This is a genomic window from Streptomyces sp. NPDC046379 (genome assembly GCF_055587785.1).
Window position 1 is genome coordinate 56,037 of sequence record NZ_JBVJFP010000014.1, and the last position, 115,343, is coordinate 171,379.

Sequence of the window (115,343 nt, forward strand, 5' to 3'; positions counted from 1 at the left end):
CTCCTGCTCCGCCCTCGCCTCGGCCTCCTTCTGCTCGGCCCTGGCCTCGGCCTCCGCCTGCTTCTGCTCGGCCTCCTTCTCCCTGCGCTCCTGCTCCGCCCTCGCCTCGGCCTCCTTCTGCTCGGCCCTGGCCTCGGCCTCCGCCTGCTTCTGCTCGGCCTCCTTCTCCCTGCGCTCCTGCTCGGCCCTGGCCTCCTTCTCCTTGCGTTCCTGCTCGGCCTTGGCCTCGGCCTCCTTCCTCTCCTGCTCGGCCTTGGCGGCCTTCTCCTTCTCCTCCTGCTCCTTGCGATGGCGTTCGGCCTCGGCCCTGGCCCGCTCGGCCTCGGCCTTCTGCCAGGCCATGAACTCCTCGTTCTTCCTGTTGGCCTCCGCCGCGGCCTTCTCCGCCGCCTCCTTCTCCTTCTCGGTCTTGTCCTCCTGGTAGGAACTGGTGAGGTCCTCGTCACCGCGGGTGCGGACCGAGCCGAGGTCGATGTTCTTCGAGCCCCACTTGTTGTGGATCTCGTCCAGGGCGGCGTTGGCCGGTTCCACCAGGTGCTCGATGACGGACGCCTGCCAGTTCTGCACGGCCCGCTCCCCCACCGCCTTCCAGGTGCTCAGCTGGTCCAGCGGGCCGAAGTTGTCGTTCTTGCCGAGCCGGGTCGCCGTCTGGTCGAAGCCGCCCTGGGCGTGGTAGGTCGTGTAGTAGGTGGGGTACATGCCGCCGGAGCTGTTCACCTTGTACGTGATCAGCTTGATGTTGCGTTCCCACACATGGTCGGTGATCTCCACCAGCAGGTCGTGCAGCCAGCGCAGCGGGTTGCCCATGTAGAGCTCCCAGTGCGCCCACTTGGAGTGCAGCTTGAGGACGGCGTTGCGGAACGCCGTGCCGGCCTCGCGCAGTTCGTTGCCCTGCTTGGACCGGCCGCCGGCATAGCCCATGTCCTTGGCGTAGCCCTCGTACTGCCGGTTGATGGTGTGGATCAGGTTCCAGAACACGCCCGCGGCCTGGCCGCGCCAGGCGTCGTCCTGCTCGGCGCCCACCCGGCGCTGCCACTCCGCGACCGTCTTCTGCCGGTCGCTGAAGAACTGGCCGACCCGGTCGAAGGCGGCGGCGGCCGTGTCGAACGACGACAGGGCGACGGCCTTCTCGTTGGCGACGTTGATGCCGTTCCAGGAGAAGCCGTGCGTGCCGGTGGTGTTGTTGAGCAGCGCCTCCAGGGCGCGCCCGGTCCCGTAGGCGTACTGGGTGAGCGGGGCGGTCGTCCACACGGCCTTGTCGCCGCTGAGGCCGAGGTGGTTCTCGTACTGGCTCCTGAACTCCTTGCCCTCCACGACACCGCCCGCGGGGGGCGAGTCGGTGCTGTGGTTGCCGAGCATGGTGATGCGGGCCTTGTACATCGAGACCTGGTCGCCCGCGGAGGCGTTGTCGCCGCTCGTCATGTAGAACGGGATGACGAAGTCGGTGTTCTCGATGCGGTAACCGGCGTTCTCGACCCGCCAGTTGAAGTCGTTGGGATCGACGTAGTCGACGCTGCGCTGCTTGCTGATCTCCACCTTCATCTGCTTGATGCCCTCGTTGCCGAGGAGCTTGTCGAAGAGGGTGTGCCGCTGCGGCGCCTCGTACCCGGTGAACAGCGCCACCGCCTTCTGCCAGGCGTCATTGTCTGAGGTGAGCGGGATGACGTTTTCTTCGGGCACGGTGGGACTCCGTTGACGGGCGGTTGAGCGGAGGCGGAGATCGACGGCGGGGACCGGGGGTGGCGGACGTCGGACGTCGGGCGTCCCCTAGTCGTCGTCCTCTTCGGAGCTGCCGCCGAGGGAGTCGTCGACGTCCTCGAAGATGTCGAGCAGCTTGTCGCCGTCGATCTTGGCGAGGTTGTCGCCCTGGGTCTTGAACAGCTTGTCGATGCTGGTGCGCAGGTTGTCGTCGATGTCCTCGAAGAGCGTCTTCTGGTGCTCGATGATCAGGTCGATGGCCTTGATCAGCTCGGTGACGGCCGCGACGAGCGCCTTGCCGTTGGTCCGGTCGTCGTTCGCCATCGAGCCGATCGTCAGCGGGCGCACCGCGCCCGCCAGCGAGCCCTCGGGGATCTGGCCCTCGGGCAGGAGGTTCGCCAGCGCCGGGACGATCTCGCCGCTCGGGCCGATCCCGTCGTTGAGGATCTTCGTCAGCTCGTTGCGGAAGTTGAGGATGTCGTGGTTGAGGAAGTTCTCCAGCCAGGCCTTGTCGAGATTGACCGTGGGGGTGTCCGCCATGTCCTGCTCCTGCGGGGGCTGGTGCTGTCGCTGCCGGGACGCCGGACGGCCGGCCCGCCGTCGTACGCCGCGACGGGCCGCCGCCCGGTCTCAAGGGTCGTGAAGGGGCCGGTTCAGCGACCGACGCGCACCTCGCTCCACAGCTGGGTGAGGGACTTCTCGCTGTACTGGTAGTTGCCGGAGACGTCCGTCAGCAGCCGGGAGTGGTTCTCCAGCAGGTTCTGCATCGCCTCGACGGCCTGGTTCCAGGCGGCCTGCTTCTTGTCGTAGACGGCGCGGTCCTCGCCCTCCCAGGTCTGCTTCAGCGCCTGGAGTTCGGCGTCCAGGTTGACCAGGATGCTGGCGATCGCCCTGGTCTGCTGCACCATGTCGTCCGCCGCGTTCGACATGTGCCGGTAGTCGACGTAGATCTGTCCGTCGGTGAAGTCGCTCATGTGGGGGCCTCGTCTCGCAACAGGTGGGAAAAGGGGCGGGGGATCAGCCCTGCAGCGCGTCGAAGATGCTCTGCGACTGGGTGTAGGCGTTGTTGATGGACTCGTTGTTGGAACCCTGGGTCAGGCCCTGGACCCGGAGGGTCTCGTTGAGGGTGTCCACCATGTCCCGGACGTTCCTGGAGATGATCTCGGCCTGGTCGTCCCACAGCTTCAGCAGGTCCTGGAAGGCCTTGCCGTCCGAACCCTTGAGGCCCGAGGCCAGGTTGAACTTCATGTTCTCGACGTCCTGCCGGCAGTTCTGGACTCCGGTGAACGCCGACTCGAGGGCCTGGATGCCGTTCCGTGTCGCCTGTTCCTCTGACTGCTGGAAGCCTGCCATGTACCGCACCTCCTGAGATGGTCACGCCGCTCGGCCTGATCTTCAAAGTTCAATCAGTTGATCAGACAGTAGCGAAAACAACGCGGTCATACTGGCATGACGCCTCGTCAAACGACCTTTGGTCGGCCGAATTTGAGCGAGTTTCATGTATCGGTAACGTCAGCGTTTCTTCGTCGGCGGGGCCGCGCCCGGCTCGCCCTTCCCGGGCGTCGCGCAGGGGACGGCCGTGCTCCGGCCGCGTCCGGCCACCGCCGCCTGCCGGCCGAGGTCGGGGCCGGTCGGCAGCATCGCCAGCAGCGGCGAGGGCAGCCCGCGCGCCTGGCCGGTTCCGTACCCCAGGGCGGCCAGCGACGCCGTGTCGGAGACCCGGTACTTCATGCCGGTGTCGGTCACCAGGTACACCGTGGCGCCGACGGCCCCGCCCCCCGCGCCCAGGGCGCGCACCAGCGCCCCGCCGCCCGGACGGACGGTGATCCGGTCGACGGGCACGCAGGCCGGGGTCAGCCCCTCGGGCGCGGGCTGCGCGGCCGGGCCGAGCGACCCGGCCGGGGCCAGGGCGACGCTGACCCTGGCGCCCGTGCCGCCGCCCTCGATCCGGGCGCAGACCGTCCGGCCGCGCTCCAGTCCGGCGGCCTCGGGCGGCGTCTCGGGCAGGTCGGCGAGGTCGAGCGGCGGAACCGCGGCCGTATGGCCCTCCAGCGCGTCCACGCCCAGTTCGACGGCGGCGGGCGGCTGGTCGCGGTACGCCTTCTCCCGGGTGCGCGGGTCGCCGAGGAGCAGGGCGGCGCCGGTGGCGGTGAGGGGGGTCAGCCCTTCCCGGCGCAGCAGGTAGTAGCGGGCGTCCGAGCCGGGGGCGCTGACCTGGAAGACCTGGCCGAGCCGGGTCTCGCGACCGCCCAGTTCGGGACCCTCGGCGCCGACGCCGGGGACGTCCGGCGGGGACAGGTCCGGGCCGGCGGGGAGGGAGTTGAGGAAGGCCGCGGAGACCTTGACGCGGGAGGCGGTGTCGTAGCCGAGGGAGCGGGAGGCGCCGCGGTCGTCGTTCAGGCGCAGCCGGCTGCCCCGCCACACCAGGTAGTCGGCCCGGTCGGGCCCGGTCACCACCAGGGCCCGGTCGGCGCTCAGCCCGGCCCCGTCGGCGGGCGCTCCCACGGCGAGGACGGTGGTGACCTCGCCGGTGACGGTCCCCGAGCACACCTGCCAGGGCCCGGTGTCCAGGTCGCCGGCGGCGGGCAGCGCGTCGGGCGCCCCGGTGATGCCGACCGGTGCGCCGTGCGGGACGCCGGCCAGGGAGCGGGCGCCGACGGAGGCGACCGTCATCTCGGCGCCGGCCAGCAGGCGGGCGGAGGCGTAGTTGCGCACCGGGCGGAGCCGGCCGTCGAGATAGAGGTAGCGGGACCCGGTGTCCTTGTTGACGACGAGGGTGCCCGCCTCCTTCCAGGAGTCCTTGGTCCCGGGCTTGAACAGACCCAGCACGAAGGCGCCCGCCGCCAGCAGCACGGCGATCACGACGCCGATGGCGACGCCCCGGTTGGTCCTGCCCTGCGGGCTCTCCGGGGCGTCCGGGTCGCCGCGCAGCATGGCCGAGGTGAGGCGCCCCATGACGAACATGTGCGCCTGTACCTGGTCGCGCTTGGACTGCACCGCGTCCTCCCTCAGCCGTTGAGGGACCGCAGGGCCCCGTAGACACCGAGCACCCACAGCACCAGCGGCAGCAGCGCCATCGCCACCGCCGAGTGCAGCAGTTCCGCCCCGCGGCCCCAGTACGGCACCATGCGCCGGCCGGGCACGGTCCAGGAGGCGATGGCGATCCCGGCGGTGACGGCGAGCAGCCCGGCCGCGGTCAGCAGCCGCCCGGAGGGGGCGGCGTCCTGGGCCGCGGAGAACACCATCAGGGCCAGTCCCCAGGCGCCGGGCACGACCAGGAACAGCCGCTGCCAGACGTTGCCCAGGCCCCTGGCGTGCAGGAGCAGCAGCACGGCCAGCGTCAGGGCGGTGAACACCTCGGCGAGGCCGGAGCGGCGGGCCAGGACGGTCAGGCAGCCGGCGCAGACCAGGCCGACGGCGCCGTACAGGGCGCTCATCCAGCCGTCGGCGAGCACCGAGCGGGTGGCGACGACCGCGGTGGGGTGCGGCTCGATGCCTTCCTGGAGCTGCTGGGCGTTCGTCGGCAGCGGGGGCATGCGCAGCCCCGCCATCCGGAAGGAGAGGCTGGGCACGAAGGCGCCGAGGAGCACGGCGGCGAGCGCGGTGACGCCGGCGACCTCGTGCGGGGCGAGGCCCGCCAGCAGCATCACGGCGGCGGCCAGCGCGCCGAAGGCGGCGAGGACGGCCGGGGCGAGGAAGAGGGCGGCGTACGCGGCGACCGCGGCGAGCGCGAGGACCGCGCCGCCCGCTCCGGCGGCGGACGCGGCCAGCATCCGGGAGCCGAGCATCTCCTGGCCGTGCTCCCCGGTGATGTCGCCGCCGGGCAGCAGCCAGCCGGCGAGGGCGAGGTAGGGCACGACCATCAGGCCGAGGACCGCGCCCGCTCCGCCGTCGCCGACCGCGCGGCTCGCCGCGGCGGCGCCGGCGAGCAGCAGCAGCGCGACGGTGGCGGCGCACAGGGCACGGGTGGCGCCGGAGCCGCCGGGCAGCGCGAGCACCACGAGGCCGACGACGAGGGCGGCCACGGCGAGGCCGCGCAGTACGGCGCGGCCGGCGGCCGGGGTCCAGCCGTGCGGCCGGTCGCGCAGGGTGGTGGAGATGCCGTCGACCAGGTCGTCCAGGTGCACCTCGGGCAGCGCCTCGACGCGGGGCCGGAGGTAGACGGTCTCTCCGTCGCGCAGGTCGAAGGAGTCGAGGGTGCGCTCCTCGTCCATCGGCTCGCCGCCCAGGCGCTGGAGCACCCAGCCGCCGTGCTCGACGCCGGCCTCCTCCAGGTCGTCGCCCGCGTAGCCGAGCACGGCGGGCAGCAGGTCGGCGACCGGCACGTCGGCGGGGACGGCGAGGTCGATCGTGCGGGCGGGGGCGCGTACGGTCAGGCGGCACAGACCTGCCACCTGGTTGTCACTCATCGGTCTTGCTCACGCCTTCCGGAGTTCGTCGGCGCATGTCAACGGCCTAGTGCGCTGCGGGAGTTGGTTGGTGCTCAGCTTGATTGATCGTAGTATCAACCGTCTCTTCGGGGTGACCCCGACCCCGCTGCACCCTTCGCCCCACCCGTGAGCGCGCGCCCCGGAAGCCGTGGCCGCTCGATTGAGGAGACCGTACGGTGAGTGTCGTTCTGTTCCGCCGGCCGGCCCGCCGACGCGGCCCCGACATGCCGGAGGGAGAACTGACCCTCCAGGAGCCGCCGACGCTTCCCGAGGTGGTCCCGGACTCCTCCGCCGTGTGGACCTATCTGCCGATGGCCCTGATGTCGGTGTCGATGATGCTGATGTTCATCCGCCCCGGCGCGAGCGGCGGCAGCGGCTTCATCTACCTGGCGCTCGGCCTGATGGTCGTCTCGTCCGCGGCGATGATGCTCGGCCAGGTGATGCGCCGCAACAGCGAACGCAAGCAGCGCCTCAAGGGCGAGCGCCGGGACTATCTGCGCTACCTCGCCCAGACCCGGCGCAAGGTGCGGGCCGCCGTGATGGACCAGCAGCGTGCGCTGGCCTGGCGGCACCCGGAGCCGGCGGCGCTGTGGTCGATGACCGGGTCGACCCGGCTGTGGGAGCGCCGCCCGCAGGACGAGGACTTCGCCGAGGTGCGCGTCGCGGTGGGCGACCAGAAGCTGGGCCTGCGCCTGAACCCCACGGCGAGCACGCCCGTCGAGGACCTGGAACCGCTCGCCGCGCACGCCCTGCGCAGCTTCATCCGCGCCTACGCCACCGTCCCCGACCAGCCCATCGCCATCTATCTGCGGGCCTGGGCGCGGGTGCTGTTCCGCGGCGACGAGGAGCGCATCCGCGCGCTGGCCCGGGCGATCGTGGCGCAGCTGGCGACCTTCCACTCCCCCGACGACCTGTGGATCGCGCTGTGCGTGTCCGACGAGCGGCGGGCGGAGTGGGAGTGGGCCAAGTGGCTGCCGCACCACCTGCATCCGCAGGAGACCGACGGCGCCGGACCGGCCCGGATGACCGGGTCGGCGTTCAACGAGCTGGAGGACCTGCTGGGCGCGGAGTTCCTGGAGCGCCCGCCCTTCGACCCCGACGCGGTGCCCGGCCGCGAGGAGCCCTTCACCGTGATCGTCGTCGACGGCGGCACGGTCCCCGGCGGCCACCGGCTGGACGGCCCCGGGCTGCGCAACACGGTCGTGCTGGACCTCGGCGGCGCGCTGACCTGGCGGCCCGGCCGGGTCACCCTCCGCTTCGACGTGACGGGCGACGACTTCTGCCTCGTGCGCACCGACCGCGACCGCAAGGAGCAGACCACCCGCCTGGGCCGCCCCGACTCCTTCGGCCCGCGCGGCGCGACCGCTCTGGCCAAGCGGATCGCGCCCTACCGGATGGGCATGGGCACCGACGCCACCGAACCGCTGGCCACCGACGTCGAACTGACCACCCTGCTCGGCATCCAGGACCTGTACCGGCACGACCCGCAGACCCTGTGGCGGCGCAGCAACGGCCCGAGCAGGCTGCGCGTGCCCATCGCCGTGGGCGCCGACGGCCAGCCGGTGGAGCTGGACATCAAGGAGTCCGCGCAGGGCGGCACCGGCCCGCACGGCATGCTGATCGGCGCGACCGGCTCCGGCAAGAGCGAACTGCTGCGCACGCTGGTGCTGGGCCTGGCGCTGACCAACTCCTCCGAGACGCTCAACTTCGTCCTGGTGGACTTCAAGGGCGGCGCGACCTTCCTGGGCCTGGACGAACTGCCGCACGTCTCGGCCGTCATCACCAACCTCGCCGACGAGGCGGCGCTGGTCTCCCGGATGCAGGACGCCCTGCACGGCGAGCTGATCCGCCGTCAGGAACTGCTGCGGTCCGCGGGGAACTACACCTCCGCGCTGGAGTACGAGAAGGCGCGCGCCGCCGGGGCCCCGCTCGCGCCGCTGCCCAGCCTGTTCGTGGTCGTCGACGAGTTCAGCGAACTGCTCGCCGCACACCGGGAGTTCATGGAGCTGTTCGTGATGATCGGCCGGCTCGGCCGGTCGCTGGGGGTGCATCTGCTGCTGGCCTCGCAGCGGCTGGACGAGGGCCGCATGCACCAGCTGGAGAGCCATCTGTCGTACCGCATCGGCCTGCGCACCTTCTCCGCGATGGAGAGCCGGGGCGTGCTCGGCGTGCCGGACGCCTACGAGCTGCCGCCGGCGCCGGGCAGCGGCTTCCTCAAGTCCGGCGTGGACGCGCTGACCCGGTTCCGGGCCGCCTACGTCTCCGGCCCCTACCGGCACCGGCGCGGCAGCGCGAGCCAGGCCCGCGCGGCCGGGCAGACGGTGCCGTGGACGGACGGCTACGTCGTCCCGCGCGCGGTGCCCGACCTGCCCGAGCCCGAGCCGGAGACCGAGGAGAGCGAGGACACCCTGCTCTCGGTCGCCGTCGGCAGACTCCTGGGGGCGGGGCCGCCCGCGCACCAGGTGTGGCTGCCCCCGCTGGACCTGCCGGCCACCCTCGACCAGGTGCTGCCGCCGCTCACCCCCGACCCGGAGCTGGGCCTGACCACGGTGGGCTGGCCCGACCGGGGCCGGCTGAAGGTGCCGATCGGCATCGTGGACCGGCCCTTCGACCAGCTGCGGGACCTGCTGACCGTCGACCTGTCCGGCGTCGGCGGGCACATCGCGATCGCGGGCGGACCCCAGAGCGGCAAGTCGACCATGGTGCGGACCCTCCTGACCGCGCTCGCGCTCACCCACACGCCGCGCGAAGTGCAGTTCTACTGCCTGGACTTCGGCGGCGGCACGCTGGCCGGCCTGGACGGGCTGCCGCACATGAGCGGCGTCGCGGCCCGGCTGGACGGCGAGCGGGTGGGCCGTACGATCGCCGAGGTCAACACGCTGCTGGCGGCGCGGGAGAAGTTCTTCCTGGAGCAGGGCATCGACTCCATGGCGACGTTCCGGCGGCGCCGGGCGGCCGGTGAGTTCGCCGACCACGAGCACGGGGACGTGTTCCTGGTCATCGACGGCTGGTCCACGGTCCGCCAGGACTACGACCGGCACATCCCCACCTTCAGCGCGATCGCCTCGCGCGGCCTGAACTACGGCGTCCATCTGATCGTCACCACGGCCCGCTGGGTGGAGCTGCCCTCGGCGGTGCGCGACCAGGCGGGCACCCATCTGGAGCTGCGGATGGGCGACCCGATGGACTCCGAGATCGACATCCGGCGGGCCGCGACGGTGCCCCGCGTCCCCGGGCGCGGTCTGACCCGCGACGGCAAGCTGCACTACCTCACGGCGCTGCCCCGCATCGACGGGGTGGAGCGGGCCGACGACCTCGCCGAGGGCGTCGCCGCTCTGGTCGCCGCGGTGGAGGAGAGCCGCCCCGGTCCGCGCGCGCCGCGGGTGCGGATGCTGCCGGCCGAGCTGCCGGTGTCGGCGCTGCCCGAGCCGGAGGGGGACTTCCGGATGCCGCTGGGCCTGGAGGAGGACGAACTGGCCACGGTGTGGCACGACTTCGCCGAGAGCCCGCACATGATCGTGATCGGCGACACCGAGAGCGGCAAGACCAATCTGCTGCGGCTCACGGCCCGCGCCATCATGAAGCGGTACACGCCGGCCGAGGCCCGCATCATGGTCGTCGACTACCGGCGCGAGCTGGTCGAGGCGATCCCCGACGACTACCGGCTGGGCCACGCCGTCTCCATCGACGCCCTGCGGGACCTGGTCGACGGGGCGTCCCGGGCGGTGAGGACGCGGGTGCCGGGCCCGGACATCGCGCCGGCCCGGATGCGGCTCGCCGACTGGTGGAACGGGCCGCGCCTGTTCGTCCTCGTCGACGACTACGACATGCTGGGCTCGGGCCCGATGAACGCCCCGTTCGACCCGCTCCTCGACCAGCTGGCCCTCGGCTGGGAGGTCGGGCTGCACATGGTGGTCGCCCGTGCCGCGACGGGCGCGGGCCGGGCGATGGGCGACCATCTGATGCGCCGCCTCCAGGAGGTCAACACCCCGACCCTGCTGCTGTCCTGCCCGCCGTCCGAGGGCTACGTCGTCGGCAACGCGAAGGGCCGCCTGCTGCCGCCGGGGCGCGCGAGCCGGATCGCCAGACGGCGCACGGTGCAGGTGCAGACGGCGTATCTGGGCGGGGAGCGGGACTGAGCGCGCGCCCCGGGTTCCGAGCGCGGCCGGCCGCGCTCGGGGCCCGGGGCGCGGCCGACCGCGTGGCCGGGCAGGGAGCCGCCCCGCTCCCCCGCCCCCGGCCGGTCACTCCGCCGGTTTCCACCCCCGGGCCCGCCCCCGGGGGATCACCGCCGCCGCTGCCGCCACCAGCACGACCAGCGCGCCGCCCGCGGAGGCGATCAGCACGGCGCGGTGGCGCGGGGCGTCCGGGGCGGGTTCGGGCAGGTCGGCCGGGGCCGGCCGGGGGGCCGCGCCGGCGGGGTCGGTGAGGACGGCGGTGAGGGCCGCGTAGGCGTCCAGGCGCGGGGGCGAGGACGGGTAGCCGGTGGCCGTCAGACGGCGGGCGGTCTCGGACGCGGTGAGGCCGGGATGGCGGGACCGGATCAGGGCCGCGGCCCCGGCGACGTGCGCCGCCGCCAGGGAGGAGCCCGAACCCAGGTAGTGGCCGGCGCCCTCGGGGCCGTTGCCGACCACCGCGTCGCCGGGGGCCGCGAGGTCCGCCGACAGGGCCGTGGGCGCGTCCTCGGGCCGCCCGCCGCCGGCGCCGTAATCCATCACCGAGAGCACGTCCGGCACGGCCGCGGGCCAGTACCACAACGGCTGCGCCTTCTCCTCGTCGTTTCCGGCGAACCTGTCCCCGGGCAGCGCGTCGGGCGCGAACGGGGCCACCACCAGGGCGTCGCGGTCGGCGGCGTGGGCGACGGCGGCGGTCAGCTCCTTCTGACCGGCCGGCAGCGCGCGGGCGACGTAGATCACCCGGGCGCCGGCGTCCGCGGCCGTGCGGATTCCGTCGGCGAGCAGGTCCGGCGTGGTCGCGCCGCGCTCCGCGGTCCCCCGTACGGCGAGGATGCGCGCCGCCGGCGCCACGCCCGCCGCGCCCACGCCCTCGGCCGGCGCGGCGGCGATGAGCCCGGCGGCGAAGCTGCCGTGGCCGACGCAGTCGCCGCCCCCGCCTCCGGCCGTCTCCACCCGCCCGGCCAGCGCCGGGATCGAGGTGCCGACGCCCGTGTCCACCACGGCCACGGTCACACCCGCGCCGCGGGAGTACCGCCAGGCGCGGGACAGACCGAGGGCGCGCGCGGTCCACGGCTCGCTGCGGGCCGTCCGCGCGGACGCGCCCGTACAGGCCTCGTCGCCGGCGAGTTCGGTGCGGACGACGGGCAGCCGCACCGGGTCGTCGGCGGCGAGGGCGGGTCCGGATCCGGCCAGGAGCACGGGGACGGCGGCCAGCACGGCGGCGGTGGCCGCTCGCGCGGAAGCAGGGTCGCGTCGCATGGCGCGCATCCTATGGTGCCCGCCCCATGGGTCCCTCCGGGCGCACGGAACGGAACATCCAGGTGAACTCCCCTGTTCCGCCTGGAAGATGACCGCGTCCCTCACGTAGCCTGCATCCGGCGCGTCCCGCCGTCCCACAGGGCCGACCGTGGCGCCGCAGCGAGGAGGATCTAGCTTGTCACGGCAGTTGCTCACCGTCTGCCCCGAGCAGCCGGAGAGTTTCCGGACCATCGGTGAGGCCCTGGCCCAGGCGCGCAGCGGCGCGGTCGTCCGGGTCCGTCCCGGCCGCTACGCGGAGAACCTGACCGTGCGGACCCGGGTGACGATCGTCGCCGAGGGCGAGCGCGGCAGCGTGGAGATCTGCCCCCGCCGGGGCAGCGCTGTCGTGCTGGTCGCCGACGCGGTGATGCTCACCGACCTGACCCTGCGCGGCGGCAGCGAGGACGTACCGGTGGTGGACGCGGCACGCGGACAGGTCGCGATGGACGGCTGCACGGTCGTCGGCTCCGGCTGGACCGCCCTGCTGGCCCGCGAGTCGGGGTCGCTGGCGATGCGGGACTGCCGGATCGGCAACCCGGCCGGCGCGGGCGTCGTCGACACCGCCGACACCGGCACGGTCGTCGCCGACTGCGTGCTGGAGAACCTCGGCACCACCGCCGTCGTGATCGGCGAGCGGGCCCGCACCACCGTGCGGGACTGCCGCATCCGCGACGCCCGCGGCAACGGCGTGCTCGTCAACGGCGAGGCGCAGGGCGTCGTGGAGGACTGCGAGATCTCCGGCACGGAGAAGCCCGCCCTCGCCCTGGAGGGCAGCAGCAGCACCCGGGTGCGGCGCGTGCGGGTGCACGACGCGGCGGTCGGCGTGTACGTCACCAGCGACTCGCGCCCGGTGCTGGAGCACGTCACGGTCACCGACACGTCCGGCCCCGGCTTCGTGCTGGCGTCCGGCGCGGACCCGGAGGTGCTGCGCTGCCGCACCTCGCGGACCAAGGGCAACGGCCTCGCGGTGACCGAGCGTTCGCGCGGCACGTTCCGCGAGTGCGAGTTCGACACGGCGGGCGGCCCGGCGATCCGGGTGATCGGCTCCAGCGCGCCCGCCTTCACCGACACCGCGGTGCGCGACTGCGCCGACGCCAAGGGCGCGGTGGTGCTGGAGGAGGAGTCGGCCGCCGAGTTCGACCGGCTGGAGATCGCCGACGCGGCCGGGACCGGCCTGCTGATCCGCGGCGGCGGCAACCCGCTGGTGCGCCGCGCCCGCATCACCGGCGCGGGCGGCACCGGCGTGGAGGTCGTGGACGACGGGCGCGGCCGGCTGGAGAACTGCGAGATCGAGCGGGCGGGCGCGGACGGCGTGCGGGTGTCCGGCGGCGGCAACCCGCACCTGCGCGACACCACCGTCCGCGACGCGGCCGACGCCGGGATACGGGTCGGCGCCGGGGGCCTCGGCTCGGTCCGCGACTGCCGGCTGGACGGCTCGGGCGCTTCCGGCGTCGCCGTCGACAAGGCCGGCGAACTGTCCGTGCTGCGCACCGAGATCACCGGGTCCGGCGCGCACGGCGTGCTGGCCGTGGACGGCTCCCGCCTCACCCTGGACGCCTGCGTGATCACCGGCAGCCTGGGCGACGGCGTCCGTGTCGACAGCGCGGAGCCCGTCACCGTGACGGGCTGCACCGTACGGGAGAACCGCGGCGCGGGCCTCAAGCAGACCCGGGCGAGCGAGCGGTGCACGGTGGACGACCTGACCAGCGGCGGCAACGGCGCCCCCGACGCCTTCGGTCCCGATGCGGCGGGCGCCGCGTCCACGGGCGAGCCGGGCGGGCGGGGCCGCGCCGCGAAGGCCGCCCCGGCGGGGCCGCTGGAGGAGCTGGAGTCGCTGATCGGCCTGGCCGACGTCAAGCACCAGGTGCGCACCCTGGTCAACCTCAACCAGCTGGCCCAGCGCCGCGCCCGGCTCGGCATGCCGGTCCCGCCGATGAGCCGCCACCTGGTCTTCTCCGGCCCGCCCGGCACCGGCAAGACCACCGTCGCCCGCCTCTACGGCGGCATCCTCACCGAGCTGGGCGTGCTGCGCTCCGGGCACCTGGTCGAGGTGTCCCGCGCCGATCTGGTGGCCCAGGTCATCGGCGGTACGGCGATCAAGACGACGGAGGCGTTCAACGAGGCGCTCGGCGGGGTGCTGTTCCTGGACGAGGCGTACACGCTGCTGTCGGACGGCAAGGGCAGCGGCGCCGACTTCGGCCGCGAGGCCATCGACACGCTGCTGAAGCTGATGGAGGACCACCGCGACGACGTGGTGGTGATCGCCGCCGGGTACACCGACGAGATGGCCGCCTTCCTCAACTCCAACCCCGGTCTGGCATCCCGCTTCACCCGCACCATCGAGTTCGCCAACTATTCGGTGGAGGAACTCGTCACCATCACGGAGCGGATGTGCGAGGCGCACCACTACGTGCTGGACCCGCGCACCCTGGACGCCCTCGCCCGGCACTACGGCCGCATGGAACGGGACGCCACCTTCGGCAACGGCCGTGCCGCGCGGCGGGTGTTCGAGGAGATGGTGGACCGCCAGGCGTTCCGGCTCGGCTCGATGGTCGACCCGGCCGAGGCGGATCTGTCGCTGCTGCTGCCCGAGGACGTCGGCGAGGACACGGACGCCGCCGACGCGAACCGCTCCAGCTCCGAGGACCTGCTGGCCAAGCTGGACGCGATGGTCGGCCTCGGCGCGGTCAAGCGGGAGGTGACGGACCTGGTCAACCTGCTGGCGACCACCCGGCAGCGGCGCGCGGCCGGCCTGCCCACGCCGCGCATCAGCCAGCACCTGATCTTCTCCGGCCCGCCCGGCACCGGCAAGACCACCGTGGCCCGCCTCTACGCCGAACTGCTGCACTCCCTCGGTGTGCTTCCCAAGGGCCAGTTGGTGGAAGTGGCCCGCGCCGACCTCGTCGGCCGGTACGTCGGCCACACCGCGCAGATCACCAAGGAGGTCTTCGAACGGGCCCTGGGCGGCGTGCTGTTCATCGACGAGGCCTACACGCTCACCCCCGAGGGGGCGACGTCGGACTTCGGCCGCGAGGCGGTGGAGACGCTGCTGAAGCTGATGGAGGACCACCGCGACGAGATCGTGGTGATCGCCGCCGGCTACACCGCCGAGATGCGCCGCTTCCTGGACTCCAACCCGGGCCTGTCCTCCCGGTTCACCCGCACCGTGGAGTTCGAGAACTACACCACCGAGGAACTGGTCGGCATCATCACCACGCAGGCCGCGGACTCCGGCTACGACTGCCCGCCCGAGACGGTCGAGGCCCTGACCCGCTACGTGGCGGCCATCCCGCGCGACCGCTCCTTCGGCAACGCCCGCACCGGACGCCGCCTGGTGGAGGCGATGATGACCCGCCAGGCCCGCCGCATCGGCACCCTGCCCGCACCCGGCCTGGACGACCTGCGCCTGCTGCTGCCCGAGGACCTGCCGGCGGACAGCCCGGCGGCGCTGCCGGGGTGACGCCGTGGGCGCGGGCCGGCCGGGTCAGATCGGCACCGACTGGCTGCACACCAAGAACGCGCCCGGCTTCACGCCGCTCGGGCCCTGGATCGTGCCGGCCGAGTCGGTCTCCGACCCCGGGGACATGCGGGTCGCCCTGAAGCAACGGCGAGACCATGCAGGACGACTCCACCAAGGACATGGTCTTCGACGTGGCCCGCATGGTCGCGTACGCCTCGCAGACCGCCCGGCTGCTCCCCGGCGACCTGGTCTAGACCAGCTCCCCGGCCGGCAACGGCATGCACTGGGGCCGGCTACTGCGCGACGGCGACGTGATGGAGGGCTCGGTCACCGGGCTCGGCGTCCAGCGCACCCGCTGCGTGGCGGAGCCGTCGTGAATGCGGGGCCGGACCGCCACGACCCCGAGGGCGCCATCGCCGCGGCGGCGAAGGCGTACTCCAACTGGGGCCGCTGGGGCGGACGACGTGCTCGGCACGCTGAACTTCCTGGACGAGGCCAAGCGGGGGGGCGCGGCCCTGGTCCGGCGCGGGGCCCGCTTCTCGCTCGCGCAGAGCTTCGACATGAACGGCCCCCAGAAGGGCCGGCGGCGGCGCACCAACCCGGTGCACACCATGCTCGACACGGGCGTCGACGCCGCCCTCGGCAACCAGGGCTTCCCGCACGGCATCGGCGGCGCCGACGACGTGGTCGCCATGCCGCTCAGTGCTCCACGCAGTGGGACGGGCTCGGGCACATCTTCGACCACGGGCTGGCCTGGAACGGGCGCCGGGCGGAGCAGGTCGTCACCTCCGAGGGCGACCTGGTCACCGGCATCGAGCACATGGCGCCGTACGTCGCCGGACGCGGCGTCCTGCTGGACGTGGGCCAGGTGTTCGGCGAGGACGGCGAGCTGCCGGACGGGTTCGCCGTCACCCCGGAGCACCTGACGGCGACGGCCGAGGCGCACGGGGTGGACGTGGGCCTCGGGGACGTCGTCGTCGTGCGCACCGGTCAGCCCGGGCCCGGCGCGAGGGCTGGGGCGACTACGCGGGCGGTCCCGCGCCCGGACTGTCGTTCACCGCGGCGGGCTGGCTGCACGGCACCGAGATCGCCGCGATCGCCACCGACACCTGGGGCTTCGAGGTGCGGCCCAACGAGTTCGAGCACGCCTTCCAGCCGCTGCACCAGCTGGCCATCGCGGCCTCGACGAGTACATGCGCGGCTCCGGCCGGGTCGTCCGCGCCGGACACCGCAAGATCTGGGGTCCCGGCCGGCACAGTCCCTGCCGCTGACCGGCGAGCGCTGCGTCCACCGGATCGTCACCGACCTCGGCGTCCTCGACGTCACCGACGACGGCCTCGCCCTGGTCGAGACCGCGCCGGACGTCACCGTCGAGGAGATCACCGCCCGCACCGGCGCCCCGCTGCGCCTGGACGGCTTCACCGCCGCCCGCTGACCGCGCCCCCTACACGGCTTCCTGCACGACGCTCGGGTCCTGCTCGAACTGCGTCCGGTACAGCTGCGCGTACCGTCCCCGGGCCGCCAGCAGTCCCTCGTGCGTGCCGCGTTCCACGATGTGCCCGTCCTCCAGGACGAGGATCAGGTCCGCGGCCCGCACGGTGGACAGCCGGTGTGCGATGACCAGGGCGGTGCGGCCCTCCAGCGCCTCGGTGAGGGCCTCCTGGACGGCCGCCTCGGAGGTGTTGTCGAGGTGGGCGGTGGCCTCGTCCAGGATGACGACGCGCTGGCGGGCCAGCAGCAGCCGGGCGATCGTCATGCGCTGGCGCTCGCCGCCGGAGAGCCGGTAACCGCGCTCGCCGACCACCGTGTCCAGGCCGTCGGGCAGGGACCGCACGAGGGCGTCCAGGCGGGCCCGGCGCAGGGCGTCCCACAGGTCGTCCTCGGTGGCGTCGGGCCGGGCGAGCAGCAGGTTGGCGCGGACGGTGTCGTGGAAGAGGTGGCCGTCCTGGGTGACCATGCCGACGGTGCCGCGCAGCGAGGCGGCGGTCAGGTCGCGCACGTCGACGCCGCCGATGCGCACGGCGCCCTCGTCGACGTCGTACAGCCGCGGCAGCAGCTGGGCGACGGTGGACTTGCCGGCGCCGGAGGAGCCGACGAGGGCGACGGTCTGTCCGGGTTCGGCGCGGAAGGAGACGCCGTGCAGGACCTCGGCGCCGCCGCGGGTGTCGAGTGCGGCCACCTCCTCCAGGGACGCGAGGGAGACCTTGTCGGCGGAGGGGTAGCCGAAGCGGACGCGGTCGAACTCCACCGACAGCGGGCCGTCGGGCGCCTCGACCGCGTCCGGACCGTCCTCGATCAGCGGCTTCAGGTCCAGCACCTCGAAGACCCGCTCGAAGCTGACCAGCGCGGTCATGATCTCCACCCGGGCGCCGGCGAGCGCGGTGAGCGGCGCGTAGAGGCGGGTGAGCAGCAGGGCGAGGGCGACGACGGCGCCGGGCTCCAGGGTGCCCTTCAGCGCGAACCAACCGCCGAGGCCGTAGACCAGGGCGAGCGCCAGGGCCGAAACCAGGGTGAGCGCGGTGATGAACACGGACTGGGCGGTCGCGGTGCGGACGCCGATGTCGGCGACGCGGCGGGCGCGGGCGGCGAACTCCGCCGACTCCTCCTCCGGCCGCCCGAACAGCTTGACCAGGGTGGCGCCGGGCGCGGAGAACCGCTCCGTCATCCGGGTGCCCATCGCCGCGTTGAGGGTCGCGGCCTCCCGCTGCATCCGGGCCATCCGCCGGCCCATGCGCCGGGCCGGCAGCACGAACACCGGCAGCAGCACCAGCGCCAGCAGGGTGACCTGCCAGGACAGGGTGAGCATCACGGCGAGCGTGAACACCAGCGTGACCAGGTTGCTGACCACTCCGGACAGGGTGTTGCTGAAGGCGCGCTGGGCGCCGATGACGTCGTTGTTGAGCCTGCTGACGAGGGCGCCGGTGCGGGTGCGGGTGAAGAAGGCGACCGGCATCCGCTGCACATGGTCGAAGACGGCCGTGCGCAGATCGAGGATGAGCCCTTCGCCGAGCGTGGCCGACAGCCGCCGTCCGAGGATGCCGAGCACGGCCTCCACCACGGCGATCAGCGCGATCAGCAGCGCGAGCCGTACGACGGCGTCGGCGTCGCCGTGCGACACCAGCGTGTCGACGACCTTTCCGGCGAGCACCGGCGTGGCGACGGCGAGCAGCGCGGTGGCCACCCCGAGCAGCAGGAACAGGGCGATGCGACGGCGGTGCGGGCGGGCGAAGGCGCCGATGCGGCGCAGTGTGGTCCGGGCGAAGGGCCGGCGTTCCTCTTGGGCGTGCATGACGCTGTACAGCTGCGTCCACGCCGTGGTCTCCATGCTCATGGCACCGAACCTAGAACCTCGACCTTTCTTGAGGTCAAGCCGTTTCCTGACCGGGGTGATCGACGTCGGCCCGCTTCCCCTGCGTCATCCGGCGTCCGCGCTTCCGCAACCCGCAGTTGAGGCGGTGCGGAGAACCTCTGCGAATGTGACAGCGGTGCGACTTCCCCTGCGACGGCTCCTCGGCCGCTTCCCCCTCCGCCCGGTGCTCGGCCTGCTGCCGATCCTGTTCGTCGCGTTCCTCGCGGTGCGCCACCGTGACGTGCTGATCGACGGCGTCCACCACCTGGCGACGGCCGAGCTGCCCTGGCTGCTGGCCGCGGGGGCCTTCACCTGCCTGACCTGGGTGGCCGCCGCGGTGACCCGGCAGGGCGCGGTCGTCGAGCGGCTGCCGGGCCTGCGGCTGCTGGTCACGCAGTTCGCCGCGGGCGCCGCCAACCACATCCTGCCGACCGGGCTGGGCGCGAGCGCGGTCAACCTGCGCTTCATGACGGTGTGCGGGGTACCGCTGGCCCGCTCCTCCGCCGCGCTGGCCCTCTATCTGCTCGCCGAGAGCGTCGCCCGCGTCGGCCTGCTCGCCGCGCTGCTCCTCCTCTTCCCCGGCGCCCTGCGCCTCGGCGGCCTCCTCCCGGACGGCTCGGCCGTCCCGCTGCTGCTGACGGCCGTCGCGGCGGCCGTCCTGGCCGCGGCCCTGCTCCTGCTGGTACGGCGGCTGCGCACGGCCGTGGTCTCCTTCCTGCGCACCGCCCTGGGCGAGGCCCGCACGGTCCACACCCGCCCCTCCCGCGCCCTCCTCCTGTGGGGCGGTTCCCTGGCCTTCCCCGCTCTCCAGGCGGCCGGCCTGGTCGCGGTGGCCCGCGCCGTGGGCCTCCAGGTGCCGCTGTGGCACGTCGTGGTCGCCTACCTGGCGGCGACGGTCGCCGTGGCCGTGGTGCCCACCCCGGGCGGCCTCGGCTCGGTCGACGCGGCCCTGATCGTCGCCCTGGTGGCCGCGGGCGGCCCGGCGGCCGTGGCCACGGCGGTGGTCCTGGCCTACCGCGTCATCACGGTGTGGCTGCCCCTGCTGCCGGGGGCGCTGACGCTGGGGGCGCTGGTGCGGCTGAAGGTGATCTGAGCGGGGTCGGAACCGGCCGGTTCAGCCCGGTGCGAGGTCAGGACCCGGCCAGGACCAGCTCGGCCACCCGCGTCCCCTCCCCCGCCGCCGACCGCGCGCCCCACGTCGCGTGGACGGTGTCGCCCGCCGCGAGGACTCCCGGGCGGGACGTGAGCGGGCCTGCCCCGTCCAGGGTGATGCCGCCGCGGCGGGCCAGGTCGCGGTCGGGGACGAAGTCGCCGGTGAAGACGACCGTGTCGCAGCGCAGGAGGGTCGTACGGCCGTCGCCGTGACGGACGCGGACGCCGGTGAGGCGGCCGTGGCCGAGGAGTTCGGCGACGGTCGCGCCGGTGAGGACGGGGAAGTCCGCGCGGGAGCGGGCGCGGGGGCGGTCGGTGACCATCGCGGCGATCCGGGCGCCGGCCGCCCGGGCGGTGTCGGCGGCGGCATACCCGACCGGCTCCGAGCCGACGATCACGGCGCGGGCGCCGATCCGCTGCCCGAAGAGGTGGACGGCCTGCTGCAGTTCGCCGGTGGTGTAGACGCCGTCCGGACGGGTGCCCGGGATCAGGCGGGCGGCGCGGGGGCGTTCGCGGGCGCCGGTGGCCAGCACGATCGCCCGCGCCGTGATCGTCTCGGCGCCCTCCGGGCCGACGGTGGCGAGGGCCAGGGGCCCGGCCCAGTCGAGTGCCGTGACGCCGGTGCGGACGACGGCTCCGGCGCGGCGGGCGGCGAGCAGGAGACGGCGGGCGTACTGGGGGCCGGTCAAGGGTCGCCGGGGCGTGCCGAAGCCGCCGTGCACGCAGTGCCGGGGCACCCCGCCGGCACTGCGTTCGCGGTCGAGGACCTCCACCCGGCCCGCGCCGCCCGCGGCCAGCCGGGCGGCGGCGGCCAGGCCGGCGGGGCCGGCGCCGACGACGAGGACGTCCACCTGCCGTCCCGTCATGGGCGGGCCTCCTCGAACAGCGCGCGCACCGCGGCGCCGCAGTGGAAGCCCTGGCAGCGGCCGGCGCGGGCGCGGGTGCGGCGGCGCAGTCCGTCCAGTCCTGCGGGCGGGATCGTCCCGGCGAGGGCGTCGCGGATCTCGCCGAGCGAGACGCGCTCGCAGTGGCAGACGAGCGTGCCGTAGGAGGGGTCCTCGGCGACGAGTTCGGGCCGCTCGCAGGGGCGCGGGGCCCTCTCGCCGAGGTCCGGCATGCGCACCGGGGCGAGGTCCCGTTCCGGGCCGGGGTCGAGGCCGGCCTCGCGGGCGAGGTCCAGGACGTGGGCGGCGATGGCGAGGGACGCGGTCAGGCCGGTGGAACGGATGCCGCCGACGGTCACGTAGTCCTGTCCGGGGTGGGCGGCGATGCGGTAGTCGTCGTGCTCGGTGGCGGCGCGCAGGCCGGCGTAGACGGCGGTGACCTCTTCCTCCAGGAGCGCGGGGAGGATGCGGCGGCCCTTGTCGCGCAGGGCGGCCAGCGCGTCGGCGGTCGACTCGGTGGCCCGTTTGTCGTCCAGGTCCTCGGCGGTGGGGCCGAGCAGGACGTTGCCGTGGACGGTCGGGGCGACGAGGACGCCCTTGCCGAGGGCGGTGGGGACGGGCAGCAGGATGTGGCGGACCAGGGCGCGGGCGAACCTGTCGAAGACGATGAGCTGTCCGCGGCGCGGGGTGACGGTGAAGTCGTCGTGGCCGAGGAGGCGGTCGAGGGTGTCGGCGTGCAGCCCGGCGGCGTTGATCAGCCAGCGGGTGCGCAGGGGACCCCGCGTGGTGGCCAGGACGTGGACGCCGTCCTGCCGGGTCGCCTGCTCCACCCGGCAGTCGAGGTGCAGGTGGACTCCGTTGCGCACGGCCTGGGTGGCGTAGGCGAGGTTCGTCGTCCAGGGGCAGACGACACTCTCGCCGGGGATGTGCAGCGCGCCGAGCGCGCCCGGGCCGAGGTGCGGTTCGCGTTCGTATACTTCGGCGGCGTCCAGGAGGCGCGCGTCCCGGTGGTCGTTGGCCTCGGCCTTGGCGGCGAGACGGGGCAGGGCGGCGAGCTGTTCGTCGTCCCAGGCGACCAGGAGCGCGCCGACGCCTTCCACGGGGATGCCGGACTCGGCGGCGTAGGCGGCCAGTGCGCGGGAGCCCTCGCGGACCAAGCGGGCCTCCAGCGATCCGGGTACCGCGTCGAAGCCGGTGTGCAGGATGGCGGTGTTGGCCTTCGAGGTGCCCTGGCCGACGTCGTCCTGTGCCTCGACCAGCGCGACGCGCAGCTTGGGGTGGCGGGCGAGGGCGCGGGCGACAGCGGACCCGACGACGCCGGCGCCGACGACCGTGACGTCGTACGGCGTGCCGGGCAGCGGGCCGCGGGCGGTGACGGTCGCGGGCTCGGGGGTCCCGTCGTCCGTGCGGCGCTTGGCCGTCCGGGCGGCCGCGCGGCGCCCGGTCACGCCGGCGCCCCGTCGAGCAGCGCGGTGACGGCGGCGCGGAAGCGGGCCAGGCGTTCGGCCGCCTCGTCGGCCGGGATGCGCGGCTCGTACACCGCCGCCGGCTTCCACTCCGGCAGGGCCTCCTCGACGCCGAGCCCCGGCGTCGCGCCGATCCGGGCGAGCGCGCCCACGCCGAGGGCGGTCGCGTCGGGCAGCGCGGACACCTCCACGGGACGTTGCAGCAGGTCGGCCTGGGTCTGCATGAGCAGCGCCGAGCGGGTCAGGCCGCCGTCGGCGCGCAGCACCTCCAACGGCGCCCCGAGGTCCGCGGCGGCGGCGTCGGCGAGGGCGACGACCTGTGCGGCCAGGCCCTCGCACAGGGCCCGCACCAGGTGCCCGGGGGTGGTGTCGAGGCCGAGGCCGGTGAGCGAGCCGCGCACATCGCCGCGCCACCAGGGGGCGGCGAGCCCGGCCAGCGCGGGGACGAAGGTGACGCCGCCGCTGTCGGGCACGGCGGAGCCGACCCGGTCGAGGTCGGCGGCGTCCTCGATGACGCCGAGTTCGCCGAGCCAGCGCACGGCGGAGGCGGCCGTGTAGACCTGCCCGTCGAGGCAGTAGGAGGTGCGGCCGGCGAGCCGCCAGGCGACGCAGCCGACCAGTCCGGAGCCGCTGCGGCGCGGCGCGTCCCCGGTGTGCGCGAGGAGGAACGCCCCCGTGCCGTAGGTGCACTTGGCGGTGCCGGGCGCGGTGACGCGCTGGGCGAGCAGCGCGGCCTGCTGGTCGACGACCAGGCCGGTGAGGGGGATCTCCGGGCCGAACGCGGTGGTGACGCCGACGGGCCCGGCGGCGTCGACGACCTCGGGGAGCCGCTCGTCGGACAGGCCGTACAGGCCGAGGGCGCGCGGCGACCACACGGCACTGTCCAGGTCGAGGAGTTGGGTGCGGCCGGCGGTGGCGGCGTCGGTCACGAAAGCGCCGGTGAGCCGGTGGACGAGCCAGGCGTCGCTGGTGGTGACGACGCCGTCGCGGGTGAGGTGGCGGCGGATCCAGGCCATCTTCGGCGCGGCGAAGTACGGGTCGAGCGGCAGCCCGGTCAGCTGGCGCAATTCATCGGCGTGCGACGCGAGTTCGGCGCAGACGGTTTCGGCCCGGCGGTCCTGCCAGACGAGGGCGTCGGCGAGGGGGCGGCCGGTGGCCGGGTCCCAGGCGAGGACGGTCTCGCCCTGGTTGGCCAGGCCCAGCGCGACCACGGGTTCGCCGGCCTCGGCGAGGGCCTGGCGGCCGGCGTCGAGCACGGAGCCGTACAGCTCGGCCGGGTCCGCCTCGACCAGGCCGCCGGACGGATGGCGGGGTCGCACGGCGGCGAACCCGCTGCCGATGACCCCGCGTTCGGGGCAGACGACCAGGGCCTTGGTGCCGGAGGTGCCCTGGTCGACGGCGAGTACCGGACCGGTCATCGCGCCCCTCCCCGTCGCCGCGCCTCGGTGATCACGGCTCGACAGCCTGCCTTCGACCACCACACGCCGTCAAGCTGGGCTGACTGTGTGTCAATCCTGTTGCGAAGGCTCAGCTTTCGCGAACGGTTGACGAATCGGGGCGTGAAGGCGGAACGTCCGCCTCTATAGTGACCGCCGACCACCGCGTTCCACTGACCGTCTTCTCCCGGGGGACCAGTTGTTACTCCAGCCTGCCGCCTTGCTGCCCGACCGCCCGTGTACCGGGGCAGGCGGCGGGTGATGGCGAAGGACGAGACCCGGCCGGCGTACGACCCCGCCGGACCCGACACCGCACTGCGCACCGCCCTGGTGGAGCTGCGCACCGGGCGGTGGATGTCGATGCGCGCCGTGCTCGCCGAGACGGAGACCTGGTGGCAGTGGACCCAGCGCACCCAGGTCCTGGCCGCCGCCGCGGCCGGCACCGACGTGGTGCGGGCCTGGCTCGCCGAGGAACCCGACAGCGTGCACGCCGTGGTGATGCACGCCCGGGTGTCCGTCGAGCGGGCGCTGCGCGCCGCGCGCGAGCGGCACCGGCGCACCCAGGAGCTGTGGCACGAGGCCTGGCTGGCCTGCGACACCGCGGGCCGCGTCGCCCCGCACGACCCGGTGCCGTGGGTGTGCCTGCTGGCGCTGGCCCGGCTCGACTGGGACCAGCGCTGGGACGAGCACCGGGTGCCGCCGCCGGAGCCGATGCTGCCGCCGGGGCCCTGGGGGCTGCTGGCCGAGGCCGACAAGCGGGACCCGGGCAACCGGGAGGCGTACCACCGGATGCTGCAGTTCCTGTACGGGCGTTCGCAGTCGGGCCGGCTGGCCGAGGCGGTCGGCTTCGCCCACTGGGCCGCCGACGCGGCGCCGCCGGGCTCGGCCCTGCACGTACTGCCGCTGTACGTGCGTGTCGAGCGGTACCGCCGGGAGGGCGGGCGGATGGCCGCGCTGGATCTGCACTGGGTCGGGGAGGACGCGGCCCGTGAGGCGCTGCGCACGTTCCACGGCTGGTTCGAACCGAGCGCGCCCGCCGAGCGTTCCCCGCTGGACCTCAATCATCTGGCCCACGCGCTGTGGGGGGCGCTCCAGTTCCCGGAGGCGGATCGGGTGTTCGAGGCGATCGGCCCGTACTACGCGCCCATGCCGTGGTCCTGCCGCACCGCCGACCCGGGCGACCCCGTCCTGGCCGCCGAGGCGTTCGTCCAGGCCCGCACCCGCGTCCGGTCCGCGGTGACCCGGGGCCCGCACCGGCGCTCCTGAACCCACCGCCGCCCCACCCCCCTGATCCCCCGAAAATCCCCCATCCCTGGAGATCACGCATGTCCCCCATCCAATCCGGCGTCCCGCAGCAGGACGAGGAGCAGCGTCTGCGCGAACTGGGCTACAAACCGGTGCTGGCCCGCCGCATGGGCGGCTTCGGCAACTTCGCGATCAGCTTCTCGGTGATCTCGATCCTGTCCGGGTGCATGACCCTGTACGGCTTCGGCATGGGCGCGGGCGGTCCCGCCGTGATGCTGTGGGGCTGGGCGGGCGTCGGCCTGTTCGTGCTGTGCGTGGGCATGGCGCTGGCCGAGGTCACCAGCGCCTACCCCACCTCGGGCGCGCTGTACTACATGGCCGACCGGCTCGGCGGGCGCCGTTGGGGCTGGTACACGGGCTGGCTCAACCTGCTGGGCCTGCTCGGCGCGATCGCCGGCATCGACTACGGCGCGGCCCTGTTCACCGGCGCGTTCATGAACCTCCAGTGGGGCTTCGAGCCCACGCCGGAGAAGACGATGCTGATCTTCATGGTGATCCTGCTGCTGCACGCCGTGCTGAACCTGTTCGGGGTGCGGCTGGTCAGCGTGCTCAACTCGATCAGCGTGTGGTGGCACCTGGGCGGCGTGGCGCTGATCGTGGGCGTGCTGGCGATCGTCCCCGACCACCACCAGTCCCCGTCGTTCGTGTTCACCGAGTTCGTCAACGAGACCGGCTGGGAGAACCCCGTCTACGTCGCCGCGATCGGCCTGCTGCTCGCCCAGTACACGTTCTCCGGTTACGACGCCTCCGCGCATCTGTCGGAGGAGACCTCCAACGCCTCGGTGACCGCTGCGCGCGGCATAGTCCGGGCCATCTGGGTGTCGTGGGTCGCGGGCTTCGTGCTGCTGGCGGGCCTGACCTTCGCCATCCAGGACTACGACGCCACGCGGGCCAGCGAGACCGGGGTGCCGCCGGCGCAGATCCTGCTGGACGGCCTGGGCACGGACGGCGCGAGCGCGCTGCTGCTGGTGGTCATCGTCGCCCAGCTGTTCTGCGGCAACGCCGAGGTCGCCGCGGCCAGCCGGATGGTGTTCGCGTTCAGCCGCGACGGCGCCCTGCCCGGCTCGCGGCTGTGGCGCAAGGTCAGCAGCTCCACCCGTACCCCGGTCGCCGCCGTGTGGCTGTCGGTGGCGGTGGCCTGTGTGCTGGCCCTGCCGTCGCTGTACTCGGCGACCGCGTACGGCGCGGTCACCGCGATCAACGTCATCGGGATCACGCCCGCGTACATCATCCCGGTCTTCCTGCGGCTGCGCGCGGGCGACCGGTTCCAGCCGGGGCCGTGGAGCCTGGGCCGCTGGAGCAGGCCGATCGGCTGGACCGCGGTGGTGTGGGTGGTGTGCGTGACGGTGCTGTTCTGCCTGCCGCAGTCGTCGCCCGTGACCGTGGACACCATGAACTACGCGTCCGTCGCGCTCGTCGTCGTCCTGCTGCTCGCCACGGTGTGGTGGTTCGTCGCCCGTCGTTCGTACGGGGTGCCGACGACCGCCGCCTACGGCAACGACCGCGAGCAGGCGGAACTCGCCGAGGGCATCGTCTGACCGGCGCGGACCGGTCACCGGGCCAGGTGCGAACTGGCTTGCGGGATACGGCAGGATGAGCGGTCGCGCCGGTCGTGGGCAGTCGCCCGGCCGGTGCGACGGCACATCCCAGGATCCGAGCAGGTGAAACGTGACGACACTTCACATCCGGCCGTCGGCGGCCCCGCACGCCGCGCAGCGTCCCACCGGAGGTGACCGGTGAACCGCGACCTGACCCTGGACGACCTGATGCTCGCGGGCATCGCCGTGGCGGCCGGCCTGGTCGCCGGGCTGCTGCTGCGGGTGCTGCTGCGCTGGCTGGGCAAGCACGCCAAGCGCACCAAGTGGAGCGGCGACGACGTCCTGGTGGCCGCGCTGCGCACGGTGGTGCCGTGGGCGGCGTACCTGGGCGGCGCGGCGGCGGCCGGCGCCGCGCTGCCGCTCACCCGGACGGTGCAGCACCACGTCAACCAGACGCTGACCGTGGTGTTCATCCTGGTCGTGACGGTGGCGGCGGCGCGGGTGGTGGCCGGTCTGGTGCGCTCGGTCGCCCAGTCCCGCTCCGGCGTCGCCGCCTCCGCGACGATCTTCGTGAACATCACCCGGATCGCGGTGCTCGCGCTCGGCTTCCTGGTGGTCCTCCAGACGCTGGGCATCTCCATCGCGCCGATGCTCACCGCCCTCGGCGTGGGCGGCCTGGCCGTCGCCCTGGCCCTGCAGGACACGCTCGCCAACCTCTTCGCGGGCATCCACATCCTCGCCTCGAAGACCGTGCAGCCCGGCGACTACATCCGGCTCAGCAGCGGCGAGGAGGGCTACGTCACCGACATCAACTGGCGGCAGACCACGATCCGCAACCTGTCCAACAACCTGGTGATCATCCCCAACGGCCAGCTCGCCGGCACCAACATGACCAACTTCAACCGGCCCGAGCAGCAGCTGACCATCCTGGTCCAGGCCGGGGTCGGCTACGACAGCGACCTGGAGGAGGTGGAGCGGATCACCGTCGAGGTGGTCGCCGAGGTGATGCGGGAGATCACCGGGGCGGTGCCCGAGCACGAGCCGGCGGTGCGCTTCCACACCTTCGGCGACTCGCGGATCGGGTTCACCGTGATCCTCGGGGTCGGCGAGTTCAGCGACCAGTACCGGATCAAGCACGAGTTCATCAAGCGGCTGCACCGGCGCTTCCGCGACGAGGGCATCAGCATCCCGGCCCCGACCCGCACGGTGTCCCTGCACCCGGGCGGCGCGGGTCTGCCGGAGATCGCCATCCCGCACCCGCGCGAGGAGCGGCGGGCCCCGACGCCCGCCGGCCGCGATCACGAGATATCTTGATGTCGAGCAATGTTGCAGACGTGGAGCGGAGCACCCGGTGACTGACTCGACCATCATCTACACGCACACTGACGAGGCCCCGGCCCTGGCGACGTATTCCTTCCTGCCGGTGGTCAAGGCGTACGCCTCGCAGGCGGGTGTCGCCGTGGAGACGCGGGACATCTCGCTGGCGGGACGCATCATCGCCGTGTTCCCGGAGTACCTCCAGGAGGGCCAGCGCATCCCCGACGCGCTGACGGAGCTGGGCGAGCTGGCGAAGACGCCCGAGGCCAACATCATCAAGCTGCCGAACATCTCGGCGTCCATCCCGCAGCTGAAGGCCGCGATCGCGGAGCTGCAGGGCCAGGGCTACGCGCTGCCGGACTACCCGGACGACCCGAAGACGGACGAGGAGCGGGAGATCCGCGCCCGGTACGACAAGGTCAAGGGTTCGGCCGTGAACCCGGTCCTGCGCGAGGGCAACTCCGACCGCCGCGCCCCCGCGTCGGTGAAGAACTACGCCAAGACCCACCCGCACCGCATGGGCGCCTGGACCTCCGAGTCCCGCACGAACGTGGCGACCATGGGCGAGAACGACTTCCGCTCCACCGAGAAGTCCGTGGTCGTCGCCGAGGACGGCGCGCTGCGGATCGAGCTGGTCACCGAGGACGGCGCCACCACCGTGCTGCGCGAGTCGGTGCCCGTGCTCGCCGGCGAGGTCGTCGACGCCTCCGTGATGCGCGTGGCCGCGCTGCGCGAGTTCCTCACGCAGCAGGTGGAGCGCGCGAAGGCGGAGGGCGTGCTGTTCTCCGTGCATCTGAAGGCCACGATGATGAAGGTCTCGGACCCGATCATCTTCGGCCACGTGGTCCGCGCCTTCTTCCCGAAGACGTTCGCCAAGTACGGCGAGACCCTCGCCGCCGCCGGCCTCACCCCGAACGACGGCCTCGGCGGCATCTACAAGGGTCTGGAGTCCCACCCGCAGGGCGCCGAGATCAAGGCCTCCTTCGACGCCGAGCTGGCCGAGGGCCCGGACCTGGCCATGGTCGACTCCGACAAGGGCATCACCAACCTGCACGTGCCGTCCGACGTCATCGTCGACGCCTCGATGCCGGCCATGATCCGCACCTCCGGCCACATGTGGGGCCCCGACGGGCAGGAGCACGACACCCTCGCTGTCCTCCCGGACTCCTCCTACTCCGGCGTCTACCAGGCCGTGATCGACGACTGCCGTGCCAACGGCGCCTACGACCCGTCGACCATGGGCTCGGTGCCGAACGTCGGCCTCATGGCGCAGAAGGCCGAGGAGTACGGCAGCCACGACAAAACCTTCGAGATCCCGGCCGCGGGCACCGTCCGACTGGTCGACCAGGCCGGCAACACGGTGCTGGAGCAGCCGGTCGCCGCGGGCGACATCTTCCGCGCCTGCCAGACCAAGGACGCCCCGATCCGCGACTGGGTCAAGCTGGCCGTCACCCGCGCCCGCGCCACCGGCGCCCCGGCGGTGTTCTGGCTGGACGAGACCCGCGCCCACGACGCCAACCTGATCGCCAAGGTGAAGCAGTACCTGCCGGAGCACGACACCGAGGGCCTCGAGATCAAGATCCTCAACCCGGTCGAGGCGACGAAGTACTCCGTCGAGCGCATCCGCCGCGGCGAGGACACCATCTCCGTCACCGGCAACGTCCTGCGCGACTACCTCACCGACCTGTTCCCGATCCTGGAGCTGGGCACCAGCGCCAAGATGCTGTCGGTCGTCCCGCTGATGGCCGGCGGCGGCCTGTTCGAGACGGGCGCCGGCGGCTCCGCGCCGAAGCACGTCCAGCAGCTGGTCAAGGAGAACTACCTGCGCTGGGACTCCCTGGGCGAGTTCTTCGCCCTGGTGCCGTCCTTCGAGCAGCTCGCCAAGGTCACCGGCAACGCCCGCGCCCAGGTCCTCGCCGACACCCTCGACCGCGCCACGGCGACGTTCCTGAACGAGGACAAGTCCCCGACCCGTCGTGTCGGCGGCATCGACAACCGCGGCAGCCACTTCTACCTGTCCCTGTACTGGGCGCAGGAGCTGGCCCGGCAGACCGACGACGCCGAGCTGGCGAAGGCCTTCGCGCCGCTCGCCGAGGCGCTCGCCGCCAACGAGCAGAAGATCGTCGACGAGCTGGTCGCCGTCCAGGGCGAGCCGGCCGACATCGGCGGCTACTACCAGCCCGACCCGGCGAAGGCTGCGGCGGTCATGCGCCCGTCGGCCACCTGGAACGAGCTGCTCGCGTCCCTGAGCTGACCCGGGACCCCGACGGGTCCCGACGACCGGGACCCGACGAGTCCCGCCCCTCCGCCCCGACCGCACGCACCACGCGGCCGGGGCGGAGCCCGCTCACCACTCCCGCGGCGCGATCAGCTCCTCCACGTCGGCGTCCGCGAAGCCGTACGCCCGGGCCACGAACCAGAAGTCCCCCGCTATCTCCTCCCGCGCCACGGTCTCGATCTCACTGCCCGCCGCCTCGAACGCGGCCTCCAGCTCGTTGAACTCCTCGGTCGCCGCGTGCGTCAGCGCGTAGAGCGCGGCCAGGTCCCCGGGCCGCTCGGCCTCGATCCGCCCGCACAGCCGCAGCAGGATCTCCCGGCCCCGGTCCAGCACCGCGTCCGGGTAGTAGTCGTCCCGGTACAGCGCCCGCAGGAACACGTGCTCCCGCACCCGCTCGTCGCCGATCCCCATGATCCCCCCCGTACTCGCTCGTCCCACTCACGCCCACGATCCTGCCGCACACCACTGACAACGCCCCGGAGCCGCACGATGCCCCGACCCGAACCGCCCTTCGCCCTCCTCCCCGGCGCCGCCGACTCCCCCGTGATCCTGCACGTGCCGCACTCCTCGCGGCGGATACCGGGCGACGTGCGGGCCGGCATCGTGCTGGGCGACGCGGCGCTGGAGCGCGAGCTCGACCACATCACCGACGCGCACACCGCGGAGATCGCCGCGGCGGCCGCCGAGGCGGCGGGGAACGCGCCCTGGCGGTTCGTCAACCGGCTGTCGCGGCTGGTCGTCGACCCGGAGCGGTTCCCGGACGAGCGCGAGGAGATGCTCGCCGCCGGCATGGGCGCGGTCTACACGCGCACCACGCACCGGGAGCCGCTGCGGGACGCGGACGCCGACCCGGAGCCGATGATCGCGCGGTACTTCCGGCCGTACGCGCAGGCCATGACCGACGCGGTGGCCGGGCGGCTGGCCGCCACCGGGCGCGCCGTGATCATCGACGTGCACTCCTACCCCACCGAGCCGCTCCCCTACGAACTGCACGGCGAGGGCCCTCGTCCGCCGGTCTGCCTGGGCACCGACGCCTTCCACACCCCGCCGGAGCTGCTCGCCGCCGCGCGGGAGGCGTTCGCCGGGATCGGGGAGACGGGGCTGGACAGCCCGTTCGCGGGGACGTACGTACCGCTGGAGTACTACGGGAAGGACCCCCGGGTGTCCGCCCTGATGGTGGAGATCCGGCGGGACACCTACATGAGCGAGCCGGGCGGCCCCGCCGGGCCCGGGCTGCCCCGGCTCGCCTCGGCGCTGGCCGCGCTGGTCGGGGCGGTCACCGGCTGACCGGGGAGGGCTCGGGCCGGCGGGCTCCGGCCGGTCCGGGCCGATCCGGACCGATCCGGACCGATCCGGGCCGCGAGCCGATCCGGGCGGTCCGGTGCTGATCCGGCTGGAGCACTCCCGCGCGACAGGGGTCCGGCCGGCCGTGAGGGTGGAGGCATGACCGAGGAGACCACCACACTGGCCGCGCAGGCGCCGCCCCCACCGGTACGGGACTGGCCGGCCGTCGACCTGGAGGGGACCGGCTTCGACCCGGTCCTCGCGGACCTCATGCGCGAGGGTCCCCTGACCCGTATCCGGCTGCCGTACGGCGAGGGCTGGGCGTGGCTGGCCACCCGGTACGAGGACGTGCGGGCGATCACCAACGATCCCCGATTCAGTCGCGCAGAGGTGACGAAGCGTCAGGTGACGCGGATGGCACCGCACTTCGCGCCCCGGCCCGGCTCCCTCGCCTTCGCCGACCAGCCCGACCACCAGCGGCTGCGCCGTGCGGTCGCGGGCGCGTTCACGGTCGCCGCGGTCAGGCGGCTGCGGCCCCGGGCGCAGGAACTGCTCGACGCGCTGGTGGACGGCGTCGTACGGGACGGGCCGCCGGCGGATCTGATGGAGCGGGTGCTGGAGCCCTTCCCGCTCGCCGTGGTCAGCGAGGTGATGGGGGTGCCGGCCGCCGACCGGAAGCGGGTGCACTCCTGGACGCGGGAGATCATCTCCACCTCGGGCGGCGCCGAGGCGGCCGACCGGGCCAAGCGGGGGCTGTACGCGTGGATCGCCCGGACGATCCGCGCCCGCGCGGGCGGCGCCGGCGAGGACGTGTACACGCTGCTCGGCGCGGCCGTGGCGCGCGGCGAGGTCGCCGAGGAGGAGGCGGTGGGCCTGGCCGGTCCCCTGCAGATCGGCGGCGAGGCCGTGACGCACAACTGCGGCCAGATCCTGTACCTGCTGCTGACCCGCCCCGAGCTGATGGCGCGGATGCGGGAGCGGCCCGAGGCACGCGGGCCGCTGCTGGAGGAGCTGCTGCGCTACGTCCCGCACCGCAGCTCCGTGGGCATCGCCCGGATCGCCCTGGAGGACGTCGAACTGCACGGCCTGCGCATCCGGGCGGGCGACCCGGTGTACGTCTCCTACCTGGCCGCCAACCGCGACCCGGAGGTCTTCCCCGACCCCGACTTCCCCGACCCCGACCGCGTCTCCAACCCGCATCTGGCCTTCGGCAACGGACCCCACTACTGCACCGGCGCGGCCCTGGCCCGCATGCAGACCGAACTCCTCGTCGCCACCCTCCTGGAGCGGCTGCCCGCCCTGCGCCTCGCCGTGCCGCCGGCCGAGGTGACCTGGCGCCGCGGGACGATGATCCGCGGCCCGCTGACCCTGCCCTGCGACTGGTGAGCCGCCGGCCACGGAAACGTGCCGGTCCGCCGTCCCGGTGGCCCGGCGGCGCGGTACGCCTCCCCGGTCCGGCGCCTGCCGGTCCGCGCCGCGGGGCGGGTCTCAGGCCCGCATCCACTCCGTGACGACGACCTCCCCGCCGGCCCGCAGCCGCAGCGCGAAGGGGCCGGACGGCGGGGCGTCGCCGGTGAAGCGGCCCATCGCGTCGGCGGTGAGGGTCTGCGGCGCGGCCGGCTGCGGTCCGCCGAGGACCTCGATGCGGGCCGGCTGCGGCGGCATCAGCTGCCCCATCAGGCCCTCCGGCGTCACCTCGACGTCGACGGTCAGCTCCTCGGTGCGGAAGGTCAGCATCCGCGGCGCGTCGGTCACGCCGCGGACCGGGATGCCGTCGACCAGCGAGTCGAAGGTCAGCTCGGCGAGGCGGGCGTCGAGGTCGTGCAGCGCGTAGGCCTCGACGGCGATACGGCGCAGGCCGGCCGGCAGCGGGTCGAGGATCGCGGCGGCACGGCGCAGCTCCTCCTCCAGCCCGCCGACGTCGACGTCCTCACCGCCTCCGACGTCGCCGGCGTCGTGCACGCCGCCGATGCCGTCCATGCCGCCGATGTCGTCCATGTCGTTCACGATGCTCCCCGTGCGTCGAGTCGGGCCTTCAGCCGGCGCAGGCAGCGCTGGCGCAGCGGCCCGATGCTGCCGACGGCGATGCCGAGGGCGGCGGACACCTCCTGGTAACTGGGCGGCGGGGAGGCCATCAGGACGCGCAGCAGCTGTCTGCACCGCTCGCCCAGTTCCTCGAACTCCTGCCACAGCCACCTGATGCGCTCGCTCTCGGCCGCCGCCTCCTCGTCGTCCAGCACCGACTGCTCCGGGGTGCGCTCCTCGCTCACCCGGTCCAGCAGCTGGGGGTCGTCCGTGGGCACCGTGCGGCGCAGGCTCCTGAGCACCTTGAGCGACTCGTTGCGTGCCGTGCTCGCCAGCCAGGACCCGGCCTTGTCCGGCTCGCGGATCCGCCCGAGGTGCTGGGCGAAACGGAACCACACGGTCTGGTAGACCTCGTGCGCGTCGGCGTCGGAGAGCCGGTGGGACCGCACGACGGACCACACCAGCGGACTCAGCCCTTCCACCAGCGCCTTCCAGGCCGCCGCGTCACCGTCGACGGCGGACCGGACGAGCGCGCCGACATCTGTACGGTCCACGGCCCCACTCCTCGTGTACGGCCTGTCATCGTACGCCGTGGGAGGGGCCGTCACGGAACTCACGCCCCCGCCGTGAGGGCGACCGGCACCGGCCGCCAGCTCGGCGGGTACAGCGCCGGCACCGGCACTCCGCGCACTTCCGCGAACTCGGCGTGCGCGGCGAGCAGCCGCCGTCCGGCGGCGCGCGGATCGGTCTCCTTGTGGGCCGTCATGCGGGCGGCGACCAGCCCGGCCACCACGGGGGTGGCGAAGGAGGTGCCGCTCCACTGGGCCAGTCCGTCGAACATGACCTGGTCGGGCTTGCCGCCGGCGGGCGCGCCCTGCTCGGTGAGGACGCCGGTGTGGCTCGGGTGCCGGCAGGTGCACGCGTAGCCGAAGCCGTAGCGGCAGGCGTCGTAGGTGGAGTGCTGGTAGACGTACGGGACGGGGGTCCGGAAGCCGGTGAGGGCACTGGTGAGGCGCTCGCCGGGGGCGTAGACGCGCACCCAGGGGCCGTGGTTGGAGAAGCAGGCGCCGAACTCGCCGTCGCCGCGCAGTGCCCCGACCGACAGTACGCAGTGGGCGTACGCGGGCAGTGAGGCGTAGGCGGCGGGCCAGAAGGGCGTCGCGCTGGCGTTGTTGCCGGCGGCGGCGACCAGCAGGGTGCGCTGCGTGCGCAGTTCGCGCATGAAGGCGTCGAGGCCGAGCAGTCCGTCGGTGCGGCCGTTGGAGGTGCCGGCGGAGAGGCTGAGGACGTCGGGCCAGCCGTGCCGGTCGACGGCCTCGAACAGCTTGCCGCCGAACTCGGACTCCAGGACGGCGCCGGCGTCGCCGAGGGTGCCGAGCACGGTGACGTCGGTGTTGGGCGCGACGCAGGCGATGATGCCGGCGATGAACGTGCCGTGGCCGACGTACTGCTGGAGCAGGCCGTTCTCGTCGGTCTCGGCGACCGCCGGGTCGCCGGTGGTGTGGGCGAGCGCGGGGAAGGAGCGGTGGTCGTGCATCAGGCCGGTGTCGACGACGAGCACGCCGACCGCGGTGTCCGGGTCGTGGAACCCCTCGGCGGGGGCCGGGTTGGGGGTCTCGGTGCGCGGCGCGGGGACGGGCTCGTCGCCGGGGCAGGCGTTGACGGCGATGTGCACGACGTGGTTGCGGCTGACCAGGCGCCGTCCCGTACGGCCCTCGTGCCGCCGCACGGCCCGCAGCGCGTGGGCGACGGCCGGGTCGCCCTCCGGTCCGCCCTGGCCCGGGTCGCCGACTCTGATACGGGTGACGCCGGTGCGGTTGGTCTCGGGGCTCGCCCGGCGCACCTGGTCCGGGGTCAGGTCCGGGGCCTCGGTGAAGTACGCCCGGACGGCGTCCTCGACCACGCGGGCGTCCTCGCCGTCGCGGACCAGGACGACGCCCTTCTCGTAGAGGAACTCGGCGGAGTCGTCCGGGCCCATCGCCAGGGGGACGTCGGGCATCGAGCGCTGGATGTGGTGGAACTGCTCCTGGAATCGCTGTGGCGCCATCACACGTCCTCCGGATGGGCGAGGGTCGACAACTAGAGTCGGGGTCTCGGTGATTGATACAGAGCCGAACTGGTGTCGTGCGGTTCCGCGGCCCTAACATCCGAGGGGTGACAGCGGGAGACGACTCGGTTCTCGGACTGCTGCCGATGGTGTTCGCCGCTCCGAAGGAAGCGCTGGCCGGGGCCCAGCGGGTGCTCGGCGGCGATCCGCCGCCGCTGCACGCCTCGGTCGCCCATCAGGTGATCGGCATCTGGCAGCGGGACTGGGGCGACATGCGCATCGCCCTCCGTCACCTGCGCCGCGCCCGCGATCTCGCCGCCCGCGCCGAGTCCGCCGAGCGGGAGGCCGACGTGCTCGGCACGCTCGGGGTGGCGCTGGTGCACGCCGGCCGCACCCGGCAGGGGCTCGCGGCGTTCGAGCGGGGCGTGCGGAGCGGGCCGCGGCACACCCGCGCACGCGTGCTGTACCGGCGGGCCTACGTCTGGTGGGTGCTCGGCCGTCACCGGGAGGCGCTGGAGGACGTACGCCGGGCGATCCCCGTGCTGCGGCAGGCGGACGACGTGATCTGGACGGCACGGGCGCTGACGCTGCGGGCCACGGTGCACCTGGCCCTGGGCTCGGTGGACCGGGCGGACGCGGACTTCACGGCGGCCGAGGCGCTCTGGGACACCACCGGGCAGGAGCACGACAAGGCGGACGCGGTGGAGAGCCGGGGCCTGGCGGCGTTCCGGTCGGGCGACATCCCGGCGGCGCTGCGGCTGCTGGACGAGGCCGAGGAACGCTACGCCAAGCTGGGCACGCCGACGTTCATGCTCAACATCCGGCGCTGCGAGGTGCTGATGGCGGCCGGCCTGGCCCCGGAGGCGCTGGCCGAGGCGGACGCGGCGATCGGGGTGCTGGACCGGATCGGCGGTCAGTCGACGCGCAAGGCGGAGCTGCTGCTGGTCGCGGCCCGGGCGGCACGGCTGGCGGGCGACCCGCACACGGCGATCGCCCGCGCGGCGCTCGCGGTGCGGCTGTTCGGGGCGCAGCGGCGCACCTGGTGGGAGGCGCACGCCCGGCTGGTGCTGATCGAGGCGCGGGTGGCCACGGGCCGCCGCTCGGGGCGGCTGGTCGCGGACGCGGCGGCGGTGGCGGAGCGGCTGGCGTCCTTCGGCGCCCCGGCCGCCCCGGAGGCGTCGCTGCTCGCCGGCCGGATCGCGCTCGCGCTGCGGTGGACGCAGGACGCCGAGCGGCATCTGGCGGTCGCCGCGCGCAGCCGGCACAGCGGGCCGCCGCTGGCGCGGCTGACGGGCTGGGCGGCGCAGGCGCTGCGGGCGCGGGCGGCCGGTTCGGCGCGGGGCGTGCTGGAGGCGTGCCGGCGCGGACTGGACGTGCTCGACGACCACCGGATGACGCTGGGGGCGTCCGAGCTGCGGGCGCGCGCCACCGAGCAGGGCGCGGAGCTGGCCGCGCTCGCGCAGCAGGCGTCGCTCGCGGCCGGGCAGCCGCGGCGGCTGCTGGTGTGGAGCGAGCGCTGGCGGGCGACCGCGCTGTCCGCACCGCCCACCCGGCCGCCGGCCGATCCGCAGCTGCTGGGCCATCTGACCGCCTTCCGGGAGATCGCGGCCCGCGCGGAGGCCGCCCGGATGGAGGGGCGGCCGGTGCCGGCGCTGGAGCGGGAGCAGCGGCGGCTGGAGCGGGAGATCCGGTCGCGGACCCTGCACATGCGCGGCGACGCGCCCGGCGACGGGCACCGGTTCGACGTGGGCCGGCTGCTGGCGCGGCTCGGCGACACGCGGCTGGTGGAGCTGGCCGTGGTGGACGGGCGGGTGCATGTGCTGCTGTGCGCCGAGGGGCGGGTGCGGCGGTTCGAGGCGGGGCGGCTCGCGGAGGCGGAAGCCGAGGCCGAGTTCGTGCAGGCGGGGCTGCGGCGGCTGGCGCATCCGGGCGCCGAGGGCCGGCTGCCGCTGGTGGAGCTGGCGGGGCTGCGGCTGGAGGCGCTGCTGCTGGGCCCCGCCGCCGCGCACCTCGGGTCGGGCCCGGTCGTCGTGGTGCCGCCGGGCCGGCTGCACCGGGTGCCGTGGGCGCTGCTGCCGTCGCTGCGGGACCGGGTGCTGAGCGTGTCGCCGTCGGCGAACAGCTGGCTGCGCGCGCGGGAGACGGAGCCGCCGCCGGGGGGCCGGCAGGTCCTGGTGCGCGGGCCCGGGCTGGCGACGGGCGGCGCCGAGGTGCCGGAGGTCGCCGGCCGGTACGGCACGCCGACCGTCCTGGAGCACGACGAGGCGCGGGTCCCGCGGGTGCTGGAGGAGCTGGACGGGGCCGCGCTCGCGCACATCGCCGCGCACGGCACGTTCCGCGCGGACAGCCCGCTGTTCTCGTCGCTGCGGATGGCCGACGGGCCGCTGATCGTGCACGACTTCGAGCGGCTGGACCGCAGCCCGTACCGGATCATCCTGTCCAGCTGCGACACGGCCCGTCTCGCCGCGGTCGGCGCCGACGAGCTGCTGGGCCTGGTCACCGCGCTGCTGCCGCTGGGCACGGCCGGTGTGCTGGCGAGCAGCGCGCCGGTGAACGACGCGGCCGTGGTCCCGCTGATGCTCGCCCTGCACAAGGGCCTGAGCGCCGGTCTGTCGCTGGCCGAGGCACTGCGCGACGCCCGGGCCTCGCTGCCCGGCGACACGGTGCATCGGGCGACGGGGTGGGCGTTCACGGCGTTCGGCGCGGCCTGAACCGGGCGCGGAGCGGGAACGGCCTGAACCGGGCGCGAGGCGGGCGCGGGCCCGGAGCGGCCCGAACCGGGGCGGACCGGTGACGGGCGCGAACGACCTCAACGAGGCCGGGAGCGGGCGCGGTCCGAGCCGGGCCGGGGCGCGAGTGGCCCGCACCAGACCGGACACCAACGCCCCGAACCACGCCGGAACCCGCAGCGGCCCGCACCAGGCGACGCCCGCACCAGGCCCGGGCACCAGCAGCCCGCACAGACCGGACACCAACGCCCCGAACCACACCGGAACCCGCAGCGGCCCGCACCAGGCGACGCCCGCACCAGGCCGGGACCAGGCCGGGACCAGGCGTGGCTCGGACCAGGCTCGGATCGGGCACGGCCTGCACCGCGGGAGCCGGCGCGGTCCGGACCGGGACCGGACCCGGTCGTGGTTCAGGCAGGTCGTGTGTCGGGGAACTCCACCAGCCAGGGCAGGGAGGCCCGGTCGCCTGCGCCGAGGCGGGCGTAGGCGCTGTAGAGGTGGTTGCCGACGGTGCGGATGGACAGGGTCAGCCGCTCGGCGATCTGCCGGTTGCTCAGGCCCGCGGCGGCGAGGGTGACGATCTGCCGCTGGCGGGCGGTGAGTTCGCCGAGGACCAGTCCCGACAGGGCGGGCGTGCGGGCGGACTGGCAGCGCCGGGCCAGGGCGGCGGCGCGGGCGCGGGAGATGCCGGCGGCGCGCGGGTCGCGGTGGGCGCGCACCGCCTGGGCGTACGCCTCGGCGGCGAACAGCAGCAGGCCGCGCCGCTCCAGGTGTTCGGCGGCGCGGTCGAGGGCGGGCCCGTCACGGCGGGCCAGCGCGTCGGCGTGCTCGGCGAGGACCCCGTCCAGCGGGCCCGCGGCCCGGTGCGGCGCGCCGAGGCGTACGGCGTCGTACGCGCTGTCGTCGTCCACGGCCGCCAGCGCCGCGTCGAGGTCGCCGCGTACGGCGGCCTCCCACACGGCCGCCGCGCCCCGGTCCCGGCGGCCGGCCAGGGCCTCCCCGGCGGTGGCGGCGTCGCCGGACTGGGCGGCGGCCAGGGCCAGTTCATCGGCGCAGGCCGGGTCGCGCGGTGCGGTGGCCAGCCCCAGCCGTGCCCAGGCCGCCGCCTCCCTCAGCTGCCCGCGCAGCCGCGCGAAGCGGGCGCGCACCGCCGCGTACTCCGCGGGCAGCGGGGCGCCCTCGTCCGCTGCCCACTCCCCCGCCGGCGTGGGCAGCGGCCGTACGTCGGCCCGGTCCACGCGCGCGGCCAGCGCGGCGCGTTCGGCCTCCAGCGCGGCGGCGTACCGCTCCCGCGGGCCCGCCAGCCGCCGGGCCCGCAGCCTTCCGGCCACCGCCCGCAGCGCCGGGCCGTACAGGGGGTGGGCGAGCCGGGCGAGGCCGTGGTCGTCGACGTGGACGAGGCGGTCGTACTCGAGTTGTTCCAGGGCCCTCATGTCGAGCCGGTCGACGGGCAGCGGGAGCGGTTCGGCGAAGGCGAGCCGGTCGAGGGTCTCGCGTTCGGCCGCGTCGGGGCGGTCCAGGACCGGCGCGGTGCGCTCGCGCACGGTCGCGGTGAGGGGCAGCGGGCCGCGCCAGGCCCGCTCGCCGGTGCCGGCGACGGGGGCGAACTGCCCGCCCGCGCGCAACGCGCCGAGCAGTTCGCGCAGCAGCCGCAGATCGCCCTGGACCAGACGGTGCAGCCGCTTCTCCGTGAGCGGCTCCAGGGGCGTGCCCGCGCCCGCGGCGAGGAGCCGGGCGGTTCCGGCGGCGGGCAGGGGCTCCAGGACGAGCCGGGGCAGCAGCTCGCGGGTCCACAGCCGGGTGACCGCGCCGGGAGCGGGGACGCCGTCCGTGGCGGCGACGAGCAGGCGGGTGCGCCCGTGGAGGGCGAGCTGGTGGACCAGGGCGGCCGAGGAGTCGTCCAGCAGGTGCGCGTCGTCCACCACCAACTGCCGTACGCCGGACAGCAGCCGGAGAGCGCCGGGCAGGGTGACGTGCTCGGGCAGCACATGGGCGAAGGCGGCGAAGGGAAGGCTCCGGGTCTCGGGCGTGCCGGCGGCCCGGACGCAGTCGGCGCCGCGGACGGCCTCGTCGACCAGCCGCGTCTTGCCGCAGCCGGCGGGCCCGGTGACCACGATGCCGCCCCGCCCGGCGGACAACGCGCGGCGGACCAGCTCCAGTTCGTCCTCCCGGCCGGTGAACGGCCAGGGCGCATCGAGGGTCCTGGTGCCCGGTGCGCAGGTCGTCGGGTCAGCAGTCGTCACGTCAACAGGAGTCGGGCTGCTCACCCCTGATACACGCGGACTTGAGTAGCCCTCGACTCAGGCGGCCCCGGGTCGGCCGACGGCAGGCTGTGGGCATGCCCGGTCGCTACTGCTCCCTCGCGCCGGCGGCGGCCCGCGCCGTCGTCCCGGGGCTGACCGCCGAGCGGATCGGCGCGCCGGGACGACGGCGGCACCTTCGGCAGCGCCGCCGTCAGGGCCCGGCTCGTCAAGGGCCGCCGCTACTTCGTCCGTGTCCGCCCGTACTCCTCCTGGGGTCCGGGCGAGACCGCGGTGATGTGCTGGTGACGGCACCGCCCGCGCCCCACGGACGGCTGGACCGCCATCCGGCACCGGGGGAGCGGCCGGGGACGTCGTCTTCTGGGGGAGGACGACGTCTCCGGCCACGCCATGTGCCCGCCGGGTCTGCCCGGCGGGCACGGGGGTACTCCTGAGACGGACGCGGCCCGCGACCGGGGTCGCACCGGAAGGAGGCCTCTGTCATGGGCTTTGCGCACCGGCCGCCGGCCGGCGACGCCCGCCGGGACACCGCCCTGCTGGTCGCGGGCGGTTACGGAGCGGTGGTGCTGGGAGTCGCCGCCTGGGTCGGCATCCTGCGCGCGACCGGGGAGGCCGGGCTCGCCGGGGTGTGGCTGATCGCGGTGACGCTACCGGTGTCGGTTCCGCTGCTGGCGGTTCCGGTCCCGCAGGGCGCGTACGTCCCGCTGCTGGCCGCCGGGGGCCTGGCACAGGCCTGGGTGCTGTGGCGGGTGCTGCGGGGGCGGCGGGGGCGACGGACGGGCTGATCCCGGCCCACGGGCCCGGCCCTCACGAGCCCGGCCTCGAAGACCGCTCGGGCCCGCGAGGCCGGGCTCAGCCCCGTGGGCAGCACTCACTCCGGCGAGTCCCGCTCCCGCGCGCCGGGCCGGCCAGGGCGTCCGTCGTGCCCTCCGGGACGCCCGCACCGCCGGACGCCCGCCCTCCCGGGCGATCCCGGAGCGGGACTCGGACCAGTGGGCCGGCCCCAGCCCCACGGGCCGGCCCACTCCGGCGAGTCCCGCTCCCGCGCCGGGCCGGCCAGCGCCTCCACCGCCTCCCGGACCGCCCACACCGCCGGGCGGTCGCGATGCGGGGCCGGCCGGCGCGGACACGGACGGGGCGAGGTGCGTCACGTCGACGTGGCACACACCGGGGCGGGGGAAGAACCGCCGGGCCGCCGGGGGCAGGAGACACACGCCCTCGCCCCGTACCGCGAGCAGCAGCCCTTCCAGGTCCGGGACGACGGGGCCGTAGCGCGCTGCTCCGCGGCGAGGTCCCGCCGCACACCCACGCCGGCTGACGCGGCCGGAGCGGGAGGCCAGGGCGGGTCACTGTCCTTCGGGGCTGAGGTCGAGGCGGCGCAGGAGTTGCGCGTTGAGGGCGACGACGATGGTGGACGCGGACATGAGCAGCGCCCCGACGGCCGGGCCCAGGACGACGCCCGCCCAGGCGAGCGCGCCGGCGGCGAGCGGCAGGGTGAGGAGGTTGTAGCCCGCCGCCCAGGCCAGGTTCTGGATCATCTTGCGGTAGGAGGCGCGGGACAGGGCGATGACGGCGGCGACGCCCCGTACGTCGGAGGAGGCGAGGACGACGCCGGCCGACTCGATGGCGACGTCGGTGCCGGCGCCGATGGCGATGCCGACGTCCGCCCGGGCGAGGGCGGGGGCGTCGTTGACGCCGTCCCCGACCATGGCGACCGTGAAGCCGCGCTGCTGCAGGCCGGCGACGGCCGAGTCCTTGTCGGCGGGCAGCACCTCGGCGAACACCTCGTCCACGCCGGGCCGGAAGCCGAGCGCGGCGGCCACCCGGTCGGCGACGGCCTGCGCGTCGCCGGTGATCATGACGATCCGCAGACCGCGGTCCCGGAGCCGCGCGAGGAGCGGACGGGCCTCGTCGCGGACGGCGTCCTCGAGCGCGAACGCGGCCAGCGCCCGCGGGTGTTCCTGGTCGCCGAGGTCCAGCAGGTGCAGTACGGCGGCGCCGTCGGCCTCCCAGCGAAAGGTGGCGGCGAGGACGTCGTCGGGGATGTGCGCGCCGGTCTCGCGCAGCAGCCCCGGGCCGCCGACCGCGTAGAGCCGGCCGTCGACCACGGCCTGGACGCCCCGGCCGGCCAGCGGGCGGAAGGCGGTGGCCGCGGCGGGCGCTGCGGCGGCGGCCATGACGGCGCGGGCCAGCGGGTGTTCGCTGTCGGCCTCGACACCGGCCGCGATCGCGAGCACCCGCTCCTCGGGCAGCCCGGCCCCGGCCGCCGTGACCCGGCCGGTCAGCACGGGGGCGCCCTTGGTGAGGGTGCCGGTCTTGTCGAAGAGGACCGTGTCCACGGTCCGCATTCGTTCGAGGGCGAGGCGGTCCTTGACGAGGATGCCCGCCCGCGCGGCGATGGCCGTGGACAGGGCGACGACCAGCGGGATCGCCAGGCCCAGGGCGTGCGGGCAGGCGATGACCAGGACGGTGACCGTGCGGACGACGGCCTCCTCGGTCGAGCCGGCCGCCCACCATGCGGCGAAGGTGACGACGGCGGTGACGGAGGCGACGTAGAACAGCGCGCCCGCGAACCGGTCGGCCAGCACCTGGGCACGGCCCTTGGACCGCTGGGCGGCGGCGACGAGCCGGGTGATGCCGGCCAGCGCGGTGTTCTCGCCGACCGCCTCGACCCGCACCCGCAGCACCGAGTCGGTGGCGACGGTCCCGGCGACGACCCGGTCCCCCACGGACCGGGCGACCGGACGCGACTCCCCGGTGATCATGGATTCGTCGACCTCGGCACGGCCCTCGACGACCGTGCCGTCCGCCGGCACCCGGCCGCCGGGCCGCACCAGGACCTCGTCGCCGACGTCCAGCGCGGACACGGACACCTGGTGCGTGCCGCCGGGACCGATCAGCTCGGCGGTGTCCGGCAGGAGCGCGGCGAGCGCGGACAGCGCGCCCTGCGCCTGGCCGATGGCCTTGGTCTCCTGCCAGTGACCGAGCAGCATGATGGTGACGAGCGTCGCCAGCTCCCACCAGAAGTCGAGGTCGAACAGGCCGAGGGTGGTGGCCAGCGACGCCGTGTAGGCGACGACGACGGCCATGGAGATGAGCAGCATCATCCCCGGCGCCCGGCCGCGGATCTCGGCCACCGCGCCCGTCAGGAAGGGCAGCCCGCCGTAGAGGAAGACGGCGGTGCCGAGCACGGGCCCGACCAGGTCGGTGCCGGGCAGGGTGAGTTCGTAACCGAACCACTCCTGGAACATGGGGCTCGCCGCCACCAGGGGCAGCGCCAGAACCAGACAGACCCAGAAGCGCCGGCGGAAGACCTCCGGGTCGTGATGCCCGGCGTGCGCGTCGTGCTCGGGGTGCGGTGCGCCGTGGTGGTGCGCGTCGTGCTCCGCGCGCGGTGCGCCGTGGTCCTGGTGCGCGTCGTGCTCCGCGTGCCGTGCGCCGTGGTGATGGTGCGTGTGCGCCTGCCCGGCTCCCCTGCCCTCGGTCATGGGGCCAACTCCTCGCGTGGTACCGACTCCTGCCGGGCTCACGCTAGGAGCGGGCCGCCGCCGGGCCGGGCACTGCGCGCGCACGGAGGTTTCCCGAGGACGCACGGCGATACGGCGCCGGGGACGACGAAGGCCGCCCTCCCGTCTCCGGAAGAACGGCCTGCGACCTGCGATGAAGCTGGTCGGGACGACAGGATTTGAACCTGCGACCCCTTGACCCCCAGTCAAGTGCGCTACCAAGCTGCGCCACGTCCCGTCGCCGACCCGCGGTTTCCCGCGTGATCGTGCTGGCCAACCCTACCGCATGCGCGAGGGCGCTTTAATGGGAGGCACCGCGAACGGGAGGGGACGACGATGAGGCGCGTGTACGTGGGACTGGGGGCGGCCGTCGTACTGGCGGGGGCCGGCCTGTACTGGTTCAAGCCGTGGACGCTCTGGGTGGACGAGACGGTGCGGGAGGCGCTGCCGTCGGCGAGCGCTCCGGCGGCCTCGCCGAGCGCGCCCGGCACGGCCGAGCCCGGTGCGACGACGTCCGGCACCCCGGAGCCGGAGCCCACGGGTCCGGTCACCGTGGCGCGCGGCGAGCTGATCAGCCATGAGCACGAGACGTCCGGCGAGGTGAGCCTGCTGCGGCTGGCCGACGGCTCCCATGTGCTGCGGCTGTCGGACCTCGACACCAGCAACGGACCCGATCTGCGGGTGTGGCTGACGGACGCGCCGGTGAAGGAGGGCAGGGCGGGCTGGCACGTCTTCGACGACGGCTCGTACAAGGAGCTGGGCCGGCTCAAGGGCAACAAGGGCGACCAGAACTACGCGGTCCCGGCCGACGTGGACCCGGCCGCGTTCACCAGCATGAGCATCTGGTGCGACCGCTTCAACGTGTCGTTCGGGGCGGCGGAGCTGACCCGCGCCGAGGCCTGACCCGGCCGGGGGCGACGGGCGGCAGGGCTCCGGCGGGGCGCCACGGCGGCCGGGGCACTGCGCTGCCGAGGGATGACGGACCGGCACGTCACCCTCGCCGCACCGCCGCACCGCCGGCGGCCCTCGCGGTGCGCCCCGCCCGATCCGCGGCCGCCCGCCGGCCCGAGATCCGGGTGGTCTTGCCGGATTGACACCTTCCGGGGCGGGTTCGAGGGTGGGCGGGAGGTTCCGTCGCCGTCCGCAGAGGGGCTGCCGTGGTGAGTGATGCCGCCGCCGGGACGATCGGGGTCGCCGTCGTGGGCTTCGGCTGGATGGGCCGGGTGCACAGCCGGGCGTACGCCCGCCTTCCGCACCACTACCCCCGGCTGCCCCTGAAGGTCCGGCTGGTGGCGGTCGCCGACGAGGCGCCGGGCCGGGCCGAGGAGGCCGCCGCGCAGTTCGGGTTCGCCTCGGCGGTGCGCGACTGGCGCGAGGTGGCCGCCGACCCCGAGGTGCGGGCGGTCAGCGTCACCGCCCCGAACTTCCTGCACCGGGAGATCGGCGTCGCGATGGCCGAGGCCGGCAAGCACCTGTGGATCGAGAAACCGGTGGGCCTCACGGCCGGTGACGCCCGCACGGTCGCCGACGCGGTCGCGCGGGCGGGGGTGCAGGGCGCGGTCGGCTTCAACTACCGCAACGCGCCCGCGGTGGAGGCCGCGCGGGAGCTGATCGCGTCGGGCGCCATCGGGGCGGTCACGCACGTCCGCATCCGGCTGTTCAGCGACTACGCGGCGCATCCCGAGGCCGCGCTGACCTGGCGGTACGAGCGGGAGCGGGGCGGCAGCGGGGTACTGGGCGACCTCGCCTCGCACGGCGTGGACCTGGCCCGCTTCCTGGTGGGCGAGATCACGTCCGTGGCCGCCGACACGGCGGTCTTCGTCCCCGAGCGGATCCGCCCGGCGGGCGTCACCCTCGGCCACGAGCGAGCCGCGGGCGACGGGCCGGGCAGCATGACGGGCCCGGTGGAGAACGAGGACTACGTCGGCTGCCTGCTGCGCTTCGCCTCCGGCGCCCGGGGCGTCCTGGAGGCGTGCCGGGTCTCGGTCGGCGAGCAGAACGCCTACGGCTTCGAGGTGCACGGCGCCCGCGGCGCGGTCCTCTGGGACTTCCGTCGGATGAACGAGCTGTCCGTCAGCCGCGGCACGTCCTACCAGGACCAGCCGGTCGGCACGGTCCACGTCGGCCCGGGGCACGGGGAGTTCGCGGCCTTCCAGCCGGGCGCCGCCAACGCGATGGGCTACGACGACCTCAAGGTCGTCGAGGCGTACCGCTTCCTGCGCTCGATCGCCGAGTCCACTCCGTACGGGGCGACGCTCCCGGACGCCGTGCGCGCGGCGGTCGTACTGGAGGCGATGGCGCACTCGGCACGAAGCGGCGCGTGGGTCGACGTACCGGACGGCCGGGCGGGGTGCGAGTGAGGCCGGGACGCGTACCCGAGCAGCACGTGTGAGGGACAGCGACGCGCGCCCCGGCCTCTCCCAGTCCGCAATCTGGCACATGGGCGGCCGGCATGCCCGCCGGGTGCGGCCGGCCGGGGCACGGGTGCGTCCGGCCGGGCAGGAGGGCTTCAGGGGGCCGACAGGACCAGGCGGCGGGCGAAGTTGCGGTAGCCGAGCCGTTCGAAGGCGGCGGCCATCGGCCGGTTCGGCAGGTCGGTGTCGGCGCGGACGAGGCGGGCTCCCTCCTCCTGGGCGAGGAAGCGGGTGATCTCCGCGAGGAGGTCGTCCACGTAACCGTGGCCCCGGTGCCCGGGCAGCACCCCCAGATAGCCGACGACGTGCGCGGTCGGGCTGCTGGAGGGCAGGGCGAAGCCGACGGTGCGACCGTCGGGGGTCTCGGCGATCCGCCACCAGGAGCGGTCGCCGGACATGTCGTCCCGGTAGAAGGCGACGTCGGCACGGGCCTGCGCCTCGGCGCCGAGCCGCTCGGCCTCCGCGCGCGAGCCGGCGTCGAGGGTGCCCTCGAGCACCCGGCGGAACAGATCGACGAAGACCTCGTCGTCCGGCTCGGCCCGGAACCGCAGCCGCCGCGACGGCTCGGGCACCCCGCGGTCGGCCGTCCACTCGTAGCGCAGCCGCTCCAGCTCGGCGCTGAGGCCCACCCGCCGGGCCGCCTCCCGGCGCCAGGCCAGCTCGGCGACCGCGTCCGGCCGGTCCCGCCAGTCGGCGGGCAGCAGGACGTGGTAGTCGGGCGGCACGCCCTGCCCGGCTTCGGCGAACACCGCCTGACCGGCGGCGAGCAGCCGAGCGGCGACGTCCACGCGGTCACCGCCGACGTCGGGATCGACGTGGAGCGAGTCGAGCGCACCGGGCCGCCCGGCCCCCACGGGACCCCACCACAGGGCGATGGCGCACGGCCGCCCCTCGTCCTGCGCGACCCAGGCCCACTGCGCTCGGTAGTCGCCGCGGGCGAGCCCGGCCAGGAAGTCGTCGGCCCCGACCCAGACGCCGACCTGCCCGTCGGGCAGCAGCGGACGGACCTGCTCGGGATCGAGACCGGACTCGGCGAGGCTGCGGAAGATCAAGAGGGCTCCGGGTGCGGGGAGGGACGGTCGGTCGGCGGCGAGGGCGCCGGCGACAGCGTTCCACACCGGGCGCCTGGAGCGACACGCATTTCTTGAGCGGCCTTGCTTCGGGCGCCCTCGGTCAGGCGCCGCAGGAGCGCAGGAACCGCCGGGTGCGCACGGCGATCGGGAAGGGCTTGTCCGGCTCGCACGGGTACATGTCCTGCTCGACGATCGCGAACAGCTCGACGCCGAGCCGTTGTGCGGCCGTCAGGACGGGACCCAGCTCCGGGATGCCGGACGGCGGTTCGCACATCACCCCGCGCTGCACGGCCGGCCCGAAGGGTACGCCTCCGGCCACCACGTCGGCCAGGATCTCCGGGTCGACCTGCTTGAGGTGCAGATAGCCGATGCGCTCGCCGTAGGTCTCGATCAGCTTGACGCTGTCGCCGCCGCAGTAGGCGTAGTGACCGGTGTCCAGGCAGAGGCCGACCAGGTCGGCGTCGGTCGAGTCGAGGAAGCGTTCGACGTGGGCCTCGGTGTCGATGTGGGTGTCGGCGTGCGGGTGGACGACGATGTCGAGGCCGTACGTCTCCTTCACGCGGCGCGCGAGGCGTTCCGTGCCCCGCGTCAGGTGGTCCCACTGCTCGCCGGTCAGCTCCGGCGGTTCGAGGATCTCGGCGGTCCTGTCGTCGCGCCAGAAGGACGGGATGACGACGAGGTGACCTGCGCCCATGGCCCGGGTGAGCGCGGCGACGCGGCTGACGTGGTCCCAGGTGGCGTCCCAGACGGCGGGGCCGCGGTGCAGGCCGGTGAAGACCGTGCCGGCGGAGACCCGCAGGCCGCGCCGGCCGACCTCGTCGGCGAGCCGGGCCGGGTCGGTCGGCAGATAGCCGTAGGGGCCCAGCTCGATCCAGGAGTAGCCGGCCTCGGCCACCTCGTCGAGGAACCGCTGCCAGGGCACCTGGCGGGGGTCGTCGGGGAACCACACGCCCCAGGAGTCGGGCGCCGAGCCGATCCGGATGCGGTCCAGGACGGGGGCGGGGGCGTCTGCCATGTCGGGGTCCCTTCGTCGGTCTGCGTGGCCGGTCTGCGTCGCGGCGTCCGCGGCGGAGACCGGCCGGAGGGCGGTGCCGGCTCGGCGCCCGGTGACCCAATTCCTCCTGGCCGGCCGCCTCGCCGCGGGCGGCGCTCTCGACTCCATCCTGCCCCGGATACGGCGCGCCGAAGTGGTCGCCGGTGCCGCCGGCCCTACCGGCGTCTCCCCCACCGCCGTCGCCGGGACGCCGCTCACCCGGCCGGGTGTGCCGGGAAGGGCGGGGTCTCAGTGCGCCTCGTCCAGCCGGGTCCGCTGTTCCGGCGTGAGCTCCAGGTCCACGGCGGCGAGGTTCTCCTCCAGTTGCGCCACCGACGACGCCCCCGCGAGCGGAACGATCGGCAGCGGGCCGCCCGACTGCCAGGCCAGCACGACCTGGTTGACGGTCGCGCCGGTCTCCCGCGCGACCTCGCGCAGCACGGCCAGGCGGGCCGGGGTGCCGGGGTGGTCGTAGTCGGCGGGCAGCGGCTTGTCCTCGCGTACGTACGCCCCGGCGAGCAGCGGCGAGTAGGCGACCAGGGTGAGCGCGGGCTCGGCCCGCAGATAGCCGAGGAGTTCGGGGCCGGCGTGACCGAGGCTGCCGTCGGGGAAGAGGTCGCTGGGCATGTCGGTGCGCGGGCGCAGATGGCTGTGCTGGTACTGGAGCACCTCGTAGCCGGGCAGTCCGGCCGCGGCGGCCAGGGCGCGGGCCCGCTCGACCCGCCAGATCGCCTGGTTGCTGACGCCGAGCAGCCCGACCGTGCCCTCCGCGACGAGGGCGGCGAATCCCTCGACGGTCTCCTGCTGCGGCACGGTGGGGTCGTCGATGTGCGCGTAGAGCAGGTCGAGCTTCTCCACGCCGAGGCGTTCACGGCTGCGTTCGGCGGACTCCCGGATCACGCGGGCCGACAGGCCCTCCGGGTTGTCGGTGTAGCCGGTTCCGGGGGCGAGCGGCCGGGCGCCGAGCTTGGTGGCGATGACGACCTCGTCCCCGATGCCCCGGCTGCGCCGCCACCGGCCGAGCAGTTCCTCGCTCTGCCCGCCCTGGCCGCCGTCGACCCAGAAGGCGTAGTTGTCCGAGGTGTCGATGAAGTTGCCACCGGCCTCGACATAGCGGTCCAGTACGGCGAAGGAGGTCCGCTCGTCGGTCACCGAGCCGAAGAGCATGGCGCCCAGCGCGAGCACGCTGACCTCGCGGCGGTGGTGCGGATCCGTGCCGATGGTGCGGTACTTCATGGGTTTCCCTCCGGTGCGTGCCCGCCCGCGCGGACTGCGGGCTCGGGGTGCGGGCCGACGTGCTCGCGGATGCTGCGGGCACGCACCGGAGTCTTCATTCTGGAGCGCACTCCAAGTCAAGCGGGTCGGGTGCGCGGGCTCGGCGCGGTCCGGCGTGCGCGACCGGCGCGGCCGGGCTTCACAGCCCGATCGTGCCCGGTCCCGCGCCCCGCGTGACGGTGTCCTTGACGGTGCGGGGGTCGTCGACCGTGTAGTCGTAGTAGTCGGCCGGGTTCTCGACGCTGCCGCCGACGACCGGCTCGCCGACCTCCTCGCCGGTGAAGAGGTTGTTGCGCTCGACGATGCTGCCGTCCGGCCCCGAGTAGCTGTTGGTCATGGGCTCCTCGACCTCCTCGAAGTGGTTGCCCTCGATGAAGCAGCCGGAGTCCGCGTTGCAGGCCGGACCGGTGTCGCTGTTGTCGAAGAAGTAGTTGTTGTAGATGTGCACCGGGTCGCCGAACCGGGTGCGCGGATTGCGCTGCGGGGTGCGGTCGTACCAGTTGTGGTGGTACGTGACCTTCAACCGGCCGGTGTCCTGGGCGCCGTTGCTGTCGGAGTGGCCCAGCAGCATGTTCTTGGTGTGGTGGTGGGTGTGGTTCCAGGAGACGGTGATGTAGCTGGAGCCGCGCTTGATGTCGATGAGGCCGTCGTAGCCGGCGGACAGGTCGTTGTGGTCGATCCAGATGTGGTGGGAGAACATCTGGACGTTGATCGAGTCGTCGCTGGCGTTGCGGAACGTCAGGTTGCGGATGATGACGTTGTGCACGGCGTTGGCCGGGGGCGTGGTCACGTCGCTCACCGGGAGGCCGATGTTCAGACCGCCGCCGGAGATCCCGGAGGTGGCGCCGACGCCGACGATGGTCTTGTCGGAGGTCACGTCGTACATGCCGGCCGGGAGCTGGATCATGCCGTTGACGCGGACGATCCTCGGTCCGTCGGCGCGGATGGCGGCGATGAGGTCGGCCGCGGTGGACACGGTGACGGTGGGGCCGCCCGCGCCGCCCGTGGTGCCGTTCTGTCCCCAGGCGTTGACGCTCGCGAAGCCCGTGGGGGCGGACTCCGCGAGGACGGCGGAGGGCGCGGCGTCGGGCGCGGCGGGGGCGGTGGGAGCGGCGGCCGTGACGGCGAGGGTGGCGAGGGCCGCGAGGAAGAGGGTGCCTTTGCGGTTCATGTCGGTCTCCTGGATCTCAGGCGATCTTGCCGACGCCGACGCCGGCCGGGACGATGCTGGGGATGCTCGCGGCGGGGTCGGGGGTGTAGCCGTAGTACGTCCGGGGCTCCACGACCGTGCCGAGGGTCTGCGGCTGCCCGCAGTTGACGTACACGTTCCCGCGCTCCACGACCCGGCCGGGCCCGCTGTCGTCGTAGCCGGAGTAGATCGGGTGGGCGACGTTCTCGAAGTAGTTGGCCTCGACCAGCACGCCCGCGTCCTCGGTCGACGCCACTCCGTACAGCCGGTTGTTCCGGTAGAGGTTGTTGTAGACGTGCACGGGCTCGGCGAACCTGACGCGCGGGTGGCGCTGGTCGGTGCCGTCGAAGAAGTTGTGGTGGTACGTCACCCGGAGCTTGCCCCGGTCGGCGGTGTAACTGTCGTTGTGGCCGAGCAGGCAGGTCTTGCTGTGGTCGTGGAAGTGGTTCCAGGACACGGTGACGTAGTCCGACTCCCGCTTGATGTCGAGCAGTCCGTCGTAGCCGAGCGAGAAGTCGCAGTGGTCGATCCAGACGTGGTGCGCGCGGTTGGTGACGCTGATCGAGTCGTCCGAGGCGTCGGTGAACCGGATGTTGCGGATGATCACGTTGTTTCCGGGCCGGGTGGTCGTGCCCAGCTGGAGCCCGCCGCCGGTGATCTCCGCGGTGGACCCCACGCCGAGTATCGACTTGTCGGCGACGACGGTGATCATTCCGTCGAACGCGATGCGCCCTTGGATCAGCAGCACGTACGGGGAGTTCCGGCCGGCGTAGTCGCGCAGTTGTGCGGCGGTGGTGACGGTGACCGTGGGCCCGGCGACGCCGCCGGTGGTGCCGGTGAGGCCGAGCGCGCCGACGCCGGCGAACCCGTCGGCCGACTGCGCGGCGAGGGCTGCGAGGCGGGCGGGGTCGGCAGGGGCGACGGCGCGGGCGGGGGCGGCGCCGGTGGCGAGGAGGGCGGCGGACGCCGCGGTGGCGGCGGTGCCGGCGAGCAGGCCGCGCCGGGAGATGCCGGGGCCGTGAGGGGTGTGGGGCATGTGGGGGAGGTGGGGGGTGTGGGGGGAGTCGGTCATGATTCAGGCGCTCCTCGGAGGCTGTTCTCAGATGCGGCCGACGCCGACGCCGGCCGGGACGATGGTGGGGATGCTCGACACCGGGTCGAGGGTGTAGCCGTAGTAGGTCCGCGGCTCCACGACCGTGCCGAGGGTCTGCGGCTGCCCGCAGTTGACGTACGCGTTCCCGCGCTCCACGACCCGGCCGGGCCCGCTCGCGTCGTAGCCGGAGTAGATCGGGTGGGCGACGTTCTCGAAGTAGTTGCCCTCGACCAGCACGCCCGCGTCCTCGGTCGACGCCACCCCGTACAGCCGGTTGTTCCGGAAGTAGTTGTTGTAGACGTGCACGGGCTCCGCGAACCGCACGCGGGGATGGCGCTGGTCGGTGCCGTCGAAGAAGTTGTGGTGGAAGGTGACCCGCAGAGTGCCGCGGTCCTGGCTGCCGTTGGCGTCCGAGTGGCCGATCAGCATCGTCTTGCTGTGGTCGTGGAAGTGGTTCCACGACACGGTGACGTAGTCCGCGCCGCGCACGATGTCGATCAGGCCGTCCGCGCCCGAGCTGAACTCGCAGTGGTCGATCCAGATGTGGTGCGAGGACTGCTGGATGCTGATGGAGTCGTCCTCGGCGTCGGTGAAGCGCAGGTTGCGGATGATGACGTTGTGGCGGCGGTAGAGGTCCAGGCCGCCTCCGGTGATCTCCGCGTCGTCGCCCAGACCGATGATGGTCTTGTTGGAGCGGACGCCCTGTTTGCTGGTGATGCGCATGGTGCCCGAGACCTGGATGACGTACGGCTCGTTGCGGTCGCAGTAGTCCAGGAAGGCGTCGGCGTCGGTGACGGTGACGACCGGGGCGCCGGCACCGCCGGTGGTGCCGGTGAGGCCGAGCGCGCCGACGCCGGCGAACCCGTCGGCGGTCTGTGCGGCGAGGGCGGCGGTGCGCGACGCCGGTCGGGTGGCGGCGCGGGCGGGGGCGGCGCCGGTGGCGAGGAGGGCGGCGGACGCCGCGGTGCCGGCGAGCAGGCCGCGCCGGGAGATGCGGTGGGCGTGGCGGGTGTCGGGGACGTGGGGCCGGTGGGGGGTGTCGGTCATGATCCGGGCTCCTCAGATCTTCCCGACGCCGGCGCCGGCCGGGACGACGGTCGGGACCTCGGCCGCGCGGTGCGGCGTGTACGAGTAGTAGGTCCGCGGCTCGACGACCGAACCCCGCGTCTCGATGGCGTGGTTGCAGTCGACGAGAACGTTGTCACGCTGGACCAGTCGGCCCAGATCGCCGCTGAAGTCCACGCGGGCGGGGTTGTTGACGCTGTAGAAGTAGTTGCCTTCCAGCACCACCCCCGCGTCCATGGCCGAGGCGACGCCGTAACTGTTGTCCCGGTAGTAGTTGTTGTAGACGTGCACGGGCTCGGCGAACCGGACGCGCGGGTTGCGCTGATCGGAGGCGTCGAAATAGTTGTGGTGGTACGTGACCCTCAGTCGGCCCCGGTCCTGGGCCGCGTTGTCGTCGTCGTGACCGAGCAACAGGGTCTTGTCATGGTCGTGAAAGCGGTTCCACGACACGGTGACGAAATCCGAGCCGCGCTTGATGTCGACGGCGCCGTCGTCGCCGTTGGAGAAGTCGTTGTGGTCGATCCAGATGTGGTGGGAGAACATCTGGATATTGATCAGGTCGTCCGTGGCTCCGTCGATCGACAGATTGCGGATGATGATGTTGTGCACGGCGTTGGCGGGCGGCGAGGTGACCCGGTCGTCCACCGGGAGGCCGATGGTGAGCCCGCCGCCGGTGAGCCGTGCGTCGGCGCCCAGACCGATGACGGTCTTGTCGGAGGCCACGGGGTGCATGCCGTCGGAGGTGCCGACGGGGAGCGTGATGGTGCCGCTGACCTGCACGATCAGAGGTTCCGGGCGGGAGATGTAGTCCAGGAACCGGGCGGCGGTCGTGGCGGTGACGACCGCTCCGCCGGCACCGCCCGTGGTGCCGTTCTGCCCGAGGGCGCCGACCCCGGCGAACCCGTCCGCCACGGCGAGGGCGCCGGGCGCGGGCCCGGCGGCCGCGACCGGGGCGGGCCCGGCCCCGAGCAGCGCGCCGGCCAGTGCGGCGACGGCGGCGAACGCGGTGGCGGCGCGCCGGACGGGCCTTCTGCGGGATAACCGCGGTGGGGATGACGGGATGAGTGCCATGAATGCCCCTTTCGCTGTTTCGCGATGGATGCGCCTCATTACACGGCAAGCGCTTTCCATGGAAAGTAGGTTCATTGTCCGGACCACGTCAATCAGCGGGACGTGACAAAAGCTCAACAAATACACTCAGAAACAAACACGAAATACGGCGTTTCAGGGCCTCCGAGCCCCCGCCCGATCGACCGAGCACAGGCGCGATCCGGCCACCGGCCGTCGCGGCACGGGCGCCGGTTCGGGTAGCGTGCCGGCCATGTCGAGCCCCGAGTCGGACAGGGCGGGGGCTTTCGGTCACGCGCCGTCAGCCCCCTGAGCCACTGAAGTTTCGGCGTTGCCGCCCCGCCGTGTCGCGGGGCCGCGCAAGTGCGCCCGCGGGGCCGACCGCGGTGACGAGACGCCCTTCCCGCGTTTCTCCTCGCCCCGGAGCCACTCGATGCCTCTCCCGCTGTACCTGCTCGCCATGGCCGTCTTCGCCATGGGCACCTCGGAGTTCATGCTCGCCGGCCTCCTGCCGGACATCGCCTCGGATCTCGACGTCACGGTCGGCACGGCAGGCATGCTCACCCCGGCCTTCGCGCTCGGCATGATCGTCGGCGCACCCTTGGCAGCCGCGCTCGCCCGCGGCTGGCCCAGGCGCACCGGCCTGCTCGGATTCGTCGTCACGTTCGCGGCGGCGCACGCCGTGGGCGCCCTCACCACGAGCTTCCCCGTGCTGTTCGCCGCCCGGATCGTCGCCGCGCTCGCCAACGCCGGGTTCCTCGCCGTCGCCCTGACGGCGGCCGCCGCACTGGTCCCGCCCGACAGGAAGGGGCGCGCGCTGGCCGTACTGCTGTCCGGCACGACGGCGGCCACCATCGCCGGTGTCCCCGGCGGCTCGGTCCTCGGCACGCTGCTCGGCTGGCGGGCCACGTTCTGGGTGGTCGCCGCCCTCTGCCTGCCCGCGGCGCTCGGCATCCTGAAGGGGATCGCGGCCGGACCGGCCCAGGAGGGGACGACCACAGGACCGACCTTGCGGGCGGAGCTCGCCCGGCTCGCCGGCCCGAGACTGCTCCAGGTCATGGCGCTCGGCGCGCTGGTGAACGCGGCGACGTTCGCGAGCTTCACCTTCCTGGCCCCCGTCGTGACCGACGACGCCGGGCTGGACGAGTGGTGGATCTCCGTCGTCCTGGTCCTCTTCGGCGCCGGATCCCTCACCGGCGTCACCGTCGCCGGCCGGCTGTCCGACCGGCGTCCCGGTCCGGTGATCGCGGCCGGCGGCCCGCTCCTGCTCGCCGGCTGGCCCGCCCTGGCACTGCTGGCCGACGCACCGCCGGCCCTGTTCACCCTGGTGTTCGTACAGGGCGCGCTGTCGTTCGCGCTCGGCAGCACCCTGATCACACGGGTCCTCTACGAGGCGGCGGGCGCACCCACCATGGCAGGCTCGTACGCGACGGCGGCACTCAACGTCGGCGCCGCCGTCGGCCCCCTCGTCGCCGCGTCCACGCTCGACACTCCGGCCGGGAGCCTCGGTCCCCTGTGGGCGAGCGGCGCCCTCGTCGCCGCGGCGCTGCTCGTCGCGGTGCCCTTCCGCGCGGTGCTCACGACGACGGGGCGAGGGGCCGAGGAGACGCTCATGTGACGCCGGTCGTCGCAGCCCTGGGCACCGGCGCCTCGCAGGCAGTGCCGTATCCGTTCCTCCTGCGGCGCACCGCGTCCACGCCCGGCCCCGCGTCGTCCGCGGGGCCGGGCAGGTGCGCGACGGCGGTGGCGGGACAGGGGAGGCCGTGATCCGCCCCGCACCGGCCGCTCAGCCGATGCGGATCGGACCGGACCGGACCCAGGGCCGCCGACACACGCCGCGGCCACCGGGGGGTCCGGGCCGACCGCTACAATGACCGCGTCGGCCTTCGGCGCCCCAACGGGTGCGTCCGGAGGCTTTTTTCATGCCCTCCCACACCTCCGCGTCCAGCGCACACCCCGCCACCACCTACCGCGACCTGCTCCGCAACCATGAATTCGCCGGTCTGTACGCCAGTTTGATCCTGACGGTCACCGCGAGCACCTTGTCCGGCTTCGCGCTCGGCACGCTGGTCGGCCGTGAGACCCGGTCGCCGTTCCTGACGGCCGTGAGCATGTACGGCGCCGCGTTCGCGACGGTACTCGGTGCGCTGACACTGATGTCGGTCGCCGACGGAAGCCGCCCGCGCCGGACCCTCGTCGCGCTCCAGTGCCTCTCGCTCGTGGGTGTCGCCGCACAGGCGGTTCCGGGGCTGCCGCTCGCCGCGCGGTTCGGTCTGCTCCTCGTGCCGGGCTTCTTCCAGTCCCTGGCGACCGGAACACGGATGGGACTGATCGCCGAGGTGGTGCCGGCCTCCGCGTACGCACTGGCGCGTTCGCTGATGAACATCACCTCGGGCGGCACGGCCGTCCTCGGCTACGCCGTCGGAGCCGTCCTGCTGCGGTACATGAGCCCACAGGAGATCTTCGTCGCCGCGGCAGCCCTGACCGGCGCCGGATCGACCGTCGTGGCGGTGACCGTCCGGGAGCACTCGATCCGTCCGGCCCGTCGCCCCGGACTGCGCCGGACCTGGACGACGAACGTCGCGCTCTTCTCCCACTCCGGCCAACGCGCCCTGCTGCTGAACCTGTGGGTCCCCAACGGCCTGATCGTCGGCTGCGAGGCCCTGTTCATCTCCTACGCCCCCGACCAGGCCGGCGCCTTCCTGGCCGCGGGATCGGCAGGCATGCTCCTCGGTGACCTGGTCGTCGGACGGCTGCTCACCGCCGAGCAGCGACGCCGCCACGCGTTCGCCCTGCGACTGCTGCTCGCGATCCCCTACCTGCTGTTCGCCCTCCACCCGCCCGCGCCACTGGCGGCAGCCGCGGTGTTCGTCGCCGGCGCCGGGTTCGCCGCCACCCTCCCACTCCAGGAGCAGCTTCTCGAGCTGACCCCCGACCCGGTCCGTGGCCAGGTCCAGGGAGTCGAATCGGCGGGCCGGATGACATGGCAGGGCCTCGGAGCCGCGCTCGCGGGCGGCGCCGCCCAGCACCTGACCCCCGGCACGGCCATCAGCGCCGTGGCCGCGATCTCCGTCGCGGTCACCGTCTTCTCCCGGCCGTATGTGGTCCGCGCCCGAGCCGTCGCCGTGGAGACGGCCGGCCCCGCGGACGACCCGCATCTGTAGCCGTGGGCGCGTACGACGGGGCCGATCCCGGACGACTCCGAAACCGGCCCTGATCTGCGACTCTCACAAGTCGGGACGACAGGATTTGAACCTGCGACCCCTTGACCCCCAGTCAAGTGCGCTACCAAGCTGCGCCACGTCCCGATGCGCGCCGCCCGTGCGATCACGGGGACGCGCGGACAGAACTTTACCGCACCTCCCCCGTGGAGCCGAAGCCGTGGCCGGGCGGGACAATCGGGGGCATGGGTGGATCGGAAGGACTCGGCGGCGCACGGGACCGGGACGACGAAGGGCGGGCGCGCAGCGCGCGGCCCCGGGACGGGCTCGGGCGGCCGCTGCCGTACGGGGCCGACGGGGTGGAGCGGCAGCCCGAGGGGGTCGCACGGACGCCGGAGGACACCGTCGCCGAGGCGCAGACGCTGCTGGACGCCGGGAAGCCGTTCCACGCGCACGAGGTGTTCGAGGACGCCTGGAAGTCGGGGCCGGCCGAGGAGCGGGGCCTGTGGCGCGGCCTCGCCCAGCTCGCCGTCGGGCTCACCCACGCGGCACGCGGCAACGTCACCGGCGGGGCGCGGCTGCTGCGGCGCGGGGCGGGCGCGGTCGAGGAGTGGGCGGACGTCACCGGGCGGGGGCGGCCGTACGGGCTGGATCTCGCGGGGCTGGGCTGCTGGGCCCGCGACCTGGCGGGCGTCGTGGAGGGCGAGGGGCGTGCGGTGGACGCGCGGGAGCACGCGCCGCGGCTGCTCGGAGCGTGATCGTCCGGGCGGTGGAGGCACTGTCGGTGGGGTGCGGCAGACTCTGGGCGTGCGAAAGATTCATGTCATCGGTATCGGCGCGGGCGACCCCGAGCAGCTGACCCTCCAGGCGGTCCGGGCGCTGCGGGACACGGACGTGTTCTTCCTGCTGGACAAGGGCGAGGTCAAGTCGGACCTCACCCGGTTGCGCCGGGACATGCTCGACGCGCACATACCCGGGGGGACGTACCGGGTGGTCGAGGCGCGCGACCCGGAGCGCGACCGTTCGGCGGGCGGCGCTGCCTACTCGCCGGCGGTCGGCGACTGGCGCAGCGCCCGCGCCGACATCTACGAGCGGCTGATCGTCGAGGAACTGGGCGAACAGGAGCGCGGCGCGTTCCTGGTGTGGGGCGACCCCGCGCTGTACGACAGCACGCTCGGCATCCTGGAGGAGGTCCGCGGGCGCGGCAGGGTGGACTTCACGTACGACGTGGTCCCCGGCATCAGCAGTGTCTCCGCGCTGGTCGCCCGTCATCGCACGGGGCTGAACCGGGTCGCCCGGCCGGTGCAGATCACCACGGGACGGCGGCTCGCGGAGGGTTTCCCGGAGGGGGTGGACGACGTGGTGGTGATGCTCGACGCCCACCAGACCTTCCTGCGGTACGCCGACCAGGACATCGACATCTACTGGGGCGCCTACATCGGCACGCCGGACGAGATCCTCGTCTCGGGTCCGATAGCCGAGGCGGCGCCCCGGATCGAGCGGGTGCGCGCGGAGGCACGGGAGCGGAAGGGGTGGATCATGGACACCTATCTGCTGCGGCGGAAGCCGGAGGGCGGTTCTCGCTAGGGGCGGACCGGCGGCGAGTGCGCGGAACCCGTCGCGCCGGGTCCGCTCGCCTCGCCACCGGTCGCTCCCCCGCCACCGGCCCGTTCCCCCCGCCGCCTGTCCGTCCGTCAGCCTCCCGTGTGCCGCGCGGACGCGCTGACCGGTACCGCGTCGCGTCCGCCCGTGGCCGGGGGACCGTCCGTGGCCGCATGTCCGTCCGCGCCCGGGGGACCGTCGAGCGACGGGTCCGGCAGCCGGCGGGCGCGCAGGGCCTGGAGGCCGACCAGGTCGTCCGGCCTGGCGTCCGGCACCTCGGCGTCGAAGCGGGCCAGCGCCGGAATCCGCCGGGCGCAGAGGACCACGAGCACGAGCGCCAGGCCGAACAGCACGTACATCAGGCCCAGTCCGCGGCCCTCCCCCGTGCCCAGGATCCGGCCCGCGGTGCCGGCCAGTGCCCCGTCCGGTTCCATCGCGGGCCCGAGCAGCGCGGCGGCGCCGGGACCGAGCAGCAGGAAGCCCACCGGCATGGTGCACCAGGCGAACACCGTGTTGACCGCGAAGATCCGGCCGTGGAAGCGGGCGGGCACCTTGACCTGGATGATCGTGGCGTAGATCGCGTTCATCACGGTCAGTCCGGCGAACAGGCCGAACACCCCCGCGGCCACCAGCGGCAGCGACGGGCGCAGTCCGGTGACCGCGCAGCAGGCGGCCAGGACGAGGAAGGCCAGCAGGACGCCGGTCATCCTGCGCTGTTTCGGCCCGCCCCAGACCGCCATCAGGGCGCCGCCCGCGGCGATGCCCACCCCGCCCGCGAGCGATACCCGGGCCACCTCGCCCAGGCCCGTGAAGCCGAGGACCAGCGGCTGGAAGAAGATGAGCAGCGGCCCCAGCAGCAGGTTCGTCACGGCGAAGAACAGCAGCATGGCCCGGAAGCCGGGCGTGCTCATCGCCAGTCGGAAGCCGGCCCGGATCTCCTCGCCGACGCCCTCGCGGCGCCGCCAGCCCAGCCGGGCCGGGAACCGCAAGGAGGCGGTGACGGCGATGGCGACGGCGTAGCTGCACACGTCGATGATGAGGATGCCGCGCAGTCCCACGGTCGCCAGCACGGCGGTGGCGAGCAGGGGGACGGCGAACTGGACCGCCCCGGCGCCGGCCTGCACCAGGCCGTTGGCGTGGCCGAGGTACTGCTTGGGCGCGAGCTGCGGGACGGCCGAGGCCCAGGAGATGCGCTGGAAGGTCAGCGCCACGGACAGCAGGGTCATCAGCGGGTACAGGACGGCCTCGGTGAACGCCCCGGCCAGCAGCAGCGTCAGCATCAGGCCCTGGATCAGCAGGGCGGCGACGTCCGCGGCGATCATGACGCGTCGTCGGCTGAACCGGTCGGCCACGGCTCCGGCCAGCGGGGCCACGAGCAGGCCCGGCACCAGCGCCAGGGAGGACAGCAGGCCGAGCTCGAGCAGCGAACCGCTGCCGAGGAACACCCACAGCGGCAGCGCGAACTCGGTCATGGCGGTGCCGGCCATGGAGACGAGCTGCCCGGCGGCGACGGCGAGGAAGCGGGGCATCGCGGGTTCGGGCGGACGGCGGTCCCGTCGCCGGCGAGGGCCGGGGGACGGCGACGGCGTCCGCCCACCGGGATGCGAGCCGCCCTCCTCACCGGGCCCGCCGCCGGACAGCGGCTCCTCGCCGTGGGACACGTCCGCCAGTCGCCACGTCCGCGCCTGCGGCCGCGGTGCGGCGGGGGCGGTCGGCCGCGGTGTGCCGGCCTGCGCCTGCGGCGGGCCCGCGTCCGCCGGCGCGGTCAGGGCCGGGTGGACGCCGGTGATGATGTCCGCCAGTTCGGGCGCGCGGAAGTTCAGGAAGTAGTGCCCCGCCTCGTCCAGCACCACGAGGGCGCTGGTGCGGGTGACGAAGTGCCACTCGCGGAACCGTTCCTCGTGGTACAGGGTGATGTCGTCGCGTTCGCCGACCACCGAGATCACCGGCGCCGACAGCGGTTCCACCCGGTCCTGGAGCAGCGCGGTGAAGTATTCCTCGGCGTCCCGGTTGTCGGCGCGCATGTCGCGCACCATGCGGCGGGCCTGCGCCGGTTCGACGTCGTCCATGCTCAGGCCGATCGAGATCAGCCAGTCCCGGTAGCGGCGGTCGCTGCCGAATCGTTCCAGCCTGTCGAGCATCCGCACCACGGGACCGCGGGGCCGGGCGAAGGGGAAGATGCCGCCGGCGTAGACGGCCTCCACCGGCCGGCCGGCCGCCTCCAGGGCGAGGGCGAGGGCGATCACCAGGGCGCCGCCGACCCCGCAGTGGCCGTAGAGGACGAGCGGGCCGTGCACGCGTTCCAGGATCTCGGCGACGGCCGCGTCCACCAGTTCCGGGAGGGCGGTGCGGCGGCCCTGGAGTCCCATCTCCTCGCCGGTGCCCGCCAGGGCGAACAGGGCGTGGCCGGGCGGCAGCGCCTCGGCGAGCGGCCGGTAGACGACGGCGCTGCCGCCGCCGTACGGCACCGCCACCACGGTCAGCTCCGGTGTGCGGCCCGGCGGCGGGGTGGGCGTCAGTTCGTGCAGCACCCGGGCGGGGCCGCGCTCGGCCTCCGGCGTGGTGAGGTGGGCGGCCAGGCCGCGGACCGTGGGATGCCGGAAGAGGTCCATCAGGGTGACCCCGGCCGCCTCGGGCAGGGCCCGGCGCAGCGCGGCGATGATCCGGATGGCGAGCAGGGAGTGCCCGCCGAGGGCGAAGAAGTCGTCGTCGCGGTCCGGCAGGGGTACGTCGAGGATCCGGGCCCACACCTCGGCGACGGCGCGTTCGGCGTCGGTGGCCGGCGCCCCGCCGCCGCCCCCGGCGCCCCGCACCGGCGCGGGCAGCGCCCGCCGGTCGAGCTTGCCGTGGGGGCCGATGGGCAGGGCGTCCAGGACGACGTAGGCGGAGGGGAGCATGGAGTCGGGCAGGGTGCGGCGCAGCGCCTGGCGCAGCGAACCCGGGTCGGCGGCCATGCCGTCCGGACCGTCTTCCAGGACGTCGTCCGACCGGCCGGGTTCCGGGGCGTCGCCGGGTGCTTCGGCCGGGTCGCCGGGTGCTCCGGGCACCAGGTAGGCGACCAGGCGCCGGTCGCCGGGGCGGTCCTCGCGCACCACCACCGCCGCCGCGCCGACGCCGGGCAGGGCGCGCAGGGCGGCCTCGATCTCGCCGGGTTCGATGCGCAGCCCGTGCAGCTTGACCTGGTCGTCGGTGCGGCCGAGGTATTCGAGGGCGCCGTCCGGCCGGTGCCGGGCGAGGTCGCCGCTGGCGTACATGCGGGCGCCGGGCTCGCCCCACGGGTCGGGGACGAAGCGCTGCGCGGTCAGGTCGGGCCGGTTGAGGTAGCCGAGGGCCACGCCGGGGCCGGCGATGTACAGCTCGCCGGGCATGCCGACGGGCACGGGCCGGCGGTTGCGGTCGAGGACGTACATCCGCATGTTCTGCACGGGGCGCCCGATGGGCACGCGGTGCGCGCCGGCGAGCGACTCGCGGGTGCAGGGCCAGGCGGTGCAGTCCACGGAGGCCTCGGTGGGGCCGTAGAGGTTGTGCAGTTCGCAGGAGCGGAAGCGGTCGAGGAAGCGGCGGGCGAGGTCGGCGGGGAGTTCCTCGCCGCTGCAGATCACCCGGCGCAGCGTGGTGCACCGCTCGACGCCGTCCTCGGCGAGGAAGACGGCCAGCACGGACGGCACGAAGTGGACGGTGGTGACGGCGTGCCGGCGTACGGCGTCGCGCAGGTAGCCGCCGTCGCGGTGGCCGCCGGGGCGGGCCATGACCAGCCGGGCGCCCTCGCGCAGCGGCCAGAACAGTTCCCACACAGAGACGTCGAAGCCGGTCGGCGTCTTCTGGAGCACGGCGTCGTCGGCGTGCAGCGGGTGGGCGCGCTGCATCCAGTCGAGCCGGTTGTGGATGCCGCGGTGGGTGCAGATCACTCCCTTGGGGCGGCCGGTGGAGCCGGAGGTGAAGATGACGTAGGCGGGGTCGTCGGGGGCGATGTGCGGCGCGGGCGGGGCGGCGGGGTCCGGGCGCCACAGTTCGGGGTCGTCCAGGGACAGGACGCGGGTGCCCTCGGGCGGCTGCGGCAGCCGGCCGTGGACGGCGTCGGCCGCGAGCAGCACCGGGGGCGCCGCGTCGGCGAGCAGGCCGGCCAGCCGTTCGGCCGGGTTGTCGGGGTCCAGCGGCAGATAGGCGCCGCCCGCCTTGAGCACGCCGAGCAGCGCGGCGACGAGCGCGGCGGAGCGCTCCGCGCAGACGGCGACGACGGTGCCGGGTCCGACGCCCGCGCCGCGCAGCCGGCCGGCCAACGCGGTGGCGCGGCGGTCGAGTTCGCGGTACGTCAGCTCCTCGGTGCGGGGCCGGCCGTCCGGTCCGGCGGGGCCGTCGACGACCAGGCAGACCTGGCCGGGGGTGCGGGCGGCGCGCTCCTCGAAGCGGCCGTGCAGGGTGTGCGGGCCCGGCACCTCCTGCGGGACGTCGTTCCAGGTGCGCAGCACGGTCTCGCGCTCCGCCTCGTCCAGCAGGTCGAGCCGGGACAGCGGCACGTCGGGGTGGCGCACCGCCTGCCGCAGCAGCCGCTCGAACAGCACCGGCAGCCGGGCCGCGGTGGCGGGCGAGAACAGGTCGGTGCTGTAGGTGAAGAAGCCGTGCAGCCCGTCGGGGGTCTGGCGCAGATACAGCTCCAGGTCGAAGCGGGTGGCGCGGATCTCGAACGGCTGGTGGGCCACCTCGGGCGCGTCCGCGCCGGGCCCGGCGGTCCTGTCGTGCGTGCTGCGGCCGTGCTCGGTCCGGTCGTGCTCGGCGCGGGCGCGCCCCGCACGATCGTGCTCGGCGCGCTCGTAGTTGAGCAGTGTGAAGGCGGTCTGGAAGACGGGGGTGCGGCTGGGGTCGCGGGGCAGTGCCAGCTCGCCCACGAGCTGTTCGAACGGCATCTCCTGGTGGGCCAGGTCGGCGAGGAAGCCGTCCCTGACCCGGCCCAGCAGGGTGACGAAGTCGGGGTCTTCGGACAGATCGGCCCGCAGGGCCAGGACGTTGGCGAACAGGCCGACCAGCGGCTCCAGTTCGGGCAGGGTGCGACCGGCGACGGTGGATCCGACGGCGAAGTCGTCCTGGCCCGACCAGCGGCCCAGCAGGGCCTGGTAGGCGGCGAGCAGGGTCATGTACGGGGTGGCGCCGTGCGCGGCCCCGAGGTCGAGCACCGCGCGGGAGAGTTCGGCGTCGAGGGCGATGCCCTGCCCGGCGCCGCGGAAGGTGGGCTCGGCGGGGCGGGGCAGGTCGGCGGGCAGGTCCAGGGGTGGTACCCCGGCCAGCCGGGCGCGCCAGTGGTCCAGGTCGGCCTGCCGCACCTCGCCCCGGTAGCGTTCCCGCTGCCAGGCGGCGAAGTCGCCGTAGCGGACGGCCGGTTCGGGGTCGGCCTGCGGTTCGGGGGCGTCGTCGGCGCAGGCGGCGAGGAGTTCGCGCAGGAACAGTTCGCTGGACCAGCCGTCGGAGACGATGTGGTGGTGGACGAGGACGAGCACGTGCTCGTCCGGTGCGGCGCGCAGCAGCGCGGCGTGCAGCACGGGGCCGGTGGCCAGGTCGAAGGGGCGGGAGATCTCCTCGTCGATCCAGCGGGCGAGAAGGGCCTCGCGCCGGGCGGGGTCGGCCTCGGGGGGTGTGGTGCGGACGTTCAGGCGGACGCCGCCGTCCGCGGTGACCTCGACGCGGGGGCGGCCGTCGGCGTCGGACGGGAAACGCATCCGCAGGCTCTCGTGGCGGGCCACCACCCGCCGCAGCGCGCGCTCCAGCCGCTCCGGTTGCAGCGGCCCGCGCAGCCGGACCGCCTGCGGCACGGTGTAGGCGGTGGTGTCCGGGACGAAGCGGTCCATGAACCACAGGCGTTCCTGGGCGAAGGACAGCGGCGGTTCGGCGCCCTCGGGACGCCGGGGCACGGTGAGCGCCGGGGCGGCGGTGCGGGCCCGGCGCAGTCTCCGGGCCAGCAGTTCGGCGCGGGCGGCGGACGTGCCGCGGGCGTCGTGGCGGTCCTCCGGCTGCGGTCTGTCGTCGACGATGCTCATACGGCCGGATCCCCTTCCTTGATCATCTCTTCGACCTCGGCGTCGCTCAGCGCGGCGATGTCCGCGAGCAGCAGGTCCTCCACGGCCACGGCGGTCTGCGCCACGGTGGGCGCGGTGAACAGGGTGCGCACCGGGACGTCGACGCCGAGGGCGGCGCGCAGCCGGGCCACGGCGCGCAGGGCCAGCAGGGAGTGCCCGCCGAGGGCGAAGAAGTCGTCGTCGGCGCCGATCCCCCGTACTGCGAGCACCTCCTCCCACACCTCGGCCACCAATTGTTCGGCCTCGGTGCGGGGCGCGGTACCGGAACCGGTGCGCCCGGCGGCCTGGCCGGCGGCGCCGGGCGCGGGCAGCGCGGCGCGGTCGATCTTGCCGCGCGAGGTCAGCGGCATCCGGGCGAGCACGACGACGGCGCTGGGCACGAGGTGGCCGGGCAGCAGGCCGCCCAGGTGGTGCAGGAGCTGCGCCGCTTCCGGTTCGGCGCCGGGGCGCGGCACGATCCAGGCGGCGAGGCTCTGCCGGCCCGCGTCGTCGTACAGTCCGGCGACCGCCTCGGCGACCGCCGGGTGGCCGAGCAGGGCGGCCTCCACCTCGGCGGGTTCCACCCGGTGGCCGCGCACCTTGAGCTGACGGTCCGTGCGGCCGAGGAACTCCAGTGCGCCGTCGGGCCGTTGGCGGGCCAGGTCGCCGGTGCGGTACATGCGGGCGCCGGGCGGGCCGAACGGGTCCTCGGTGAATCGACGGGCCGTCAGTTCCGGGCTGCCGGCGTATCCGTCGGCCAGCCCGTCGCCGGAGAGCCACAGTTCGCCGGGCACGCCGGGGGGTACCGGTCTGCGGGCCGGGTCGAGCACATAGGCGCCGGTCGCGGCGATCGGTCGGCCGATGCCGGGCCGTACGAGGGCGTCGTCGGGGCCGAGGCGGGCGGCGGTGGCGATGACGGCGGCCTCGGTGGGGCCGTAGGTGTTCCACAGTTCGACGCGGTCGCCGAAGCGCTCCCGCCAGGCGGCGACCGCCCGGGAGTGCACCTGGTCGCCGCCGAGCACGACCGCCCGGAGCGCGGAGGGCCAGACGACGCGGTCGCCGGCCGCGACGAGTTCCTGCCAGTAGGCGGTGGGCAGGTCGAGCACGGTGACACGGTCGCCGGAGGGTCCGGCCAGCCAGTCCGGCAGTTCGGCGGACGGCACGGGCAGCAGGACCACCGTCGCGCCGGAGCACAGCGCCGGGAAGATCTCCTCGACATGCGTGTCGAAACCGAGCGAGGCGAACTGGAGCACGCGCTCCCCCGGCCCCAGCCGGTAGGCCTCGCGCATCCAGCCGACCCGCACGGCCAGCGCCCGGTGCGGCACCACGACCGCCTTGGGCTCGCCGGTGGAGCCGGAGGTGTACAGCACGTAGGCGGGGTCGGTGGGCGCGGGGGCGGCGGGCCGCTCGGGTGCGGGCTCGTCCGCCCGGTCCGCGGCCGCGGTGAGGGAGGGCAGTTCCACGGTGGGCGGGCCGCCCGGGACCGTACGGCTCCCCGCGCCCGCCAGTACCGCCGTCGCGCCGGCCTGTCGCAGCATGGCGGCAAGCCGGGGCTCGGGCAGGCCGGGGTCCAGCGGCAGGTAGGCGCAGCCCGCCAGCAGGATGCCCAGCATTCCGGTCACGGTCTGGGCCGACCGGGCCCCGGCCAGGCCGACCGGGGTGCCCGGTAGCGCCCCGGCGGCGCGCAGCTGCCGGGCGACCCGGTCGGCGGCGGCGAGCAGGTCGCCGTAACCGAGCACCAGGCCCGCCGACTCGTCCTCCAGGGCCGGGGCGTCGGGCGTGGCGGCGGCCTGACGCAGCAGCCAGGTCACCACGGTCTCCCCGGCGGCCGTGCCGGGGACGTCCGGTCCGCGCAGCAGGGCGCCGGTCTCGTCCGGGGCGAGCAGCGGCAGCCGGTCCACGGGCGTGTCCGGGTCGGCGGCCGCGGCACGGGCCAGCAGCGGCAGCCGGTCCAGGAGCGCCTGGGCGGCCCCGGGGGCGAGCAGCGCGGGGTTGTGCATGAGGACCAGGTCGATGCCGTCCGGTGCGGGCCAGGCGTCCAGGGACAGGTCGAACGGCGTCGGCGGCGGGTCGGTGCGCAGCGGCTCGATGCGCAGCCCGGTCCCCGCCCCGAACTCCTCGCCGCCGTCGCCGGTTGCGGACGCCGCGCTCTCGGTGTGCAGGTTGAACCAGGAGCGGAACAGCCGCGGCTGACCGGCCCCGCGCGCGGACCCGAGCGTGCCGAGCAGCTTCTCGTACGGAACGTGCGGATGGGTGAGCGCGCCGGTGACCGTGCGCCGGGTGCGCGACAGCAGCCCGGCGAACGTCACCTCGCCGCCGAGGTCGGCGCGCAGCGGCAGTACGGCGGTGAAGCAGCCGACCAGTTCCTCGTCCTCGGCGCGCTCACGGCCCGCGAAGGCCGTGCCGACGACGACGTCCTCCTGCCCGGTGTGCCGTCCGACGAGGATCTGGAACAGGGCCAGCCACGCCATGAAGGGCGTGCAGCCGTGCCGCCCCGCCAGTGCGGCGACGGCGTCCGCGGTCGCGGCGTCCACCCGTGCGCGGGCCGGGGCGGACGGTCCGGGCTCCGTCGCGCCGGGCGGGACGGGTGAGCCGGGGGGCAGTCCCGGGCCGGGCGGCTCGGCCAGTTCGGCCGTCCAGTGGGCGAGGGCGCGGTCCGCCTCGGGACCGGCCAGCCGGGAGCGCCGCCACATGACGTGATCGCCGTAGCCGGCCGTGAGCGGGCGGAGTTCCGGCTCGCCTCCGGCGGCGAACGCGGCGTAGCAGTGGGCCAGTTCGCGCAGCAGCAGCTGGATGGACCAGCCGTCGGAGACCAGATGGTGGGCGCCGAGCAGCAGGACGTGCTCGTCGTCGGCCACCCGGTACAGCTCGGCGCGGAACAGCGGTGCGCGGTCCAGCCGGTAGGGCTCGGCGCCGCGCAGTTCCGCACGCCGTACGGCCTCCCGGCGGGCCTCGGGCGTGCCGCGCAGGTCGTGCCGGACCAGGACGGGGCCGGTCGCGGTGACGCGCTGCACGGGTGTTCCGTCCGTGTCGGTGACGCAGGCGCGCAGCGGCTCGTGGCGGGCCGCCGCGGCGGCGAGGGCGCGCTCCAGCGCGCTCGCGTCGAGGGGGCCGCGCAGCAGGCGGACGGTGGTCAGGTTCTCCGAGGTGTCGTCGGGGTCGAGCCGGTGCAGGAACCACATCCGCTCCTGCACCGGGGTCAGCGGGTACTCGCGGTCAGCCATGGCGGTGCTCCTCGACGAGCCGGGCGAGGGCCGCGCCGAACGCGGCCGGGGTGGGAGTCTCGAAGAACAGGACGGCGGGCACCGGCACGCCGAAGCGGTCCTCGGTCCGGGCGGCGATCCGTACGACGGCGAGGGAGTCGCCGCCGAGCGCGAACAGGTCGTCGTCCGGGCCGATGCCGGGGCGGCCCAGCACCTCGGCCCACAGCGCGCACACCGCCTCGGTGACGGACGCGGTCCCGGCGGCCCGCGACGGCGCGTGGGCGCCGTCCACGGCGCGGTCCTCCGCGTCGGCGGCGGCCTCCGCGCCGAGGGGGTTGGGGCCGGGGGCCGGCCGGGACTCGGACGGGGCGCCGTCGGGGGCCGGGGCGGGCCGCCACGCCTCCGGGGTGCGCAGCCGGCTCACGGGAGCGTCCGGATTCTCCGCCGACAGGCGCAGCAGATCGGCCAGTTCGGCCGTGAAGGCGCCGGCGGCCCCGGGGGCGAACCGGTCGCGCGGGTAGGTCAGCACCAGTTCGGCGCCGCCCGGACCGGTGGTCGCGGCCAGGGTGAGGTCGTACGCGGTGCCGTCGACCTCCTGGCCCCATGGGCGGGAGGCCAGTCCGGGGCCCCAGCCGCTCCCGGCCCCGCCCGTGGCCGCGCGGGCGCCCTCCTCCCGTTCCACGAACAGCGCCTGGAACAGCGGGTGCACGCCCGGAGCGCGGCGCGGCGCGACCGCGGAGACGATCCGGTCGAAGGGCGCCGCGTGCGTCAGCGCGGCGGCGAGCGCGTCGCGGACGCGGTGCGCCAGGGTCCGGAAGCCGGGGTCGCCGTGGAGCTTGACCCGCAATGGCAGCAGGTCGGTGAAGCAGCCGACGGTGGTGGCGAGTTCCGGGTGCGGGCGGCCTCCGGAGACCACGCCGACGGTCGCCTCGGCGGTGCGGGCGGCACGCGCCAGCAGCATCAGGTAGCCGGTCAGCAGGGCGGTGTGCGCCGTCAGGGGCGCTCCCCGGCCGGCCCCGCGCAGCGCCTCCAGCGTGGCGGCGTCGACCCGGGCGACGGCCGTGGCGGTGCTGCGTCCTCCCGCCCGGACGGGGCGGGAGGGGGGCGCGAGGTCGGGCAGCAGCCGCGGCGGGGCGCCGGCGAGCTGGTGGCGCCAGTAGGCGAGCCGGTCGGGCAGCACCCGTTCCAGCCGGTCCCCGGACCACTGGGCGTAGTCCGCGTAGTCGGGGGTCTCCGGGCCGGCCGGCACGGTGTGCGGCCCGTCCCGGTAGGCGGTGGCGAGCCCGTCCAGCAGGACCGCGACGGAGGCGCCGTCGGCGGCGAGGTGGTGGCAGGCCAGCAGGAGCCGGTGCCGGTCCGCCGCCAGGCGCAGGACGGTCAGCCGCAGCAGTCGGCCCGTGGCCGGGTCGAAGGGCTGTCCGGCGGCGGACACGGCCATGCCGCGGGCGATGTCCTCCCGTTCGGGTTCCGGGAACGGCGTCAGGTCCAGGGTCTCGACCAGGACGGCCGTCTCGGCCGCGGTGGGCGGATCGGCGGGCAGGGTCTGCCACGGTTCGGCGTCCGGCCGGCCGTCCGGGCCGGTGCGGGCGGCGAACCGGGCGCGCAGCACCGGGTGGCGGCCCAGGACGGCGGCGAGCGCGGCGGTGAGCCGCTCCGGGTCGAGCGGCCCGTCCAGCGCCAGTCCGGCGGTCACCGGCGGGACCGCGCCCGGTCCGGCGACGAGTTCGGCCAGCCAGATCCGCCGCTGCTCGGCCGAGCACACCAGCGGACGGCCGTCCCTCGGCGCCCGGGGCAGCCCCGTGGCACCGCCGGGGGCGGTGGTGCGCCGGCGGGCGGCGAGGAGGCGGAGGGCCATCTCACGGCGGTCGGGCGGGGCGCCGGGGGTGGTCCGGGTTGGGTCGGCGGGGGCGGCCCGGGTTGGGTCGGCGGGGGCGGCCCGGGTTGTGTCGGCGGGCGTGGTTTCGGGGCCGGACGTGGTTTCGGGGCCGGGTGCGGTGTCGGGGCCGGGTGCGGTTGCCGTGCCAGTTGCGGTGTCGGGGCCGGGCGCGGCCCCGGTGGCGGGCCGGGTCCCGGGTGCTGCGGTGTCCTGGTCGCTCATCCCGTCGCCTCCTCGAGCCGTGCCGGGTCCTGGAGCAGGTCGCGCACTCCGGTGAGCAGTGCCGTCACGTCCCGCCCGTTCACCAGGCGGTGGTCGTAGGCGGCGCCGAGCTGCACGAGGCTGCGCTCCCGGAAGCCGCCGGCGCCGTCCGGGACCGCCACGGCTCGCGGCGCCGCGAGCGACAGCGCGCAGGCCTGCCCGGGGAAGACCACCGGCACGGCGAAGACCACGCCGGGTTCGGTGTGGAGGGTGAGGGTGATGTTGGCCCCGTTCAGGTCGCTCTCGCGGAAGGCGCCGCGCAGTGCCGCCATGCGGAACTTCATCACCGTGCGGGAGATCTCGCCGAGCCCGGCCCGGTCGGCGTCCCGTACGACGGGCACGTACAGTCCCGCGCCCACGTCGAAGGTGACGCCGATGTGGGCGCCGGGGAGCAGCCGGGTGGCGGTGCCGTCAGGGGTGAGCGAGGCGAAGCAGGCGGGGTCGTGCTCGCGCCGCGCGGCCAGGGCGGCGAGCGTGAGCTCGGCCGGTCCGACGAGGGAGCCGGCGGCGGCGCTCAGCTCCCGCCCGGCGGCGAGCGCGTCGGTGAGGTCCGCCTCCACCACGGTGAACGCGGCGGGCACCGTGCGGTGCGAGACGGTGACGGTGGCGGCCACGGCCCGCTGCACGCGGGTGAGGGGGGTGACGACGGTTCCGGGCGGGTCGTCGGCCGGGACCGCGTCGGCCGCCACGGCGGGGGCGGGCACGCTGGGTGACGGACCGTCAATTGTGCCGGCCCGGGCGGACCTTGCCGGCGCGGCGTGGTCCTCACCGGGCCGCCCGGTCCCCGCGATCCCCGCCGCGAGGCGCTCCACGTCGGCCCGGCGGACGACGGGCACGCCCAGCTCCCGTGCCCGCGACTCGGGGATGCCCAGTTCGGCCAGCAGGGCCCGCGCGGGCTGGGTGACGACCAGACCGGGCGCCGCCGCGCCGGCGCCGGCGGCGGCACGGGCCGGCTCCGGGCCGGCGGCCGTACGGCCGCGGGCGGCGGCGAGCGCCTCCTCGTCCGCGTGCAGGCGGGCGAGGAGCGCGCCCGGCGGGTACTCCCGGCCCGGCTCCGCCACCTGTTCGAGCAGTCCGTCCGCCGGCGCGGCCACCTCCTCGAGCGCCTTGGAGGTCTCCACCTCCAGCAGCGGCTCACCGGCCACGGCCCTGCCGCCGTCCGCGACGGCCCACGCCGCCAGCAGATGAACGGCGTCGTTGCTGTTGAGCTTCGGCATGCGGACTTCCGCGGCCCCGGTCATACGTGCGCCTCCAGTCGTGCACCGGCTCCCGCCGCCGTACCGGTCACCCGGCGCACGACGGCGCGCCGGACGTCCCCGGCGCTCAGGAACACCTCGTCCTCCAGATGCGGCGCGGCCGGGATCACCCGGTCCGCCGCGCACCGCAGCTCCACGGGCCCGCGCAGCGTGTGCCACAGGCGGGTGTGCAGTCCGTGGGCCACTTCGGCGCCCCAGCCCGCGCCGGGCGTGCCGTCCTCCAGCACGAACACGGCCGGCGCGGCCCCGCACAGCGCCGCCAGTTCGTCGGCCTGGACCGGCCACAGCCGGGCCGGCACCAGCAGCCGTACGCCGATCTCGTCCTCCAGCAGCAGGTCGCGGGCCGCCTCGACCGCCCGGTGCGCCAGGCCGCCGGGGGCGATCAGCACCGCGTCCGGCTCGGGGGAGCCGGCGGGTTCGACCACGGCGACGCCCGGACCGCCGTCCGCTGCGTCGGTGACGCGGAACCCGAAGACGTCGTCCACCACCGCGCCGGTCCAGCGGCGGGCGGTGTAGAGGATCTTGTCCTCGAAGAGCACCGACGGCGTCCCCGTGCCGAGCGCGTGGGCCAGCAGCGCGGCGGCGTCGTGGAACGGGCTCAGCTCGTACAGGTCGAGGTCGGGCACGCCCATCAGGTGCTTCTGCGGGCTCTGGCTGTGGGTGGGGCCGTAGCCGCGGCGCCCGCCGACGGGGCAGCGGACCAGCAGCGGCACCGGGACGCGGCGGCCGTACATGGTGACCGACTTGGCGGCGAAGTTGACGAGCTGGTCGACGGCCAGCGTCACGAAGTCGCCGAACATGATCTCGACCACGGCCTTGCCGCCGGCCAGCGCCAGCCCGGCCCCGGCGCCGACGATCGCTCCCTCGCTCAGGGGCGTGGACCGCACCCGCTCCCCGAACCGGGTGGACAGTCCCCGGGTGACGCCGAAGGCCCCGCCGTAGGGATCGGTGACGTCCTCGCCGAGCAGCCGCACGGCGGGATCGGCGGCCATCAGCGCGTGCAGGGCGTCGTTGAGGTGCTCGCCGATCCGCTCCGGCCGTCCCGCCGTACGGGGCGCGGGGCCGGCGGCGTCCGCCGGTCCGGTCGCCGGCGACGAGGGTACGGGCGCTGGCGGCGGCGGTACGGCGGCGGCCTGGCCGTCCGACGGCGGACGTGCGGAGACCTCGGTCACCAGCCGCGCCACCGTGGCGGCGAGCCGCGCGTCGGCCTCCCGGAACCGCTCCGGGAACGCCTCCGCGTACCCGCGGTACCAGTCCCGGCGGTGCAGCTCGGCGATGCGCTCGATGGGCCGGGTGTCGTCGCCCTTGCTGTGCGGTCCCAGCCGCACCGTGTCCAGCTCGACCACCAGCGGACCCGCGCCGTCCCGCACGGCCGCCAGCAGGGGCGCCAGTTCGGCGCGCAGCACGACCGGATCGGTCGTGGCCGAGTGGTGGTAGGCGATGCCGAACGCCTCGGCCCGCCCCCGGATCGTGCCGGCCAGCTGAGCCTCGGTCGGCGTGGACTGGGCGATGCCGTTGTGCTCCACGACCACGACGACGGGCAGCCGCCACAGCGCCGCCAGGTTGAGCGCCTCGTACACCGCGCCCTCGCCCCAGGTGCCGTCGCCGACGAAGGCCAGGGCGAGGCCGCCGGCCGCCAGGTCCCGCCGGTGCAGGGCGGCGCCGACGGCCACGGGCAGGCTCTCGCCCTGCACGCCCGTGGACAGGAACCGGCCGGTGTACAGGTGCTGGCTGCCGCCGACCCCGCCGCACACCGCGCCGGCCCGCCCCATCACCTCGGCGAGCAGCCCCTCGGCGTCCGCGGTGAGGGCGAGGTAGTGCCCGTGGCCGCGGTGGTTGCTGAACACGAAGTCGTCGGGGCGCAGCAGCGGCGCGAGCGCGACGGGGATGTACTCCTGCCCGAGGCAGGTGTGCGTGGTGCCGGCGATCCGGCCCTCCCCGAACAGCCGCAGCAACGCCTGTTCGAAGTGGCGGATCAGCAACAGGGCGGCGAGATCGTCGTCTTCGGGCTCGTTCATCGGTTCCCCCATGTGGTGGTGAGTGCGGTGTCGGTTCCGCCGGCCCACGGGACGGCGGCGGAGACGGTTCGCGGACGGACGGCGTGTGGCGCGGGGCGGCGTCTCGCGGGCGGGCGGGGACGGACGGGGCGGACGCCCTCGCCGTGGCGTGTGGTGGGGCTGCCGCCCGCGGCGAGGACAGGGCGGGCGAGCGGCCGGAAGCGCGCAGATCACGGCCGCCCGTCAGCCGGTGGGCGCTCCTCCGTCCGCCGGCCGCTTCCCCGGCCGCGGCGCGGTCCGTGCCCGGCGGGCCGCCAGCGCGCGCAGCGCCGCCGCCCTCGCGGACGAGGAGCCGGCGTCGCCGGTGGGGACGGAGGTCCGGTCCGGCCGTGGTCCGGCACCCGCTTCCGACACGGTTCCCGGTCCGGATACACCTCCCGGTCCCGACACGGCTCCCGGTCCCGACACGGCTCCGGGGACGGCCGGAGCGGCTCGCCGGGCCGTGGACAGAGCGGTCAGGAAGCGTTCCGGCGCGCCCGGGTCGAGCCCGGCGACGAAGGCGTGCGCCGCCCGCCGGGAGGCTCCCGACCTGGCTCGGTACGCCGTCTCGTCCTCCAGCAGGGTGCGCAGCGCCGTCAGCCAGGGCGTCACGTCCTGCGGCGGGATCACCGGCTCCGGACGTGCCTGGCCGGCCCGCGCCGCGTACCCGGTCACCGGGCGCACCGGCAGCGTCCCGGCCACGCCCAGCTCCGCCTCCGCGAGTCCGCCGACCGCGGAGGCCAGCACGGGGATGCCCCGCAGCTGCGCCTCCACCGCGCTGTAGCCGAAGGTCTCGTCCCACAGCGAGGGCATCAGCAGCACCGAGGTGCGGCTCAGGACGTCGTCGATGTCGTCGACGGGCGCGGTCAGTTCGATGTTGCGGCGACGGCGCAGCCGCTCCAGGTCCGCGGGCTGCGTGCCCCACGTCGGCACGGCCAGGAAGGGCACGTCGGGCAGGGCGTCGGCCAGACCCAGCAGCACCGTGATGCCCTTGTAGCCGCACGGGTTGATCAGCGTGACCGCGCGGCCGTCGGCACCGGCGGCGCCGTGGTCGGGGAAGGGCCCCGGCCCGTAGACGTGCGGGTGGATCAGCACCGAGTCGAGGCCCGCGTGGTCGGCGACGTACCGCTGGGCGGCACGGCTCACCGCGACCACCGCGGCGGCCCGGCGCACCAGCGCCGTCCCGGCCGCGCTGGGGTAGAACGCCCCCGGCCCGAACGGCAGTTGCTGCAGGGTGTGCACGAGGTAGACGACGCGGTCGGGAGTGGCCGCGAGGGCCGCGCCGAGCACCATCAGACCCGGGTCGTCGCTGGGCGTCAGGGTGACGTCGGGGCCGAGGACGCGGGCGGCGGCGCGGATCCGGCCCGGCAGCAGCCAGGGCGAGCGCACGGCGTGCACCTCCACGCCCCCGTACCGGTAGACGACGGCGTCGGGACCGTCGTCCAGCACGGTGGCGCCGCGTTCGCGCAGCGCCGCCACGGCGGCGTCCGGACCGGTCTCCGGGCCGGTGGCGAGCGCGCCGGTCAGCGGGCCGACCACGAGACAGGTGTGACCGCGGCGGGCCAGCTCCTCCATCAGCAGCCGGTTGGAGCGGTTCGCGCCGCCGTGCGAGGGCAGGTGGATGAGGTTCTGGGCGAGCAGGATCTTCACCGGGCCGCTCCGTCGGGGGACGCGGCGGCGCGGGCGGCGCGCAGCCGGGCGTGCAGCCGGGCGCGGTCCGGTGCGGACAGCGTGCGCAGCCGGGCGACGGTGCCCGCCACCGGCCGTTCCAGCGCGGCCAGTTGCCGGGCCGCGGCCACCGCACCGCCCTTTGGGAGGGTGACGTCCGTAACGGGGTGCTGGTCACGGGTGCGGGTGGCCACGGCGGCTCCGTCTGCGGGGACCGGCACCTCGGACGCGCGTTCCCGGGTGCCGTCGCCGACCGTGGCGTCGGGCGCCCGCTCGGCATGACCGGCGCCGGCCGCCACACCGGCGGCCCGCTCGCCGTACCCCTCGTCGGCCGCCGCCGCGACGATGGCCTCCGCCAGTTCCCCGGGCCCCCACCCCTCGGCGGGAGCCACGCGGGCCAGGCCGCGGCGGGCGAGGCGGGCGGCGTTGTCCGGGCGGTCGATGCCGTCGGCCATGACCACCTGCGGGCAGCCGGCCGCCAGCGCCCGCGCACAGGTGCCGATGCCGCCGTGATGGACCAGCGCGGCGGCCCGCGGCAGCACGTCGGCGAACCGGATCCCGGGCTGCCAGCGCACGTTGGGCGGCAGCCGGTCCGGCAGCAGGTCGCGGTGGCGCACCACGAGGGTGGTGGGCAGGCCGGTCAGCCCGGCGGCCTCGGTGAGCGCCGGGTAGTAGCGGGGGTGCAGCATCCGGCCGGTTCCGCCGGTGGCGAGGACGGAACCGGGCGGCGGGGCGCCGGCCTCCCCGGAGACGTCCTGCGCCCCGGCCCTCTCCCCGAGGGCCCGGGACGCGGTGTCCGCGAGGGGGAAGCCCGTCAGCCGCACCCAGTACGGGGAGCGCGGCCCGGCCTCGTCGAACCACCGCGGCCACAGGCCGATCACGGCGTCGCAGGCGTCGAACCAGCGCCGCCAGTCGTCGACGGGAGGCAGCCCCAGGCCGGCCCGCACCTCGGTGAAGCCGGCGACCAGTTCGGTCCCGTAGGTGTGGGCGGCCACGGGCGCCGCCATCACCTGGGTCGGCGCCAGTGCCAGCCAGGCGGCCGGGGCGCCGAGCAGTTCGCCGACGAAGCGCACCGACACACCGGAGGTGTGCCGGCCGACGAGCACCGTCTCGCCGGGACGGTACAGCTCCCGCAGCATCGCGCACTCCCGGGCGATCTGCTCGAACATGCCGTTGCGCCGGTAGAAGCCCTCCCAGCCGAGGCGGCCGGGGGCGGAGCCGAGCAGGCCGGGCGTGTCGGCCAGGGTGCGCTCAAAGGCGGACTCGTCGTCGATGGCCCGGAAGCCGAGACCGGCCGCGACGGCGGCGTCCCGGTAGGGCGCGTGGGTCAGCAGCACCACACGGTGCCCCGCCCCGGCGAGGGCGGCGCCCACCGCCACGAAGGGCAGCACGTCGCCGTCGCTGCCGTGCGTCACCAGCAGGAAGAGGGACATCCGCCCGCCTACGCCGGCTCGGCGCCGACGCCACCGCCGGCGCCGGTGGAGTCCGCCAGCAGGGCGCTGAGCTCTTCCTCGCTCATGCCGTCCAACTCGGCTTCCAGGGCGCGCAGTTCGTCGGCGTCCAACGCGCCCAGCAGCAGCTCGTCCACCGCGGCGGCGGCGCCGCGCACGGTGAAGCCCTCGGTGAACAGGCGGTCGAGGGGCAGTTCCACGCCCCAGGTGTCCTGCACCCCGGCGAGCATCCGGACCAGGTTCAGCGAGGTGCCGCCGGCCGCGAAGAAGTCGGTGTCGACGTCTTCGGGTGCGGTGCCCAAGGCCTCGGCCCACAGGGCCGCCACGCACTCCTCGGTCGGCGTCATCGGGCCCCTCCGCCCACTAGGGAACGGACACGGGCGTACGGGACGTCCATCGTGGTTCTCCTTGCGCACTTGCACATGACTGACAGAGGGGTCCGCCGGCGGAACCGGCCGGGCCCGCGACGTACCGATGCGTGGGGGGAGTCGTGCAGCTGGAAAGAGAGACCGGGGAGTCGACTGCTCACCCGGGGCCGTTCCCTGAAGTGGGAGCGCTCCCACGATGGCCCAAAGCATTTCCCCCGTCCCGCCGACGGTAGTTCAGCAGCGGCCCGTCGGGCCTGTCAATGCGTACGCAAGGGGAAATTGGGCCACAGGCGACCGCGATTGGCCGGTCGCACCCCCGTCGCGTCCCCTGGCCCGGGCGGCGGAGGCCGCAGGCAACTGCATGGCAACGGGAGGGGGCAGGGGGAGGGGAAGGGGGAAGACACAGGCCACGTGCAGCGGACGGCGGAGGCCGCAGGCGGCGTTCTTGCGCTGACGGCTGACGACGCTTCGGCTGCAGGACACCGTATGGTCACACCGGACGGGCACGTTTCGGCCGTCCCCGCTTGACTCGCCTGGCATGCGTCCGCCTCCCCGCCCCCGGACGCGATGCGAAAGGACGTCGTACGCCGTGTCCCTGCTTCGGTCAGCGGCCCTCCCCCAGCCGCTCCCCGCCCCCGCCGCCGCCCCGGGCGGCCTGCCCACCCCCGCTCCCGCTCCCGTCTCCGTCCGGGTTCGCGGTCCGCTGCGCTCCCCCGTCGTCTCCAGGCTCGCCCGGCACGCCTTCGCCGTGCTTCCGCTGCTGGTCATCGGGGCCTGGGCGGTGGTCGACTGGCCGTCCATGCGGGCCGGCGCGGCCCGGCTGGCCGGGGCCGAACCGGGCTGGCTGCTCGCCGCGTTCGGGTTCACCTGCCTCGGCTGGGTGGCCGCCGCGCTGAACCGGCAGGGCGCCATACCGGAACGGCTCCCGCCCGGACTGCTGCTCGCCTCGCAGTTCGCGGCCGGCGCCGCCAACCACGTCCTCCCGGCCAGCATCGGCGCGCACGCCGTCACCCTGCGCTTCCTTCAGGCCCAGGGCATCCCGCTCGCCCGGGGCACCGCCTCGCTCGCCCTGTACTCGCTGGTCAGACCGGTCGCCAAGACGATGGTCCTGCTCGTGTTCCTGATCGCCTTCCCCGGCATGCTGCGCCTCGGCGCCCTGATGCCGGACGACCGCACGCTCCTCGTGGTCGCCGCCTCGGTGCCGGCCGCCGGGGCCGCGGCGGCCGTACTCCTGACGACCGTGCCCGCCCTGCGCCGCCCGACCGCGTCCTTCCTGCGCACCGCCCTCACCGACGCGCGGGTCCTGCACACCCGCCCCAGCCGAATCCTCGCCCTGTGGGGCGGGGCCGCCGCCACGCCGCTGATCCAGGGCAGCGTGATCGCCACGGTCGGCTTCTCGCTGGGGCTGCCACTGAGCTGGGCGCAGGTGGTGTTCGCGCTGCTCGTCGCCAGCACCGCGGTCGGCGCGGTCCCGGCGCCGGGCGGCATCGGGCCGGTGGACGCGGCGCTCGTCTTCACGATGGTGGCGTTCGGCGCGCCGGTGGGCCTGGCGACGGCGACCGTCGTGGCCTACCGGGTGGTGACGGTGTGGGTGCCGCTGCTGCCGGGCGCGCTGGTCCTGTCGGCGCTGGTGCACCGGAAGGTGCTGTGACGGAGGGGCGGTGAGGGAGGGACGGTGAGGGAGGGGCGGTGACGAGAGGCGCGGTGACGGAAGGCTTCAGTCCAGGCCCAGCCGGCGCAGGACGCCCGTCGTGTCCGGTTCGGCGGTCAGACCGGGCGGCAGCGGCGGCCGGCGTACGACGACGACGGGCAGGCCCTGGGCGCGGGCGGCCGTGAGCTTCGCGGCCGTCGCCGCTCCCCCGCTGTCCTTGGTGACCAGGACGTCGATGCGGTGCTCGCGCAGCAACGCGGACTCGCCGGCGACGTCGAACGGCCCGCGGGCGAGCAGCACCCGCGTGTCCGGCGGCAGCGGCGGCTCGGGCGGATCGACGGACCGTACGACGAAGTGCAGGCCGGCGAGGTGGGCGAAGGCGGCGAGGCCCAGCCGGCCGGTGGTGAGCAGGACCCGGCGGCCCAGGCGGGGCAGCAGTGCGGCGGCGGCGTCCAGGGAGGCGACCGGATGCCAGTCGTCCCCGGGGGCCGGCCGCCAGCCCGGCCTGCGCAGCACCACGGCCGGCACGCCGGTCAGCGCCGCCGCCCTCGCCGCGTTGGCCGTGATCGTCTCGGCGAAGGGATGGGTGGCGTCCACGAGGGCGTCCACGTCGTGCGCGCGCATCCACTGGGCGAGCCCCTGCGGCCCGCCGAAGCCTCCGACGCGCACCTCACCGGGGAGCGCCCCCGGCCGGGTCACCCGGCCCGCCAGCGAGGTCGTCACCCGCACGTCCGGCCGCGCGGACAGGGCGGCGGCCAGTTCACGGGCCTCGGTGGTGCCGCCGAGGATCAGGACGTGGGGGGACGGGGACATGGAGGTGAGCGTACGCCGACGGGATCTCACGGTCGGGGGAGCGTCGTCACGGCAACAGCAGCTGCACGCCGCCCACGACCGTCGCCGCGATCACGAGTTGTTCGAACAGTCGCTGGTTGATGCGGTTCACAGCCCACTTGCCGACCACCGCACCAGGCACGACGAACAGCACGAGTGCGGCGTCCAGCAGCAGCGAGCGGCCGTCGATCAGGCCCAGCCCGACGCTGAACGGCACCTTCGACACGTTCACGACCAGGAAGAAGAACGCCGACGTCCCCAGGAACCCCAGCTTCCGGAACCCCGCCGACAGCAGGTACAGCGACATCACCGGCCCGCCCGCGTTGGCGACCATCGTCGTGAAGCCGCCCAGGACGCCGTACGACCGCGCCTTGATCCGGCCGGCCGCGGTGGCCACCTCCTCCGGCTCGGGCTCCGGTTCCCCAGCCGTCCCGGCCCGCCGCCGGCGCCACACCGTCACGCCCGCCATCAGCAGCAGGATCGCTCCGATCGACCTGCGGACGACGTCGTCACCGGCCCACATCAGGAAGACCGTGCCGAGGACGACCCCCGCCCCGACAGCCGGGAACAGCCGCCACAGCGTGGGCCAGTGGGCGTGCCGCCGGTAGGTGGCGGAGGCCACCACGTCCCCGGCGATCAGCAGCGGAAGCAGTACGCCGGTGGAGGCGCGGGCCGGAAGCACCGCCGCGAAGATGGCGAGGCTGACCGTGTTGGCGCCGCTCACAGCCGTTTTCGAGAAGCCGACGAGAAACACGGCGAGGGCGAGGGCGGCGAACTGCCAGCCGTTGATGTTCCAGAGCGTCATCGTGTCCATGCGGACACTCATGCTAGGCGTATGCGATCAACGCCTGATCAGCACCGCACCGACCGCCGCATCAGTGCCGTACACCGCCGCCCGGCCGGCACCGCACCCACCGCCGGTTCCGCGCCGTATCGCCGCCCCACCAGCGCCGTACCCACCGCCGGATCCGCGCCGTATCGCCGCCCCACCAGCGCCGCACCCCCCGCCGGATCCGCGCCGTACCGCCGCCCCACCAGCGCCGCGCCCACCGCCGGATCAGCGCCGCACCGGCAGCGGGGCAAGCGCCGCATCCGCCCCCGCCCCGCTCCCGTTCACGCCCGCTCGACGAGCACCGCGCTGCCCTGCCCCACGCCCACGCACATCGTCGCCAGCCCCCGCCCCGCGCCGGTGCGGCGCATCCGGTGCAGCAGCGTCGTCAGGATGCGGGCGCCGGAGCAGCCCAGCGGATGGCCGAGGGCGATCGCGCCGCCGCTGGGGTTGACCAGCTCGGGGTCGAAGCCGAGCTGCTCCACGCAGGCGAGGGCCTGTGCCGCGAACGCCTCGTTGAACTCGGCCTCCTCGACGTCCCCCACCTCCCAGCCGGCGCGCGCCAGCACCTTCCGCGTCGCCGGGACCGGGCCGATGCCCATCACGTCGGGGTGCACCCCCGCGGAGGCGCCGGCGACATAGCGGCCGAGGGATACGAGACCGAGATCGTTCAGGGCCTCCTCGCTGACCAGCAGCAGACCGGCCGCGCCGTCGTTCATGGGAGAGGCGTTGCCCGCGGTCACCGTGCCGCCCGGCCGGAAGACCGGCTTCAGACTCGCCAGCTTCTCGTACGAGGTGTCCTCCCGGACGCACTCGTCGCTGTCGACGATCACCCCGTCCGGGCGTTCCACCGGCAGGAGTTCCGCGTCGAAGTGGCCGTTCTTGCGGGCGTCGGCGGCGAGCCGGTGGCTGCGCAGGGCGAACTCGTCCTGCCGCTCGCGCGGGACGCCGTACCGTTCGGCGACCTCCTCGGCGGTCTCGCCCATGGACAGCAGGCCGTGCAGATCCTTCATCGCCGGGTTGACCAGCCGCCAGCCGAGCCGGGTGTCGGCGGTCTCGATGCGGTGCGGCAGGGCCTCGTCGGGGCGGGGCAGCACGAAGGGGGCGCGGCTCATCGACTCGGAGCCGCCGGCGAGGACGACGTCGGCCTCGCCGGCCGCGATGGTGCGGGCGGCGGCGGTGACGGCTTCCAGCCCGGAGGCGCACAGGCGGTTGACCGTGGCGCCGGGCACGGATTCGGGGAGCCCGGCGAGCAGGGCGGCCATGCGGGCGACGTTGCGGTTGTCCTCGCCCGCCTGGTTGGCGGCGCCCCAGTAGACGTCGTCGACGCGGGCGGGGTCGAGCGCCGGCACGTCGGCGATCAGGCCGCGGATGACGGTGGCGGCGAGATCGTCGGGCCGCACGCGGGACAGGGCTCCGCGCAGTTTGCCGATGGGGGTGCGGCGGGCTGCCGCGAAGTGGACGGGACGCACGACGGGACTCCCTCGGGGCTGACCGGGTGACCGGGGTGACCGGATGGTCGGCAGAGTGTTAATTAGCACCGCTAGTTTGCTTCCTGGGACTATAGTCCGCCGCCCGTCCGCCTGGAAAGGACCCCGCACCCGCCCCGTCCGGCGAGACGCGTGGTGTTTACACCGGTTCGCCCGGGGCACCCGCGCTCGCATGGAGTGGTTGCGGAGCGCCGCCTGTGTGGACGAGGACCCCGAACTTTTCTTCCCCGTGGGTACCACCGGACCCGCACTGCGGGACGTCGCCGCGGCCAAGCGCGTCTGCGCCCGGTGCGCGGTGACCGCCGAGTGTCTGCGCTTCGCGCTGAGCAGCGGGCAGACCTCGGGCGTGTGGGGCGGAACGGCCGAACACGAACGCGCCGCACTGCTCCGCCACTCCAGGGCGTCCAGCACGACCTGAGACCGGACGTCCCGCACGATACGAGGAGAGACACGCACCATGACCGTCGTGAGAAGCACGCTGCCCGACGACGCCCGCCGGGTCGCCTGCGACGCGCTTCAGGAAACCCTGGTGGACCTGCTCGGGCTGTCACTGACCGGCAAGCAGGCGCACTGGAACATCGTGGGCCCGCGTTTCCGTTCCATCCACTTCCAGCTCGACGAACTCGTCTCGAGCGCCCGGAGCTTCGCCGACACCGTGGCGGAGCGGGCCGCGGCCCTGGGCGTGCCGCCGGACGGCCGCCCCGAGACCATCGCCGCCGCCTTCGCGCTGCCCGGCCCCAAGGACGGCTGGCTGCGCGACGAGGAGGTCGTGCGGCTGATGGTGGAGTCGCTGGACGAGGCGATCGGGCGGCTGCGCAAGCGGATCGAGGCGACCGAGAAGCCGGATCCGGTCACGCAGGACCTGCTCATCTCCATCACCGCCGACCTGGAGAAGGCGCGGTGGATGTTCGAGGCGGAGAACTTCCCGCGCGAGTGAGATCGCGAGCGCGGCGCGCAGACGGACGTCGCGAACGAGCCCGCGCCCGAGCAGACGCGAAGGCGTCACGAGCCGATGTCGCTGGGCCATGATCCGTTGAAGTCGTGACCGAAGCGGTCGTCACCGCCCGGACGGTCGCAGTCCGCGGGCCGGTCGCCGTCGCGGCCGCGCGGGCCCCGCACGGGGCGGACCCGCGCGCCCCGCGGCGGGCGGCAGGCCCCGAACACTCCCCCAAGCGGGGGACAATGGCCGGAAGCGACACCGTCCGCGCGTGACAGGACTCTCCACGGCCCGCAGCGGCCGAGTCTCCCCCACCCCTCGACCGGCGTGGTGAGGCCCGCCGACAGGACGCCGAACCGGCAGTCCGCGCCGCCCCGTCGCCCCGTGCCGCACCGGCCGCGGAGGTGGCCGAAGACAGTCTCCGCCCCGGCGCATGATCGTGTCAGACTGCTCGAACCCCAGGCCCGGCGCACCGCCGGGCAGTCGAGCAGAGGAGCTCCGCGTGACCGGGACCCGGCCGGCCGTCCACATCGACACCACGAAGCCGCATCCGGCGCGGGTGTACGACTGGTACCTCGGCGGCAAGGACAACTACCCGGTGGACGAGCAGCTCGGCCGGCAGATCGCGGCCATCGACAGCGGCGCGCCGCGGGCCGCGCGCAGCAACCGCTGGTTCATGCAGCGCGCCACCCGGCTGCTGGTGCGCGACGGCATCCGCCAGTTCCTGGACATCGGTTCGGGCATACCGACCGAGCCCAACATGCACCAGATCGCCCAGGCCGTCGCGCCGGACGCGCGGGTGGTGTACGTCGACAACGACCCGATCGTCCTCGCCCACGCCGCCGCCCTGCTGCGCGGCACCCCGGAGGGCCGGACGGAGTACCTCCAGGCGGACGCCCGCGATCCGCACGCCATCCTCGAAGGAGCGGCCCAGGTCCTCGACCTCGGCCGGCCGGTCGCGCTCTCGCTGATCGCGCTGATGCACTTCATCGCGGACGAGGACGGCGCCTACGACCTGGTCGACACGCTGGTCGGCGCGCTCGCGCCGGGCAGCTGTCTGGTGCTGTCGGCGATGACGGCCGACTTCGAGCCGGAGAACGTGCGGCGCGGCATCGCGGCGTACACGGCGAACGGGGTCACCCTGGTGGCCCGCTCGCGTGACGAAGTGGGCCGTTTCTTCAAGGGACTGGAGCTGCTGGAGCCCGGTGTCGTGTCCGTGCGTGACTGGCGGCCCGACCTCGCGGGCGACGAGTCCGACATCGGCCCGGCGCCGGTGTCGCTGTACGGCGCGGTGGGCCGCAAGCCGTGACGGCCCCGCCCTTGCGGGTGCCCGCGCCCTGAGCCCCTGGGCCGCCCCGGCCTCGACGGCACCCCGGCCTCACGAACCCCGGCTCCGAAGGCCTCCGTCCCTCGCCTGACGGCCCCCGCCCCGGTTCAGCCCAGCCGGGCCAGCGCCGCCGACACCAGCGTCCGCGTGCCCGGCAGGAGCACGGCGAGGTCGGGAGCGAAGCGAGGGCTGTGGTTGCTGGGCACGTTGTCCAGCTTCTCCGTCAGGTCCGCCCCCGGCGCCGCCTCCCAGACGCCGGCCGGGGTCGTGGTCACGAACCAGAAGTCGTAGGGGACGCCCTCGGGCGCGAGGAGGGAGAAGTCCTCGCTGCCCATCGCCGGGCCGAAGTCCAGCACCGCTCCCTCGCCCAGGAGCCCGCGGTGGACGGCCGCGATGTGCTCGTCGAGGGCGGCGTCGTTGACGGTGTTGGGGCAGCCGGGCCGCACCGTGACGGTGGGCGGTGCGGGGCATCCGGCGGCCTGGCACTCGCCGGTCACGATCCGGTGGACCGCGGCGAGGACGTCCTCGCGCACCCGGGCGTCCTGGGTGCGCAGGTTGAGGGAGAGCCGGGCCTCGTCGGGGATGACGTTGCCCCGGGTGCCGGCGTGGAAGCAGCCCACCGTGAGGACGGCCGACCGGGCGGCGGCGACCTCCCGCGAGACGACGGTCTGCAGCCGCGTGACGATGAACGCGCCGGTGACGACCGGGTCGACCGTGGTCTCGGGGCGCGAGCCGTGACCGCCGCGGCCGTGCACGACGACCTCGATGTCGTCGGACGCCGACATGATCAGGCCGGGTGTGTGCGCGACGAACCCGGCGAGTCCGGGTGCGGCGTGCTGGCCGAACAGCGCGTCGGGACGCGGGAAGCGCGTGTGCAGCCCGTCCGCGACCATCGCCGCGGCTCCCCCGCCCGACTCCTCGGCGGGCTGCCCGATCACCACCACCGTCCCGGACCACGTCTCCCGTCCGGCGGCGAGCGCCTCGGCGGCGCCGGCCAGCCAGGTGACGTGCAGGTCGTGTCCGCAGGCGTGCATCACGCCGTCGACGGTGGAGGCGTACTCCAGCCCCGTCGCCTCCGGCACGGGCAGCGCGTCCATGTCGCCGCGCAGCCAGACGACCGGCCCGTCCCCGTTGGCCAGGACGCCGACCACGCCGGTGCGGCCGACGTTTTCGGCCACCTCGTAGCCCGCGGCGCGCAGCCGGGCGGCCAGCAGGCCCGCGGTGCGGTGTTCCTCGAAGGCGAGTTCGGGGTGGCGGTGCAGGTCCCGGTAGAGCTGCTCCAGCGCGTGGGGCCGCACGTCGGCGGTGATGTCCCGCGCGAGATCCGCCGCTGCCTGCGGTTCCCTCATGCTGCTTCCTTCCCTCGACCGCGGTTGGCTGGGACGCGTCGTGGCACGCCCGGCGGAGCACCGCGCGATCATGACCGCGTCCGGCTGCCGGTACGCTGTGGCAGCCGCGGCATCTTCCCATCATCACCGGCGCGGACGCGGTGAGTTGCGGCCCGCGGCGTCATGAGGTCACACAGCTTGAGGATGAACGACAGGTGCTCATAGCGGGCCGGTACCGGCTGCAGGATCCCATCGGGCGGGGCGCGATGGGCGAGGTCTGGCGGGCGTACGACGAGACGCTCGGCAGAGCGGTGGCGGTGAAGCTGCTCCTGCCCCAGGACTCCGACCCCACCGCCTCCTCCCGGTTCCGTCTGGAGGCGCAGACCGCGGGCCGGCTGCATCACCCGTACGTGGTGGGCGTGCTGGACTTCGGGTCGTACGAGGACCGGCTGTTCCTCGTGATGGAGCTGGTGGACGGCGACAGTCTGGCGCGGCTGCTCGCCGGGTCCGGTCCGCAGTCCGCCGAGCGGGTGGCCCGGATGGCGGCGCAGGCCGCGGCGGGGCTCGCCGCCGCCCATCAGCAGGGCATCGTGCACCGCGACATCAAGCCGGCCAATCTGCTGCTGGACGCCGACGGCACGCTGAAGATCGGCGACTTCGGCATCGCCCGTTTCCTGGACGACCCGGCCGCCGCGCTCACCGCGACCGGGCAGATCGTGGGCACGAGCCTGTATCTGGCGCCCGAGCGCGCCCTGGGCAGGCCCGCGGGTCCGGCCAGCGACGTCTACTCCCTCGGCTGCGTGCTCTACCAGCTCCTGACCGGCGTGCCGCCGTTCCGTGCCGACACGCCGATCGCGATCCTGCATCAGCATCTGGACGCCGTCCCCGTGCCGCCCCGGCAGCTGGGCGCCGACGTGCCGCCCGCCTTCGAGAGCTATCTGCTGGGCCTGCTGGCCAAGCAGCCAGAGCACCGGCCCACCGCCGCCGAGGTCGCCGAGTGGTTCGCCGGCGGCGCCTGGCAGGGCCGTCCCGAGCCGCTCCCGGCCGCCGCACCGGCTCCGGCCGCGGTCCCCCCTGCCGCCCCGGCGCCGACCACCGCACCGCCGCGGCCGGCCGCCGGGGCCGGACCGGCGACGACGTATGCGCTCCCGTCCCCCTCGCGGGGCCGTGGCCGGTCCGCCGCCGCCCCGGCCGTCACCCCGCGGCGGGTGGCCGCGGCAGCCGCCGCGGTCGCCCTGTTCCTGGGCGCGATGCTGGCGGGCAGGGCGTGGTTCGCCCCGGACGGGACCGCGACGGAGGGCTCCCGCACGGACTCCACCGGTACCTCTGCCCCGGCGAGCCCCTCACCCGGCGCATCGGCCCCGGCGACCCCGTCGTCCTCCCCCACGCCGGTCTCGGCCCCGACGCTCTCCTCCCCGACGCCGGCCCCCGAGGACGACGGCGGGCACGACGGCGGGCACGACGGCGGCAAGGACGACCGGAGCGGAAAGGGCGGCAAGGACCCCGGGAAGGGCGAGGACCGGGAAGAAGAGGACGACGACTGACGCGCCCGCCTACGCCGACGCCCGCAGGAAGTCGGCCGGCGGGACGAAGAAGCGGGTGCCGGTGACGGCCCGCGAGTAGTCCAGCAGCGGATCGGGGCCCGCGTCGTCCGCGCCGAGGTACATGCGCTCCAGCATCGTCTCCGTCACCTCCGGATCACGGGAGAGGGCGAGGAAGTACGTGCCGAACTCGCCGTGCCCCGGTCTGCCGAACGGCATGGCGGCGCGCACGATCCGCAGCTCGGCGCCGTCCGGCCCGAAGACGCTGTTGACGTCCTTGTGGGAGCCGGGCGCGTCGAGTTCGACGTTGGTCTGCTTGGTGCGGCCGATCACCTTCTCCTGGGTCTCCACCGGCAGGCTCTCCCAGGCGTCCACGTCGTGCAGGTACTTCTGCACGACCGCGTAGCTGCCCCCGCGGAAGTCCGGGTCCTCGTCGCCGACGAGGGCCGCGTCGGCGGCGTCGGGTCCGACGGGGTTCTCGGTGCCGTCGACGAAGCCGAGGAGGTTGCGGGCGTCGTAGTAGGCGAAGGCGTGTACCTCGTCCTCGACGACGGCCACCCCGCGCAGCCGCTTCATGATCTCGGCGGCGAGCGCGAAGCACAGGTCCGCCCGGGCCGCCCTGACGTGGAAGAGCAGGTCCCCCGGGGTGGCGACGGCGTGGTGGCGAGGCCCCTTCAGCTCGCGGAAGGGGTACAGCCGGGCCGGGCGGGGCCCGGTGAACAGCCGGTCCCAGGCGTCCGACCCCACCCCGGCCACGCAGGACAGGCGTCCGTCGGGGTACGGGAAGCCGAGTGCGCGTTCCCAGCCGGCGAGCCCCGCCAGCACGTCCCGGGCCGTCCTCTCCCCGCCCGGTGCGACGGACACCACCAGGAACACGGCTGCGCTGGTCATCGGGTTCAGCACGGGCTGCGGCTGCCCGCCGGCCGAGGATGTCGGCGACGACATGGCTCCCCTCCCTGTGGGACACGACGCAACGGCCCGGACGGCCGATGGGCCCCTGACACCCTGCCCGTGAGAACCGGCCATGACACGGTCGCAGTCCCGGCGCACGGATGCCCGCCGTGCGCGCCCCGCGCGCCGCTCGTCCGGGTGACCGAGGGGCGGTCAGCCGTCCGCGCCCGGCAGCCCCAGCACGCGCCTTACGGTGCGCAGCACGCCGTCGTCGTTGTTGGAGGGCGCGAGGTGGCGGGCCCGCCGGACGACGTCGGGGTGGGCGTTGGCCATCGCGAAGGACCACTCGGCGGCGTCGAGCATCTCCAGGTCGTTGAGGTAGTCGCCGAACACCATGGTCTGGGCGGGCGTGATGCCCAGTTCCCGCTGGAGGCGGCGGACGGCCGCCCCCTTGTCGGCGGTCCGGTTCATGATGTCGACCCAGTGCTCGCCGGAGACGACGACCTGGTGGGTGGCGGTGAAGGCGGCCAGCGCCGGCGCCGTGGTCCGCTCGACGGGGCCGAAGTCGTAGAGGGCGACCTTGAGGATGTCGTCGTCGACGGCGGTGACGTCGGGGACGACGCGCAGCTCCACGTAGTACCGGCGCACCTCGGCCAGGAAGGCCTCGTCGGCGCGCTCGACGTAGGCGGAGCGCTTGCCGCAGACGACGGCGCCCACGTCGACGCCGTCGGCGGCGAGCCGCCGCACCGCCGCCACCACCTCGGTCCGCGCGGCGGGATCCAGCGGGTCGGAGCTGAGTTCGACGCCGTCGCGCACCACGTAGGTGCCGTTCTCCGCGATGAAGACCATGCCCTGCGACGCCCGCCGGAACTCGCGCGCGAGGGTCGCGTACTGGCGGCCGCTCGCCGGGCTGAACAGCACCCCGCGCTCCGCCAGCTGCTCCAGCACCTCCCACAGCCCCGCCGGGGGCTGCTTGGCGTCGTCGAGGAGGGTGCCGTCCATGTCGGTGACGACCAGCCTGATGTCGGCGGGACCGGCGGGCCGGCCGGAGTCGGCGGGGGCGACGGCGGTGAGGGGCGCGTGCGAGAAGGGCATGTCCTGCTTCCTCCGGGTGAACGGCTGTCCACCCTACCGGTGCCGTCCGGCGCGCCCGTGGGCCGTCCCGCTCACCGGATTGCCGGGACAGAGTGATCACCGGGGCGGCACAATGGCCGGTGAGGGGCGGTCCCGGCAGGGGGCGGCAGAGGAGGACGACGTGAGCGAGGCCCACACCGACGCGGAGGGATCGGCACGGCTGAACACCTCGGTGGCGCACAACGCCCGGGTCTGGAACTTCTGGATCGGCGGCAAGGACAACTACGAGGTGGACCAGCGGGTCGGCACGCACGTCGCGTCGATGTTCCCGCTCGTCCGGGACATCGCCCGCGCCGACCGCGACTTCCTCGGCCGGGCGGTGCGGCATCTGGCGGGCGAGCGCGGGGTGCGGCAGTTCCTCGACATCGGCACCGGGCTGCCGACCGCCGACAACACCCACGAGATCGCGCAGCGCGTCGCGCCCGACGCGCGGATCGTGTACGTCGACAACGACCCGATCGTGCTGCTGCATGCCCGCACCCTGCTCACCGGCACGGCCGAGGGCCGCACCGACTACATCGACGCCGACGTGCACGACCCCGACGCCATCCTGGAGCGGGCCGGCGGCGTGCTGGACCTGTCGCGTCCCGTGGCGGTGATGATGCTCGGCATCCTCAACTTCGTCCTGGACACCGACGAGGCCCGCCGCATCGTCCGCCGGATCATGGACGCGGTGCCCTCCGGCAGCTTCCTGGTGCTGACGCATCCGACCTTCGAGCCCGACCTGGGCGGCGAGGGTCAGATTCCGGCCATGAAGTTCTGGAACGAGAACGCCACTCCGCCGATCACCGCCCGCGGCCGCGCCGACGTCGCCGCGTTCTTCGACGGCCTGGAACTGCTGGAGCCGGGTCTGGTGTCGTGTGCGCAGTGGCGCGCCGGACTTCACGCGCCGGTGGTGGTGCCGCAGTTCGGCGCGGTCGCCGTCAAACCCTGACACGGACGGGGAGCAGTCCGGACGACACCGAAAGTATGATCAAGCAATGTCTGACATGACCGAAACCACGCCCGGTTGGCTCACGCCCGACGAACTCGAACTGGCCCGCGCCCGTATGCCCATCCTGTACGTCGAGGCCGTGCCGGTGCGCGTCGACGACAGCGGCGAGGTCACCAGCATCGGCCTGCTGCTGCGCATCGGACCGGACGGCACGGTCAGCCGCACCCTGGTCTCCGGCCGCGTCATGCACCACGAGCGCGTCCGGGACGCCCTGCTGCGCCACCTGGAGAAGGACCTCGGCCCGGTCGCCCTCCCCCGCATCCCGGCCTCGCTGCAGCCCTTCACGGTCGCCGAGTACTTCCCGACGCAAGGCATCACGCCGTACCACGACCCGCGTCAGCACGCGGTGTCCCTGGCCTACGTCGTCCCGGTGACCGGCGACTGCCGGCCCCGGCAGGACGCCCTCGACCTGGTGTGGTTCGACCCGCACGAGGCGGCGTCCCCCCAGTTGCACAGCGAGATGCCGGGCGGACACGGGGTCCTGCTCAAGCAGGCGCTCGCCCATGTGGGCCTCACCTTCTGAGCCCCGGAACCTTCTGAGACCGGGGCCGGGAACCGGGCCCGGAACGCGTTCAGCGGGTCCGCCGACATCGGCGGACCCGCTGAACAACACCGTCGGGACGACAGGATTTGAACCTGCGACCCCTTGACCCCCAGTCAAGTGCGCTACCAAGCTGCGCCACGTCCCGGTGCCGTCTGACCTGGGGTTTCCCCCGGCCGAACGCGCAGGGAAACAATACCGCACTCCGGTCGGTGATCGCGCACGGCTTTGTCCGCGCGGAGCCCGGGGCCCTCACTCCCCCGGCGGCAGCCCCAGGCGGGGGTGGGCCTCCAGCAGCCGGGTCGGGGCCGCCTGGCGCCAGGAGTCGGCGAGGATGGCCCGCAGCTCGTCCTCGTCGTCCAGGGCGGCCAGGCGGGCCCGCACCCAGGCGAACTGGGACTCGTGGTCGGCGATCCAGAACTTCCCCGGCTCGGCCAGCACCAGCTCGTCGCGCTCCTCCTTGGGACAGCGCACGGCCATGGAGGTCTCGTCCTCCGGGAGGGTGGCGAACATCTTCCCCGCGACCCGGAACGTGGGCATGCTCCAGGCGATCTTCTCCGTCGTGTCCGGCAGGGACAGGGCGATACGACGTACGTCTTCGGCATCCGGCATGATCGGCACCGTAGCGGCAGGCACTGACACTCACCCCGCGGGCAGGTGTTTGTAGTACAGCGTGGTGGGGCGCAGCACGCCGGACGGGTCCGCCGCGTAGTCGGGGATCGTCCCGGCCCTGGTCCAGCCGGCGCCGCGGTAGAGGCGTTCGGCGGGGCTGCCGGTCTCGGTGTCCAGGTGGAGCAGGGTCATCCCCAAGGCGGCGGCCGCGCCTTCCGCGGTGTCCAGCAGCCGGCGGCCCAGTCCGCGCCCGCGGGCGTCCCGGTGCACCATCAGCTTGACCAGCTCCGCGCGGTGCCGGCTGTTGGGCTTGTCCGGGAAGACCAGGCTCACCGTGCCGACGACCCGCTCCCCGTCGTACGCCGCCCACACCGCGCTCTCCCCGGCGGCCACGGCGCGGGCCCGCCCCTGCCACCAGGCGACGGCGTCCGCCCGCGCGAGCGGCGCGAGGAACCCGACGGAGGCGCCGCCGGCGACGGTGTCGACCAGCAGATCGGCCAGCTGTTCGACGCGGTCGAGCACCCGCGTCGCGTCCAGCGCGGTCACGGTCACGGCAGCACCACCGCCAGCGCGTACCGTGCGGCGCCGGGTCCGGCGCACCGGAACCGGGTCGGCCCCCACACGCGCAGCCGCAGGCAGTCGCCGGCGTCGAGGCGGTGCTCGACGTCCTGCGCGGTCACGGCGAGGGTCCCGTCCAGGACCCAGATGTGCTGTTCCAGGCCGGGGACGGGCGGCCGGTCGTAGGCGATGTCGGCGCCGGGTGCGAGCCGTCCCTCGACGAGTTCGCCGCGCAGCCCGGAGTGCGGCGGCGACACGGACCGCCGTACGAAGCCGGAGGCGCGGTCCTCCCACACCTGCTGGTCGGCGGCGCGCACCAGCGGCTCCGGTTCGGCCTCGACCTCGCCGAGGAGGCGGGACATGGTGCGGCCGTAGACGGCGCAGAGGCGGTTCAGCACGGCGGCCGTGGGGCTGATCTCCGCGCGCTCGGCACGGGACAGGGTGGAGCGGCTGACACCGCTGCGCTCGGCCAGTTCCCCCAGCGACCAGCCGCGCTCGGCCCGCAGCTCGGCGAGGCGCGCGCCCAGCCGGGCGTCGACGTCGGGGAGGGGAGCGCCGGGGGAATGAGGATCGGCGTGTCTCATATCCGGGATGTTATCCCGGATATGAGACACGCCGCTAGGCTGCCGCCGCTTCCTCCAGCGCCGTCACCACCGGGCGGATCAGCGGGTGCGCCTCCGCGCCGCGCCGGACCGCCGCGAACACGCGGCGGGTCGGGGCCACTCCGTCGACGGGGCGGACGACGACGCCCGTGAGGTCCATGCCGCGCAGCGCCGAGCGCGGGACGAGGGCGACTCCCGCGTCGGCCGAGGCAAGGGCGACGACCGCGCGGAAGTCGTCCGAGGAGTGGGCGAGCAAGGGCTGGAATCCGGCGTTCTCGCAGGCCAGGACCACCACGTCGTGGCAGGGGTTGCCGGGGTACGGCCCGATCCAGGGGTCCTTCGCCAGCTCGGCCAACGGGACCTCGGGGGCCTCGGCGAGGCGGTGGGCGACGGGGACGACCGCGTCGAACGGCTCGGCGTACAGGGGGACGTGGGTCAGGCGCGGGTCGTCGGCGGGCGGGGCCCCGCGGTACTCCACGGCGACGGCGACGTCGACCTGCCGGTCCAGCACCATCGGCAGGCTGGCGTCGCCCTCGGCGTCCCGGACGCGGATGCGGATGCCGGGCGCGGTCCGGGCGAGGCGGGCCACGGCCGGGGCGACGACCAGGGCGATGCCGGTCGCGAAGGAGGCGACGGTGACCGTGCCGGCCTCGCCGGAGCCGTAGGCGGCCAGCTCGGCCTCGGCCCGCTCCAGCTGGGCGAGGACCGCGTGGGTGTGGCGCAGCAGGATCTCGCCGGCCGGGGTGAGCCGTACGCCCTTGGCGCCGCGCTCGACCAGGCGGTGGCCGGTCTCCTGCTCCAGGGCGGTGAGCTGCTGGGAGACGGCGGACGGGGTCAGGTACAGCGCGGCGGCAGCCGCCGTCACCGTGCGGTGGTCGGCCACCGCACGGAGGATGTGGAGCCGCCGCGCTTCGATCATGCGAACGATTATCGCAATATGTCCGGGACCGTCCGCCCGCCCCTCCGGATCAGCCCTCCCCCTCCAGCGCGGCCCGCGCGGCCACGAACGCCTCCACCGCGCGGTCGACGTCCTGCGGGGAGTGCGCGGCGGACAGCTGGACCCGGATGCGGGCCCGGCCCTGCGGCACGACCGGGTAGGAGAAGCCGATGACGTAGACGCCCCGCTCCAGCAGCAGCTCGGCCATCCGGCCCGCCTTCGCCGCGTCGCCGATCATGACGGGCGCGATGGCGTGGTCGCCGGGGAGGATGTCGAAGCCCTCCTCGGTCATCCGGCGCCGGAAGCGGGCCGTGTTGTCGGCGAGCCGCACCCGCAGGTCGTCGGCCGTCTCCAGCAGGTCCAGCACCTTGAGGGACGCCGCGGCGATCACCGGGGCGAGGGTGTTGGAGAACAGGTACGGGCGCGAGCGCTGGCGCAGCAGGGCGACGATCTCGGCGCGGGCGGCGACATAGCCGCCGGAGGCGCCGCCGAGTGCCTTGCCGAGGGTGCCGGTGAGGATGTCGACGCGGTCCATGACGCCGTGCAGTTCGGGCGTGCCGCGTCCGCCGGGGCCGACGAAGCCGACGGCGTGCGAGTCGTCGACCATGACCATGGCGTCGTAGCGCTCGGCGAGGTCGCAGATCTCCCGCAGCGGGGCGACGTAGCCGTCCATGGAGAAGACGCCGTCGGTGACGACGAGCCTGCGGCGCGCGCCGGAGGCGTCCTTCAACTGCTGTTCCAGGTCGGCCAGATCGCGGTTGGCGTAGCGGAAGCGGCGGGCCTTGGACAGGCGGATGCCGTCGATGATGGAGGCGTGGTTGAGGGCGTCGGAGATCACCGCGTCCTCGGGGCCGAGCAGGGTCTCGAAGACGCCGCCGTTGGCGTCGAAGCAGGAGGAGTACAGGATCGTGTCCTCCTGGCCGAGGAACGCCGACAGCCGTGCCTCCAGCTCCTTGTGGACCTCCTGGGTGCCGCAGATGAAGCGGACGGAGGCCATGCCGTAGCCCCAGCGGTCCAGGGCCTCGTGGGCGGCGGCGAGCACCTCGGGGTGGTCGGCGAGGCCGAGGTAGTTGTTGGCGCAGAAGTTGAGGACCTCGCCGGGCCGGCCACCGGCGGTGACGTTGACGGTCGCCGACTGCGGTGTGCCGATGACGCGTTCGGGCTTGTGCAGTCCGGCGGCGCGGATCTCGTCGAGGGCGGCGCGCAGGTCGTCGCGCACGGAGTCGAACATGGGAAGCTCCAAATCTCCTGGAAGTCTGCCGGCGGGACCGGGACTCACGTGGTCCAGTCGAGGATGACCTTGCCGCCGCGTCCGCTCGCCGCGTCGGCGAACGCCGCCTCGAAGTCGCGGTAGCCGTAGCGGCCGGTGATGACGGGGGCGAGGTCGAGGCCGCCCTCCAACAGGACCGACATCGCGTACCAGGTTTCGTACATCTCCCGGCCGTAGATGCCCTTGATGGTGATCATCGAGGTGACGATACGGGCCCAGTCGACCGGGAACTCCTCGGCGGGCAGGCCCAGCATCGCGATCCGGCCGCCGTGCGTCATGTTGGCGATCATGTCCCGCAGGGCCTCCGGCCGGCCGGACATCTCCAGGCCGATGTCGAAGCCCTCGCGCAGCCCCAACTCCCGCTGCCCGTCGGCGATCGACGCCGACGACACGTCGAGGGCGAGGCTCGCGCCGATCTTGCGGGCCAGTTCCAGGCGCTCCGGGCTGACGTCGGTGACCATGACGTTGCGGGCGCCCGCGTGCCGGGCGACGGCCGCCGCCATCAGGCCGATCGGGCCCGCGCCGGTGATCAGCACGTCCTCGCCGACCAGCGGGAAGGACAGCGCGGTGTGCACGGCGTTGCCGAACGGGTCGAAGATGGCGGCCACATCGAGGTCCACCGGCGTGCGGTGCACCCACACGTTGGACGCGGGCAGCACGACGTACTCGGCGAACGCGCCGTGGCGGCCGACCCCGAGCCCGACCGTCGCCCGGCACAGATGGCGCCGCCCGGCGAGGCAGTTGCGGCACTTCCCGCACACGAGGTGGCCCTCGCCGCTGACCAGGTCGCCGCGCTCGACGTCGGTGACGTCCCGGCCGGTGTCGACGACCTCGCCGACGAACTCGTGTCCGAGGACGAGCGGCGTGGTGATCGTCTGCCGGGCCCAGCCGTCCCACGCCCGGATGTGCAGATCGGTGCCGCAGATGCCGGTGCGCGCCACCTTGATCAGTACGTCGCCGGGTCCGACGGTGGGCTCCGGGACGTCGCGGAGCCACAGTCCGGGCTCCGCCTTCTCCTTGACCAGCGCCTTCAACGCTACGGCTCCCGAGGTGAGGCCCGGCCGCGGGGCACGCCGAGGGCGCCCGCGGTCAGGGCGAGGGGTGAGATCACCTGGCAATCTGCCGTATCGCGCGGGTCCCGGTCCATCGAGGATTTCTTAAGCGCCGCCCCAGGTTTCCTTCACACCCGGCGGCTCCCGCCCCGCCAGACCTTCCAAACCAAGGGCCAGATCGGCGGCCGTGGCCTTGATGGTGTCCAGGCCGGTCCTCCCCCAGGCCCGCGGCGTCACATCGGCGACGCTGACCGTGCCGAGCACCATGCCGGTGGTGTCGATGAGCGGCGCGCCGAGATAGGAGTGGACGCCGTACTCGTCGACGACCGGGTTGCCCGCGAAGCGCGGGTAGTCACGCACGTCCTCCAGGACCAGTGCCTTTCCCCGGGCCATGACGTGGGGGCAGTAGCCGTGGTCGCGGGGGAGGAACCGGCCGAGCACGGGCCGGCTCCCGTCCTCCTTGACGACGGGACCGACCGCGGGCGCGTGCAGCCCGGCGAGGAACTGACCCGTGTCGTCCGGGAAGTTGACCATCGCGTACGGCGTCCCGGTCAGGGCCGCGAGGCGGGCGGCGAAGGCGTCGAGACCGGGGGTGGGGCGCTGTGCGAGCCCCAGGGCGCGCAGCCGCCGGGTGCGGGCGGGGGCGTCCTTGTCCTCCGGGGTGACGAGCAGGCGGCCGGCCGGGCGGGGCGGGTCGTAGCTCATGGCCGGGTCACGGATCGGAGGGGGGCGGGTCGGGGATGGGTCGCAGGCGTCATGTGCGGCTCCGGGAGGCGTGTCGGCGGCGGGCGCGGGAGTGGTCGGGGTGAGTGCGGGGGCGGTCGGGCGGGTGCGGGGGCGGTTCGCGTGGACGCAGGGGTGGTTCGGGTGGGTGACAGGGCCGAGGTCATCGGTGGGCGCCGTGGGTCGGCGCGGGGGTGGCGGGGGCGTGGGCGATGAGGTGCCGGACCAGGGTCAGCAGGGTCTCGACGCCGGAGGCGGAGATCCGGGCGTCGCAGCGGACGACCGGGATGCCCGGCTGGAGGTCGACGGCGGCGCGCACCTCCTCGGGGTCGTAGCGGTGGGCGCCGTCGAACTCGTTGACGGCGACGATGAAGGCGAGCCCGCGTTCCTCGAAGAAGTCGACCGCGGCGAAGCAGTCCTCCAGGCGGCGGGTGTCGGCGAGGATCACCGCGCCGAGCGCGCCCTCGGACAGCTCGTCCCACATGAACCAGAACCGCTCCTGACCGGGGGTCCCGAACAGGTAGAGGACGTGGTCCCGGTCGAGGGTGATCCGGCCGAAGTCCATGGCGACCGTCGTCTCGACCTTGTTCTCGACGCCCTCCAGGCTGTCGGTGGCCGCGCCGGCCGTGGTGAGCAGTTCCTCCGTGCTCAGCGGCGCGATCTCGCTGACCGCGCCGACGAACGTCGTCTTGCCGACGCCGAACCCGCCCGCGACCAGGATCTTGAGCGCGGTCGGGAAGAGGTCGGGGGCGGGGGCTGACGCGGGGGCGTAACGGTCAGAGCTGTCGTCGTAGTCCATCGAGCACTGCCTCCAGAAGGGCCCGGTCGGAGGGGGTGTGGTGGTGCACGGGGGGCTTGGTGGTGAGCGCCCCCCAGTCCAGGAGGTCCGCCAGCAGCACCTTGGTGACCGCCGCGGGCAGCTTCAGGTGGGCGGCGACCTCGGCGACCGAGACGGGCGCGAGGCACAGGTCGAGGGCCTGCGCGTGCTCCGGGCCGAGGTGCCCGAGGGGGGTGGCCCCGGTCGCCATCACCTGCGAGATGAGGTCGAGCGCGACGGTGGGACGGGTCCGGCCCTCGCTGACCGTGAAGGGGCGGACCAGCCGTCCGGCCGCGTCGTCGAGCCAGGGCCCCTCGCCGGCCGCCACCACGCTCAAGACCTCGTCACCGTGGGTGCGGCCACCGGCTGCCGGGGGGCGGTCGCCAGATACGGGCGGACGCTCTTGACCAGCATGGCCATCTCGTAGCCGAGCACCGCGGCGTCGGCCTCGCGGCCGGCCAGCACGGCCAGACAGGTGCCGGAGCCGGCGGTGGTGACGAACAGCAGGGTGGAGTCGAGTTCCACGACGACCTGCCGCACCTCGCCGCCGTCGCCGAACCGGGCGCCGGCGCTGCGGCCGAGGGAGTACAGCCCGGAGGCCAGGGCGGCCATGTGGTCGGCGCTGTCCGGGTCGAGGCCGTGCACCGACCTCACCAGCCCGTCGCAGGACAGGAGCACGGCGCTGGTGGTGTGCGGGACGCGTTGCACGAGGCCGCTCATCAGCCAGTCGAGATCGGATGCATGGCCGGTGGGGGCGTCGGTCGCCATGGGGGTTCGACTCCTTGGGGTACGGGGGTGTGCGGGCGCTGGGGCGGGAGGTGCGGCGGCGAGGGAGGCCGGGGCTGCGGCGGGCGCGGCGGCGGTCATGCGGGCGGGGGACTCCCGTCGTCCGCCCGCTGCCGGGCTTCGGCGAGACCGATGCCGCGCTGGAAAGCGGCCATGAGCCCGGGGTCGTGCCCTGCGGGCTGGTCGTCGTCCTGCCGGGGCGCCGGACCGCCGCGCAGTTGGGGAACGAGATGCTCCTGGGCACGCCGACGGGGCAGCCGGGGCTTGCCGATGGTGCCGCGGACCACGAGGGCGGGGGCATCGGCCTCCTGGCGCCGGGGCTGCGGATGCGGCTGGGCCCGGGCCTGGTCCACCGGTTCCGGCCGGGGCGGGCCTTCCGGTGCCGGGGGCTCGTCCCGGGTCCAGGGCTCGGGACGGGCCTGGGGCTCGGACCGGGTCGAGGGCTCGGACCGGGTCGGGGGCTCGGACCGGGTCGAGGGCTCGGTCCCCGGCTGGTCCGGGGGCTGGAGCTCGGCCGGGGTGTGGTGGGGCCGTGCCGGGTGCGGTGGGTCGTCGTGGCCGCCCCGGACGGGCAGCGGCACCGGTTCCGCGCCGTCCGCGACGGGGCCGGGGCGGCGGTGGGATCCGACGGGCGGCGCGTCGCCGGTCGCGCCCTGCGGACGCCCCGCGCCCGCCGTCGTACCGAGTAGCGCCTGGGGTACCACCAGAACGGCCTGCACACCGCCGTAGATGTTGGTCTGCAGCCGCACCGTGATCCCGTGCCGCTTGGCCAGCTGGGACACCACGAACAGCCCGATCCGCCCGTCCGCGAGCAGCCGCGCCACGTTGACCTGGTCGGGGTCCGCGAGCAGGTCGTTCATGCGCTCCTGCTCGTCCGCCGGCATGCCGAGCCCCCGGTCCTCGACCTCGACGGCGAGCCCGGAGGTGACGAGGCCCGCTCGCAGCAGCACCTGGGTGTGCGGGGCGGAGAACACCGTGGCGTTCTCGATGAGTTCGGCGAGCAGATGGATGACGTCGGCGACGGCGTGGCCGCGCAGGGCGCCCTCGACGGGCGGCACCAGCTTGATCCGGGCGTACTGCTCCACCTCGGCGATGGCCGAGCGCAGCACCTCCGTCATGGAGACGGGGTTGGTCCACTGCCGGCGGGCGCCGGCGCCGCCGAGCACGGCGAGGTTCTCGGCGTGGCGGCGGATGCGGGTGGCGAGGTGGTCGACGTGGAAGAGGCCCTTGAGCAGGTCGGGGTCCTCGGTCTCGTGCTCCAGGTCGTCCAGGATGGCGATCTCGCGGTGCACCAGCGACTGCAGCCGCCGGGCGAGGTTGAGGAAGACCTCCAGCTTCTGCTCGCTGCCCGCCCGGCTGGACAGCTGCGCGGCCTGCACGACGGCGGTGACGGCCCCCTCGTGGACGCGGGCCAGATCGGCGGCGAGCAGCTCGAACTCGTCGGCGTCCTCGGGCGGGCCGCCGCGCGTCTTGCGCCGGGGCGGGGTCTCGCCGCGCCGCAGCGTCTCCACGAGGGCACGCAGTTCGGCCTCCCGGCGTGCGCCCGCGCGGCGCAGCGCGCCGACGCGCTCGTACACGGAGCGCACGGCCCGGTCGGCGGCGACCGCGGCGATCAGGATGCCCGCGAGGGCGACGCAGCCCGCTCCGGCGAGCACGCCCCACAGCGCCGGGCCGGTGCGGGCCCCGGTGGAGCGGACGGTGAAGAGCACGGCCGCGCAGGCGCTGAGGGCGACGGCGACCGGGGGGAGGACGGCGAGGCGCAGGAGCTGGGGCCGTATGGGGGTCTCGGCCGGCGAGGGTGCGGTGCGGGCGGCCGGCCGGCCGTGCCGTCCGCCCTCGCGGCGGTCTGCGCGTGCGGCCGGTGCGCGGAGGTGAGACATCGGCGTCCTCGTACTGGTCCGTCGTTCGGGGCATGCGGCATCGCCGCGCCGGACGACGGGACGGACGCGTGGTCGCAGCCCTGCGTCGCCCGGCGGCCACTCACGGTAGTCGTCAACGCATTACGCGCGGTGGGCAGTTGCCAAAGACCTACGGTGAGCGTCCCACTCTGGTATGAGGCTTCGTACGGGAGTTTGAGCACAAAGAGAGGGCTCACCCGCCCGGAGAGGAGGGTGAGCCCTGCGGCGCGTCGACTACAGCGTGCGCTCCAGCCGCTCCGCGACCAGCTTCACGAACCGTGCGGGCTCCTTGGGCTGTCCGCCCTCGGCGAGCACGGCGAGGGCGTGCAGCAGTTCGGCGGTCTCGGTCAGCTCGGTGCGGTCCTCGCGCTCGGTGTAGGCCTGGTTGAGGGCCTTGACCAGCTGGTGTTCGGGGTTGAGTTCGAGGATGCGCTTGGTGCGCGGGACCTCCTGGCCCATCGCCCGGTACATGTTCTCCAGCGCCGGCGTGAGGTCGTGGGCGTCGGAGACGACGCAGGCGGGCGAGACGGTGAGGCGGGAGGACAGGCGGACCTCCTTGACGTCCTCGCCGAGGTGCTCGGTCATCCAGCCGAGCAGACCGGCGTACTCCTCGCTCTGCTTCTCCCGCTCCTCCTTCTTGTCGTCCGCGCCGTCGCCGAGGTCGATCTCGCCCTTGGCGACCGACCGCAGCCGCTTGCCCTCGTACTCACCCACCGCGTCGGTCCACACCTCGTCGACCGGGTCGGTGAGCAGCAGCACCTCGATGCCCTTGGCGCGGAAGGCCTCCATGTGCGGGGAGTTCTCGATGGCCGCCCGGGACTCGCCGGTCATGAAGTAGATGTCCTCCTGGCCGTCCTTCATCCGCTCGACGTAGTCCTTGAGCGTGGTCGGCTGCTCGGCGTCGTGCGTGCTCGCGAAGGAGGCGACGGCGAGGATCGCGTCGCGGTTCTCGGAGTCGGTGACCAGCCCCTCCTTGACGACCGCGCCGAACTCCCGCCAGAAGGTGGCGTACCGGTCGGGGGCCGCGGTCGTCATCTCCTTGACCGTGGAGAGCACCTTCTTGGTCAGCCGGCGCTGCATCATGCGGATGTGCCGGTCCTGCTGGAGGATCTCGCGGGAGACGTTGAGCGACAGGTCCTGCGCGTCGACGACGCCCTTGACGAACCGCAGATAGGGCGGGAGCAGTTCCTCGCAGTCGTCCATGATGAAGACGCGCTTCACGTACAGCTGGACGCCGCGCTGGTAGCCCTGGGTGAACAGGTCGTGCGGGGCGTGCGCGGGCACGAAGAGCAGCGCCTGGTACTCGAAGGTGCCCTCGGCCTGAAGGCGGACGGTCTCCAGCGGGTCGCGCCAGTCATGGCTGATGTGCTTGTACAGCTCGTGGTACTCGTCGTCGGACACCTCGTCGCGCGGGCGTGCCCACAGGGCCTTCATCGAGTTCAGCGTCTCGCCCTTGGCGTCCTCGCCGTCCTTGGCGTCCTCGCCGCCGGCGCCGCCCTCGCCGTCCTGCGGGGCGAGCCGGACGGGCCAGGTGATGAAGTCCGAGTACCGCTTGACGATCTCCCGGATCTTCCAGGGGGAGGTGTAGTCGTGCAGCTGGTTCTCGGGGTCGGCCGGCTTGAGGTGCAGGGTGACCGAGGTGCCCTGCGGGGCCTCGTCGACGGTCTCCAGGGTGTACGTGCCCTCCCCGCGCGACGACCACCGGGTGCCCTGGGTCTCCCCGGCGCGCCGGGTCACCAGGGTGACCTCGTCCGCCACCATGAAGCCGGAGTAGAACCCGACGCCGAACTGCCCGATGAGCCCGTCGGCCCCGGCCCCGTCCTGGGACTCGCGCAGTTCCTGGAGGAACTTGGCCGTCCCGGAGTTGGCGATGGTGCCGATGAGCCGGTTGACCTCGTCGTACGACATCCCGATGCCGTTGTCCCGCACGGTGAGCGTACGGGCCTCCTTGTCGAGGCCGATCTCGATGTGCAGGTCGGACACGTCCGCGTCGAGCGAGTCGTCCCGCAGCTTCTCGAGGCGCAGCTTGTCCAGCGCGTCGGAGGCGTTGGAGACGAGCTCGCGCAGGAAGACATCCTTGTTCGAGTAGACCGAGTGGATCATCAGCTGGAGCAGCTGACGCGCCTCTACCTGGAACTCAAACGTTTCGGTCGGCATGGTTCGCGACTACCTCACAGTCCGCTGTTCGGCTGGTATGGCACCAGTCACTGTAAGTCCTGCATCACTGTAGGACCTGGCGCGACGGGGACCTGCCGGGTGCGCCGGCTGCGGGCCCACGGGGTCGTGAAAACGCCATTGGAGCACCCGGATTGGCCGATCGGGCACCCTGGGTCGGCTACCCGCTGCCGGGACTCGGCCGGCTCACCGAGACCGCGCCGCCGGCCGAGGCGGACACCCGCACCGACCGGCTCGCCTCGCTGTTCGGCCCGGTGCGCGCGACGATTCTGCGCCAGGCCCGGCTGCGGCCGTCCACGAGCGAGATCGCCCGGCAGGCGAGGGTGGCGGTCAGCACGGTCACGTATCACGGCGACCGGCTGGCGAAGGCGGGTCTGGTGGAGCGGCGGCGGCACGGCCAGGAGGTGCGTCTCGTCCTCACCGACCGCGGTGTGGGGCTCCTGGACCTGTTCGACTGACCGATCCGCCGGGGTCGGCGCGCCCGACCTCGGGGGCTCAGCCCTCGCCCACGAGGTCGCGGTCTTCGCGGGCCGCCGTCGGCGCGATCCGCGGAACGGGCCACTCGCGGTTCGGCGGCAGCGCCACGTCCCGCCACCAGGGATGCGTGGGAAGCTCGCCGGCGGGCTCGAACGGCCGGCCCGGGACGGGGACGGCGATCGCCTGTCCCACCGCGCCGGCCGCCGCCAGCGTCCACTCCCCCGGTTCGGCCCACGGGTGGAAGGCGAGGTTGAAGGTGCCCCAGTGGATCGGCAGCAGCACCCCGGCCGGGCCGCCGCCCTGGAGGTCCAGGTGGGCGCGGACGCCTTCCTCGGGGGTCATGTGGATGTCGGGCCAGTACTCGCTGTACGCACCGATCTGGATCATCGTCGCGTCGAACGCGCCGTACGACGCCCCGATGTCCCGGAAGCCCTCGAAGTAGCCGGTGTCGCCGCTGTGGAAGACTCGGTGCTCGTCGCCCGCCGCCACCCACGACGCCCAGAGGGTGTGCTGGGTGTTGCGCAGCCCGCGGCCGCAGAAGTGGCGGGCCGGGGTGGCCGTCAGGGTGAGGCCGCCGATCCTGGCCGACTCGTGCCAGTCCAGCTCGCGCAGCCGGCCGGCGGACACGCCCCAGCGCTCCAGGTGGGCGCCGACGCCGAGCGGCACCGCGAACACGGTGTCCGTGCCGGCCAGTGCCTTGATCGTGGGCATGTCCAGGTGGTCGTAGTGGTCGTGCGAGACGACGACGGCGTCGACCGGGCCGAGCGCCTCGATCGGCAGCGGCGCGGGGTGCAGACGCTTGGGTCCGGCGAAGGGGAAGGGAGAGCAGCGCTGCCCCCAGACCGGGTCGAACAGCACGCGGTGGCCGTCGATCTCCGCCAGCACGCCGGAGTGGCCGAGCCAGGTCAGGCGCAGGCCGCTCGCGGGGGGTGCGGCGAGGTCGGCGAGGGTGGTGGGGTGCACGGGTATCGCGCGCCGCGGGGAGCGGCGGGCGCGGCTGTCCCGGTCGAGGTGGAGCTTGGCGAAGTCCAGCGGGGAGGCCGACGGCCGGATCCGTGCGGGGCCGCCCGGGTTCTGGAAGACGCCGTCCGCGAAGTGCGGCGATCTGCGGATGCGCGCCATGCGCTCGCCGCTCGGGTCCCCGCCGAAGGCCGCGGGCCGCAGCGCGCGGAGCCCGGAGTTCAGGGATCGGGGACCGGCCACGGTGCCTCCAGCGAAGTCGTCGAGACCTCCATTATGGGCCGCCCCGCCGGCAGTCCCGGGGGGGGGGGGGGGGGGGGGGGGGGGGGTGGGGAGGGGGGGGGGGGGGGGGGGGGGGGGGGGGGGGGGGGGGGGGGGGGGGGGGACGTCGAACTCCCCTTCCCCCCCCCCTCCCCCCCCTCCCCCCCCCCCCCCCCCGACCCCCCCCCCCCCCCCCCCCCCCCCCCCCGGGACTCACGCCACGGCCGTGATCCGCGTCCTGATGTCGTCCGGGGACAGGGCGCCCTTGGCGGTGACGTGGTCGCCGGAGGACTCCCCGCGCAGCCGGCGCCCGATCCACGGCACCAGGTACCGGCGCGCCCAGTCGACGTCGTCGCGCCGGACCTCCAGCGTGCCCCGGGGCGGCAGCGGCGGCCACGGCTGCTCCGGGTCGGCCGGCACGGGCAGGCCCAGGACCTGTCCGGCGCGCAGCGCCACCCGGGTGTGCCCCTCGGAGGAGAGATGCAGCCGGTCGTGGTCCCAGGCCCGGCGGTCCTGGATGGACCTGAGGGACCACAGGTCGAGCACCGGGCAGCCGTACCGGTCGGCGATGGCCCGGACATGCCCGTTGTAGGTGGCGATCTTGCCGCGCAGGTGCCGGAGCACGGGCACGCCCCGGGTGTCGAAGCCGGTCGTCACCATCACGGTGCCCGCGGCGGCGGTCAGCCGCGCCACCGCCCGCTCGAAGCGCTCGGCCACTTCGTCGGGGTCGGTGCCGGGGCGCAGGATGTCGTTGCCTCCGGCGCAGAACGAGACCAGGTCGGGGGCGAGTTCCATGGCCCGGGGGACCTGGTCGGCCACGATCTGGTCGAGGAGTTTCCCCCGGACGGCGAGGTTGGTGTAGGCGAAGTCGCCCTCGGCCCGGCGGTCCGCAAGAAGTACGGCGAACCGGTCGGCCCAGCCGACGAACGCCCCGTCGGGGCCGGGGTCGCCCACGCCCTCGGTGAAGCTGTCCCCCACCGCCACGTACGACCCGATCACTGATCTGCTGTCATTCTTCGAATCGTCTGCCACAGCGCACCATGATTCCTCGTGGAATGTGACTTACGCGACCGTAGGCATGGGTTGACGGACGGTGAGATAAGCCACTGGCCAAGGAATGGTCAACTGCGGAATGGGCCGCGGCCCGTCGGGGCGGGCACGCCGAAGGCCGGACCCGGGATCTCGTGATCGGGGTCCGGCCTTCGGCGGCTGTGCGTCAGGGAGCGGGGGTTCAGATGGAGACGCCGTGCGACCGCAGGTAGGCGACCGGGTCCACGTCGGAGCCGTAGTTCGGCGTGGTGCGGATCTCGAAGTGCAGGTGCGGTCCGGTGGAGTTGCCGGTCGAGCCGGAGAGCCCGACCTGCTGGCCCGCCGTCACGGTCTGGCCGGCCGAGACGGAGAGGGAGGACAGGTGGGCGTACTGGGCGTAGTAGCCGTCGGCGAGCTTGAGGACGACCTGGTTGCCGTACGCGCCGGCCCAGCCCGCGGAGACGACGGTGCCCGGGCCCACGGCCTTCAGGGAGGTGCCGGTCGGGACGACGAAGTCGGCGCCGGTGTGGTAGCCGCTGGACCACATGCTGCCCGCGACCCTGTAGGCGGTGCCGACGCCCGCGCCGGACACCGGGGCGGTGTAGCCGCCGGAAGCGGGGGCGGTGTCGGCGGCCTGGGAGCCGGTGGACGCCTGGGCCGAGGACTCGTCCGGGGCCGACTCCGCCGGGGAGGACTCCTGCTGGGGCGCCTCGGACGGCTGCGACGGCTCGGACGGCTGCGACGGCTCGGCGGTGGCCGACGACTTCTCGGCGGAGGCCGAAGAGGGCGCCGGGGCCGACGACTTCTGGGCCGTAGCGGCCTTCTTGCCGATGCTGAGCTTGAGGCCCGGGTGGATCAGCGACGGGTCGTCGCCGACGGCCTCGCGGTTGTCCTCGTAGAGCCGCTGCCAGCCACCGCTGACGTTCTGCTCCTCGGCGATCTTCGACAGGTAGTCGCCGACCTTCACCGAATACGTCGTCGCCCCGGACTTCTTCGCGGCGGACTTCTTCTCGGCGGCCTTCTTGCCGGTGGCCGTCTTCTCCGCCGTGACGGACTGGACGGTCTTGTCCGGCGCGGACTGCGGGGTCGCGGCATGGGCGCCGGCGGCCCCCATGAGCGGCAGGGCGAGTGCGGCGCCACCGGTGCCGGCGACGGCTATGGAGCGGGCGAAACGCTGGGCCTTGGGACGGCGGTGCTTACCCTTTGCGGGCATGGTGATTTCCTCTCCGGCGCCTGCGAGGTGAGCTGTCGGGTGCGGACTGGAGATGTCCGGCCGCGCCGAAACGCGGCTAAACCCCAAGCCGTTCCGGAGACCGGAACAGGCATTCGTACCTGTGGGTCCCCCGCTCCTGCCGTACACGGGTGGGTTTGCGCGGGCACCGGGCGGCGGCAGGATTAGGCGTCCGCCCGGATCGGTCTGGAACGTAAGCGACCGAGACGCAAACGGACAAGCAAGAGGTTCCGGATCAAGACCCCCATCTTGATCGGTTGCCGGATTTCCCGGTCACCCTCCGTACACCGCCGGGCGGCCGTTACCCGCAAACTCCCTTGTGACACGTGAGGATTACGTGAACATGACGGGCGACGCACGGTCACCACTATGACCCTGCTCACCCGCCGTTTCACCAGCCCCCCTCATTCCGCAGCGAGTTGGAATGAAGAGGCCAATTCGGGCAGAAGGCTCATATGCGACGGAGTCGGAGAACTGCCGCGTCGAAATCCCCCCGCAACCCCGGCTGCATTCCGTGATGCAGCAGCACGGCACCGCGATGGATTTCGCCCGTTTCGCGGCATTCGTACGACGCTGTCGGATCCAGCCCGCGCAGCCGCAGCGCCGGCACGGGCTCGCCGAACCGCTGCGCCTGGAGCCAGGCCAGGACGACGGTCTCGTCGCCGAGCACGTACTGCACGGCGCTGAGCCCTCCGTCCGGCGGGCGCAGCCGGTACAGGTCGCCGCGCTGCACCAGCGGGCGTATCTCCTTGTAGAGCGCCACCCACTCCCGCGCCTCGGACAGTTCCTCCTCGCTCCAGCGGGTGAGGTCGCCGCCCACGCCGAGCACCCCGGCCATGGCGCTCACGAAGCGGAAGCGCAGCGAGCTGACCCGGCCGTTGAGCATGGCGTTGGGGCTGTCGGTGACCCAGGCGGCCATGACCCGCGCGGGGTGGAGCTGGCTGAAGCCGTGCTGGATGGCGAGCCGGTCGAGCGGGTCGGTGTTGTCGGAGGTCCACACCTGGTCGGTGCGGGCGAGGATGCCGAGGTCGATCCGGCCGCCGCCGCCCGAGCAGGACTCGAAGGCGACGCCGGGGTGGGCCGCCCGCAGCCGGTCCACCAGCGCGTACAGGGAGCGCACGTGGTCCACCCACAGTCGCTGCGGGTAGGGATCGCCGGGCCAGCCCGCGTCGGTGAAGCAGCGGTTGAAGTCCCACTTCACGTAGTCGACGGGGGCGCCGGACAGCAGCGCGTCGAGCTGCTCCCAGAGGTACTCCCGCACATCCTCGCGCGCAAGGTTGAGCACCAGCTGATTGCGGAACTCTGTCCTGTTTCGTCCGGGTTGGAACTGCACCCAGTCCGGGTGGGCGCGGTACAGCTCGCTGTCCGGGTTGACCATCTCGGGCTCGACCCAGATCCCGAACTGCATCCCGAGGGCGTGCACCTCGTCCGCGAGGGGCTTCAGTCCGGCCGGGAAGCGGTCCCGGTTGGGAGTCCAGTCGCCGAGCCCGGCGTGATCGCCGGTGCGCGCCCCGAACCAGCCGTCGTCCACGACGAACAGCTCGACGCCGATCCCCGCCGCCCGGCGCGCGAGGGCCCGCTGCTGCTCCTCGGAGATGTCGAAGCCCGTCGCCTCCCAGGAGTTGAACAGCACCGGCCGGTCCCGCCCGGCGTCCGGGACGACATGCGCCCGCTGATAGGCGTGCCAGGCGCGGCTGGCCCCGCCGAAGCCGCCGTCGGACCACAGCCCCGCGAAGACGGGCGTCGTGAAGGACTCCCCCGCCGCCAGCCGCAGCAGCCCCGAGTCGTCGTACCCGGCGCCGCCGGTGATCTGCACCCGCCCGTCCGGCAGTTGCGCCACCGCGATCCGCCAGGACCCCGACCAGCCGAGGGCGCACGCGTACACCTCACCGCGCTCCTCGGTCGCGTCGGTGTCCAGCGCGACCCACGGCAGATGCTGGTGCCCGGTGTGCCCGCGGCGGCTGCCGATCATCTTCTCGCCGTAGGTCAGGGGCGCGGACGTCAGCCGGGACTCGGCGGCCCAGCGGCCGTGCAGCTGACTCAGCCGCCAGGCCCCGCGCTCGGGCAGGGTCCAGGTCGCGGAGTCGGCGCGCAGCAGCTCCACGGCCGGCCCGTCGTTGTCCAGGGTGACCCAGCGCTCCACGACGTCCCCGCGCATCCGGTGGTGCAGGGTGACCGCCAGCCCGCCGTCCCGGAACCGGAGCCGCAGCTCCTCCTCGCCCCCGGCGCCGCCGATCTCGTAGGCCTCGAAGCTCCACTCGGTCCCGCGCCGCTCGTCGGTGCGCACGGACAGGGCGGGCCGGACGAAGCGGGCGCCGCCCTCGACGGGGTACTCCTCGCGTCCGTCGAGGCGGGACTCGAAGGGCCAGTCGTCGGGCAGCGGACGGGCGGCGAGGGCCTCGGCGTCGGCGAGGGCGATGGTCGGCCCCCAGTGCAGATGCAGCAGCTCGCCGGCGTCCGTGAGGTGCAGGGCGTAGCTGCTCGCCGGTCCCGACAGCAGCCAGGTGCGGCCGTCGTCGGCGATGTCGATGTGCGTCATCCCGCTCCCCCACGGACTCGGACAGTCCCGCTCACGTCCCAACATCATCGAGCGCCGCGCCCCCTCCCGGCAACGCCTGTGGAAAACCCCGGCGACGAACGGTGACCGCCTGTGGACAACCGGTCGGCCCGGAAAACGCATGTCGTATCGTCAAGGCGTGCCCGTCGACGAGCCGCGCCGGCGGGGCGATGGGAGGGAGCCCCCGTGACGCAGCAGGTGCCGTCGACCGAGCCCGAGCTGGCCGCAGTGCGCAACTTCCGTGACGTGGGCGGCCTGCCGACGGTGGACGGGCGCCGGGTGCGGCACGGCGTGCTGTTCCGCAGCGGCCACCTCGCCCACGCCACCGCCGAGGACGCCGCGTTCCTCGCCTCGCTGGGGCTGCACACGATCTTCGACTTCCGCAACGCCGCCGACCAGAAGCTCGAAGGGCCCGACGTCGAGCTGCCGGGCGTGCGCAATGTCAACCTGCCGCTGAGCGACCCGGCGGACGGCGCGGAGTTCTGGAGAATGGTCCGCGAGGGCGATCTGGAGCAGCTGCGGGAGATCCTGGCGGACGGCAAGGCGGCGAACCGGATGATCGCCTCCTACCGCATGATCATCAAGGACCGGACGGCCGAGCACTCACGGGTGCTGCACGCGCTCGCCGAGGACAGCGTCCCGGCCCTGATGCACTGCGCCGCCGGCAAGGACCGCGCCGGGCTGTCGATCGCGGTGACGCTGCTCGCCCTGGGGGTGGAGCGCGATGCGATCCTCGCCGACTACCTGGAGTCCAACGCCAAGCACCGGCGCTACAGGGTGCGCCGCAGTAGCAGCTCCGCCTCCGCCTACGCGCCGGAGGTCATGGAGCTGCTCGACCCGCTGTTCGAGGCGCGCGCCGAATACCTGACGGCGGCGCTGGAGACCATCGACGACACCTGGGGCGGCGTCGACGCCTATCTGGAGCGGGGCCTCGGGCTGGCCCCCCGGACCCGCGAGCGGCTGCGCGACCGGCTCCTCGACTGAGACCGGGGCGGCGCCACCCGGGCCCGGCCGCCCGGCGCTACTTCGCCCCGACCTCGAAGAGCAGATAGAGGAACGCGGCGAACACGTGCCCCGCGACGATGTAGATGAACAGCCGGACCCAGATGGCCTTCGGGATCCTCTGCTCGGAGTCGCTCATGGGGTCTCTCCCGTCGTGGGGCCGAGGCACAGCGCGGCCGTGGGGCTCTGGAGCAGGGTGTGGACGAACAGGAGGTCGACTCCGTCGTCGTCCAGGGCGGTGATGCGGTGCGGGGTCAGCGAGTCGAAGTGGGCGCTGTCCCCGGGGCCGAGCCGGTGCGCGGCGTCCCCGAGGCGCAGCCCGAGCCGTCCCTGGAGGACGTACAGCCACTCCTCGCCGGGGTGCACGCGCACGATGTCGCCCTGGGACCCGTGCGGCACGTGGACGCGCAGTGCCTGCATGCCGCGGCCCGGCGCTCCCGCCTGCCGGTAGGTCCAGCCGCCCGCCGCCGTCGGTTCCATGTCCGCGCCGCGCAGGACGGCGTCCCGGCCGGCGACCGTCTCGCCGAGCAGCTCGGAGACCGTCGTACCGTAGACACGGGCGAGCGCCAGCAGCATCGGCAGCGACGGCTGGCGGTGGCCGGTCTCCAGCCGGGAGAGATGGGCGGGCGACAGCCCGGCGGCGCGGGCCGCGCTCTCCAGGGTGAGGGAGGCCTGGCGGCGCAGCGCCCGCAGCTGCGGGGCCACGGCGGCCAGGCCCTCGGCGGCCGGCTCGGGGACGGGAAGGCTCATGCCCCCATTGAGCCCCACCTTTGCCCTCGGGGCAATTTTCTTGCCCGCCAGGCAAAAGCCCCGTCTACCGATGGGCGACCGCCTGCTTCACCAGCGTCTTCCCGAACTCCCACATCAGACCGCTGCCGTTGTGCGCGTCGTCCATCACCTCTGTGAAGGCGTCCACGAACCGGTCCACCTCTCGCTCCCCGATGATCAGCGGCGGGATGAGCTTGATCACCTCCAGGTGATCGCCGGAGACCTGCGTGAGGATGCGGTGGCGCTGGAGCAGCGGCACGACCACCATCTGCGCGAACAGCCCCTTGCGCGCCGCCTGGAGCATCGTCCAGCGGCTGCGCAGGGCGAGCGACCGGGGCCGGCCGAACTCGATGCCGATCATCAGCCCCCGGCCGCGCACGTCGGCGAGCAGCTCGTACTCGTCGATCAGCGCCGTCAGCCGTGACTTCAGCAGCTCGCCCGTGGCGCGGACGCCCGCGACGATCTGCCGGCTCTCCATGACCGACAGCACCGCCAGGCCCGCCGCCATGGCCTGGGCGTTCCCGCCGAAGCTGGCCGAGTGCACCAGCACCCGGTCCATGGACGAGTACACCTTCTTGAAGATCCACTCCCGGCCGAGCGTGGCGCCGACCGGCACATAGCCGCCGGAGAGGGCCTTGGCCACGCACACCAGGTCCGGTTCGACGCCGTCCTCGTGCTGGTAGGCGTAGAAGTCGCCGGTCCGGCCGAGGCCGGTCTGCACCTCGTCGGCGATGAGCAGCGCCTTGTGCCGGCGCAGCAGGTCCTGGGCGGCCCGCAGATAGCCGGGCGGAGCCTCGTGCACGCCCTTGCCCTGGATCGGCTCCACGATCAGGGCGGCCACGTCGTCCCGCTTCAGCTCCCGGGCGAGGGCGTCGAGGTCGCCGAGCGGCACGGCCGTGTCGGGCAGCAGCGGGGCGAAGCCGTCGCGGAAGCCGGACTCGCCGTTGACGGAGAGCGAGCCCGTGGTCAGGCCGTGGAAGGCGTGCTCGCAGTACAGGACCCTCGGTCGGCCGGTGGCGTACCGGGCGAACTTCAGGGCGGTCTCGACGGCCTCGGTGCCGCTGTTGCCGAAGAACACCCGGTCCAGGTGGGGGCTGTGGGCGAGGAGGCGCTCGGCGAGCAGTCCGGGCAGCGGCGGGCAGTCGAAGCGGGTGAGGTCGGCGAGGTGTGCGTCGAGGACGTCGTGCAGCGCCCTGCGCACGACCGGGTGGTGACGGCCGAGGCCCATCACCCCGAACCCGGCGAGCATGTCGAGGTATTCGTTGCCCTCGGCGTCCCAGAAGTAGGCGCCCTCGGCACGCTCGTAGACCTTGTCGAAGCCGATCGTGCGCAACATGCGCGGCAGTTGGTGGTTGAGGTGCCGGGCGTGCAGTTCGTAGCGTTCGGCGGCGCGCTCGGCGAGCAGCGCGCCGAGGTCGAACTCCGCGCCGGGCGCCGGCTCGGCGGGCTGGGGCGCGGATTCGGCGGTCGTCATGCGTGGGTCTCCTTGGACGCCGTGTCGTCGGGGCCGCGGCCCGGGCCGGCTGCGCCCGGACGGCGAGCCGGCATCGTCACGCCCGGGCCCCCTGTCCTCTCCGGTCTTCCTCTCGCGGTGCTCTCACGGCGACGGCCCGCGCCCGGGGCGCGGGCCGTCATGACGTCACTCCCGGTTTCCGGACACCGTCTCGCGCAGGGCGCGCAGCGACTCCTTCAGGGAGCCCATGGTGGCGAGGACGGCGGTGGGCTCGTAGCCGCAGTGCGCCATGCAGTTGGCGCAGCGCGGGTCCTTGCCGCGGCCGTACTTGTCCCAGTCGGTCTCCTCGATCAGTTCCCGGTACGTCGGCACGTAGCCGTCGCTCATCAGATAGCAGGGCCGCTGCCAGCCGAACAGGGAGTAGTTCGGGATCGCCCAGGCGGTGCACGGGAAGTCGACGCGGCCCTCGAGGAAGTCCAGGAAGAGCGGGGAGTGGTTGAGCCGCCAGCGGCGTCGGTTGCCGCCGGAGAAGGCCTTGCGGAACAGTTCCCGGGTCTGCTCCACGCCCAGGAAGTGCTCCTGGTCGGGGGCCTTCTCGTAGGCGTAGGCGGGCGAGATCATCATCTCGTCGACCTGGAGGTCGTCGTTGAGGAAGTCGAGCACCTCGACGACGGTCTGCGGGGTGTCGGTGTTGAAGAAGGTGGAGTTGGTGGTGACCCGGAAGCCGCGCCGCTTGGCCTCCTTGATGGCGGCCACCGCCTCGTCGAAGACGCCCTCCTTGGCGACCGACTCGTCGTGCCGTTCGCGCAGCCCGTCGATGTGCACGGCGAACGCGAAATAGGGCGAGGGAGTGAACTCGTCCATCTTCTTGCGCAGCAGCATGGCGTTGGTGCACAGGAAGACGTACTTGCGTCTGGCCACCAACTGGCGCACGATCTCGTCGATCTGAGGGTGCATCAGCGGCTCGCCGCCGGCGATGGACACCATCGGGGCGCCGGATTCGAGGACCGCCCCCACTGCCTGGGCGACCGGCATGCGCTGCTTGAGCACCCCGGCCGGATGCTGGATCTTCCCGCAGCCCTCGCACTTGAGGTTGCAGGCGAAGAGCGGCTCCAGCTCCACGATGAGCGGGAACTTGTCGCGCCGGCGCAGCTTCTGTTCAGCCAAGTATGCGGCGACCTTGACGGACTGGCGCAGCGGCATGGCCATCTGGCTCACCTCCTGGGGAGCAGCACATTACGGTGCCATTCACGGAATGCGGGAAGAATGGAGCGGAGAACGCGGAAAGCCGATATTCCACCGCGCACGGTACCGATCCGGACCAGTTCGTGTTCCGGGGCGTCGACCACCACCCGGACGGCGGCAACCGGGCGCGTGCCCGCGCGGGCGGCGGTGAGCAGGGTCGCCGCCGACTCCATGTCGGCGGCGATGGCGCCGGCGTCCCGCAGCCGGGCCCGCTCGGGGCCCCGTACGACGTGGTCGGTTCCGGTGAGCGGGCCGGTGTGCACGGCGTGGCCGGGCACGGCACGGGCGAGTTCCTCGACGAGCAGGTCGGTTCCCTCGCACGGCACGGATCCGCGCGGATCCCTGGTCTCCTCGGCGACCACGAGGTCGCCGGGGTGCATGCCGGGCGCGAGCCCGGCGCAGAAGCCGGTGGCGAGGACGGCGGCGCCGGCGAGGCCCGGGCCGGCCAGCGCCCGGGCGACGGAGCGCTCGGCGGCCTCCGGCCCCATGCCGGTGCGCAGCACGGTGACCGGGCCGCCGGTGCCGTCGCGTTCGCCCAGGCGCAGGGCCAGCCGCTCGATGCCGAGCGCGCAGGCGATCAGCAGCGGCGGCGCCGGGGCGGGCGGTGTGCTCATCGCCCGCCCCTACGCGCCGGCCGGGCGCTGTTCGGCGAGGACCGCTCCCCGCTCGGCCCGCGCCGGCTGCTCGCGGGACTGCGCCCGGTGGGCGAGGGGCTCGCCGTGCAGGTACCGGCCGAGCGCGGTGAGCGGGAAGACCTGCCGGTAGAGGTGGTAGTTGATGGAGAAGTCCCAGGGGAAGCCGGTGCCGGTGAAGTACGGCTCGTCCCAGGAGCCGTCCTCCCGCTGGGTGGCGGCGAGCCAGGCGACGCCGCGTTCGACGGCCTCGGAGTGCCGTTCGCCGGCGGAGAGGAGCGCCAGCAGAGCCCACGCGGTCTGCGAGGCGGTGGAGGCGCCCCGGCCCCGCCATTGACGGGAGTCGCGGTAGGAGCGCAGGTCCTCGCCCCAGCCGCCGTCGTCGTTCTGCACGCGCCGGAGCCAGGAGACCGCGCGGCGGATCGCCGGGTGCGAGGCGGGCAGCCCGGCGGCGGTGAGCGCGGGCACCACCGACCCGGTGCCGTAGAGGTAGTTGACGCCCCAGCGGCCGAACCACGGTCCGTCCGGCTCCTGTTCGGCGAGCAGCCACTGAACGCCGCGCCGGGTGCGCGGGTCGTGGGCGAGGCCCTCGTGGGCGAGCATCTCCACCACGTGCGCGGTGACGTCGGCGGACGGCGGGTCGATCACTTCGCCGAAGTCGCAGAACGGCAGCCGGTTGGGGAAGGGGCTGGTGTTGTCGGCGTCGAAGGCGCCCCAGGCGCCGTTCCTCGACTGCATGCCGAGGTTCCAGCGCACCCCGCGGCCGATCGCCCTCTCGACCCGCTCCGGGTCGTGGTGGCGGACGCGGCGCAGCGCGAGGACGACCTCGGCGGTGTCGTCGATGTCGGGGTAGTTGTCGTTGTGGAACTCGAACGCCCAGCCGCCGGGCGGCAGTCCGGGCCGGCGCACCGACCAGTCGCCGGGCCGCACGACCTGCTCGCCCAGCATCCAGTCGGCCGCCCTGACCAGCGCCGGGTGATCGGCGGGCAGCCCGGCGTCGGCGAGGGCGATGGTGGCCAGGCAGGTGTCCCACACCGGGGACTGGCAGGCCTCGATCATCCGGGCGCCGTCCTCGCGCCAGACGGCGTACCGGTCGAGCGACGCGAGGCCCGCCCGCATCACCGGGTGCCCGAGGTCGTAGCCGAGCAGATACAAAGCGATGAGCGAGTAGACGGCGGGCGGCTGGATGCCGCCCCAGCAGCCGTCGTTCTCCTGGCGCTCGATGATCCAGCGGGCCGCGGTGTTCATCGCGGCGCGGCGCAGCCGCCGGGGCACGACCCGGCGCAGGCCGTGCAGGGCCCGGTCCAGCCGCTGGAAGGCGCCGTCCCACGTGGTCGCCGGGGCGAGCGGCCCGGGCGGGTTGGGGCGGGCGGGGTCGGCGTGCAGTTCGTCGAGCGGGAAGGGCGCGGGGCGCACGGGGCGTTTGGCGGAGACGATGGTCAGCGGGACGATGGTCTGCCGGGCCCAGCAGCCGAAGTCGTAGATGTTGAGCGGGAGCCAGGTGGGCAGGTAGACGAGTTCCGGCGGGAGTTCGGGCAGGTCCTCCCACTTCCACCAGCCGAACAGGGCGAGCCAGATGCGGGTGAAGACACGGGCGGCGGCGATCCCGCCCTGCGCCCGGACCCACCGCGCCGCCTTCGCCATGTGGGGGGCGTCGGGCTCGTCGCCGGCGAGCCGGAGGGCGACGTACGCCTCGATGGTGGCGGACAGGTCACCGGGCCCGCCGTAGAAGGTGGCCCAGGTGCCGTCGTCGCGCTGTTCGCCTCGGATGAAGAGGGCGGCTGCCCGGGTGACGGTCTCGTCGCGGATGCCGAGGAACTCGCGCAGCAGCAGGTCCTCTGCGTCCATGGTGACGTTGGTCTCGAGGTCGCCCTTCCACCAGCCCTCGGCGTCCTGCCGGGCCAGCAGGTGGTCGGTGGCGCGCCGGACCGCGCGGCGCGCCGCTTCGTCGGCCCCGGTGGGGACGGGGGCGGTGATGTCGGTGTCGTCGGTTTCGCTGGCCGCGGCTGCGCGGGGCGGGAGGGTG

General features: G+C 74.3%; 86 protein-coding genes, 3 tRNA genes, 2 pseudogenes and 1 riboswitch (1 of these 92 only partly in view). Of the genes and pseudogenes, 28 read left to right on the top strand and 63 right to left on the bottom strand.

From position 1 onward, the window contains the following. The 6 genes from ACZ6KF_RS23865 to eccD all read right to left on the bottom strand — a co-directional run. Positions 1-1,680 (bottom strand): AAWKG family protein (locus ACZ6KF_RS23865; protein WP_469239959.1); only part of this gene is annotated, 1,680 nt, incomplete at its 3' end. An 87-nt stretch (positions 1,681-1,767) separates the two neighbouring features. Then, positions 1,768-2,238: a type VII secretion system-associated protein gene (locus ACZ6KF_RS23870; RefSeq protein WP_356631162.1), complete on the bottom strand. Its 471-nt coding sequence runs from the start codon at positions 2,236-2,238 to the stop codon at positions 1,768-1,770. A 113-nt stretch (positions 2,239-2,351) separates the two neighbouring features. Then, complete coding sequence (locus tag ACZ6KF_RS23875) at positions 2,352-2,672, bottom strand: WXG100 family type VII secretion target (protein ID WP_356631160.1); 321 nt, start codon at positions 2,670-2,672, stop codon at positions 2,352-2,354. A 43-nt stretch (positions 2,673-2,715) separates the two neighbouring features. Then, positions 2,716-3,051 carry a hypothetical protein gene (locus ACZ6KF_RS23880; protein WP_356631158.1) on the bottom strand — a complete coding sequence of 112 codons (336 nt, stop codon included), beginning with the start codon at positions 3,049-3,051 and terminating at the stop codon, positions 2,716-2,718. A gap of 159 nt (positions 3,052-3,210) precedes the next feature. Next, complete coding sequence (gene eccB / locus ACZ6KF_RS23885) at positions 3,211-4,695, bottom strand: type VII secretion protein EccB (protein ID WP_469239960.1); 1,485 nt, start codon at positions 4,693-4,695, stop codon at positions 3,211-3,213. An 11-nt stretch (positions 4,696-4,706) separates the two neighbouring features. Then, entirely contained in the window at positions 4,707-6,107 is a 1,401-nt protein-coding gene (eccD, locus tag ACZ6KF_RS23890) for a type VII secretion integral membrane protein EccD (protein WP_469239962.1), read from the bottom strand. 197 nt (positions 6,108-6,304) lie between these two features. On the opposite strand from eccD, the gene eccCa reads away from it, so the two are divergent. Continuing rightward, on the top strand, positions 6,305-10,267 hold the full coding sequence (eccCa, locus tag ACZ6KF_RS23895; RefSeq protein WP_469239964.1) for a type VII secretion protein EccCa: 3,963 nt from the start codon (positions 6,305-6,307) through the stop codon (positions 10,265-10,267). A 105-nt stretch (positions 10,268-10,372) separates the two neighbouring features. On the opposite strand, the gene ACZ6KF_RS23900 is transcribed toward eccCa, so the two are convergent. Continuing rightward, entirely contained in the window at positions 10,373-11,563 is a 1,191-nt protein-coding gene (locus tag ACZ6KF_RS23900; RefSeq protein ID WP_469239966.1) for a S8 family serine peptidase, read from the bottom strand. Positions 11,564-11,738: 175 nt separating this feature from the next. Here ACZ6KF_RS23900 and ACZ6KF_RS23905 point away from each other — a divergent pair, with 175 nt between their 5' ends. The 3 genes and pseudogenes from ACZ6KF_RS23905 to ACZ6KF_RS23915 all read left to right on the top strand — a co-directional run bounded on the left by ACZ6KF_RS23905 (position 11,739) and on the right by ACZ6KF_RS23915 (position 16,497). Beyond that, a complete protein-coding gene (locus ACZ6KF_RS23905) occupies positions 11,739-15,062 on the top strand; it encodes a right-handed parallel beta-helix repeat-containing protein (protein WP_356631148.1) in 3,324 nt (1,107 codons plus the stop codon). 28 nt (positions 15,063-15,090) lie between these two features. Continuing rightward, a pseudogene (locus ACZ6KF_RS23910) lies at positions 15,091-15,439 on the top strand (fumarylacetoacetate hydrolase family protein); the annotation flags it as partial. After that, positions 15,436-16,497: a cyclase family protein gene (locus ACZ6KF_RS23915; protein ID WP_469239968.1), complete on the top strand. Its 1,062-nt coding sequence runs from the start codon at positions 15,436-15,438 to the stop codon at positions 16,495-16,497. The pseudogene ACZ6KF_RS23910 and the gene ACZ6KF_RS23915, both read left to right, overlap by 4 nt. Positions 16,498-16,506: 9 nt before the next feature. On the opposite strand, the gene ACZ6KF_RS23920 is transcribed toward ACZ6KF_RS23915, so the two are convergent. Further along, complete coding sequence (locus ACZ6KF_RS23920; RefSeq protein WP_469240377.1) at positions 16,507-18,387, bottom strand: ABC transporter ATP-binding protein; 1,881 nt, start codon at positions 18,385-18,387, stop codon at positions 16,507-16,509. Between the two features lie 151 nt (positions 18,388-18,538). Here ACZ6KF_RS23920 and ACZ6KF_RS23925 point away from each other — a divergent pair, with 151 nt between their 5' ends. Then, positions 18,539-19,504 carry a flippase-like domain-containing protein gene (locus tag ACZ6KF_RS23925; RefSeq protein ID WP_356631146.1) on the top strand — a complete coding sequence of 322 codons (966 nt, stop codon included), beginning with the start codon at positions 18,539-18,541 and terminating at the stop codon, positions 19,502-19,504. Positions 19,505-19,553: 49 nt separating this feature from the next. Here the strand turns inward: ACZ6KF_RS23925 and ACZ6KF_RS23930 are convergent. From ACZ6KF_RS23930 to ACZ6KF_RS23940, 3 genes and pseudogenes are all read right to left on the bottom strand, one after another. Further along, positions 19,554-20,429: pseudogene (locus ACZ6KF_RS23930) on the bottom strand (FAD-dependent oxidoreductase); the annotation flags it as partial. Further along, a complete protein-coding gene (locus ACZ6KF_RS23935) occupies positions 20,426-21,805 on the bottom strand; it encodes an FAD-dependent oxidoreductase (RefSeq protein WP_469240379.1) in 1,380 nt (459 codons plus the stop codon). The gene ACZ6KF_RS23935 and the pseudogene ACZ6KF_RS23930, both read right to left, overlap by 4 nt. Before the next feature lie 86 nt (positions 21,806-21,891). Then, positions 21,892-23,331 carry an FGGY family carbohydrate kinase gene (locus ACZ6KF_RS23940; RefSeq protein ID WP_469159659.1) on the bottom strand — a complete coding sequence of 480 codons (1,440 nt, stop codon included), beginning with the start codon at positions 23,329-23,331 and terminating at the stop codon, positions 21,892-21,894. A gap of 279 nt (positions 23,332-23,610) precedes the next feature. Between ACZ6KF_RS23940 and ACZ6KF_RS23945 the strand changes: the two genes are divergently transcribed. The 4 genes from ACZ6KF_RS23945 to ACZ6KF_RS23960 all read left to right on the top strand — a co-directional run bounded on the left by ACZ6KF_RS23945 (position 23,611) and on the right by ACZ6KF_RS23960 (position 29,763). Continuing rightward, positions 23,611-24,615, top strand: a complete 1,005-nt coding sequence (locus ACZ6KF_RS23945; protein WP_356631142.1) for a hypothetical protein — start codon at positions 23,611-23,613, stop codon at positions 24,613-24,615. Between the two features lie 59 nt (positions 24,616-24,674). Further along, positions 24,675-26,192 carry an amino acid permease gene (locus tag ACZ6KF_RS23950; RefSeq protein WP_356631140.1) on the top strand — a complete coding sequence of 506 codons (1,518 nt, stop codon included), beginning with the start codon at positions 24,675-24,677 and terminating at the stop codon, positions 26,190-26,192. A 198-nt stretch (positions 26,193-26,390) separates the two neighbouring features. Next, entirely contained in the window at positions 26,391-27,506 is a 1,116-nt protein-coding gene (locus tag ACZ6KF_RS23955; RefSeq protein ID WP_356631138.1) for a mechanosensitive ion channel family protein, read from the top strand. Positions 27,507-27,543: 37 nt separating this feature from the next. Then, positions 27,544-29,763, top strand: a complete 2,220-nt coding sequence (locus ACZ6KF_RS23960; protein ID WP_469239970.1) for an NADP-dependent isocitrate dehydrogenase — start codon at positions 27,544-27,546, stop codon at positions 29,761-29,763. Between the two features lie 93 nt (positions 29,764-29,856). Here the strand turns inward: ACZ6KF_RS23960 and ACZ6KF_RS23965 are convergent, their stop codons facing one another. Then, positions 29,857-30,198, bottom strand: a complete 342-nt coding sequence (locus ACZ6KF_RS23965; protein WP_356631222.1) for a DUF5713 family protein — start codon at positions 30,196-30,198, stop codon at positions 29,857-29,859. A 78-nt stretch (positions 30,199-30,276) separates the two neighbouring features. Here ACZ6KF_RS23965 and ACZ6KF_RS23970 point away from each other — a divergent pair, with 78 nt between their 5' ends. Continuing rightward, positions 30,277-31,074, top strand: a complete 798-nt coding sequence (locus ACZ6KF_RS23970; protein WP_356631134.1) for an N-formylglutamate amidohydrolase — start codon at positions 30,277-30,279, stop codon at positions 31,072-31,074. A gap of 156 nt (positions 31,075-31,230) precedes the next feature. Continuing rightward, positions 31,231-32,457: a cytochrome P450 gene (locus ACZ6KF_RS23975; RefSeq protein ID WP_469239972.1), complete on the top strand. Its 1,227-nt coding sequence runs from the start codon at positions 31,231-31,233 to the stop codon at positions 32,455-32,457. 102 nt (positions 32,458-32,559) lie between these two features. Here ACZ6KF_RS23975 and ACZ6KF_RS23980 read toward each other — a convergent pair whose 3' ends face one another. The 3 genes from ACZ6KF_RS23980 to ACZ6KF_RS23990 are packed head-to-tail and all read right to left on the bottom strand — an operon-like array spanning position 32,560 to position 35,143. Further along, the gene (locus ACZ6KF_RS23980; RefSeq protein ID WP_469159735.1) at positions 32,560-33,069 is read right to left on the bottom strand and encodes a hypothetical protein; all 510 of its coding nucleotides are present in this window, start codon (positions 33,067-33,069) and stop codon (positions 32,560-32,562) included. A gap of 5 nt (positions 33,070-33,074) precedes the next feature. Beyond that, entirely contained in the window at positions 33,075-33,650 is a 576-nt protein-coding gene (locus tag ACZ6KF_RS23985) for an RNA polymerase sigma factor (protein WP_356631130.1), read from the bottom strand. A gap of 59 nt (positions 33,651-33,709) precedes the next feature. After that, on the bottom strand, positions 33,710-35,143 hold the full coding sequence (locus ACZ6KF_RS23990) for a S8/S53 family peptidase (RefSeq protein ID WP_356631128.1): 1,434 nt from the start codon (positions 35,141-35,143) through the stop codon (positions 33,710-33,712). A gap of 146 nt (positions 35,144-35,289) precedes the next feature. On the opposite strand from ACZ6KF_RS23990, the gene ACZ6KF_RS23995 reads away from it, so the two are divergent. Then, complete coding sequence (locus ACZ6KF_RS23995) at positions 35,290-37,854, top strand: CHAT domain-containing protein (protein WP_469240381.1); 2,565 nt, start codon at positions 35,290-35,292, stop codon at positions 37,852-37,854. Positions 37,855-38,282: 428 nt separating this feature from the next. Here the strand turns inward: ACZ6KF_RS23995 and ACZ6KF_RS24000 are convergent, their stop codons facing one another. Further along, positions 38,283-40,115, bottom strand: coding sequence for a LuxR family transcriptional regulator AbsR2 (locus tag ACZ6KF_RS24000; RefSeq protein WP_469239974.1), 1,833 nt, complete (start codon positions 40,113-40,115; stop codon positions 38,283-38,285). A 500-nt stretch (positions 40,116-40,615) separates the two neighbouring features. Here ACZ6KF_RS24000 and ACZ6KF_RS24005 point away from each other — a divergent pair, with 500 nt between their 5' ends. Next, on the top strand, positions 40,616-40,918 hold the full coding sequence (locus tag ACZ6KF_RS24005; protein ID WP_356631124.1) for an SCO4225 family membrane protein: 303 nt from the start codon (positions 40,616-40,618) through the stop codon (positions 40,916-40,918). A 561-nt stretch (positions 40,919-41,479) separates the two neighbouring features. On the opposite strand, the gene ACZ6KF_RS24010 is transcribed toward ACZ6KF_RS24005, so the two are convergent. Then, entirely contained in the window at positions 41,480-43,621 is a 2,142-nt protein-coding gene (locus ACZ6KF_RS24010) for a copper-translocating P-type ATPase (protein WP_469239976.1), read from the bottom strand. Between the two features lie 179 nt (positions 43,622-43,800). Next, a tRNA-Pro gene (locus tag ACZ6KF_RS24015) sits at positions 43,801-43,877 on the bottom strand. A gap of 98 nt (positions 43,878-43,975) precedes the next feature. Between ACZ6KF_RS24015 and ACZ6KF_RS24020 the strand changes: the two genes are divergently transcribed. Further along, positions 43,976-44,542: a DM13 domain-containing protein gene (locus ACZ6KF_RS24020; protein WP_356631120.1), complete on the top strand. Its 567-nt coding sequence runs from the start codon at positions 43,976-43,978 to the stop codon at positions 44,540-44,542. A 257-nt stretch (positions 44,543-44,799) separates the two neighbouring features. Beyond that, a complete protein-coding gene (locus tag ACZ6KF_RS24025; RefSeq protein WP_469239979.1) occupies positions 44,800-45,999 on the top strand; it encodes a Gfo/Idh/MocA family protein in 1,200 nt (399 codons plus the stop codon). A 149-nt stretch (positions 46,000-46,148) separates the two neighbouring features. Here ACZ6KF_RS24025 and ACZ6KF_RS24030 read toward each other — a convergent pair whose 3' ends face one another. The 7 genes from ACZ6KF_RS24030 to ACZ6KF_RS24060 form a co-directional block, all read right to left on the bottom strand. Beyond that, on the bottom strand, positions 46,149-47,105 hold the full coding sequence (locus tag ACZ6KF_RS24030) for a GNAT family N-acetyltransferase (protein ID WP_356631116.1): 957 nt from the start codon (positions 47,103-47,105) through the stop codon (positions 46,149-46,151). Positions 47,106-47,226: 121 nt separating this feature from the next. Further along, a complete protein-coding gene (locus ACZ6KF_RS24035; RefSeq protein ID WP_356631114.1) occupies positions 47,227-48,141 on the bottom strand; it encodes a sugar phosphate isomerase/epimerase family protein in 915 nt (304 codons plus the stop codon). Between the two features lie 267 nt (positions 48,142-48,408). After that, positions 48,409-49,395 carry an aldo/keto reductase gene (locus ACZ6KF_RS24040; RefSeq protein WP_356631112.1) on the bottom strand — a complete coding sequence of 329 codons (987 nt, stop codon included), beginning with the start codon at positions 49,393-49,395 and terminating at the stop codon, positions 48,409-48,411. Between the two features lie 178 nt (positions 49,396-49,573). Next, positions 49,574-50,605, bottom strand: a complete 1,032-nt coding sequence (locus ACZ6KF_RS24045) for a pectate lyase family protein (protein WP_356631109.1) — start codon at positions 50,603-50,605, stop codon at positions 49,574-49,576. A gap of 16 nt (positions 50,606-50,621) precedes the next feature. Next, the gene (locus ACZ6KF_RS24050; RefSeq protein WP_469159667.1) at positions 50,622-51,695 is read right to left on the bottom strand and encodes a pectate lyase family protein; all 1,074 of its coding nucleotides are present in this window, start codon (positions 51,693-51,695) and stop codon (positions 50,622-50,624) included. A gap of 27 nt (positions 51,696-51,722) precedes the next feature. After that, positions 51,723-52,763, bottom strand: a complete 1,041-nt coding sequence (locus tag ACZ6KF_RS24055) for a pectate lyase family protein (protein WP_469239981.1) — start codon at positions 52,761-52,763, stop codon at positions 51,723-51,725. 12 nt (positions 52,764-52,775) lie between these two features. Next, a complete protein-coding gene (locus ACZ6KF_RS24060) occupies positions 52,776-53,852 on the bottom strand; it encodes a pectate lyase family protein (protein WP_356631103.1) in 1,077 nt (358 codons plus the stop codon). A gap of 430 nt (positions 53,853-54,282) precedes the next feature. Between ACZ6KF_RS24060 and ACZ6KF_RS24065 the strand changes: the two genes are divergently transcribed. Next, positions 54,283-55,467 (top strand): Cmx/CmrA family chloramphenicol efflux MFS transporter, encoded by a 1,185-nt coding sequence (locus ACZ6KF_RS24065; RefSeq protein ID WP_469239983.1) that lies wholly within the window; start codon positions 54,283-54,285, stop codon positions 55,465-55,467. Between the two features lie 304 nt (positions 55,468-55,771). Continuing rightward, entirely contained in the window at positions 55,772-57,013 is a 1,242-nt protein-coding gene (locus ACZ6KF_RS24070) for an MFS transporter (RefSeq protein WP_469239985.1), read from the top strand. Positions 57,014-57,083: 70 nt separating this feature from the next. On the opposite strand, the gene ACZ6KF_RS24075 is transcribed toward ACZ6KF_RS24070, so the two are convergent. Beyond that, a tRNA-Pro gene (locus ACZ6KF_RS24075) sits at positions 57,084-57,157 on the bottom strand. A 98-nt stretch (positions 57,158-57,255) separates the two neighbouring features. Between ACZ6KF_RS24075 and ACZ6KF_RS24080 the strand changes: the two genes are divergently transcribed. Together ACZ6KF_RS24080 and cobF are read left to right on the top strand one after the other, a co-directional pair. After that, complete coding sequence (locus ACZ6KF_RS24080; RefSeq protein WP_469239987.1) at positions 57,256-57,768, top strand: DUF309 domain-containing protein; 513 nt, start codon at positions 57,256-57,258, stop codon at positions 57,766-57,768. Between the two features lie 49 nt (positions 57,769-57,817). Beyond that, positions 57,818-58,597, top strand: a complete 780-nt coding sequence (cobF, locus tag ACZ6KF_RS24085) for a precorrin-6A synthase (deacetylating) (RefSeq protein WP_356631095.1) — start codon at positions 57,818-57,820, stop codon at positions 58,595-58,597. Positions 58,598-58,704: 107 nt separating this feature from the next. Here cobF and ACZ6KF_RS24090 read toward each other — a convergent pair whose 3' ends face one another. From ACZ6KF_RS24090 to ACZ6KF_RS24125, 8 genes are all read right to left on the bottom strand, one after another. Beyond that, positions 58,705-64,641 (bottom strand): non-ribosomal peptide synthetase/MFS transporter, encoded by a 5,937-nt coding sequence (locus tag ACZ6KF_RS24090; protein WP_469239989.1) that lies wholly within the window; start codon positions 64,639-64,641, stop codon positions 58,705-58,707. Continuing rightward, on the bottom strand, positions 64,638-67,883 hold the full coding sequence (locus tag ACZ6KF_RS24095) for an amino acid adenylation domain-containing protein (protein ID WP_469239991.1): 3,246 nt from the start codon (positions 67,881-67,883) through the stop codon (positions 64,638-64,640). The genes ACZ6KF_RS24090 and ACZ6KF_RS24095 overlap by 4 nt, the downstream gene beginning before the upstream one ends. Beyond that, positions 67,876-69,960 (bottom strand): condensation domain-containing protein, encoded by a 2,085-nt coding sequence (locus tag ACZ6KF_RS24100; RefSeq protein WP_469239993.1) that lies wholly within the window; start codon positions 69,958-69,960, stop codon positions 67,876-67,878. Before ACZ6KF_RS24100 ends, ACZ6KF_RS24095 begins: the two co-directional genes overlap by 8 nt. Beyond that, positions 69,957-71,216 carry a 2-oxo acid dehydrogenase subunit E2 gene (locus ACZ6KF_RS24105; RefSeq protein ID WP_469239995.1) on the bottom strand — a complete coding sequence of 420 codons (1,260 nt, stop codon included), beginning with the start codon at positions 71,214-71,216 and terminating at the stop codon, positions 69,957-69,959. Before ACZ6KF_RS24105 ends, ACZ6KF_RS24100 begins: the two co-directional genes overlap by 4 nt. A gap of 20 nt (positions 71,217-71,236) precedes the next feature. Beyond that, positions 71,237-73,273, bottom strand: coding sequence for an alpha-ketoacid dehydrogenase subunit alpha/beta (locus tag ACZ6KF_RS24110; RefSeq protein WP_356631085.1), 2,037 nt, complete (start codon positions 73,271-73,273; stop codon positions 71,237-71,239). A gap of 222 nt (positions 73,274-73,495) precedes the next feature. Continuing rightward, positions 73,496-74,941, bottom strand: coding sequence for a glycosyltransferase (locus tag ACZ6KF_RS24115; protein ID WP_469239997.1), 1,446 nt, complete (start codon positions 74,939-74,941; stop codon positions 73,496-73,498). Then, positions 74,938-76,392, bottom strand: a complete 1,455-nt coding sequence (locus ACZ6KF_RS24120; protein ID WP_469177497.1) for a glycosyltransferase — start codon at positions 76,390-76,392, stop codon at positions 74,938-74,940. The genes ACZ6KF_RS24115 and ACZ6KF_RS24120 overlap by 4 nt, the downstream gene beginning before the upstream one ends. Before the next feature lie 8 nt (positions 76,393-76,400). Continuing rightward, the gene (locus tag ACZ6KF_RS24125; protein ID WP_469159677.1) at positions 76,401-76,757 is read right to left on the bottom strand and encodes a phosphopantetheine-binding protein; all 357 of its coding nucleotides are present in this window, start codon (positions 76,755-76,757) and stop codon (positions 76,401-76,403) included. A 610-nt stretch (positions 76,758-77,367) separates the two neighbouring features. On the opposite strand from ACZ6KF_RS24125, the gene ACZ6KF_RS24130 reads away from it, so the two are divergent. After that, positions 77,368-78,429: a lysylphosphatidylglycerol synthase transmembrane domain-containing protein gene (locus tag ACZ6KF_RS24130; protein ID WP_469239999.1), complete on the top strand. Its 1,062-nt coding sequence runs from the start codon at positions 77,368-77,370 to the stop codon at positions 78,427-78,429. A gap of 66 nt (positions 78,430-78,495) precedes the next feature. Here the strand turns inward: ACZ6KF_RS24130 and ACZ6KF_RS24135 are convergent, their stop codons facing one another. The 3 genes from ACZ6KF_RS24135 to ACZ6KF_RS24145 form a co-directional block, all read right to left on the bottom strand. Then, the gene (locus ACZ6KF_RS24135) at positions 78,496-79,242 is read right to left on the bottom strand and encodes a cobalt-precorrin-6A reductase (protein ID WP_469177500.1); all 747 of its coding nucleotides are present in this window, start codon (positions 79,240-79,242) and stop codon (positions 78,496-78,498) included. Between the two features lie 46 nt (positions 79,243-79,288). Then, positions 79,289-80,074 (bottom strand): sulfite exporter TauE/SafE family protein, encoded by a 786-nt coding sequence (locus ACZ6KF_RS24140; RefSeq protein ID WP_356631073.1) that lies wholly within the window; start codon positions 80,072-80,074, stop codon positions 79,289-79,291. A 299-nt stretch (positions 80,075-80,373) separates the two neighbouring features. After that, positions 80,374-81,561: a thiolase family protein gene (locus ACZ6KF_RS24145; RefSeq protein WP_356631069.1), complete on the bottom strand. Its 1,188-nt coding sequence runs from the start codon at positions 81,559-81,561 to the stop codon at positions 80,374-80,376. Between the two features lie 190 nt (positions 81,562-81,751). On the opposite strand from ACZ6KF_RS24145, the gene ACZ6KF_RS24150 reads away from it, so the two are divergent. From ACZ6KF_RS24150 to ACZ6KF_RS24160, 3 genes are all read left to right on the top strand, one after another. Beyond that, positions 81,752-81,997 carry a WhiB family transcriptional regulator gene (locus ACZ6KF_RS24150; RefSeq protein ID WP_356631067.1) on the top strand — a complete coding sequence of 82 codons (246 nt, stop codon included), beginning with the start codon at positions 81,752-81,754 and terminating at the stop codon, positions 81,995-81,997. A gap of 39 nt (positions 81,998-82,036) precedes the next feature. Next, positions 82,037-82,516, top strand: coding sequence for a Dps family protein (locus ACZ6KF_RS24155; protein ID WP_356631065.1), 480 nt, complete (start codon positions 82,037-82,039; stop codon positions 82,514-82,516). Between the two features lie 502 nt (positions 82,517-83,018). Further along, positions 83,019-83,825, top strand: a complete 807-nt coding sequence (locus tag ACZ6KF_RS24160) for an SAM-dependent methyltransferase (protein WP_469159680.1) — start codon at positions 83,019-83,021, stop codon at positions 83,823-83,825. A gap of 125 nt (positions 83,826-83,950) precedes the next feature. Here ACZ6KF_RS24160 and ACZ6KF_RS24165 read toward each other — a convergent pair whose 3' ends face one another. Further along, on the bottom strand, positions 83,951-85,192 hold the full coding sequence (locus ACZ6KF_RS24165) for an amidohydrolase (protein ID WP_356631061.1): 1,242 nt from the start codon (positions 85,190-85,192) through the stop codon (positions 83,951-83,953). Positions 85,193-85,386: 194 nt separating this feature from the next. Between ACZ6KF_RS24165 and ACZ6KF_RS24170 the strand changes: the two genes are divergently transcribed. After that, positions 85,387-86,715, top strand: a complete 1,329-nt coding sequence (locus tag ACZ6KF_RS24170; RefSeq protein ID WP_469240001.1) for a serine/threonine-protein kinase — start codon at positions 85,387-85,389, stop codon at positions 86,713-86,715. A 9-nt stretch (positions 86,716-86,724) separates the two neighbouring features. On the opposite strand, the gene ACZ6KF_RS24175 is transcribed toward ACZ6KF_RS24170, so the two are convergent. Together ACZ6KF_RS24175 and ACZ6KF_RS24180 are read right to left on the bottom strand one after the other, a co-directional pair. Next, entirely contained in the window at positions 86,725-87,657 is a 933-nt protein-coding gene (locus ACZ6KF_RS24175) for a Dyp-type peroxidase (RefSeq protein WP_469240004.1), read from the bottom strand. Between the two features lie 159 nt (positions 87,658-87,816). Next, positions 87,817-88,698: a Cof-type HAD-IIB family hydrolase gene (locus tag ACZ6KF_RS24180; RefSeq protein WP_356631055.1), complete on the bottom strand. Its 882-nt coding sequence runs from the start codon at positions 88,696-88,698 to the stop codon at positions 87,817-87,819. Positions 88,699-88,858: 160 nt separating this feature from the next. Here ACZ6KF_RS24180 and ACZ6KF_RS24185 point away from each other — a divergent pair, with 160 nt between their 5' ends. Both ACZ6KF_RS24185 and ACZ6KF_RS24190 read left to right on the top strand, forming a co-directional pair. Continuing rightward, a complete protein-coding gene (locus ACZ6KF_RS24185) occupies positions 88,859-89,671 on the top strand; it encodes an SAM-dependent methyltransferase (protein WP_469177514.1) in 813 nt (270 codons plus the stop codon). A 46-nt stretch (positions 89,672-89,717) separates the two neighbouring features. Then, complete coding sequence (locus tag ACZ6KF_RS24190; protein WP_356631051.1) at positions 89,718-90,254, top strand: NUDIX hydrolase family protein; 537 nt, start codon at positions 89,718-89,720, stop codon at positions 90,252-90,254. A 92-nt stretch (positions 90,255-90,346) separates the two neighbouring features. Here ACZ6KF_RS24190 and ACZ6KF_RS24195 read toward each other — a convergent pair. The 13 genes from ACZ6KF_RS24195 to htpG all read right to left on the bottom strand — a co-directional run bounded on the left by ACZ6KF_RS24195 (position 90,347) and on the right by htpG (position 101,684). Then, a tRNA-Pro gene (locus ACZ6KF_RS24195) sits at positions 90,347-90,420 on the bottom strand. Between the two features lie 104 nt (positions 90,421-90,524). Continuing rightward, on the bottom strand, positions 90,525-90,884 hold the full coding sequence (locus tag ACZ6KF_RS24200; RefSeq protein WP_356631049.1) for an MmcQ/YjbR family DNA-binding protein: 360 nt from the start codon (positions 90,882-90,884) through the stop codon (positions 90,525-90,527). Positions 90,885-90,914: 30 nt separating this feature from the next. Continuing rightward, a complete protein-coding gene (locus ACZ6KF_RS24205) occupies positions 90,915-91,436 on the bottom strand; it encodes a GNAT family N-acetyltransferase (protein ID WP_469159684.1) in 522 nt (173 codons plus the stop codon). Continuing rightward, a complete protein-coding gene (locus ACZ6KF_RS24210) occupies positions 91,433-92,026 on the bottom strand; it encodes a helix-turn-helix domain-containing protein (protein WP_356631045.1) in 594 nt (197 codons plus the stop codon). Before ACZ6KF_RS24210 ends, ACZ6KF_RS24205 begins: the two co-directional genes overlap by 4 nt. A gap of 34 nt (positions 92,027-92,060) precedes the next feature. Then, positions 92,061-92,963 carry a LysR family transcriptional regulator gene (locus tag ACZ6KF_RS24215; RefSeq protein WP_356637357.1) on the bottom strand — a complete coding sequence of 301 codons (903 nt, stop codon included), beginning with the start codon at positions 92,961-92,963 and terminating at the stop codon, positions 92,061-92,063. A gap of 49 nt (positions 92,964-93,012) precedes the next feature. Beyond that, on the bottom strand, positions 93,013-94,212 hold the full coding sequence (locus tag ACZ6KF_RS24220) for a glycine C-acetyltransferase (protein WP_469240006.1): 1,200 nt from the start codon (positions 94,210-94,212) through the stop codon (positions 93,013-93,015). Positions 94,213-94,256: 44 nt separating this feature from the next. Then, on the bottom strand, positions 94,257-95,285 hold the full coding sequence (gene tdh, locus ACZ6KF_RS24225) for an L-threonine 3-dehydrogenase (RefSeq protein ID WP_469177516.1): 1,029 nt from the start codon (positions 95,283-95,285) through the stop codon (positions 94,257-94,259). Positions 95,286-95,408: 123 nt separating this feature from the next. Continuing rightward, positions 95,409-96,008, bottom strand: a complete 600-nt coding sequence (locus ACZ6KF_RS24230; protein ID WP_469240008.1) for a GAF domain-containing protein — start codon at positions 96,006-96,008, stop codon at positions 95,409-95,411. Between the two features lie 181 nt (positions 96,009-96,189). Then, a complete protein-coding gene (locus tag ACZ6KF_RS24235; RefSeq protein WP_469159687.1) occupies positions 96,190-96,825 on the bottom strand; it encodes a GTP-binding protein in 636 nt (211 codons plus the stop codon). Next, a complete protein-coding gene (locus tag ACZ6KF_RS24240) occupies positions 96,803-97,174 on the bottom strand; it encodes a DUF742 domain-containing protein (RefSeq protein WP_356637359.1) in 372 nt (123 codons plus the stop codon). The genes ACZ6KF_RS24235 and ACZ6KF_RS24240 overlap by 23 nt, the downstream gene beginning before the upstream one ends. Positions 97,175-97,176: 2 nt before the next feature. Next, complete coding sequence (locus tag ACZ6KF_RS24245) at positions 97,177-97,611, bottom strand: roadblock/LC7 domain-containing protein (RefSeq protein WP_356637347.1); 435 nt, start codon at positions 97,609-97,611, stop codon at positions 97,177-97,179. A gap of 95 nt (positions 97,612-97,706) precedes the next feature. Further along, positions 97,707-99,509, bottom strand: a complete 1,803-nt coding sequence (locus tag ACZ6KF_RS24250) for a sensor histidine kinase (RefSeq protein WP_469240010.1) — start codon at positions 99,507-99,509, stop codon at positions 97,707-97,709. 252 nt (positions 99,510-99,761) lie between these two features. Then, positions 99,762-101,684: a molecular chaperone HtpG gene (gene htpG, locus ACZ6KF_RS24255; protein WP_356637343.1), complete on the bottom strand. Its 1,923-nt coding sequence runs from the start codon at positions 101,682-101,684 to the stop codon at positions 99,762-99,764. A gap of 152 nt (positions 101,685-101,836) precedes the next feature. On the opposite strand from htpG, the gene ACZ6KF_RS24260 reads away from it, so the two are divergent. Next, entirely contained in the window at positions 101,837-102,160 is a 324-nt protein-coding gene (locus ACZ6KF_RS24260) for an ArsR/SmtB family transcription factor (RefSeq protein ID WP_469240285.1), read from the top strand. 37 nt (positions 102,161-102,197) lie between these two features. Here ACZ6KF_RS24260 and ACZ6KF_RS24265 read toward each other — a convergent pair whose 3' ends face one another. The 4 genes from ACZ6KF_RS24265 to ACZ6KF_RS24280 form a co-directional block, all read right to left on the bottom strand. After that, positions 102,198-103,382 carry an MBL fold metallo-hydrolase gene (locus ACZ6KF_RS24265; RefSeq protein ID WP_469240302.1) on the bottom strand — a complete coding sequence of 395 codons (1,185 nt, stop codon included), beginning with the start codon at positions 103,380-103,382 and terminating at the stop codon, positions 102,198-102,200. A 231-nt stretch (positions 103,383-103,613) separates the two neighbouring features. Continuing rightward, positions 103,614-104,399: an SGNH/GDSL hydrolase family protein gene (locus ACZ6KF_RS24270; protein ID WP_356634247.1), complete on the bottom strand. Its 786-nt coding sequence runs from the start codon at positions 104,397-104,399 to the stop codon at positions 103,614-103,616. A 232-nt stretch (positions 104,400-104,631) separates the two neighbouring features. Next, on the bottom strand, positions 104,632-105,642 hold the full coding sequence (locus ACZ6KF_RS24275) for a M23 family metallopeptidase (RefSeq protein WP_356634106.1): 1,011 nt from the start codon (positions 105,640-105,642) through the stop codon (positions 104,632-104,634). Between the two features lie 2 nt (positions 105,643-105,644). Further along, a riboswitch (cyclic di-AMP (ydaO/yuaA leader) is annotated at positions 105,645-105,814 on the bottom strand. A gap of 297 nt (positions 105,815-106,111) precedes the next feature. Next, the gene (locus ACZ6KF_RS24280) at positions 106,112-108,199 is read right to left on the bottom strand and encodes an alpha-galactosidase (RefSeq protein ID WP_469240304.1); all 2,088 of its coding nucleotides are present in this window, start codon (positions 108,197-108,199) and stop codon (positions 106,112-106,114) included. A 204-nt stretch (positions 108,200-108,403) separates the two neighbouring features. Here ACZ6KF_RS24280 and ACZ6KF_RS24285 point away from each other — a divergent pair, with 204 nt between their 5' ends. After that, a complete protein-coding gene (locus tag ACZ6KF_RS24285; protein WP_356634110.1) occupies positions 108,404-109,201 on the top strand; it encodes a tyrosine-protein phosphatase in 798 nt (265 codons plus the stop codon). A gap of 37 nt (positions 109,202-109,238) precedes the next feature. Here ACZ6KF_RS24285 and ACZ6KF_RS24290 read toward each other — a convergent pair whose 3' ends face one another. The 6 genes from ACZ6KF_RS24290 to shc all read right to left on the bottom strand — a co-directional run. Continuing rightward, the gene (locus ACZ6KF_RS24290; RefSeq protein ID WP_356634112.1) at positions 109,239-109,358 is read right to left on the bottom strand and encodes a DUF6126 family protein; all 120 of its coding nucleotides are present in this window, start codon (positions 109,356-109,358) and stop codon (positions 109,239-109,241) included. Beyond that, positions 109,355-109,969 carry a helix-turn-helix domain-containing protein gene (locus ACZ6KF_RS24295; RefSeq protein WP_356634114.1) on the bottom strand — a complete coding sequence of 205 codons (615 nt, stop codon included), beginning with the start codon at positions 109,967-109,969 and terminating at the stop codon, positions 109,355-109,357. The genes ACZ6KF_RS24290 and ACZ6KF_RS24295 overlap by 4 nt, the downstream gene beginning before the upstream one ends. A gap of 64 nt (positions 109,970-110,033) precedes the next feature. Beyond that, complete coding sequence (locus ACZ6KF_RS24300) at positions 110,034-111,461, bottom strand: aspartate aminotransferase family protein (protein ID WP_469240307.1); 1,428 nt, start codon at positions 111,459-111,461, stop codon at positions 110,034-110,036. Between the two features lie 165 nt (positions 111,462-111,626). Then, positions 111,627-112,649 carry an adenosyl-hopene transferase HpnH gene (gene hpnH, locus ACZ6KF_RS24305; RefSeq protein ID WP_356634118.1) on the bottom strand — a complete coding sequence of 341 codons (1,023 nt, stop codon included), beginning with the start codon at positions 112,647-112,649 and terminating at the stop codon, positions 111,627-111,629. Between the two features lie 5 nt (positions 112,650-112,654). Further along, complete coding sequence (locus tag ACZ6KF_RS24310) at positions 112,655-113,299, bottom strand: 5'-methylthioadenosine/S-adenosylhomocysteine nucleosidase family protein (protein WP_469240309.1); 645 nt, start codon at positions 113,297-113,299, stop codon at positions 112,655-112,657. Positions 113,300-113,308: 9 nt separating this feature from the next. Further along, positions 113,309-115,343: the 3' portion of a squalene--hopene cyclase gene (gene shc, locus ACZ6KF_RS24315; protein WP_469240311.1), read on the bottom strand. It continues 32 nt past the right edge of the window; only the last 2,035 of its 2,067 coding nucleotides appear in the window; its start codon lies off the right edge, out of view; its stop codon occupies positions 113,309-113,311.

Coding starts and splice junctions, on each gene's coding strand:
- ACZ6KF_RS24150 (WP_356631067.1), top strand. CDS start 81,752: ATGGAGTGGTTGCGGAGCGCCGCCTGTGTGGACGAGGACCCCGAACTT.
- ACZ6KF_RS24230 (WP_469240008.1), bottom strand. CDS start 96,008: ATGAGCTACGACCCGCCCCGCCCGGCCGGCCGCCTGCTCGTCACCCCG.
- ACZ6KF_RS23975 (WP_469239972.1), top strand. CDS start 31,231: ATGACCGAGGAGACCACCACACTGGCCGCGCAGGCGCCGCCCCCACCG.
- hpnH (WP_356634118.1), bottom strand. CDS start 112,649: ATGGCCATGCCGCTGCGCCAGTCCGTCAAGGTCGCCGCATACTTGGCT.
- ACZ6KF_RS24055 (WP_469239981.1), bottom strand. CDS start 52,763: ATGACCGACACCCCCCACCGGCCCCACGTCCCCGACACCCGCCACGCC.
- ACZ6KF_RS24310 (WP_469240309.1), bottom strand. CDS start 113,299: ATGAGCACACCGCCCGCCCCGGCGCCGCCGCTGCTGATCGCCTGCGCG.
- ACZ6KF_RS24040 (WP_356631112.1), bottom strand. CDS start 49,395: ATGAAGTACCGCACCATCGGCACGGATCCGCACCACCGCCGCGAGGTC.
- ACZ6KF_RS24275 (WP_356634106.1), bottom strand. CDS start 105,642: ATGCCCGCAAAGGGTAAGCACCGCCGTCCCAAGGCCCAGCGTTTCGCC.
- ACZ6KF_RS23880 (WP_356631158.1), bottom strand. CDS start 3,051: ATGGCAGGCTTCCAGCAGTCAGAGGAACAGGCGACACGGAACGGCATC.
- ACZ6KF_RS24280 (WP_469240304.1), bottom strand. CDS start 108,199: ATGACGCACATCGACATCGCCGACGACGGCCGCACCTGGCTGCTGTCG.
- ACZ6KF_RS24105 (WP_469239995.1), bottom strand. CDS start 71,216: ATGCCGAAGCTCAACAGCAACGACGCCGTTCATCTGCTGGCGGCGTGG.
- ACZ6KF_RS24220 (WP_469240006.1), bottom strand. CDS start 94,212: ATGTTCGACTCCGTGCGCGACGACCTGCGCGCCGCCCTCGACGAGATC.
- ACZ6KF_RS23875 (WP_356631160.1), bottom strand. CDS start 2,672: ATGAGCGACTTCACCGACGGACAGATCTACGTCGACTACCGGCACATG.
- ACZ6KF_RS24035 (WP_356631114.1), bottom strand. CDS start 48,141: ATGGCAGACGCCCCCGCCCCCGTCCTGGACCGCATCCGGATCGGCTCG.
- ACZ6KF_RS23995 (WP_469240381.1), top strand. CDS start 35,290: ATGGTGTTCGCCGCTCCGAAGGAAGCGCTGGCCGGGGCCCAGCGGGTG.
- htpG (WP_356637343.1), bottom strand. CDS start 101,684: ATGCCGACCGAAACGTTTGAGTTCCAGGTAGAGGCGCGTCAGCTGCTC.
- ACZ6KF_RS24065 (WP_469239983.1), top strand. CDS start 54,283: ATGCCTCTCCCGCTGTACCTGCTCGCCATGGCCGTCTTCGCCATGGGC.
- ACZ6KF_RS24080 (WP_469239987.1), top strand. CDS start 57,256: ATGGGTGGATCGGAAGGACTCGGCGGCGCACGGGACCGGGACGACGAA.
- ACZ6KF_RS24090 (WP_469239989.1), bottom strand. CDS start 64,641: ATGAGCATCGTCGACGACAGACCGCAGCCGGAGGACCGCCACGACGCC.
- ACZ6KF_RS24100 (WP_469239993.1), bottom strand. CDS start 69,960: ATGAGCGACCAGGACACCGCAGCACCCGGGACCCGGCCCGCCACCGGG.
- ACZ6KF_RS23945 (WP_356631142.1), top strand. CDS start 23,611: ATGGCGAAGGACGAGACCCGGCCGGCGTACGACCCCGCCGGACCCGAC.
- ACZ6KF_RS24250 (WP_469240010.1), bottom strand. CDS start 99,509: ATGTCTCACCTCCGCGCACCGGCCGCACGCGCAGACCGCCGCGAGGGC.
- ACZ6KF_RS24235 (WP_469159687.1), bottom strand. CDS start 96,825: ATGGACTACGACGACAGCTCTGACCGTTACGCCCCCGCGTCAGCCCCC.
- ACZ6KF_RS24140 (WP_356631073.1), bottom strand. CDS start 80,074: ATGGACACGATGACGCTCTGGAACATCAACGGCTGGCAGTTCGCCGCC.
- ACZ6KF_RS24010 (WP_469239976.1), bottom strand. CDS start 43,621: ATGACCGAGGGCAGGGGAGCCGGGCAGGCGCACACGCACCATCACCAC.
- ACZ6KF_RS24180 (WP_356631055.1), bottom strand. CDS start 88,698: ATGCCCTTCTCGCACGCGCCCCTCACCGCCGTCGCCCCCGCCGACTCC.
- ACZ6KF_RS24200 (WP_356631049.1), bottom strand. CDS start 90,884: ATGCCGGATGCCGAAGACGTACGTCGTATCGCCCTGTCCCTGCCGGAC.
- ACZ6KF_RS23920 (WP_469240377.1), bottom strand. CDS start 18,387: ATGGAGACCACGGCGTGGACGCAGCTGTACAGCGTCATGCACGCCCAA.
- ACZ6KF_RS24300 (WP_469240307.1), bottom strand. CDS start 111,461: ATGACGACCGCCGAATCCGCGCCCCAGCCCGCCGAGCCGGCGCCCGGC.
- ACZ6KF_RS24290 (WP_356634112.1), bottom strand. CDS start 109,358: ATGAGCGACTCCGAGCAGAGGATCCCGAAGGCCATCTGGGTCCGGCTG.
- ACZ6KF_RS23950 (WP_356631140.1), top strand. CDS start 24,675: ATGTCCCCCATCCAATCCGGCGTCCCGCAGCAGGACGAGGAGCAGCGT.
- ACZ6KF_RS24135 (WP_469177500.1), bottom strand. CDS start 79,242: ATGTCCCCGTCCCCCCACGTCCTGATCCTCGGCGGCACCACCGAGGCC.
- ACZ6KF_RS24245 (WP_356637347.1), bottom strand. CDS start 97,611: ATGGCGACCGACGCCCCCACCGGCCATGCATCCGATCTCGACTGGCTG.
- ACZ6KF_RS24165 (WP_356631061.1), bottom strand. CDS start 85,192: ATGAGGGAACCGCAGGCAGCGGCGGATCTCGCGCGGGACATCACCGCC.
- ACZ6KF_RS24175 (WP_469240004.1), bottom strand. CDS start 87,657: ATGTCGTCGCCGACATCCTCGGCCGGCGGGCAGCCGCAGCCCGTGCTG.
- ACZ6KF_RS23900 (WP_469239966.1), bottom strand. CDS start 11,563: ATGCGACGCGACCCTGCTTCCGCGCGAGCGGCCACCGCCGCCGTGCTG.
- eccD (WP_469239962.1), bottom strand. CDS start 6,107: ATGAGTGACAACCAGGTGGCAGGTCTGTGCCGCCTGACCGTACGCGCC.
- ACZ6KF_RS24125 (WP_469159677.1), bottom strand. CDS start 76,757: ATGACGCCGACCGAGGAGTGCGTGGCGGCCCTGTGGGCCGAGGCCTTG.
- ACZ6KF_RS24060 (WP_356631103.1), bottom strand. CDS start 53,852: ATGGCACTCATCCCGTCATCCCCACCGCGGTTATCCCGCAGAAGGCCC.
- ACZ6KF_RS23870 (WP_356631162.1), bottom strand. CDS start 2,238: ATGGCGGACACCCCCACGGTCAATCTCGACAAGGCCTGGCTGGAGAAC.
- ACZ6KF_RS23940 (WP_469159659.1), bottom strand. CDS start 23,331: ATGACCGGTCCGGTACTCGCCGTCGACCAGGGCACCTCCGGCACCAAG.
- ACZ6KF_RS24190 (WP_356631051.1), top strand. CDS start 89,718: ATGTCTGACATGACCGAAACCACGCCCGGTTGGCTCACGCCCGACGAA.
- ACZ6KF_RS24120 (WP_469177497.1), bottom strand. CDS start 76,392: ATGTCCCTCTTCCTGCTGGTGACGCACGGCAGCGACGGCGACGTGCTG.
- ACZ6KF_RS24020 (WP_356631120.1), top strand. CDS start 43,976: ATGAGGCGCGTGTACGTGGGACTGGGGGCGGCCGTCGTACTGGCGGGG.
- ACZ6KF_RS24215 (WP_356637357.1), bottom strand. CDS start 92,963: ATGATCGAAGCGCGGCGGCTCCACATCCTCCGTGCGGTGGCCGACCAC.
- ACZ6KF_RS24050 (WP_469159667.1), bottom strand. CDS start 51,695: ATGACCGACTCCCCCCACACCCCCCACCTCCCCCACATGCCCCACACC.
- ACZ6KF_RS23970 (WP_356631134.1), top strand. CDS start 30,277: ATGCCCCGACCCGAACCGCCCTTCGCCCTCCTCCCCGGCGCCGCCGAC.
- ACZ6KF_RS24155 (WP_356631065.1), top strand. CDS start 82,037: ATGACCGTCGTGAGAAGCACGCTGCCCGACGACGCCCGCCGGGTCGCC.
- ACZ6KF_RS24005 (WP_356631124.1), top strand. CDS start 40,616: ATGGGCTTTGCGCACCGGCCGCCGGCCGGCGACGCCCGCCGGGACACC.
- ACZ6KF_RS23965 (WP_356631222.1), bottom strand. CDS start 30,198: ATGGGGATCGGCGACGAGCGGGTGCGGGAGCACGTGTTCCTGCGGGCG.
- ACZ6KF_RS24210 (WP_356631045.1), bottom strand. CDS start 92,026: ATGAGACACGCCGATCCTCATTCCCCCGGCGCTCCCCTCCCCGACGTC.
- ACZ6KF_RS23990 (WP_356631128.1), bottom strand. CDS start 35,143: ATGGCGCCACAGCGATTCCAGGAGCAGTTCCACCACATCCAGCGCTCG.
- ACZ6KF_RS24070 (WP_469239985.1), top strand. CDS start 55,772: ATGCCCTCCCACACCTCCGCGTCCAGCGCACACCCCGCCACCACCTAC.
- ACZ6KF_RS24045 (WP_356631109.1), bottom strand. CDS start 50,605: ATGAACCGCAAAGGCACCCTCTTCCTCGCGGCCCTCGCCACCCTCGCC.
- ACZ6KF_RS24295 (WP_356634114.1), bottom strand. CDS start 109,969: ATGAGCCTTCCCGTCCCCGAGCCGGCCGCCGAGGGCCTGGCCGCCGTG.
- ACZ6KF_RS24110 (WP_356631085.1), bottom strand. CDS start 73,273: ATGAACGAGCCCGAAGACGACGATCTCGCCGCCCTGTTGCTGATCCGC.
- ACZ6KF_RS23980 (WP_469159735.1), bottom strand. CDS start 33,069: ATGGACGACATCGGCGGCATGGACGGCATCGGCGGCGTGCACGACGCC.
- ACZ6KF_RS24095 (WP_469239991.1), bottom strand. CDS start 67,883: ATGGCTGACCGCGAGTACCCGCTGACCCCGGTGCAGGAGCGGATGTGG.